Source organism: Pseudoleptotrichia sp. (assembly GCF_057270515.1).
The window spans coordinates 1-92,601 of sequence record NZ_DBHIXS010000009.1 but is presented as its reverse complement, the minus strand read 5'-3'; the positions used below and the strand labels follow the sequence as shown (position 1 = coordinate 92,601).

Annotated in this window: 79 protein-coding genes and 1 other RNA gene; 73 read left to right on the top strand and 7 right to left on the bottom strand. The window is 32.8% G+C overall.

Features of this window, described 5'->3' with window-relative positions; genetic code table 11:
- The 21 genes from ACO5J6_RS07730 to ACO5J6_RS07630 all read left to right on the top strand — a co-directional run.
- Positions 1-134 (top strand): BMC domain-containing protein (locus tag ACO5J6_RS07730; protein ID WP_485643208.1); only part of this gene is annotated, 134 nt, incomplete at its 5' end.
- A 26-nt stretch (positions 135-160) separates the two neighbouring features.
- A complete protein-coding gene (eutS, locus tag ACO5J6_RS07725; RefSeq protein WP_485643200.1) occupies positions 161-511 on the top strand; it encodes an ethanolamine utilization microcompartment protein EutS in 351 nt (116 codons plus the stop codon).
- A 2-nt stretch (positions 512-513) separates the two neighbouring features.
- Complete coding sequence (locus ACO5J6_RS07720; protein WP_485643198.1) at positions 514-963, top strand: EutP/PduV family microcompartment system protein; 450 nt, start codon at positions 514-516, stop codon at positions 961-963.
- Complete coding sequence (locus ACO5J6_RS07715) at positions 964-1,584, top strand: BMC domain-containing protein (RefSeq protein ID WP_485643196.1); 621 nt, start codon at positions 964-966, stop codon at positions 1,582-1,584.
- A 2-nt stretch (positions 1,585-1,586) separates the two neighbouring features.
- Positions 1,587-1,889, top strand: a complete 303-nt coding sequence (locus ACO5J6_RS07710; RefSeq protein ID WP_485643194.1) for a BMC domain-containing protein — start codon at positions 1,587-1,589, stop codon at positions 1,887-1,889.
- Between the two features lie 60 nt (positions 1,890-1,949).
- Positions 1,950-3,428 (top strand): acetaldehyde dehydrogenase (acetylating), encoded by a 1,479-nt coding sequence (locus ACO5J6_RS07705; protein ID WP_485643192.1) that lies wholly within the window; start codon positions 1,950-1,952, stop codon positions 3,426-3,428.
- A 13-nt stretch (positions 3,429-3,441) separates the two neighbouring features.
- Positions 3,442-4,224, top strand: a complete 783-nt coding sequence (locus tag ACO5J6_RS07700; RefSeq protein WP_485643190.1) for a cobalamin adenosyltransferase — start codon at positions 3,442-3,444, stop codon at positions 4,222-4,224.
- A gap of 23 nt (positions 4,225-4,247) precedes the next feature.
- Positions 4,248-4,886, top strand: coding sequence for an ethanolamine utilization phosphate acetyltransferase EutD (gene eutD, locus ACO5J6_RS07695; RefSeq protein ID WP_485643188.1), 639 nt, complete (start codon positions 4,248-4,250; stop codon positions 4,884-4,886).
- Between the two features lie 9 nt (positions 4,887-4,895).
- On the top strand, positions 4,896-5,585 hold the full coding sequence (locus ACO5J6_RS07690) for an ethanolamine utilization protein (RefSeq protein WP_485643187.1): 690 nt from the start codon (positions 4,896-4,898) through the stop codon (positions 5,583-5,585).
- 1 nt (position 5,586) lies between these two features.
- Positions 5,587-5,856: a EutN/CcmL family microcompartment protein gene (locus ACO5J6_RS07685; protein WP_485643185.1), complete on the top strand. Its 270-nt coding sequence runs from the start codon at positions 5,587-5,589 to the stop codon at positions 5,854-5,856.
- A gap of 3 nt (positions 5,857-5,859) precedes the next feature.
- On the top strand, positions 5,860-6,144 hold the full coding sequence (locus ACO5J6_RS07680) for a hypothetical protein (RefSeq protein WP_485643184.1): 285 nt from the start codon (positions 5,860-5,862) through the stop codon (positions 6,142-6,144).
- A gap of 18 nt (positions 6,145-6,162) precedes the next feature.
- Positions 6,163-7,281 carry a 1-propanol dehydrogenase PduQ gene (locus ACO5J6_RS07675; protein WP_485643183.1) on the top strand — a complete coding sequence of 373 codons (1,119 nt, stop codon included), beginning with the start codon at positions 6,163-6,165 and terminating at the stop codon, positions 7,279-7,281.
- Positions 7,282-7,302: 21 nt separating this feature from the next.
- A complete protein-coding gene (locus ACO5J6_RS07670; RefSeq protein WP_485643182.1) occupies positions 7,303-7,881 on the top strand; it encodes an ANTAR domain-containing response regulator in 579 nt (192 codons plus the stop codon).
- Positions 7,874-9,277, top strand: a complete 1,404-nt coding sequence (locus tag ACO5J6_RS07665) for a sensor histidine kinase (RefSeq protein WP_485643181.1) — start codon at positions 7,874-7,876, stop codon at positions 9,275-9,277. The genes ACO5J6_RS07670 and ACO5J6_RS07665 overlap by 8 nt, the downstream gene beginning before the upstream one ends.
- A 58-nt stretch (positions 9,278-9,335) precedes the next feature.
- Entirely contained in the window at positions 9,336-10,766 is a 1,431-nt protein-coding gene (eutA, locus tag ACO5J6_RS07660) for an ethanolamine ammonia-lyase reactivating factor EutA (RefSeq protein WP_485643180.1), read from the top strand.
- Between the two features lie 27 nt (positions 10,767-10,793).
- Entirely contained in the window at positions 10,794-12,158 is a 1,365-nt protein-coding gene (locus ACO5J6_RS07655; protein WP_485643179.1) for an ethanolamine ammonia-lyase subunit EutB, read from the top strand.
- 13 nt (positions 12,159-12,171) lie between these two features.
- Positions 12,172-13,110: an ethanolamine ammonia-lyase subunit EutC gene (eutC, locus tag ACO5J6_RS07650; RefSeq protein ID WP_485643178.1), complete on the top strand. Its 939-nt coding sequence runs from the start codon at positions 12,172-12,174 to the stop codon at positions 13,108-13,110.
- Between the two features lie 41 nt (positions 13,111-13,151).
- Entirely contained in the window at positions 13,152-13,805 is a 654-nt protein-coding gene (gene eutL / locus ACO5J6_RS07645) for an ethanolamine utilization microcompartment protein EutL (protein WP_485643177.1), read from the top strand.
- 34 nt (positions 13,806-13,839) lie between these two features.
- A complete protein-coding gene (gene eutH, locus ACO5J6_RS07640) occupies positions 13,840-14,940 on the top strand; it encodes an ethanolamine utilization protein EutH (RefSeq protein WP_485643176.1) in 1,101 nt (366 codons plus the stop codon).
- An 80-nt stretch (positions 14,941-15,020) separates the two neighbouring features.
- Positions 15,021-16,118: a haloacid dehalogenase-like hydrolase gene (locus ACO5J6_RS07635; RefSeq protein ID WP_485643206.1), complete on the top strand. Its 1,098-nt coding sequence runs from the start codon at positions 15,021-15,023 to the stop codon at positions 16,116-16,118.
- A 24-nt stretch (positions 16,119-16,142) separates the two neighbouring features.
- A complete protein-coding gene (locus tag ACO5J6_RS07630; protein WP_485643175.1) occupies positions 16,143-16,604 on the top strand; it encodes a cupin domain-containing protein in 462 nt (153 codons plus the stop codon).
- Positions 16,605-16,818: 214 nt separating this feature from the next.
- Here ACO5J6_RS07630 and ACO5J6_RS07625 read toward each other — a convergent pair whose 3' ends face one another.
- Positions 16,819-17,454 carry a hypothetical protein gene (locus tag ACO5J6_RS07625; protein WP_485643174.1) on the bottom strand — a complete coding sequence of 212 codons (636 nt, stop codon included), beginning with the start codon at positions 17,452-17,454 and terminating at the stop codon, positions 16,819-16,821.
- On the bottom strand, positions 17,451-17,819 hold the full coding sequence (locus ACO5J6_RS07620) for a hypothetical protein (protein WP_485643173.1): 369 nt from the start codon (positions 17,817-17,819) through the stop codon (positions 17,451-17,453). The genes ACO5J6_RS07625 and ACO5J6_RS07620 overlap by 4 nt, the downstream gene beginning before the upstream one ends.
- Before the next feature lie 239 nt (positions 17,820-18,058).
- On the opposite strand from ACO5J6_RS07620, the gene pncB reads away from it, so the two are divergent.
- The 11 genes from pncB (at position 18,059) to ACO5J6_RS07565 (ending at position 29,537) form a co-directional block, all read left to right on the top strand.
- Positions 18,059-19,531, top strand: a complete 1,473-nt coding sequence (gene pncB / locus ACO5J6_RS07615; RefSeq protein ID WP_485643172.1) for a nicotinate phosphoribosyltransferase — start codon at positions 18,059-18,061, stop codon at positions 19,529-19,531.
- Positions 19,532-19,697: 166 nt separating this feature from the next.
- Positions 19,698-20,426 carry an adenosylcobinamide-GDP ribazoletransferase gene (gene cobS / locus ACO5J6_RS07610; protein WP_485643171.1) on the top strand — a complete coding sequence of 243 codons (729 nt, stop codon included), beginning with the start codon at positions 19,698-19,700 and terminating at the stop codon, positions 20,424-20,426.
- Positions 20,423-21,037: a histidine phosphatase family protein gene (locus tag ACO5J6_RS07605; RefSeq protein ID WP_485643170.1), complete on the top strand. Its 615-nt coding sequence runs from the start codon at positions 20,423-20,425 to the stop codon at positions 21,035-21,037. Before cobS ends, ACO5J6_RS07605 begins: the two co-directional genes overlap by 4 nt.
- Positions 21,038-21,123: 86 nt before the next feature.
- Positions 21,124-22,152, top strand: a complete 1,029-nt coding sequence (gene mnmH, locus ACO5J6_RS07600; protein WP_485643169.1) for a tRNA 2-selenouridine(34) synthase MnmH — start codon at positions 21,124-21,126, stop codon at positions 22,150-22,152.
- Between the two features lie 261 nt (positions 22,153-22,413).
- Entirely contained in the window at positions 22,414-22,890 is a 477-nt protein-coding gene (locus ACO5J6_RS07595) for a precorrin-2 dehydrogenase/sirohydrochlorin ferrochelatase family protein (RefSeq protein WP_485643168.1), read from the top strand.
- 23 nt (positions 22,891-22,913) lie between these two features.
- The gene (gene hemB / locus ACO5J6_RS07590) at positions 22,914-23,903 is read left to right on the top strand and encodes a porphobilinogen synthase (RefSeq protein WP_485643167.1); all 990 of its coding nucleotides are present in this window, start codon (positions 22,914-22,916) and stop codon (positions 23,901-23,903) included.
- Positions 23,904-23,987: 84 nt separating this feature from the next.
- On the top strand, positions 23,988-25,325 hold the full coding sequence (locus ACO5J6_RS07585; RefSeq protein ID WP_485643166.1) for a hypothetical protein: 1,338 nt from the start codon (positions 23,988-23,990) through the stop codon (positions 25,323-25,325).
- A 349-nt stretch (positions 25,326-25,674) separates the two neighbouring features.
- Complete coding sequence (locus ACO5J6_RS07580) at positions 25,675-25,815, top strand: hypothetical protein (RefSeq protein ID WP_485643165.1); 141 nt, start codon at positions 25,675-25,677, stop codon at positions 25,813-25,815.
- Between the two features lie 177 nt (positions 25,816-25,992).
- A complete protein-coding gene (locus ACO5J6_RS07575) occupies positions 25,993-26,142 on the top strand; it encodes a hypothetical protein (RefSeq protein ID WP_485643163.1) in 150 nt (49 codons plus the stop codon).
- A gap of 565 nt (positions 26,143-26,707) precedes the next feature.
- A complete protein-coding gene (gene trkA, locus ACO5J6_RS07570; protein WP_485643161.1) occupies positions 26,708-28,063 on the top strand; it encodes a Trk system potassium transporter TrkA in 1,356 nt (451 codons plus the stop codon).
- A 25-nt stretch (positions 28,064-28,088) separates the two neighbouring features.
- Positions 28,089-29,537, top strand: a complete 1,449-nt coding sequence (locus tag ACO5J6_RS07565) for a TrkH family potassium uptake protein (RefSeq protein ID WP_485643159.1) — start codon at positions 28,089-28,091, stop codon at positions 29,535-29,537.
- Positions 29,538-29,827: 290 nt separating this feature from the next.
- Here ACO5J6_RS07565 and ACO5J6_RS07560 read toward each other — a convergent pair whose 3' ends face one another.
- On the bottom strand, positions 29,828-30,085 hold the full coding sequence (locus ACO5J6_RS07560; RefSeq protein ID WP_485643157.1) for a SemiSWEET family transporter: 258 nt from the start codon (positions 30,083-30,085) through the stop codon (positions 29,828-29,830).
- A 248-nt stretch (positions 30,086-30,333) separates the two neighbouring features.
- On the opposite strand from ACO5J6_RS07560, the gene ACO5J6_RS07555 reads away from it, so the two are divergent.
- Together ACO5J6_RS07555 and ACO5J6_RS07550 are read left to right on the top strand one after the other, a co-directional pair.
- On the top strand, positions 30,334-33,762 hold the full coding sequence (locus tag ACO5J6_RS07555; RefSeq protein ID WP_485643155.1) for an autotransporter-associated N-terminal domain-containing protein: 3,429 nt from the start codon (positions 30,334-30,336) through the stop codon (positions 33,760-33,762).
- Positions 33,763-33,804: 42 nt separating this feature from the next.
- The gene (locus ACO5J6_RS07550; protein WP_485643154.1) at positions 33,805-36,918 is read left to right on the top strand and encodes an autotransporter domain-containing protein; all 3,114 of its coding nucleotides are present in this window, start codon (positions 33,805-33,807) and stop codon (positions 36,916-36,918) included.
- 648 nt (positions 36,919-37,566) lie between these two features.
- On the opposite strand, the gene clpB is transcribed toward ACO5J6_RS07550, so the two are convergent.
- The gene (gene clpB / locus ACO5J6_RS07545; RefSeq protein ID WP_485643153.1) at positions 37,567-40,140 is read right to left on the bottom strand and encodes an ATP-dependent chaperone ClpB; all 2,574 of its coding nucleotides are present in this window, start codon (positions 40,138-40,140) and stop codon (positions 37,567-37,569) included.
- A 470-nt stretch (positions 40,141-40,610) separates the two neighbouring features.
- On the opposite strand from clpB, the gene ACO5J6_RS07540 reads away from it, so the two are divergent.
- The 10 genes from ACO5J6_RS07540 (at position 40,611) to ACO5J6_RS07495 (ending at position 51,419) form a co-directional block, all read left to right on the top strand.
- Positions 40,611-41,309, top strand: a complete 699-nt coding sequence (locus ACO5J6_RS07540; RefSeq protein WP_485643151.1) for a lipocalin family protein — start codon at positions 40,611-40,613, stop codon at positions 41,307-41,309.
- Between the two features lie 404 nt (positions 41,310-41,713).
- Positions 41,714-42,958 (top strand): glycosyltransferase family 4 protein, encoded by a 1,245-nt coding sequence (locus ACO5J6_RS07535; RefSeq protein WP_485643149.1) that lies wholly within the window; start codon positions 41,714-41,716, stop codon positions 42,956-42,958.
- Positions 42,959-43,213: 255 nt separating this feature from the next.
- Positions 43,214-44,101, top strand: coding sequence for an iron uptake system protein EfeO (gene efeO / locus ACO5J6_RS07530; protein ID WP_485643148.1), 888 nt, complete (start codon positions 43,214-43,216; stop codon positions 44,099-44,101).
- Between the two features lies 1 nt (position 44,102).
- Positions 44,103-45,344 carry an iron uptake transporter deferrochelatase/peroxidase subunit gene (gene efeB, locus ACO5J6_RS07525; protein WP_485643146.1) on the top strand — a complete coding sequence of 414 codons (1,242 nt, stop codon included), beginning with the start codon at positions 44,103-44,105 and terminating at the stop codon, positions 45,342-45,344.
- Positions 45,322-47,007: an FTR1 family iron permease gene (locus tag ACO5J6_RS07520; protein ID WP_485643145.1), complete on the top strand. Its 1,686-nt coding sequence runs from the start codon at positions 45,322-45,324 to the stop codon at positions 47,005-47,007. The genes efeB and ACO5J6_RS07520 overlap by 23 nt, the downstream gene beginning before the upstream one ends.
- Positions 47,008-47,094: 87 nt before the next feature.
- Positions 47,095-47,805, top strand: coding sequence for a twin-arginine translocase subunit TatC (gene tatC / locus ACO5J6_RS07515; RefSeq protein ID WP_485643143.1), 711 nt, complete (start codon positions 47,095-47,097; stop codon positions 47,803-47,805).
- Positions 47,806-47,808: 3 nt separating this feature from the next.
- Complete coding sequence (locus tag ACO5J6_RS07510; RefSeq protein WP_485643142.1) at positions 47,809-48,003, top strand: twin-arginine translocase TatA/TatE family subunit; 195 nt, start codon at positions 47,809-47,811, stop codon at positions 48,001-48,003.
- A 363-nt stretch (positions 48,004-48,366) separates the two neighbouring features.
- A complete protein-coding gene (locus tag ACO5J6_RS07505) occupies positions 48,367-49,593 on the top strand; it encodes an ABC transporter substrate-binding protein (RefSeq protein WP_485643140.1) in 1,227 nt (408 codons plus the stop codon).
- Positions 49,594-49,708: 115 nt separating this feature from the next.
- Positions 49,709-50,413, top strand: a complete 705-nt coding sequence (locus ACO5J6_RS07500; protein WP_485643138.1) for a GTP-binding protein — start codon at positions 49,709-49,711, stop codon at positions 50,411-50,413.
- A gap of 154 nt (positions 50,414-50,567) precedes the next feature.
- Entirely contained in the window at positions 50,568-51,419 is an 852-nt protein-coding gene (locus ACO5J6_RS07495) for an ATP-binding cassette domain-containing protein (RefSeq protein WP_485643204.1), read from the top strand.
- Between the two features lie 220 nt (positions 51,420-51,639).
- Here ACO5J6_RS07495 and ACO5J6_RS07490 read toward each other — a convergent pair whose 3' ends face one another.
- Positions 51,640-52,311: a YoaK family protein gene (locus ACO5J6_RS07490; RefSeq protein WP_485643137.1), complete on the bottom strand. Its 672-nt coding sequence runs from the start codon at positions 52,309-52,311 to the stop codon at positions 51,640-51,642.
- A gap of 222 nt (positions 52,312-52,533) precedes the next feature.
- Between ACO5J6_RS07490 and ssrS the strand changes: the two genes are divergently transcribed.
- Positions 52,534-52,736: non-coding RNA, 6S RNA (gene ssrS, locus ACO5J6_RS07485), on the top strand.
- 385 nt (positions 52,737-53,121) lie between these two features.
- Here ssrS and ACO5J6_RS07480 read toward each other — a convergent pair.
- Together ACO5J6_RS07480 and ACO5J6_RS07475 are read right to left on the bottom strand one after the other, a co-directional pair.
- On the bottom strand, positions 53,122-53,784 hold the full coding sequence (locus tag ACO5J6_RS07480) for a Crp/Fnr family transcriptional regulator (RefSeq protein WP_485643135.1): 663 nt from the start codon (positions 53,782-53,784) through the stop codon (positions 53,122-53,124).
- Positions 53,785-53,804: 20 nt separating this feature from the next.
- A complete protein-coding gene (locus tag ACO5J6_RS07475) occupies positions 53,805-54,545 on the bottom strand; it encodes a DUF554 domain-containing protein (protein WP_485643134.1) in 741 nt (246 codons plus the stop codon).
- Between the two features lie 413 nt (positions 54,546-54,958).
- On the opposite strand from ACO5J6_RS07475, the gene rplS reads away from it, so the two are divergent.
- The 28 genes from rplS (at position 54,959) to ACO5J6_RS07335 (ending at position 92,055) form a co-directional block, all read left to right on the top strand.
- Positions 54,959-55,309: a 50S ribosomal protein L19 gene (gene rplS, locus ACO5J6_RS07470; protein WP_485643133.1), complete on the top strand. Its 351-nt coding sequence runs from the start codon at positions 54,959-54,961 to the stop codon at positions 55,307-55,309.
- 124 nt (positions 55,310-55,433) lie between these two features.
- Positions 55,434-56,975, top strand: a complete 1,542-nt coding sequence (gene lepB, locus ACO5J6_RS07465) for a signal peptidase I (RefSeq protein WP_485643131.1) — start codon at positions 55,434-55,436, stop codon at positions 56,973-56,975.
- Positions 56,976-57,116: 141 nt separating this feature from the next.
- Positions 57,117-57,647 carry a GNAT family N-acetyltransferase gene (locus ACO5J6_RS07460; RefSeq protein ID WP_485643129.1) on the top strand — a complete coding sequence of 177 codons (531 nt, stop codon included), beginning with the start codon at positions 57,117-57,119 and terminating at the stop codon, positions 57,645-57,647.
- 242 nt (positions 57,648-57,889) lie between these two features.
- Entirely contained in the window at positions 57,890-60,541 is a 2,652-nt protein-coding gene (locus ACO5J6_RS07455; protein ID WP_485643127.1) for a valine--tRNA ligase, read from the top strand.
- 262 nt (positions 60,542-60,803) lie between these two features.
- On the top strand, positions 60,804-61,229 hold the full coding sequence (locus tag ACO5J6_RS07450) for an NfeD family protein (RefSeq protein ID WP_485643125.1): 426 nt from the start codon (positions 60,804-60,806) through the stop codon (positions 61,227-61,229).
- A 102-nt stretch (positions 61,230-61,331) separates the two neighbouring features.
- Positions 61,332-62,213, top strand: coding sequence for an SPFH domain-containing protein (locus tag ACO5J6_RS07445; RefSeq protein ID WP_485643202.1), 882 nt, complete (start codon positions 61,332-61,334; stop codon positions 62,211-62,213).
- A 366-nt stretch (positions 62,214-62,579) separates the two neighbouring features.
- A complete protein-coding gene (locus ACO5J6_RS07440) occupies positions 62,580-69,365 on the top strand; it encodes an autotransporter-associated N-terminal domain-containing protein (protein ID WP_485643123.1) in 6,786 nt (2,261 codons plus the stop codon).
- Between the two features lie 104 nt (positions 69,366-69,469).
- On the top strand, positions 69,470-72,823 hold the full coding sequence (locus tag ACO5J6_RS07435; RefSeq protein WP_485643121.1) for an autotransporter outer membrane beta-barrel domain-containing protein: 3,354 nt from the start codon (positions 69,470-69,472) through the stop codon (positions 72,821-72,823).
- Positions 72,824-73,015: 192 nt separating this feature from the next.
- Complete coding sequence (locus ACO5J6_RS07430) at positions 73,016-73,357, top strand: putative hemolysin (RefSeq protein ID WP_485643119.1); 342 nt, start codon at positions 73,016-73,018, stop codon at positions 73,355-73,357.
- Positions 73,358-73,619: 262 nt separating this feature from the next.
- Entirely contained in the window at positions 73,620-74,363 is a 744-nt protein-coding gene (gene kdsB / locus ACO5J6_RS07425) for a 3-deoxy-manno-octulosonate cytidylyltransferase (protein WP_485643117.1), read from the top strand.
- A 146-nt stretch (positions 74,364-74,509) separates the two neighbouring features.
- Positions 74,510-75,652 carry a glutamate 5-kinase gene (gene proB, locus ACO5J6_RS07420; protein ID WP_485643115.1) on the top strand — a complete coding sequence of 381 codons (1,143 nt, stop codon included), beginning with the start codon at positions 74,510-74,512 and terminating at the stop codon, positions 75,650-75,652.
- A 125-nt stretch (positions 75,653-75,777) separates the two neighbouring features.
- On the top strand, positions 75,778-77,037 hold the full coding sequence (locus ACO5J6_RS07415) for a glutamate-5-semialdehyde dehydrogenase (RefSeq protein WP_485643113.1): 1,260 nt from the start codon (positions 75,778-75,780) through the stop codon (positions 77,035-77,037).
- A gap of 161 nt (positions 77,038-77,198) precedes the next feature.
- Positions 77,199-77,999, top strand: coding sequence for a pyrroline-5-carboxylate reductase (proC, locus tag ACO5J6_RS07410; protein ID WP_485643111.1), 801 nt, complete (start codon positions 77,199-77,201; stop codon positions 77,997-77,999).
- Positions 78,000-78,187: 188 nt separating this feature from the next.
- Positions 78,188-78,577 (top strand): type II secretion system protein, encoded by a 390-nt coding sequence (locus ACO5J6_RS07405; RefSeq protein WP_485643109.1) that lies wholly within the window; start codon positions 78,188-78,190, stop codon positions 78,575-78,577.
- 35 nt (positions 78,578-78,612) lie between these two features.
- Positions 78,613-79,068, top strand: a complete 456-nt coding sequence (locus ACO5J6_RS07400) for a prepilin peptidase (protein ID WP_485643108.1) — start codon at positions 78,613-78,615, stop codon at positions 79,066-79,068.
- A gap of 415 nt (positions 79,069-79,483) precedes the next feature.
- On the top strand, positions 79,484-79,927 hold the full coding sequence (locus ACO5J6_RS07395) for a hypothetical protein (RefSeq protein WP_485643107.1): 444 nt from the start codon (positions 79,484-79,486) through the stop codon (positions 79,925-79,927).
- A 158-nt stretch (positions 79,928-80,085) separates the two neighbouring features.
- On the top strand, positions 80,086-80,556 hold the full coding sequence (locus ACO5J6_RS07390) for a hypothetical protein (RefSeq protein ID WP_485643105.1): 471 nt from the start codon (positions 80,086-80,088) through the stop codon (positions 80,554-80,556).
- 198 nt (positions 80,557-80,754) lie between these two features.
- On the top strand, positions 80,755-81,333 hold the full coding sequence (locus tag ACO5J6_RS07385; RefSeq protein WP_485643104.1) for a hypothetical protein: 579 nt from the start codon (positions 80,755-80,757) through the stop codon (positions 81,331-81,333).
- 41 nt (positions 81,334-81,374) lie between these two features.
- Positions 81,375-82,580 (top strand): hypothetical protein, encoded by a 1,206-nt coding sequence (locus ACO5J6_RS07380; RefSeq protein WP_485643102.1) that lies wholly within the window; start codon positions 81,375-81,377, stop codon positions 82,578-82,580.
- Positions 82,581-82,607: 27 nt separating this feature from the next.
- The gene (locus tag ACO5J6_RS07375) at positions 82,608-83,132 is read left to right on the top strand and encodes a hypothetical protein (RefSeq protein WP_485643100.1); all 525 of its coding nucleotides are present in this window, start codon (positions 82,608-82,610) and stop codon (positions 83,130-83,132) included.
- Positions 83,132-84,352 (top strand): type II secretion system protein GspD, encoded by a 1,221-nt coding sequence (locus tag ACO5J6_RS07370; protein ID WP_485643098.1) that lies wholly within the window; start codon positions 83,132-83,134, stop codon positions 84,350-84,352. The genes ACO5J6_RS07375 and ACO5J6_RS07370 overlap by 1 nt, the downstream gene beginning before the upstream one ends.
- Positions 84,353-84,425: 73 nt before the next feature.
- A complete protein-coding gene (gene rfaE1 / locus ACO5J6_RS07365) occupies positions 84,426-85,427 on the top strand; it encodes a D-glycero-beta-D-manno-heptose-7-phosphate kinase (RefSeq protein ID WP_485643097.1) in 1,002 nt (333 codons plus the stop codon).
- 117 nt (positions 85,428-85,544) lie between these two features.
- Positions 85,545-86,426 (top strand): ROK family protein, encoded by an 882-nt coding sequence (locus tag ACO5J6_RS07360; protein ID WP_485643096.1) that lies wholly within the window; start codon positions 85,545-85,547, stop codon positions 86,424-86,426.
- A 47-nt stretch (positions 86,427-86,473) separates the two neighbouring features.
- Positions 86,474-87,916 carry an MFS transporter gene (locus ACO5J6_RS07355; protein WP_485643094.1) on the top strand — a complete coding sequence of 481 codons (1,443 nt, stop codon included), beginning with the start codon at positions 86,474-86,476 and terminating at the stop codon, positions 87,914-87,916.
- Positions 87,917-87,970: 54 nt separating this feature from the next.
- The gene (locus ACO5J6_RS07350; protein ID WP_485643093.1) at positions 87,971-89,074 is read left to right on the top strand and encodes a type II secretion system F family protein; all 1,104 of its coding nucleotides are present in this window, start codon (positions 87,971-87,973) and stop codon (positions 89,072-89,074) included.
- A gap of 110 nt (positions 89,075-89,184) precedes the next feature.
- Positions 89,185-89,847 (top strand): O-methyltransferase, encoded by a 663-nt coding sequence (locus ACO5J6_RS07345; protein ID WP_485643091.1) that lies wholly within the window; start codon positions 89,185-89,187, stop codon positions 89,845-89,847.
- Between the two features lie 5 nt (positions 89,848-89,852).
- The gene (locus ACO5J6_RS07340; protein ID WP_485643089.1) at positions 89,853-90,599 is read left to right on the top strand and encodes an endonuclease/exonuclease/phosphatase family protein; all 747 of its coding nucleotides are present in this window, start codon (positions 89,853-89,855) and stop codon (positions 90,597-90,599) included.
- A gap of 121 nt (positions 90,600-90,720) precedes the next feature.
- Positions 90,721-92,055, top strand: a complete 1,335-nt coding sequence (locus ACO5J6_RS07335; protein ID WP_485643087.1) for a glycoside hydrolase family 10-like protein — start codon at positions 90,721-90,723, stop codon at positions 92,053-92,055.
- The last annotated feature ends 546 nt before the right edge of the window (positions 92,056-92,601 follow it).

Below are 92,601 nucleotides of genomic sequence, written 5' to 3'. Positions count from 1 at the left end.
TAAGAGGAGATGTAGGAGCTGTAAAAGCGGCGACAGACGCAGGAGCGGCAGCAGCTGAAAGAGTAGGAGAATTAATCTCTATTCATGTAATCCCAAGACCACATGCAGAAGTTGAAGCTATATTGCCTAAATAAGAGAAAATTCAGAAAGGATTTGTCATATGGAAGAAGATAAAAAACAGAGAATGATACAGGAATATGTGCCGGGTAGGCAGTTGACACTGGCTCATATAATTGCAAATCCTCAAAGAGATTTATCAAAAAAGATAGGACTTGCCGAAAACAGAGTAAATGCCATAGGAATACTTACTATCACTCCGGGTGAAGCTGCGATTATTGCAGGCGATTTAGCTACTAAAAGTGCAGGAGTGGAAATAGGGTTCGTTGACAGATTTACCGGTTCCGTTGTTATAAGTGGAGATGTCGGAAGCGTAGAAGCTGCTGTAAATGAGGTGGTTGCCTACTTTAAAAATGTACTTAGGTTCAGTATAACTCAGGTAACGAGGTCATAAAATTGAAAAAAATACTTTTAATAGGTAAATCAGGGTGCGGTAAAACGACATTAACCCAAAGAATACACGGTGTGGATATAGAATATGAAAAAACGCAGATGCTGACATACTCTGACGATATACTTGATACACCCGGTGAATATATGGAAAACAGGATGTTCTATAAAGCACTTATTGTAAGTTCTTACGATTGTGATATTGTAGGAATGGTACAGGCATGTGATGAAGAACGGAATATATTTCCTCCCGGATTTTCAACAGCTTTTACAAAACCCGTAATCGGAATTGTAACTAAAACTGATTTAGGCGGGGATGTTGGAAAAGCTAAGGAAATATTAAAAGAAGCGGGAGCAGAAAAAGTTTTCGTTGTAAGTTCTTATGAAAATGAAGGAATTGAAGAACTTGTCAAATATCTGGAAGATGATGACGGACAGTTAGAAGGTGGTAAATAAATGGATTCGTACGGATACGTAGAAACACTGGGTCTTGTAACTGCAATAGAAGCTGCCGACGCTGCTTTGAAAGCCGCTAACGTAACATTGACAAATTGTTACTATGTAAAAGGCGGAATTGTAACTATTGAGGTAACGGGAGATGTAGCCGCCGTAAATGCAGCTGTAGATGCCGCAACCGAAAGTGCCAAAAGACTTGGTAATTTCCTGAGCAATAACGTAATTGCGAGGGTGGATTTGGAAACTAAAAAAATCCTGACAAGTAAGATAAACAAAAATTCGGAAAAAGAAACAGCAGAAATATCTGAAATAAAGTCTGAAACAAAAGAAACAAAACAGACAGTTGAAGCTAAAAAAGCGGAAAAAAGGGAAGATATATCTGAAAAAAATATAAAAAATGTTGATGTTCAGGAAAAAATAGAAAAAGTTTCTGAAAAAGAAACAGAAAAAAAAGAAGATAATGAAATTAAAAAACAGAAAAAACAATATCAGGACATGAAAGTAGTCGATTTGAAAATGAAGGTAAATAACCTTAAATTAGGCTACACATGGAATCAGATAAAAACAATGCCTAAGAAAAAGTTGATAGAAATTCTAATAAAAAATAATCAGGAGGAATAAAAATGGCAACATTAAATGCATTGGGAATGATAGAAACTAAAGGACTTGTAGCAGCAATAGAAGCAGCAGACGCAATGGTAAAAGCTGCAAACGTAACACTGATTGGAAAAGAGCATGTAGGGGGAGGATTAGTAACTGTACTCGTAAGAGGAGATGTAGGAGCTGTAAAAGCGGCGACAGATGCAGGAGCAGCAGCAGCTGAAAGAGTAGGAGAATTAATCTCTATTCATGTAATCCCAAGACCGCATGCGGAAGTTGAAGCTATATTGCCTAAGACAAAAGTGGCTGTAAGCGAAGCTGAATAAGCCTGATACGCTTAAAGAAAAATTAGGGGATTTTTAGATTATTTTAGGAAAGGAAAAGTCATGGATAAAGATTTGCAATCGATACAGGAAGTCAGAGATTTACTTAACAGTGCAAGTAAAGCTCAGGAAATATACAGCCAATTTTCCCAAAGCCAGATTGATGAAATAGTTAAGGAAATTTGCGAAGAAGCTCAAAAACATGAAGTAGAGCTTGCAAAATTAGCTAATGAAGAAACAGGATTTGGTCGTTGGGAAGACAAAGTCCTAAAAAACAGATTGGCGTCGATAGGTGTATATGAAACTATAAAAAATCAGAAAACAAAAGGAATTATAAAAGAGGATAAGGAAAACGGTATAACTGAAATAGCTGTTCCTATGGGAATAATAGCTGCATTAATTCCTTCCACAAACCCTACATCATCAACAATTTATAAAATAATGATAGCGTTAAAAGCGGGAAATGCAGTAATTGTAAGTCCTCATCCAAATGCAAAAGACTGTATAATAAGAACAGCAGAATATTTGATAAGGGCTGCTGAAAGAAAAGGAGCACCTAAAGGGCTGATAGGTGTAATAAAAACACCTACTTTACAGGCTACACAGGAACTTATGAAACATAAACATACAGCATTGATATTGGCGACAGGTGGAGAAGCAATGGTAAAAGCCGCTTACAGTTCAGGAACACCTGCAATAGGAGTAGGGCCGGGAAATGGACCTGCATTTATTGAAAGAAGTGCCGATATAAGAAAAGCGGTTAAAAGAATAATAGACAGTAAAACTTTTGATAATGGAGTAATCTGTGCTTCGGAACAGTCAATAGTTACGGAAGAAATAATCAGAAATCAGGTAATAGACGAACTTAAAAGACAGGGAGCCTATTTTCTGAATAAAGATGAAAGAAACAAAGTAGGAAGCATTCTTATGAGAGCCAATAATACAATGAACCCTAAAATAGTAGGGAAAACGGCTTTATATATAGCTGCAATGGCAGGAATAACAGTTCCTACAACTACAAAAGTATTAGTTTCCGAAGAAACTGAAGTTTCCCACTTAAATCCTTATTCAAGGGAAAAATTGTGTCCTGTTTTAGGTTTCTATACTGAAGAAACATGGGAAAAAGCATGTGAGAAATGTATAGAAATACTTGAAAATGAAGGAATAGGACATACAATGTCAATGCATACAAATAATGAAAATATCGTAAAAGAGTTTTCATTGAAAAAACCTGTAGGAAGATTGCTTGTAAACACTCCGGCAGCATTGGGAGGAGTAGGAGCAACAACGGCTTTAATACCTGCATTTACATTAGGGTGCGGAACAATCGGAGGAAGCTCCACTACCGATAATATCGGACCTCTGAACCTCATAAATATAAGACGGGTAGCTTACGGGACAAAAGAACTTGAAGATTTAAGAGAGGAAAGCAACCGTGCATGTGAAGTTGGCAGTACAAGCTCATGCGGAACACAGATAACTGAAAATGATGTTGAAAACATTATAAAACAAGTGTTGGACGGAATTTATAAAAATAGATAGGGTGTGATAAAAAATGCCTGTTATAACAGAAGGAATGCTTAGAAAATTAGATAAAGAAGGACAGCTGAATCAAGTACGTATAACTGAAAAAGACATTCTCACACCGTCGGCAAGGGAGTTTTTAAACAGTAGAAAAATAGATTATAAAATTGAAAAATCCGAGGAATTTGCTGCAAAGGAAAATTCCGAAGATAAAACTGAAAACTCTCAAAATAAAAATGTTTCAGAAAATAAAGTTTCCCAAAAAAGACAGTACAGAGATTATGTAACAGGGGGAATTTACGAAAAGAAACCTGAATATATGACCCAACTGTTCGGCAATGATTTGGTTGTGAAAAATCATAAAAGAATTGCCTTGAGAGGGAAATTTGATGTTTTACAGGCTGAAATCATAAGATATTGGAAAAAATATGAAAAAAATAAAAAGCTTGAAAATGATTTTGCACAGACATACAGATTTGTAAGGGATTTGTTTATAAGTGAAATGACTGATACGGAATTTCAGGAAAGAGACGTTTTAGGATATGATATAGATACATTAAAAGATATTACTCATAATACTATAAAATATTATAAAACAGGACATCTCTTCGAAATAAACGTGGAATTTGATGAAACGGTCATAGATATAAACTGCCTGAGAGCATTATCAAGAGAATGCGAAGTTGCAGCAGTGGATGCTTTTTATAAAGACGGAAAAGTGGAAAGGGTAGATATGCTGAAAGCATTAAACCGTTTGAGCAGTATATTGTACTTAATGATGCTAAAAGCAAATAACGGAGATTATAAGTCATAAAATCGGAATACACAGGAGATGTTATGGATAGGAACGAATTGGAAAAAATAATAAGAGAAAAGTTGCAGGAGCTTCTTCAAATAGAGAAAAAAGATACTTTTATGGTTGAAGCGTCAGGAAGACATGTGCATCTTTCAAAAGAACATATGGAAGCACTTTTCGGAAAAGGATATGAACTTACACCTGTAAAAGATTTATCACAACCCGGACAGTTTGCAGCAAAAGAAAGAGTCAGAGTAATCGGTCCTAATGGTGAACTTTCCAATGTTGCAGTATTGGGACCATGCAGAAATTTTTCTCAGGTTGAATTATCCCTTACTGACTGTATGCAGATAGGAGCCAAGGGAGTAATAAGAGAAAGTGGTAAAATAGAAGGAACTCCGGGAATATTGATAGGTGTAGGAGATAAATACGTACAACTGGACAAGGGACTGATAGTTGCTAAAAGACATATTCATATGGCACCTGAAGATGCTGAAAGATTTTCTGTGAAAGATAACGAGATTGTGAAAGTAAAAATTCACAGTGAAAGACCTTTAATATTTGATAATGTTGTGGTAAGAGTAAAAAATAATTTCAGATTGAGTATGCACATTGATTTTGATGAAGCTAATGCATGCGGATATACTTCCGGAGTGGTTGGCAGCATTTTCAGGGAATAGGAGATGAAAATGGATACTCAAAGATTAGTAGAAATACTTACAAGGGAAGTGTTAAAAGAAATTGCCAAAAGGGAAAAGGAAATTTTGTCAGACAGAACCGGCATAATAAACAGTACTGATAATGCCGATAATAAGGAAAATTTGAAAAATATATCGGGAAATACAGTTGTTACAGCTTTTCTCGGAAATGACGAAGTATTAAAGGATGAGCTTAAGAAAAATATGCCGATTTTAGATAATGTAAAATTGGGCAGCTCATGGGAAGAAATTGCTCAAGGTAAAAATGAGAATAGACTTATAGTGTCAAACCTCTGTATAAATGCTCTGATAGAGCTGTCTCAAGGGAAAAAGAGCATTATAACGGAATATCTTTTTAACGACGGTGAAGTAATCCTCGTAGAAGAGGGACTGGAATATAAAAAATACAGCGAGCCTGCTGCTCTTATAAGGCTTTATGATGAATATCTTGAAAAAGTGAAAAAATTCGGAATAAAAGTCATAAAGAGAACAGAAGTGAAAGATATGCTTGATATAAGAGAAAAAATCTATATAGAAGGGCTGATAACTGAAAGTAAACTTAGAAATCTTGGGATAAAAAATCGGATACTTGCAGTCGGCAGCAAAAGTAAAATAACTTCCCTTGCAATGGATTATATAAAAGAAAACAATATCAATGTATATTATGAAAGAGGACAGTAATATGTTAATAGGAAAAGTTATTGATAATGTCTGGGCAACAAGAAAAGATGAAAAACTTAAAGGACTGAAACTTATGGTAGTCGAAGTAGAAGGAACCGGTGAAGGTAAAGGAAGCAGAAAAATAGTAGCTGCCGATTATATAGGAGCCGGAGAGGGCGATAAAGTAATAATAGTTACGGGAAGTTCTGCAAGGCATATTTTTGAAGCGGGAACACCTGTAGATGCGACTATCGTAGGAATAATAGACAGTCCGGAATCGGATAAGGAGTAAAAAATGGCAAAAAAATTAATAACAGTAGGAAATTTTTCCGAATATGTTCAGAATAATAAATTAGTCATTGCAGCTGATATGATTATTACTCCCGGTGCGAGAGATAAAATCAGGGAACAGGGAGTAGAAGTAGTATATGAAAAATCCTGCTGTGAAGCAAAAAGCAAAGGGAGAAAAGACAGTCAGGATTTTGAAAAGAAAATCGTAGAAATACTTGTAAAAGAATACAATATAACTGACCCGGCAACAGTCCAGAAGATATTATCCAGATTGAAAGAATTGTCATAGAAAGGAAGTGGACTTTAAATGGATTTGTTTCAAATAAAACCTGATATTTATTTCGGGCCTAATTCTTTGGATATATTGAGAACTTTGGAAATGGAAAAAGTATTTTTGGTAACTGATGAAAATATGGTAAAATTAAAAGTAGCAGACAGAATAACAAACATTCTGAAATCAAGAGGAATAGAAGCTAAAATATATTCGGATGTAAAACCTGACCCTACGGACGAGGAAATCATAAAAGGTATGCTGGAGCTTAGTGCATACGAGCCTGATGTTATAATAGCTTTAGGAGGAGGCTCTCCCATAGACGCATGTAAATCAATGATTTACTTTACGAATAAAATAAAAAGAGCAATGGGTGAATATAAAAAGCCTAAGTTTATAGCTATTCCTACAACAAGTGGAACCGGATCGGAAGTAACGTCTTACGCCGTTGTTACTACTCAAAGCAAAAAAATACCTCTAAGCGACAGTGAAATGCTTCCAGATATAGCGATACTCAATCCCGAGTTTATAAAAACTTTGCCGCCTTCAATAATTGCGGATACGGGAATGGACGTTTTGACACACGCTATAGAAGCCTATGTTTCAAAAGCGAGAAATCTGTTTACAAATACATTGGCTATAGGAGCGATAAAAACTGTATTTGCCGATTTGGTAAATAATTTTGAAAATCCTCAGCTCGAAAGAGAAAGAATAGATTTGCAGATTGCTTCGTGTATGGCGGGAGTTGCATTCAGTAATGCGGCCTTAGGAATAAATCACAGCATAGCTCACTCGCTGGGTGCAAGATTTCATAAGCCTCATGGCAAACTCAATGCGGTGATAATGCCGAAAGTTATACTGTTTAACGCACAAAATAAAGATGCTGCAAAATATTACAGGGAAATAGCCGAAGCTTTAGGATTTACTCCGAGAGATGACAAAGACGGAGCTGAAACTCTGGCGAAAGCTGTGGAAATGAGAAGTTTCAAAATGGGTATACCTAATAGACTGAAAGATTTGGGAATCCCTGAAGAGCAGTTTTTTGCCGAAATAGAAAGCATAATCGAACAAATAGAAAACGATATGTGTACGGCTGACAATCCAAGAAAATTCAGCAAAATAGAAATGAAGCAGTTATTGACAGATTTATATTAAAATTTTGGAAAAGGAAGAAGTATGAGAAAAATAATAGTTGTAGATGATGAACCGATAACAAGAATGGATATATGTGAGATATTGAGAGAAGCCAATTATGAAGTAGTTGCTGAAGCGGGAGACGGCTTTGACGCAATAGAACAGAGTAGGAAATATAAACCTGATTTTGTAATAATGGACGTTAAAATGCCTATACTGGACGGACTGAAAGCAGCGAAAGTAATAACGGAGGAGAAATTATCTAGGGGTATTGTTTTACTTACAGCTTATTCCAATAAAGAATTTATAGAAGAAGCCAAAAATATAGGAATAATAGGATATATAGTAAAACCTATTGATGAAAAGTCTTTTATTCCAAATCTGGAAATCATATTTAATAAACAGGAAGAATTTGAAAAGCTCGAAAAGAAATATATAAAGACGAGTCAGAAGCTGGAAGACAGAAAGAAAATAGACATCGCAAAAAGTCTTCTGATGAAAACAAGAAATTTTACTGAAAATGAGGCTTACGAATATATTAGAACACTAAGTATGAATAAAAGATGTGATATGGGTAAAATCGCAGATATTATAATTTTGTCCGGAGATGAAAATGCTTAGAACTATATGTAAACAATATACGAAACTTTCAAAAAAGAATATTGAAAAACTCGAAAAAATATCCGAGGGACTTCCCGTTTTGAGTAAGCTGCTGAAAGCCGACGTATTTATAGATTGTATGACGGAAAGCAGGGATACTGCGATAGTGGTAGCGGAGGCAAACCCCAGAACAGGTTCGAGCTATACTCAGAGCGTTGTAGGGAAATATGCTTACAGAAGAAATGAACCTGCCGTTCTAAGGACTCTTGAGACGGGGCATCCGTCGAGGGATTATAAGGCTCTGACTCAGGAAAATAAAATTGTAACTCAAAATGTAGTGCCTATAAAGAGCGACGAAGATGATAAAGTGATAATTGCCGTTCTTATAGTCGAAGAAGGCGTAAATGAAGAAAGCTTGAATAAAGAACTGAGTTTTCTGAACAACGCGACTGACGATATTCTTATAAGTTCTGTGGAAATGTCAAGGGAACGGAGAATTATCGACTATATAAATGACGGAATTATAATTTTTAACGAAGAAGGTGTATGTATATATGCTAATTCCAGAGCAAAGTACATATACAGGAAAATCGGCTATAAAGATTTTGTTCTTGGAGAAAAATTTGACAACATTGTAATAGATAACGTTGAATTTGAGGACGTCCTGAGCGGAAAAATGAATAAAAAAACGGATATAAGTATATCAAATATGGTTTTAAGTATGGAATATTTTTTAATAAAAGAGACTGAAAACATTAAGAACATAGTCCTGTTTATAAAAGACATCACTGAAATCAAAGTCAAGGAAAAAGAACTGGTTTTAAAATCTGTCGTAATAAAAGAAATACACCATAGGGTAAAAAATAATTTGCAGACAATAGCGAGCTTATTGAGAATACAGGCGAGAAAGACCGAGGACAAGGCTGTCAAAGCCGCATTTAGCGACAGTATAAACAGAATACTCAGTATTTCAGTAACTCATGAGCTGCTTGCCCAGAATGGACTTGATGAACTCGAAATAAAAGAAGTCATAAATAAGATTTTAAAAAATTCCTTAAGAGAAAATCTAGACGGACGGGTAAAACTGAAAATAGACGTAACGGGAGATAACTTTGAAATCAGCTCGGACAAAGCTACAACAATAGCTCTCATAGTAAATGAACTGGTCGAAAACTGCATAAAGCATGCCTTTAAGGGAAAGGATAACGGACGGATAACTGTCAAAGTAAAAAGAGGAGAAATGAAATCTTATATTTCCATAAGCGATGACGGAATAGGGATGAATGAAAAAGATTTTGACAAAGGAAGTATAGGATTACAGATAGTAAAAAGTCTTGTAAAAGAAAAACTATACGGAGATTTGAACGTAAAAACCGGAGATAAAGGAACTGAAATCAGTTTTGGATTTGAAAATTAATTTATCTTAAAATTAGTTTGTATTATAGAAAATATCAGTGAAGACAAAGGAGTCTGAAATGACAGAAGAGATATTAAGCGTAGGAATAGATATAGGAACTTCTACAACTCAGCTTATATTTTCCAAGATTTATATAGAAAACAGAGGCTCGGCATTTACAGCTCCTCAAATAAAAATAATAGGAAAAGAAGTTATTTATAGAAGTGATATATATATTACTCCGTTGGAAAATGAAACAAAGATTGACGCGAAAAAAGTCAAAGAAATAATAGAAGCTGAATACGTAAAAGCCAACATCAGATATGAAGATGTCTCTACAGGAGCAGTAATAATAACAGGGGATACTGCAAGAAAGGAAAATGCAAAAGAAGTATTGCAGATACTTAGCGGAATGGCAGGTGATTTCGTCGTTGCAACGGCAGGACCTGACCTTGAAAGTATTATTGCGGGAAAAGGTTCGGGAGCTTACGGCTACTCGGAAGAAAAAAATACAAGTATCGTAAACTTCGATATTGGAGGAGGTACTACAAACAATGTAGTATTCAATAGGGGAGAAGTGGAAGATACTACCTGTCTTGACATCGGAGGAAGACTTATAAAATTTGACGAAAATGGGAATACACGTTATATTTTCAAAAAAATGTACGATATTGCCGATGATGTAAATGTAAAACTTGAATTAGGTAAAAAAATAAGTGAAGCAGATTTAAGAAAAATAACAAGAAGAATGGCACAGCTTATTTTTGAAAGTGTGGAATTAATCCCTAAAACTGAATTATACAAAAAAATTGTAACATACAAGGATTTTAAGAAACAGAATAAGGATATTAAACACTATTCATTTACAGGAGGAGTCGCAGATTTCATTTATGGAAGAGTAGAAAAGGACTTATATAAATATAACGATATAGGAATAGTACTCGGAGAAGAAATAGTAAAAGTTTTGAAAGAACTGAATATAGAGCCTACAAGACTTAGCGAAACAATAGGAGCAACAGTAGTAGGAGCGGGAAGTCATACAACGGAAATAAGCGGAAGCACAATAACTTATACCGAAGGGATTTTCCCGATAAAAAATATTCCTGTCCTGAAATTATCCGAGTCGGATGAAAAACTGCCGTACAATGAATTAGGTAAAGTCATAGAAGGTAAACTGGACTGGTTTAATTCTGAAAATGAAATAGACAATGTGGCCCTTGCCTTAAAAGGTAAACATAATATGGCATACAATGAAATAATGGAATTATCTTCGGTAATTTCGGATATTATAAAAAGAAAACATAATAAAAAGTATCCTGCAATCGTCATAGTCGAAAATGATATGGCAAAAGTATTGGGACAATGTATGAAACTGGAACTGAATGATTATGACATAATCTGTATAGACAGTGTCAAAGTCAGAGACGGAGATTACATTGATATAGGAGCACCGTTAGGAAACGGAAATGTTCTGCCTGTTGTAATAAAAACACTGGTATTCAGTTATTAAAATAAAAATCTTAGAGAGGTGTATAACATGGTATTAAAAACAAAATTATTCGGTCATACTTATGAATTTAAGTCTGTAAAAGATGTACAGAACAAAGCAAGTGAATACAGATCAGGGGATGAACTTGCAGGAGTAAGTGCAAGTACAGCCGAAGAAAGAGTAGCGGCTAAAGCTGTTCTGGCCGAATTGACACTGGCAGATTTGAGAAACAATCCGGCAGTACCTTATGAAGAAGATGAAGTAACAAGAATAATACAGGATGATGTAAATGAAAAAATTTACGGAGAAATAAAAAACTGGACAGTGAGTGAACTGAGAGAATGGATTTTGGACAGTAAAACTTCAGGAGCACATATTAGCAGAATAAGTAAAGGGCTTACAAGTGAAATGATAGCCGCAGTTGCCAAACTTATGAGTAATATGGACCTTATTCAGGGAGCAAGTAAAATAAGAATTAAAAAATTCTGTAATACGGAAATAGGAGGAGAAGGAATACTTGCAACGAGATTGCAGCCTAATCATACTACTGACGATCCTGACGGAATTATGTTATCCACATACGAAGGATTAAGCTTTGGACAAGGAGACGCATTATTGGGATTAAACCCTGTTGATGACAGTGTTGACAGTGTTATGAGAGTATTACAGAGATTTCATGAAATAAAGACTAAATGGGAAATACCTACACAAATATGTGTACTGGCTCACGTAACTACACAAATGGAAGCAGTTAGAAGAGGAGCACCTACAGATTTGATTTTCCAAAGTATAGCAGGGTCTGAAAAAGGAAATGAAGCTTTCGGAATAACAGGAAGTATGATACAGGAAGCAAAAGATTTGGCACTGAAACACGGTACGGCTACAGGACCTAACGTAATGTACTTTGAAACAGGACAAGGCTCGGAATTATCATCAGACGCTCACCACGGTTGCGATCAGGTTACAATGGAAGCAAGATGTTACGGTTTTGCTAAAAGATTTGACCCTTTCATTGTAAATACAGTTGTAGGATTTATCGGACCTGAATATTTATATAACAGTAAACAGGTAATAAGAGCAGGTCTTGAAGACCACTTTATGGGTAAACTGACAGGGATATCAATGGGAGTTGACGCATGTTACACTAACCATATGAAAACAGACCAGAATGATATAGAAAACCTGAAAGTATTGCTGACAGTAGCAGGATGTAACTACTTTATGGCTATACCTGCGGGAGACGACATCATGCTGAACTATCAGACATCTTCTTATCATGATGACGCGACATTAAGACAGCTGTGCGACAGAAGACCTATAAGACCTTTTGAAAAGTGGTTGGAAAAAATGGGTATAATGAAAGACGGAAAACTTACAGATAGAGCGGGAGATGCTTCAATTTTCTTAAAATAGGGAGGATAAATCAATGTTATCAGAAAGAGAACTAAAAGACGTAATCGAAAAAATAATAGGTGAAATGAAAACCAGTGAAACGCCTGTATCTACAGGAGCAAACACAACATCAGCAAATAGTACAAACTATAGTAATGCAGCTTCTTCAACAAAGAGTGAAGAAACACGTGAAAATCCGCATATAGTAAACGGAGAAGTAAGAGATATTGGACAAATAAATATCAAAGACCAGATGTTAGTAAACAGTCCTGAAGACAGGGAAGAATATATGAAACTGAAACAGAAAACATCTGCAAGACTTGGTATCGGTAGGGCAGGAACAAGAATGAAAACAGAAGTATTGCTAAGATTGAGAGCGGACCATGCTGCCGCACAGGACGCGGTATTTAACGATGTTCCTACTGAATTTCTTGATGAATTGGGACTGTTTGAAGTTACTACTGAATGCGAAAGCAGAGACCAGTATATAACAAGACCTGACTTGGGAAGAAAAATCTCTCCCGAGGGTATAAAAATAATAGAAGAAAAATGTAAGAAAAATCCTACAGTACAAATATTACTTTCCGACGGGCTAAGCTCAACTGCTGTAGAAGCAAATGCCAAAAATATAATACCTGCATTGTTAAATGGGCTTAAAGGATACGGAATTGAAACAGGAAATACTTTCTTTATAAAATACGGAAGAGTCGGAGCAGGAGACCATGTCGGAGAAATATTGAATGCCGATGTAGTATGTATGCTTATAGGAGAAAGACCGGGACTTACAACTGCTGAAAGTATGAGTGCCTACATTACTTATAAAGCAAGACCGGGAATATCCGAAGCAAAAAGAACTGTTGTATCAAACATTCACAAGGACGGAACTCCTTCATCAGAAGCAGGAGCCCATGTTGCTACATTAGTTAAGAAAATACTTGATGCAAAAGCAAGTGGACAGGACTTGAAATTATAGTTGAATATAAATACAAAAATTAAAATCTTTAGGAGGAAAAAATGAAAGGTGATAGACTAAAAGCCAGCGTATTAGCTGTAAAATTAATCCCAAATATCGATAGTGATATGGCAAAAGAACTGAGTTTGCCTGAAGGACACAGAAGTATAGGAATCTTAACGGCAGATTGTGATGATGTTACATATACTGCATTAGATGAAGCTACAAAAAAAGCGGTTGTTGAAGTAGCTTACGGAAAATCATTCTATGGTGGAGCTGCAAATGCAAATACAAAATTGGCAGGGGAAGTAATAGGTATATTGTCAGGGCCTACTCCGGCAGAAGTAAAAAGCGGGCTGGCAGCAGCAGTTGACTTCATTGAAAATGAAGGAGCATTCATAAGTGCTAACGATGATGACAGTATAGCTTATTATGCTCACTGCATATCAAGAACAGGAACTTATTTGTCGAAAACAGCAGGAATTGAAGAAGGAGAATCTTTGGCTTATTTAATAGCACCTCCGTTAGAAGCAATGTACGCATTGGATGTGGCATTAAAATCTGCTGATGTGAGATTAGTTGCGTTCTATGGACCGCCTTCAGAAACAAACTTCGGTGGAGGACTTTTGACTGGAAGCCAGTCTGCATGTAAAGCTGCATGTGATGCTTTCGCTGAAGCAGTAAAAGCTGTTGCGGATAATCCGTTAAGTTATTAATTGAAATTTTACAAAAAACAGTTTAGGAGGAAAAATGAGTATTAACGAAATTATCATCTATATTATGGTCATATTCATGGTAATAGGTGGAATAGATAAGTGTATCGGAAATAAATTCGGTTACGGTGAAAAATTTGAAGAAGGAATTATGGCAATGGGTTCTCTTGCAGTTGCAATGGTCGGAATTATTTCATTGGCACCGGTTTTAGGTAAAATATTGACACCTATTGTAGGACCTGTATATAGTATGCTTGGAGCAGACCCGTCAATGTTTGCTACAACATTATTAGCAAATGATATGGGAGGAGCTCCTCTTGCGTTAAGTATGGCGAAAGACCCTCAATCAGGACTTTTTGCGGCGTTTATTTTAGGGTCAATGATGGGACCTACTATAGTATTTACAATTCCTGTTGCATTGGGAATTATAGAAAAAGAAGATAATCCGTTTTTAGCAAAAGGGATATTATCAGGTATAACAACTATTCCTTTAGGATGTCTTGCCGGAGGAATTGCGGCAGGGTTCCCTATCGGTGTGGTACTTAGAAACTTAATCCCTATAATAATCTTTGCAGTGCTGATTTGTTTAGGATTATGGAAAATACCTGAAAAAATGACTAAAGGATTTGCAGTATTCGGTCAAATAGTAGTAGTTGTCATAACAATAGGACTGATTGCTTCAATTGTTGAAAAATTGACAGGAATAGTAGTTATTCCGGGAATGGACCCGATAGATGAGGGAATCAATGTAGTAGGAGGAATAGCTATCGTCCTTGCAGGAGCATTCCCGCTGGTACACTTTATAACTAAAGTATTCCAGAAACCTTTGACTGCCATAGGAAAAAGTTTAGGAATGAACGAAGCAGGAGCAGCCGGGTTTGTTGCCACATTGGCAAATAACATACCTATGTTCGGTATATTGAAAGATATGGATGAAAATGGTAAAGTAATGAACATAGCTTTTGCGGTAAGTGCTGCATTTGTATTCGGAGACCATTTAGGATTTACTGCGGGATATGCAAATGGGCAATATAAAGCTATGGTATTCCCCATGATAGTAGGAAAATTAGTAGCAGGGATAACTGCAATATTTGTTGCGAAATTTCTATTTGGAAAGAAAAAAGAAACAGCAGAGTAAAAAAATCATATAATCTTACTAAGGAGGAAGAAGTGAAATCCAATATAAATAAAATAACAGGACTATTTTTGTTTTTATTAGTGGCTTTAAGCCTTTCAGCTGCCAATCTTGACGAATTGAGATGGGTTCCTAAGAACAGGGAAGCTTTGTCAAAATTGATAGATGAAAATAAAAATAAAGGTAATTACGTAGTTTTTGACTGGGATTATACATCTATCTATCAGGATACTCAGGAAAATTTATTCAGATACCAAATAGATAATCTCAAATTTAAAGCAACTCCTGAAGAATTTTCCAAAGCAATCAGAAAAGATATTCCTTTGGATAATTTCGCAAAAGGATATGAAAATGTGAAAGGTCAGCCTATCAACATCACAAAAATAGCAAATGACCTTGACAAGAGATATGCTTTCCTTTATGAAAACTATATAAAAAATCAGAAAATGTCTTTGGAAAAAATTAAAGCAACAGAAGAATTTAAAGATTTTAGAGGAAAACTTGCATTTCTTTATGAAGCTATAGGAGGAAGTTTTTCTCATGATGTAGCTTATCCTTGGGTTCTTTACCTGTTTGACAATATGAGTGTAGCGGAAGTGCAGAAATTAGCCAAAGAAGCTAATGACTTTGGAATAGGAAATAAACTCGGAAAATATGTCATTGAATCAAGTGATAAACTTACAGGAGAAGCGGGAAAAGTAAGTCATCAATATAAAAGCGGGTTAAGAGTACAATCTGAAACTGCAAATCTGTTCCACGAATTTGAAAAAAATGGAATAAAAGTATATATAGTTTCAGCTTCCCTCGAAGATATAGTAAAAGTATTCGCAAATGATAAATCTTACGGATATAATTTAAGTGCTGACAGTGTTTACGGAATGAGACTTGAAATGAACGGAAATAAATACAAAGCCGAATATAAACACGGTTACCCTCAGACACAGACTAAAGGAAAAGTTGAAATAATAAATAAATTCCTGAAACCTAAACATGGAGGGAAAGATCCTATTTTAGTAGCTGGGGACAGTGAAGGAGACTTTAATATGCTTTCCGAGTACAAAGGTACAAAAATTCTGCTTCTTATGAAAAGAAAAGGAAAACTCGACAACCTTGCAAAAGATAAGAGAGCATTAATCCAAACGAGAAGTGAAGAAACAGGATTATTCGTTCCTGAAAATTAATTAAAAATTTTGGAGGAAAAAACGATGGATTTAAAAAACTTGGACAGAGAAACATTGGAAAAAATACTTAGAAAAGTAGTGCAGGAAGAGCTGAACAGAAAAGTCGGAGGATTTGAAAAATTTATCGATAAAAGTGGAGTAGGAGTTGTCAAAATACCTTCAGTAAAACCTGAAAGGTTTGATACAGGAAATCCTAACGATAAAGTATTTTTAACTGATGTATTTACAATAGAAGAAAGCGGAAGATTGAGCTGCGGAGTAATGGAAATGGAAGAATCTGCTTTTGACTGGGAGCTGAATTATGATGAAATAGATTATGTCATAGACGGTACTCTAGAAATCATAATAGACGGACGTAAAGTTACGGGAAACAGAGGAGACGCCATTTTAATCCCTAAAGGGTCAAAAATAAAATTCAGTGCTCCTAATTTTGCAAGATTTCTATATGTGATTTACCCTGCAAACTGGCAGGATACTTGTAAATAGAAATAATTCAATACAAGAAAACTTCCTTAATGGTTTAAATAAAAAATAGCATTTATTAATTTGATAATTTTATAAATGCTATTTTTTTACAAAAACATTTTTTATAGAGATTAATTTTTCTCTTCAATCTTATTCTTTTCACTATTTTTCATAAAAATATTTTTGTAAAGATTAATAATTTTCTTTTATTTTATTCTTTTCAGCTTCTCTATGATTATTTTCTGATTTTATTAATAATGAATATAATGCCTAAAATAGTCAGCTCACAAATGCGAAATACTACCCAAAGCACAATAAAGCAAAATAATGTTAAAATAACACTTATAGTTATTAAATCTATAAAATTTGTATCATAATTTCCACCTTTACCGTATTTATCAACAAATTTAGACGGATTTATATATTTTATATTTTTACCAAATTTCTGCTCTATATCATTTTCGGTAAGATTTAGGCGATAATCGGAAGACTTTCTTCCTTTTTTCATATAGAAATAGCCTTTGCAATTTATGTCTTTCTCACCTGTAATATATCCTACATAATAATCTCCGACCAGAGCTATTTTAGATACTAATCCACATATACCGTCACTTTTATTTTTTCTTTCTTCTTCAGTTGCATTCATATATTCTCTTTCCATTTTATTATTTCTAAGTATAACATCTGGATTGTATTCTATAATGGGAGGATCTTCTCTCTCTAAAAAGTGTACTTTGTCCATTCTAAGATATTCATTTTTTTTATAATTGTCATCTATAATGCCGTATATAAAATATGAAAACCCTATTCCAAGACCTATAATAAATGGAAATAAAAAAATTATATCAGTAATAGTGAATTTCTTTTTCATCTTACTTTCTCCGATGCTTTTTGCATGACTATTCTTCTAATAAATTGCATTGCTTCTTTTTCATTTTCAAATACTCTATCAACCAAAGCAACACTTTTATATCCGTCAGACATACTATAAGGTGTTCCTGTTTCTTTTCCTAAAGGGAAGCCTTTATTAGTTAAGTCATAAGGTTTTGCAAATTCATCGTATAGTTTATATCTCTTTATAACTTTAAGATGTATACCGTCGCTTTTTGGTTCATAAGACCTCGGTATAGGCGGTAAATTTTTTTTGACTTTTACCTGAGTAATAGGCTTTTTGGAATCTTCAAGCATATACAGAAAATTGTTTATTACATCATCATCATCAATATTTTTTGACATAGTTGCCCTTTTCATTTATAAAGTTTTATTTTTTATTAACATATTATATCTTAAAAAATAAGAAAAATCAATAATATCATAAAAATTCAAATGAATTTCTGAAAATTTGCTCTTTTTCCTCTTGTCATTTTATTTTTTGAATTTTAAACTTTCTTCTGTTCCAAACTTTCTTCTGAATTTTCCCTTTTAAATAAAATGAAAATGTGCGATAATATAAAAAAATACAAAATGAGGTTACTATGGATAAATTTTTCAAATTTTTAAATTCAGATAGATATCAGTATACTGAAAGTGAGATATATCTGAAAAATAATATGCAAAATCAGACAGCTGTTTTTGATGTATTTCTGCGGACAGAAAAAGAAAATGATTATGCGGTAGTATATGGAATATCCGATGTACTCGAACTGATAGACATACTCAACAATACTTCTTATAAAGATAGAAAAAAATATTTGTCAGAAATATTTGATGATAATGATTTTATAGAATATATTGCCAATATAAAATTTACAGGCTCGATAAAAGGTGTAAGAGACGGAGAAATTGTTTTTTCCAATGAACCTGTTCTTACCATTACGGCTCCGCTAATTCAAGGGAAAATACTGGAAACACCTATTTTAAATATACTCAATTATCAGATACTCACAGCGACTGTTACTTCTAAAATTGTACAGGCAGCTGAAAATAAAGGAGTATTGTTTTTCGGAACAAGAAGAGTGCCAGGGTTTGAAGCCTCAATGGCTATGACAAAAGCTGCCTATATAGCAGGCTGTATATCCCATTCAAATATAATGGGAGAATATTTTCAAAATTTGAAAAGTATAGGGACTATGACACATGGATTTATTCAAAGTTTCGGTATGGAGAAAAATTCCGAATATAAGGCCTTTGATATGTTTATAAAAAAATATAAAAATGAAAAGCAACCTTTAATAATGTTGGTGGATACTTATAATACATTAAAAAGCGGTATACTAAATGCGGTAAATGCATTCAAAAATAACAATATAAATGATGAATATAAAGGAACATACGGAATTAGAATAGATTCGGGAAATCTGGAAGAACTGTCAAAAAAATGCAGAAGAATATTGAATGAAAATGGATTTTATAATGCAAAAATAATATTGACGGGCAGTCTTAATGAAAAAAAGATAAGAAAACTGATAGAAAATGGAGCGGAAGTTGACACATTCGGAGTTGGCGACTCGATAGCATTGCCTGAAAAAGAAATCAGTACGGTTTATAAAATGTCTGTAATAAATGGAAATGATGTAATGAAAATCTCTGATGATAAACAGAAAATGTCCTTACCCGGAGATAAAAAAATATATAGAGTCTATAAAAATAATGATTTTTCAGATATTATAATTCTTGAAAAAGAACAGTATAAAGGAGAAGAAACTGGACAAAAATTTTTGATAAATGAAGATAATATACTTGAAAGGGAACAATATAAAAGAGAGGAGCAGTCTAAAAAAGGAAATAATATTAGAAAATTAACTGTCGATTATATAATAGACGGAGAAAAAAATGAGGAAAACTGTCGATTATTAGAGTTGGGAGAAACAAAAAAATATTATGACAGTAATCTGTCATATTTAAAGAAAATATACAACGAAAAAGAAAAAATAAAAAGAGTAAAACTTTCAGAAAAATTGAAAAAGCTGAAAGATAGCCTTGTAAGTATAATAAATATAGAAAAATAACAGAAATACTAAAAATGGAATTAGCAAAGAATATAAAAAAGAATATAAATAATACGAAAAAACATAGAAAATAAAAAATATAACTAATGAAGAAGCAGATGAGAAAAAAAATAACGAAATATAAGAAATATAAAATATAGATCAGATAAAATAAAAAGGGAGTAAAATGATAAAACAGCTTATAATTTTGATACAGTTTATGACGAGGATACCTGTTTTTGTAAATGTCGAATATGATGAGGAAAAACTGGGAAAATCAATAAAATATTTTCCGTTAGTAGGTGCGATAATAGGGATTTTCCTTTACGGAATAAATATTTTGGCAGGAAAGATAACCGTAAATAGACAAATTGCAGCTATGATTATAATAATAGCAGAAATATTCATAACAGGACTTATTCATATTGACGGACTTGCAGATACTGCCGACGGACTGTTCAGCTATGCTGAAAAAGAAAAAATACTGGAGATTATGAAAGATTCGAGAGTAGGAACAAATGGAGCAGTGGCATTGATACTATATTTTATGACAAAAGTGATACTGCTTTCAGAAATAAGACCTGAATATATAATTCTCTATCCTGTAATTTCAAGGCTGTCTACATCGATAAATGCAGGACTTGGAGAATATGCGAGAAAAAACGGTATGAGTAATGGGATAATTGGGAAAAATGGTAAAAAGGAAGCTGTCATTTCAATTATAATAACAATGATTTTATCTTTCATAATATTAAAAGCGAAAGGCTTGATAATATTGATTTTTGCTATATTATTCATACTTCTCCTGATGAAAGGTGTAAAAAGAAAAATAGGAGGAATAACAGGAGATACTATGGGAGCGTCCCTTGAATTGACGTCGATTTTGGTTTTACTGGCAGGAGTGGTATTAAAATGAAAACAGGACAGACGAATATTATATTTATAAGACATGGTGAAACAGATATGAATAAGGCAAATCTCTATTTTGGACATTTAGACCCTGAATTGAACGAAGTAGGGAAAAATCAGCTGCAAAAAACACGAAAATTACTCAAATACTTTGAAAAAGATATTCATATTGTCTTTTTCAGTGATTTGAAAAGATGTATGGAAAGTATGAATACTTTGAAAATAAATGAAAATATAAAAAAAATAGCAGACAGTTCCTTTAGAGAATTAAATTTTGGAATATTTGAAGGAAAAACTTATGAACAGATAAAGAATGAATTTCCCGAAGAGGCAAAAAAAATGGAAAAAGACTGGAAAAACTTCAAAGTGCCGCAAGGAGAAAGCTTGAAAGAGCTTATGAAAAGAGTAATCGAAAAATTGGAGCAACTAATTGAGAAATATAAAAATAAAACGATAATAATCGTATCCCATGCGGGAGTTATAAAAACGGTGATAAGCTATTATTTGTACGGAAATCTCGACGGATATTGGAAAATAAAGATAGACAACGGCTCCATAACAAAAATGTGTATACTGAAAGACGGATTTACCTATTTTGACTATATAAACAGAATTTAGAAGAAAAAATAAAATTAGGAAATTAATGAATAAAATCTAAAGGGGAGGAGATTTTAAAAGGAGAAATTTTTTGGAGGAAAATAAAGATGATTATTGCTCAAAGTTATGAAGATTTATTGAAAAAAAATAAAAAGCTCGTATTTATAGACGTGAGAAGTCCTAAAGAATATAAAGAAGCCCATATACCCGAAGCTATAAACATTCCCGTTTTTTCTGACAGTGAAAGAGAAAAAATAGGAACAATGTATAAGGAGCAGGGGAAAAAAGAGGCTATAAAAGAAGCGTTGAAAACAGTAGGACCAAAAGTATATGACATATATATGGAAATGGATAAACATGTAGAAAAGAACAGTGAATTGGTTGTATATTGTGCAAGGGGAGGGATGAGGTCGTCGACAGTAGTCTCTCTTTTTAAGGAATTTTCCTTGCCTGTAGTGAAATTGCTGAAAGGATATAAAGGATACAGACAATACTTAAATGAAAAACTGCCTGAAATAATTGAAAATGCTGAATTTATAACTTTATATGGAAAAACAGGTTCAGGAAAGACAAAGATACTAAAAGTTCTCGAAAAAAAAGGATATGATGTACTCGACCTTGAAAAATGTGCCAATCATAGAGGTTCATTACTGGGAAGTATCGGGCTGGGAGAAAAGTATTCCCAGAAATTTTTTGAATCCAATGTATTTAACAGTTTTCTGTCATTTCGGACAGGAAAAATCATTGTTGAAGGAGAAAGTAAGAGGATAGGGAATATTATTATGCCCGAGTATTTATACAGAAAAATAATAAATTCGAGAAAATTACTCATAGAAACAGAGCTGAAAAAAAGAATAGAAATTATAAAAGAAGATTATCTCAAAGACGGATATACGAAAGAAGAAATAATTAAAGCACTTAAAAGCCTTGAAAGATATATAGGTGAAAAACAGGTAAATGAATATGTAAAAAATATAGAAGAAGAAGAATATGAGATCGCTATAAAAAATCTGATTGAAAAATATTATGACAAAGTCTACACTACGAAACATAAAGATTTTGAAAAGACTTTTCAGAATACGGATGAGGAAAAATGTGTCAATGAGATAACAGAATATATTTTCGGTAAAAAATAATAAATCGGAAAATAAAAATACAGAAAAATAATAAAATCAGTAATTATAAAAAGCTTAATATAAAAAATTAAAAAAATAAAAATTTAAGAAATTTAAAAAATTAGAGAAATTTAAGAAATTTGAAAAAAGTAATAAATCGTAAAGAATGAGAAATTTTAGATAATAATGATATAAAAATAACAGTTGCAAAAAGTTTTAATAACTATTATAATGTATATACAAACTATAAAAATGAAAATTTAATAAAAAAAGAGGTGAATTATGTTTTTTCCAATATTTGTAGATGTTGAGAATAAAGAAATATTAATCATAGGGGGAGGGAAAACAGGTACAAGAAAGGCTCAGACTTTGAAGGAATATGGAGCAAAAATTACCGTATATTCTGAAAAGATTACTGAAGAAGAATTATTGAAAGATAAAGATATAAAAACAGTCAATCAGAATGTGTCCCATAATGAAGATGAAATAAAAGGACTTGTGAAAAATTATTTTATGGTAGTAGCCGCTACGGATGATATTGAGCTGAATAATAAAATAGCCCATATATGTATGAATGAAAATATCCTTGTGAACAATGTTTCCTCAAAAACCGAGATGAACTCAATGTTTGCAGCAATAGTGAAAAATGATGAATTTCAAATCGGGATAGGTTCATACGGAAAAAGCTGTAGGAGATCTAAGGCACTAAAAGGGAGAGTGCAGCAGGTTATAGACGAGATTTCAAAAATTAACTATTAAAAAATATAAAAAAGGTGTTTGAAATGTATAAAAGACATAGAAAATTGAGAAATAACAGTGCAATAAGAAATTTAGTAAAAGATGTATATATTGAAAAGAGTGATTTGATTTATCCTATTTTTATAGAAGAAGGAGAAAATATAAAAAATGAAATCAGCTCAATGCCCGGGATATTCAGATATTCCATTGACAGAATTGATGAAGAGTTGGAAGAGCTTGTAAAACTCGGAATAAATTCAATATTATTATTCGGAATACCGAAGCATAAAGATGAATACGCTACAGAAAGTTACAATGAAAATGGTATAATCCAGAAAGCAATCAGATATATAAAGAAAAAATATCCCAATTTTTTGATTATCGGAGATGTGTGCTGCTGTGAATATACAAGCCACGGACATTGCGGAATACTCGATGAAAAAGGATATGTAAAAAATGATGAAACTCTCGAAGTGCTTGCGAAAATAGCACTGTCTTACGCAAAAGCGGGAGCGGATATAATCGCTCCGTCAGATATGATGGACGGGAGAGTGGAAAAAATATCCCGAATTTTGGCTGAAAATAATTTTAGCAATATCCCGATTATGTCCTATTCGGTAAAATATTCGTCTTCTTTTTACGGACCTTTTAGAGATGCGGCGGATTCGGCTCCAAAATTTGGAGACAGAAAATCTTATCAAATGGATTTCAGATATGTCGGAGACGCTATGAGCGAAGTGAGAGCGGATCTGGAGCAGGGAGCAGATATGGTAATAGTGAAGCCTGCGTTAGCTTATCTGGACATACTTTCCAAAGTAAAGGAAACTTTTGATGTACCTGTCATAGCTTACAGTGTTTCAGGAGAGTACTCCATGGTGAAAGCTGCTGCGATTAATGGCTGGATAAATGAGAAAAATATAGTTATGGAACAGATGTATGCTTTCAAAAGGGCAGGAGCAAATGCGGTAATAACATATTTTGCGAAAAATATAGCACGCTATTTGGACGAGGAAGTTAGTGTTATCAATATTTAGAGTAGATTTTGCTGAAATTTGACAAACTTATGTATTACATTATACAATATAATAAAAATACATTTTATAAGGGAGTGGTATATTATGAATCTTAGAGATGCAAAAAGAATGGTTTATGAACAGGAGTTGAATTATGAAAGGGAAAAAAATGCAAAACCTGATGATTATAAGTATTATAATCCAAAAAATTTCACAACAAATCCTGAAAGAATTTACAAAATAATTGATGAAATAGAAAAAACAAAAGATTTAGACAAAAGAAGAGAAGATTTTGTTATGGACAGGAAAAAAGGCGAACCTGTAGTCCCCCTTGTAAGGGCTAACTTTACTGTAGGACATGCTACTTACGACTGGAAAAGTCCTGATGACGCCGTAGTAAAAGCGGAAGCAAGGGAAAGAACGCTAAACGGGGAAAATATCGATATGGCTATAAAGACATTGAAAAACTTTGATTCCCGTGATATAGATGCTAAAATAGCAGTGATGCAAAGATTTAACAATTCGACTGAAAGTATGGAATTATTTACTGATTTAAGATATGGTAAATTTAATGAAAGAGATAGAGATTTAAAAAAATTTTTTAAAAATTACGAGATATTGGAAGATCCACATATTGATACAAAAACAGGAATGTCAGCATTGGTAATAGGAAACAGGAGAACAAAAAACGTAGAAATAATATTTGGAGCAAGTCAGGATCCTGGTCATATATTTGATAAAGACAGCCCAAAAGAATTAAAAGATTTTGAAGGTAATGAAATATTGAAAGAATACATTGAAAAAGGAGAAAATGGTAAATATACAAGAAAAGACTGGGCAAATAATGTTGCTTCGGCAGTTATGACATCCGGAAATCAGGAAGCTGCATTGGAGTTTGCTAAAAGAATAAAAGAGAAATACAAGACTGAACATAACGGCTATCAGACATTGACTGATGTAAACGGACATTCGAAAGGAGGAGGGGAAGCAATGCATTCGGCTTCTCATCTTGACCTAAGATGTCTAATGATAGATTCTGCTCCCGATACTAATCCCGGAAAATTTATAAATAACTATAAATTTATGACCATTGTACCGGGTAATGGAAATGCGACATTGACTACTGTTGAAAAAATCGAAGGAACAGAATTTCATATATTAAAATTTAAAGTAGGTACACATGGAAGAGGTGCGTATAAAACTTCCAACACTCTTGCAATTCCTGTAGAGTATAATACAAAAAGGGAAGAATTAATAAAAGAAAGATATGGAAATAGTATTGCGCTCAATTTTGTACAGCATTATCCTAATAATGAAAAGACGATAGAAAGAATAGAAGAACTGCAAAAATATGCTAAGGAAATAGAACCGAGATTTAATGAAGTATATAAAGACGGAAAATATATAGATAAAAAAACATCGGAAAAATCATTTACAAGATAATCTAAAATTATATAGTCAAAGGAGAATGAAAATGAAAAAAATCCTAATATTAATTATTTTAACAATATTGTTAACAAGTTGTTTTGTTTCAAATTCATATAAATGTCTTGATTATCAGGGTGATAAAAAATGTATAAGATTTTATGACGGTGAAGAATACGTTTGGGAATAACAATATATAAATATACTTTCAAAAAATATCTTTAAAGCTGTATAGTTGATAGTTTCAAAATTGTATAGCTTTGAAGCTATATGGTCAAAAGCTTTGAATTATATAGTCAATAGACTTGAAGTTGTATAATCAATATCTTTGGAGCTATTTTGAAGCTATATAGTAAAAGGAGTAAAAATGAAAAAAATAATAATATTATTTATTTTGGCGATGTTATTAATAAGTTGTGTTGCTGTAAATCCAAATAAATGTCTTGATTATCAGGGTGATAAAAAATGTATAAGATTTTATGATGGTCAAGAATACGTTTGGGAATAACAGTATATAAATATACTTTCAAAAAATATCTTTAAAGCTGTATAGCCAATAGTTTCAAAATTGTATAGCTTTGAAGCTATATGATCAAAAGCTTTGAATTATATAGTCAATAGACTTGAAGTTGTATAATCAATATCTTTGGAGCTATTTTGAAGCTATATAGTAAAAGGAGTAAAAATGAAAAAAATCCTAATATTATTTATTTTGTCAATATTGTTAACAAGTTGTTTTGTTAAAGATCCATATAAATGTCTTGATTATCAGGGTGATAAAAAATGCATGAGATTTGTTGATGGTGATGAAATTATTTGGGAAGAAAAAAAATAGATACTTTCAAAAAATGGCTCTAAAGCTGTATGATTAATATCTTTAAAGCTATTGTAGTCCTATACAGTCAAAGAAGAGTAAAAATGAAAAAAATCATAAAATAGTCAATTGGCAAAAATAGTCAATATTGACTATTTTTTTGAGTACTAAAATAGCACAAAAATAGTACAATATATAAATTTAAGACTATCTCATAAGGTGGGAAAATATCTTAACCATAAGTTATATACATTCTATTATTTTTATAAAATCAATGAAAATAGTATTTCTCAATTCTTATAGTATTTCTTCAATTATTTAAAATATATCATTTTATGTCAGAGAATTTGTTTTTAACTTATAGACAGCCTCGTATAATGCTAAAAAGAAAGTAAAAAAGTCAAAATCTGAAAAAATATAAAAAATCTGAAAAAATATAAAAATAATGCTTGTATATGAAGCGAAAATAAAATATAATACGTATGTCAGAATAAAAAAAGAAAAAGTTAAAGAGAGTAAAAATCTAACTTTAATATAGAAAAAAATATAGAAAAAGTATAAAAAAAATAGAAGAAAGAAGGTATATATGAAAATAGTAATAGTAGGGGCAGGAGTGGTAGGAGAGTCTCTCTGTACCGAATTATCTCAGGAGGGGAATGATGTCATTCTCATTGAAAAAAGAGAGGAAATATTAAATAAGATAATAGACACTAACGATATAACGGGGCTCGTAGGAAACGGAGCATCTTATGAAAATCTTATCGAAGCGGGAGCCGATAAAGCCGATGTTTTTATAGCGGTAACTGAAGCCGACGAACTGAATATTATTTCCTGTATCATTGCCCAGAAAATAGGTGCGAAGTATACCATTGCCAGAGTAAGAAACCCTGAATACACTGCAAATACTAAATTTGTAAGAGAAGGATTGGGAATATCAATGATGATAAATCCCGAAGAAGAAGCTGCCAAAAGTATAATAAATAAACTGAAATTTCCCAATGCCGTAAGTGTGGACAGTATTTTTTCAAACAGAGCCAATATACTTGAGTTGGAAATAACAGGTGAAAGCAGCCTGAAAGGGATAATGCTGAAAGACCTTGACAAAGTGTCATCCGAAAAAGTAATAGTATTTATAGTAAAAAGAGGGGAAGAAGTGTTTATTCCGTCAGGAAATTTCATTCTTGAAGAAGATGACAGCATATACGTTACAGGGACAAGTGATGCGATAATGAAATTTTACAATGAAATGGGATATAAGCATAAAAATATAAATTCGGCTATGATTATAGGTGGAGGGACTATTTCCCATTATTTGACCGAAAGACTCGTAAAAATAAGAAAACAGATAAAAATAATAGAATCCGACAGAGAAAAGGCTGAAAAACTTAGTCAATGTTATCCAAATGCAATAGTAGTAAACGGAGATGAAACAGATCAGGAGTTTTTATTAAATGAGGGGATTAGAAATTATGACGCTGTTTTAGCATTGACGGAAAAAGATGAAGAAAATATTGTAATCTCAATGTTTGCAGAATCCGTAAATGAGGGGAAAATTATAACTAAAATGAACAGAACCCTGTTATTGCCGATTTTGGAAGAAAAGGGTCTGGATTCGATTATCGTACCTAAGAAAGTAATAGCTGACATAATTATAAGGGTAGTTCGTTCCAAGATAAATGCCAAAGGCTCGAAAATGAATACTCTGCATAGACTTGTAGATAACAGGATAGAGGCTATAGTATTTGAAGTAAGTCCTCAAAGCAAGATAATCGGTATCCCGATAAAAGATTTGAAAGTAATTCCAAATCTCTTGATAGTTTGTATTTTGAGGGAAGAAGCCCTCATATATCCGGGCGGAGATGATATAATTCAGCCGAAAGACAAGGTTATGGTCATAACTCTCAAGAAAACGATAGAAGACATCGACGATATTTTAGAATAGCGGTAGGGGGAATAGGAGAAAAAATATGAACAAAAAAATGATAGGTTTTATAGTGGGAAGAATACTTCTGCTTGAAGCAGGATTAATGGTTCTGCCTTTATTAATCAGTTTTATTTACAAAGAAGCATGGAATTACAAGTTTTCTTATTTCGCAATAATAATGATACTTGTCATATTGGGCTTCATACTTTCAGGAAAAATGCCTGAAAATACTGAAATCCAAGGAAGAGAGGGCTTCGTTATAGTTTCGTTATCGTGGATACTGCTTTCGGCTTTCGGGGCATTACCTTTTGTTATGACAAAGGAGATACCGTCTTTTATTGACGCGTTTTTTGAAACGGTGAGCGGATTTACTACTACAGGGTCGAGTATAATAACCGACCTTTCTAAAATAAGCCATTCAAATTTATTTTGGAGAAGCTTTACACACTTTGTAGGAGGAATGGGAGTATTAGTTCTGGCACTTGCAATATTTCCTAAAAATTCACCCAGTTCGGTACATGTTATGAAAGCTGAAGTACCCGGACCTACATTCGGGAAACTGGTATCAAAACTTTCTACAACTGCGAGAGTACTTTATAAAATATATGTTGTAATGACGATAGCTATTATCATTTTACTTATGTTCGGAGGACTAAATCTGTTCGAGTCGTCATTACTGGCATTCGGAACGGCAGGAACGGGGGGATTCGGAGTAAGAAACGGAAGTATACTGCCTTATCACAGTGCCTATGTGGAAATGGTTCTGGCAGTTGGAATGCTCGTTTTCGGAGTGAATTTTAATATATATTATTTTATACTTATAAAAAAAGCAAAAGAAGCTCTTGCCAATGAGGAGTTGAAATACTATCTTATAATCGTCTTTTTAAGCACGGCGCTTATAATGATAAATATAATTTCGACTTATAAATCCCTATGGCAATGTTTTAGAGATGCTTTTTTTTCAGTATCTTCGGTAATGACGACTACGGGATATTCTACGGCAGATTTTGGAAAATGGCCCGTATTTTCTCAGACAATACTGCTGATACTGATGTTTTTTGGAGCCTGTGCAGGTTCTACGGCTGGAGGACTGAAAATATCGAGAGTCGTTATGATGGGAAAAATGTTCGTTTCGGAAGTGAAACAGATGATAAGTCCTCATAGAGTAGTTACCGTGAAATACGAAAACAAGCCTCTTGACATAAAAATTCAGAAAAGTGTAGCGGCATATTTTATAGTTTATATGATTTTATTTACGGCTATGCTGCTTATAATATCTGTAAATTCTGAAGATTTTCTCACGGCTTTTAGTGCTGTTGCCGCCACGTTTAATAATATAGGTCCCGGCTTGGGAAAAGTAGGACCTGCTTTCAGTTTTGCCGAATACAGTGATTTTTCCAAATCGGTGTTGAGTTTCGGAATGCTCGCAGGTAGACTGGAAATTTATCCTATGCTTATACTGTTTGCACCGGGAACATGGAAAATAAAATAAAATTATTGTGATGAATATTAAAAGAGGCTATTTCAAAAATGGAAAAATAAAATATATAAAAAATATATTTTTTTATATATTTTATTTTAAGTTTTTCTTTTGAAACAGCCTTTTTGTTTTTTATAATTTTATAAGTTATTAATTATTTTATTTCCCGACTATTCAAGTGTTGATAGTAAAGTTATAATGTGGTTTCCGAAATAAAAAAACAAGGCAGTACATGTAATTTACTATTGAGAATAATATACAAGTCTACCATTAACAATAACATAGTATAATTTACAAAATTATCAAAATGCAGTTATTGTCGCTAATAATCCAAAAATAATCCCCGGCAGATTTGCTGCTGAGAGAGGCAAATCTTTTTTCTCTTTCAGTAATCCGTAACTTGTCCATATTGTACAGTTTATTGCGGCAGCTAAAGGTTGTAGAAAAGGGGTTTTGTTTCCACTCAGATTTCCCATTATCTGAGGGATATATGAAACATACATCAATACTGAGAGAAACGTTCCTATCCACCCCAAAATTTTTAAATTCTTTTCAGTCATAATTCTCTCCTTTCATAAAAAAACCGTTCCTATTGTACTATAATTTTTATCAAATGTAAATATGGGATTTTAGACAGCCCGTATTTTTAAATAATCTAAATTTCAAAAAAAATTCCTTGAAAATATTTTTATTTTTGGTAAAATTAAAGATAAGGAAGATATTTAGGTTTTTAATTCTATCATTGAGTTTAGAGTAACATTGTATGGATAAATCAATATGATAGATTAAGAATAGGAGTTGATTTTAAATGAGTAATAATTTGAAAAGAATGGAAAAGGATTTAAGGACTTTGGCAAAAAGATGCAAAGACATAAAATATACAAGAGCCTTATTATTAAGCTTTTTACTTATGGGAATGCTGTCTCTTGCGGAAGTAACATCTACAGAAGTGAAAAATACTGAAAAAAGTATAAATCAGACAAAAAGGGAATTAAACACCTCAATAGGAGAAATGAAATCACTCTTCAGACAAACAAGAGCAGCAAACAACAAGTTATTAAGAAGTGCAAATCTGGAACTTATCCAACTAATGGAACAGGGAGACCATGTAGTAAAGTCTCCGTGGTCATCGTGGCAATTCGGCATGGGATATGAGTTTAACAGTCAGAGAAAATCGTACGCAGGAAGAAAAGATAAACTCGAAAAATATCCATATGAAAATATATTTAAAAGAGAAACGGGAGAAAATGAGATAAACAGATATATATCACCTACAAGCCAGTTTTATTCTGATATAATGGGAAGATACGCAGGAATAAATGATCTGACTTCGGCATCGACAGCTGTAAGGGGAGCAGGAAATAATAGATATGGACTTGCAGTTACGGGACCTGAAACAGATTATCCCGTACCGTTGGAACTGGCAGCGACAGTAAGACCGAGAAATAGTGTGAATCCGAGAAATATAAGTAAAAATCCTGCAATAGTTGCAACTCCCGAAGTAACGACACCTGATGTGCCGGGAGTGAAAAGTTTCAGTACACCAAGTCCTGTTATAAATAGAGTAGACATAGCACAAATTCAAGTAGATAAAATAACAAATATTAGAGGTGGAACTGGAAATGAAGCCTTTATATTAAATAGCCAAAAGCCAAATGACCCAGATTATTCAAATCATGTAATTGTAACTTCTAGTTCTAGGGATTATCCACTTTTATCAGCTATTACTCAAACAAGTGCTATAGGAGGAACTATAAATGTTCATTCCAAAGGTGATACCTATGATATGTGGACAGAAGGAGTAACTTTTAAGGGTGTTGTAAATAACACAAATTCAGGAGGTTCACTGCATGAAGTAGCATATACTTATACAGGTGATATAAGTAGAACACAAGGACAGGATTATGGTAAAAATTGGGGAACTACTCGTTATCCAGCAAGATATGCAGCTTATGCAGCTATGAGAACAACAAGTGGACAAAGAATGGATATAAAAGATGTTACAATAAATTATAGCGGGCAAGAATTTGTAGAAGATGAACCCGATCCTCGTTTTCCTCAACAATATCATTTTCGTAGATTTTTATTTTATGCAGATTTAACTTATTCTTATGCTGATACAACAATAAATATATCAGAAAAAACAAAAATAAATATAGATGGAAATAAATTAGTAATGGTAGGATTGGTACATGCTATTAATAGAATGGGGTATAATGTAGGTGTGTATAATCAAGGAAGGATAACAACTTCAGCAAGAGGAAAAAATAATTATATTATGTCGTCTGTGGTCTTTGATCAGGGTCCACATCCTGAAAGATTATTTTTTGTAAATGGAGAAAAAGGGAAAATAACTCTAAATGGTGAAAAAGATACTTTTGCCTCTTTGCAAACAGTTGGAGCTAACCAAGGAGCTTCAACAATAGTAAACAAAGGAGATATAATATTTAATGGTAAAGGTGCAAGAGGAATTATATCAGGAATAAACTATGATCAGAGTCAAACATATTTTCATGATAAAAATTTAGAAATATTATTGTATAAACCTATGATATTTAATGGAGATAATTCAATAGGAATGGCATTTTATTATAATAGAGGAAATCCGTATTTTGAAGGAGGTGTTAATGTATTTGACCAAAATGATACAAGCACAGGATATGACGGTACTCCTAATAGAGTGGTACAGTTTCCTGATAAAACTTTGCCTTCTATATTAAAATTAAGAATGAACGGTAAAAATTCTGTTGGAATGCTATTTGAGCCTATATATTCTGCCTCAGATACAAGTGCAGAAGAGGTAAATCCAGGAGGAACTTCTCCAAATGCTCCTTCAGGGCATAAAGGGCTTGTAGATATAGTATCTACTGGCGATAATAGCCAGCTAATATATATAAAAAGAGGACATATAAATATAAAAAATCCTGATAGTAAACTTACAGCTGACAATACTAAGAAAAATACAGCTCTCTATGTAAATGGAGAGTACTATGATCAACATGTAAGTAGTAGAAGTTATGTTTATGAACGTAATGTTTCATTAGTAACAAATGAAGCAAAAATATCTATGAAAAACTCAGAAGATTCAGTTGGAATTTATGCAAGAGGAATATTAAAAAATCTTGTTTCAGGAAGTGTACAGATTGTTAGAGATTATGTCAATAACAGCAGAGCAAAAGTAACTAATACAGGAGAAATAACAATAACAGGAAAAGCAGTAAAAGGGATTGTTTCTGATAATGCAAATGTTACAAATACAGGAAAATTGATACTTGACGGTACTCAAAAAAATGATAACGAGGGAACAGTTGGATTGGCAGCTCTGGATGGAGGATATTTAAAATCAACAGGAACTGACAGTAGTATAAAAGTGGCAGGGAAATCTTCCATAGGTCTTTATGTATCAAGAAATAAAGACTTTGTCAATATAGGAACAGGAAATACAAACCTCATCGTAGAAAATACAAAAGTTGAAGCAAATGACGGCGCTGTAAACGTATACTCCAACGGAGGTACTGTAACCCTTGGTACAACAGGCAGTCCGACAGCTACAGTAAATCTTGTTACAGGGAATAATGCCCTGACTTTCAACAATGCTTTCTTCTATAAAGACGGAAGCGGAAATGTGCATTATGACACTACAAAAAACGGGAAAATAGTGCTGGCAGGAAAAGTAAAAGCAGATATAAAAGAAGGCGGAACAGTATTTTATGTTCAGGGTAATGGAGGAATGCCCGCACTTAATACATTTAACGATGATGTATTTAATGATACCATGGGAAATCTTACTTTGAATATGAACGACAAGTCTACACTGCTGGCAGCTTCCAATGTAACTGTAAATTTGAGTTCAGCAGTCGGCACTCCTAACTTTGGAGGGACATCAACTCCTACAATAACAGGAAGCTCAATATATAAAATATACAAGCTGCATAAAAGTCAGTTTAATGTAGACTCGAATGTAAACCTTGACAATGCCAATGATGCATATAACAGAATAGACGTGGCAAACTCATCCGTAGACATAAAAGCGGGAACTACGATAATAGGAACAAAACCTAATCAAAATGTAATAGCTCAGGAAAATCCGAATACAACTAACGTAAGCGCCATAAAGCTCATAAACAGCGGTACAATCAACCTTTCGGGTACAGGTTCATCGGCTATTTACGGTAAATTTTCCGAAATAACTAATAACGGTAACATAACTTTAGGAGAAAACTCCACGGCTCTATAAGGTAAATCCGACTCCAAAATAGCAAATAACGGTACAATAACATTGGGCAACAAGTCCACAGGAATATTTGCGGCTGACGGAGTAAATAACGAAGTCTTAAATGCAGGAACAATAACAGGTACAGGAAATAAAGCAGTAGGTATAGTGTATGACGGAACGGGTGCAGGAGCAAGAAGGATAAATAACACTTCGACAATAAGGCTTTCAGGAGAAAATACAATAGGAATATATGCAAAAGGAAGTAACTATATAGCTGAAAATAACGGAGATATACAAGTAGGAAATGCTTCAAACCTGAATAATCCAAGTATAGGAATGCTTACAACAGTGGATAACATACAGCTTAAAAATAACGGAAACATAACAGGAGGAAGCAACGCAGTCGGCATATACGGAATAAATAATATTGCAAGTATCGGAAGTATAACAACGGGAGATAATTCTGTCGGTATATACGGGAAAAACAATATAACATCATCAGGAAACATAACAGGAGGAAATGATTCGTTCGGCATATATGGAGTAAATAATATAACATCATCGGGAAATATAACAACGGGAGAAAATTCGACAGGTATATACGGAGTAAATAATATAACATCATCAGGAAACATAACAGGTGGAAATAACTCTATCGGTATATACGGAACAGACAATATTTCAGGCACAGGAGATATAACAAGCGGAAACGGCTCTGTTGGAATATACTCAAAAGGAAATGGCGTAACATTCAGAAATATATCAGTCGGAAATGATAATTCGACAGGAGTGTACCTCGAAAATGGAGGAGGAACAGTAATAGGGAACGGAAATATGACGATAGGAGAAAATTCTTACGGAATAGTGTCAAATGAGGGGAGCTATAATTTTGATTTGACATCATCAGGAAATGTAACTCTTGGGAATAAAGGAATATATGTATATTCGTCATCAAGAAATGGAACCATAGTAAATAATGCCGATGTAACAGGTACAGGAAATGAAAGTTACGGACTTTATACAGCGGGAAATAATGTTACAAATAATGGAAACATAAATTTGGGCTTAGGAATAGGAAACGTAGGAATGTACTCAATGAAAGGAGGTACATCCAGAAACAGTTCGACAGGAATAATAACGATAGGAGCTTCGGATATAGAGCCTATAAATATGGACGACAGAAAATATGCGATAGGAATGGCGGCAGGATACAGAAAACAGGATACAGGAAATATAATAAATGAGGGAACAATAAACGTGAACGGAGCAGACAGTATAGGAATGTATGCAACGGGAACAAATTCCACTGCTATAAACAGAGGGACAATAAATCTTGGAGCCAAAGGAACAATAGGAATGCTCCTTGATGAAGGTGCAAGAGGGAAAAATGAGGGTATAATACAGACTGCACCGGGAGCAGACCCTGAAAATGTAAGTGGAGTGATAGGACTGTATGCAGGAAAAAATTCCGTACTTGAAAATACGGGAACAATCCATATAGTATCGAGAAAAGGAGCAGGATACTTTCAGGCAAGGGGAGGAATGATAATAAATAGAGGAACAATAATACTTGGACGGAGCGGAGCGGCAGAAAATGAAGAGGAAGAATCAGGAGGACCGGGTTCAAACACAAGTAAGGAAGTAGGAAATGTAAGGATAAAAGCTCCTAAAGGTTCACCGACTGCAAGAGTATATATAAACGGAGTGGAAGTGACACCCGAACCTGTAACGGTAACAGAAGGGGAAAGAAATATGCTGCATTCACCGATAGGAATGTATATAGATACACTAAGAAAGACAAATCCTATAGTAGGATTGGATAATGTAACATCCTCGGCAGACCTCATTATAGGTTCCGAAGCTGCAAGCAAAACGAACAGTAAAGCAATAGAAGTAAGTGGAGAATTACTCGAACCGTATAACAGAACGATAGAGGACAGCAGTATAAACAGCTGGAATATATATTCTGGAGCATTGACATGGAGTGCGACGGCGACACTTGCAGGAAGAACGGGAACAATAAATAAACTATATATGGCAAAGAGAACATATTCGGCATTTGCAAGGGATAAAGATACAACAAGGGATACATACAACTTTACTGAAGGGCTTGAAAAGAGATATGATAAGAATGCTCTTGATTCAAGAGAAAAAGCATTATTCAACAAACTGAATGCAATAGGAAATAATGAAGAAATCCTGCTTTATCAGGCATTTGACGAAATGATGGGACACCAGTATGCAAATGTACAGCAGAGAATAAGCAATACAGGAAAAGCCCTTGACAGAGAGATAAATAAACTCAATGACAGCTGGGAAAATCAGTCCAAGAAATCCAACAAGATAACGACATTCGGTATAAGAGATGAGTATAAGACAGATACGGCAGGGATAATAAACTATACAAGTAACGCATACGGAATAGCGTATATAAGCGGGAATGAAACGTTGAAACTCGGAAACAGCTCGGGCTGGTATGCGGGAGTGATACATAACAGATTTAAATTCAAGGATATAGGAAAATCGAAAGAGAATACTACAATGGTAAAATTGGGACTATATAATACAAAAGCCTTTGACAATAACGGAAGTCTGAAATGGACAATATCAGGAGAAGGATTTGTAAGCAGAAGTGAAATGGAAAGAAGATACCTTGTAGTAGATGAAATATTCAAAGCAAAATCAGATTATACATCATACGGAGTGGCAATGAAAAATGAAATCAGTAAAGAGTTCAGAACGAGTGAAAGAACGAGCATAAAACCGTATGGAAGTATAAAGTTTGAATACGGAAAGACAGGAAAGATAAAAGAAAAGACAGGTGAAGTAAGACTGGAAATAAAAGATAACAGCTATTACTCGATAGTGCCTGAAGCGGGAATAGAATTCAATTATAGACAACCGTTTGCGAAAAAAGCAACATTTACTGCCTCACTTGGAATAGGATATGAAAGTGAGCTTGGAAAAGTAAATGACAGGAAAAATAAGGCAAGGGTAGGATATACGGATTCGGAATGGTTTAATATAAGGGGAGAAAAAGAGGACAGAAAAGGAAACTTTAAGACAGACTTGAACATAGGAATAGAGAATACAAGATTTGGAGTAACAATAAATGCAGGATATGACACGAAAGGAGAAAATATAAGAGGAGGAATAGGATTTAGAGCTATATACTAATGATATTTTTAAGATGATTATTCATCTATAAAAAGGGGCTGTCTCATAAAGTAAATAAAATTACCAAATCATAAATTCTATATATTCTACTATATTTATAAAATCAATAAAAATAATATCTGTTGATTTTTAAAAATATATAACATTTATGTTAGTAAAATTATTTTTGACTTATGAGACAGCCCCTTTTAAAAATTTATCTATAATAATTTAGCAAAATTCAAAAATAAAATATAGTTCTTTTATTTTAGATGAACAAAAAAATTCTCTTAATAGAATTTATAAAAATAGTATTAGTAGTATCATTTAAAAAATAATATGAAGAACAAAAAAATAGAAAAATATATATTTATTAAAAAATTATGATTAACTCCGAAAGGAGAGGAAACTTGATTTTTTTATTAATTTATGTTATAGTACAAATACCTTGAGGTAGACCCCAAAAGGGTAACTTGATAATAAATTAAATTTTGTGACAAAAAAGACTGGAAAACTCCAGTCTTTTTTGTTATAATTTCGTTGGCTTCACAAAAGCCAAATTTATTATCAAGGAGGTACTGCTATGTTTAAAATGGTAGTTGTACTGATTTTTTTATTTATCAGTTATAACCTGTTTTAATCATCAGACCTCAACCCTTAGGGGTATTTTTATCTTTTTACTTTATAAGTAAGTTTTTCACCGTCTGTATCTATTAAAACTACACTATTCTCAGGTATCTCATTAGATAAAATCATTTTTGAGAGATTAGTTTCTATATCTTTCTGAACAAATCTTTTCAGCGGTCTTGCTCCGTAAGCAGGGTCATAAGCTTCATCTACAATAAAATCAAGGGCTTTGTCGGTAAATTCTATTTTTATAAACTGGTCTTTGAGTTTTTTGTTTATATCTTCAAGAATCAGACTTATGATATTTTTTACACTGTCTTTTCCTAATGATTTAAATACTATAATGTCATCAATTCTGTTTAGAAATTCAGGTTTAAATCTATGTCTCATTTCTTCAAGTACAGCCTCTTTTGTGGTATTTGAAAGTTGCGGGTCTTGAAGAATAATCTCGCTTCCTATGTTGGAAGTCATTATTACTATAGTATTTTTGAAGTCCACAACTTTACCTTTCCCGTCTGTCAGTCTACCGTCGTCAAGCAGTTGAAGCAGAACATTGAATACATCGGGATGAGCTTTTTCTATTTCATCAAACAGTATAACCGAATAAGGTTTTCTTCTGACAGCTTCTGTCAATTGTCCGCCTTCTTCATATCCTACATATCCCGGAGGTGCTCCTATCAGTCTTGTAACGCTGAATTTATCCATATATTCACTCATATCTATTCTGACAATATTATTTTCATCGTCAAACAGATTGTGGGCAAGGGTTTTTGTGAGATAAGTTTTTCCGACACCTGTAGGTCCTAAAAATATAAATGAACCGATAGGTCTGTTAGGGTCTTTCAATCCTGCACGGGATCTTATTATGGTATCACTTATGGTTTCAATGGCTTCATCTTGTCCAATTACACGGTTTTTCATATGTTCGGCAAGGTTCAATATCTTTTCTTTTTCTCCCTGCAACAGTTTGGAAACAGGTATCCCTGTCCATTTTCCTACAATTTCCGCAATTTCTTCACTGTCTATTTCCTGTTTTAATAATTTGTTGGAATTACCTGTGTTACGATCTTTCCATTTTTCTTCCTCAATTTCTCTCTCTTTTTCAAGAGGTGCCAGTTTTCCGTATTGAAGTTCGGCTAATTTATTGAAATCTGCTCTTCTCTGGGCTTCCTGAATTTCAAGTTTGACTCTTTCTATTTCTTCATTAATCTTTGTAAGCCTTCCTGCTTCCTGTTTTTCGCTTTCCCATTGGGATTTTAATGTTTTTTCTTCCTCTTTTAGTTCAGCTATCTCTTTTTCCAGAGATTCCAGTCTATCCATTGAAGCCTTGTCTTTTTCTTTTGTCAATGCCACTTTTTCAATCTCAAGCTGCATAAGACGTCTTGTTACTTCGTCAAGCTCTGTAGGCATTGAGTTGATTTCAGTTTTTACTTTTGCTGCCGCTTCGTCAATAAGGTCGATAGCCTTATCAGGCAGAAATCTGTCATTTATATATCTGTCGCTCATTGTAGCGGCTGTAACTATTGCGTTATCAGTAATTCTAATTCCGTGAAATATTTCAAATTTTTCTTTTAGACCACGTAATATCGAAATAGTATCCTCTACGGTAGGTTCATTAACTAAAATAGGCTGAAATCTTCTTTCAAGAGCTGCGTCTTTTTCAATGTATTTTCTGTATTCATCAAGAGTAGTAGCACCGATAACTTTGACTTCTCCACGGGCAAGCATAGGTTTCAGGAGATTTCCTGCGTCCATAGAACCCTCACTTTTTCCTGCTCCTACGATGTTATGAACTTCATCTATAAATAATATTATTCTTCCGTCACTCTTTTCGAGTTCGTCGAGTACAGCTTTCAGTCTTTCTTCAAATTCTCCCCTGTATTTTGCTCCCGATATGAGTGCCCCCATATCAAGTGAAAATATAGTTTTATCTTTCAGATTTTCAGGTACGTCCCCTTTCAGTATTCTCTGGGCAATGCCTTCTGCAATGGCGGTTTTACCTACACCCGGTTCACCGATGAGGATAGGATTATTTTTATTTCTTCTCGATAAAATCTGAATAGCACGTCTTATTTCCTGATCTCTGCCGATTATCGGGTCAATTTTACCTTTTCTTGCCAGTTCTACAAGGTCTTTACCGTATTTATCCAGAGCTTCATAAGAATTTTCAGGATTGTCGGACATAATTTTTCTGCCGCCTCTTATTTCATTCAGTACATTTTCAAACTGATTTTTTATAATTCCGTTTTCCTTTAAAAAATTGTTGTTGTCATAGCTTGCCAAAAATAGGTGTTCTGTACTTATATAGGCGTCTCCCATTTTTTTTGCATAATCTTCGGCACCTACAAGAACTCTGTTCATTTCCGCATTGGGTCTTGGGTCTATACTTCCTCCCTCTATTTTAGGCATTCTGTCTAATTTGTCTTCGAGCTTTTTTGTCAACTCAATAGTGTTTATCCCCATTTTTTTGAGTATATTGGGAATAAGTCCGTTCATCTGCCCAATCAGTGCAAGTAGTAAATGTTCTACTTTTATATCGGAACTTTTGTATCTAATCGCAAAATTATGAGCTTCGGAAATGGCTTCCATACTCTTTTGAGTAAATTTTTCTTCCATATTTATCATTCTCCTTATTTTTCAGATTTTTTATTTAATATGCTTTATATAGTTAGTAAATTAGTAAAAATATTCATATTGTTAAAAATATTTGTATTATATATTAGAAGTATTATTTTTACTCCAACTTACTATAAAATATTTTTGCATAAAATTTTATCTTTCGTTTTGTTAGCACTCTATGCATATGATTGCTAACAAAGATAATATATCATATTTTTATTAATGTGTCAATGGTTTTTTTGAAAAAAACTATATTTTTTTGAAAGTAGTGATAAAGTTCAGATAGAACCGCATATTTGTTGTATAAAAATTAAAAATATAAAATTATCAAATAATCTGAATTATATATGAAAATAAAATCTCTCATTTTTCTTTAATCTTCATTTGCTAATATATACAAAATGAAGCTTTATAAGAAATTTTATGAAAAATAGAAATTATAGTTTATACAGGGAGATGATATTTTTATGAAAAAATATTTGAATTTAAAAGTTTTAATAACATCTGCTATATTGATACTTTGTGCGATGTGTATGGCAGTTTCATCAGGAAAGTCGACAAAATCGGGTAGAGGAGTATATGCAGGAGTTGATCACAGCGGATTCGATCAGGTGATTTATCTGAGAGACGATGGCACATATACAGAAGAATTAGGTAAGGCTGACTGGAAAACAAGAGTAGACGGAACATATACAATAAGCGGAAATAAGCTGATTACAACAGATAAAAAAGGAATAAAGGACGAATACGAATATACAACGGCAGATAAAAATGCTATGTTGGCACCGGGCAGTTTCTATATGTTTAAGGCACAGATACCAAAAAATAAAATCCCTGACGGCGTGTACAGCTTCTATGTAGGAACTGTATCAGGAAGTGCAGGAATAGGAGTCAGCGGAGCAGGAGGAAACGGATATATAAAATTTGAAGGAAACAGATTTATAGAGTATTCAGGTTCATTTTCTTCAATGTCCACTTCTTCAGCAGGAGGAGGTTCCAGCAGTTCAAATAAAGCTTCGGGAACATATACTATAAATAATGGTGATTTGACATTGAAATATAATAACGGTACAGTAAAAAGACACAGCTTTTTTTATGTTCCGCCAACTTCAAGCGGAAAAGGGGCAATGGTAGTTCTCGACGGAAGCATTTATTATGCTGATTAATAATATTGACCGAAAGTTTATAATATAAATAAGTTTTCAAATAAAGAAAGAGAATTGCGGCAATCTGTGAGAAAATAGCGGTGATTGGTTTTAGTTATTGGATTTAACATTATGGAAATATCGGCTCAATCTGTTTATCTTCAGGTAAATATGAATATTAAAAAGTCGGTATTTTTTATTTTGAATTTAGAATTTTAAATTCAAAGAGTAATATTTTTAATAATATATATATTAGTATATGCATTTAAATATGTATCTATAAGTATGTATTTAAAAGTATTTGTACAAATACTAAAGCATAAATACACCTTGATGATACAATACAAATATGCTACAATTCATCTAAATAAAAGGAAATAATCAAAGATAAAATACATAAAAATAGGCGGAGGAATAAAATAATTATGAAAATATTGCATATATTGGCACAGTTACCTGTAAAGACAGGAAGTGGAGTTTATTTTACAAATGTCATTGACGGATTGAAAGAATATCGGGATATAGAGCAGGCATGTGTTTATGCTACGACGTCCGATTACGATATAAATATACTGGACAGGAAAAATCAATTTGAAGTAGTTTTTGAAAGTGAAAATCTCCCCTTTTCTATAGTAGGAATGAGCGATATTATGCCTTATCCCAATACGCTTTATCATAATATGACCGACGAAATGTTCGGGCAATGGAAAAAGGAATTTCTGAAACAGTTAAATCTTGCAAAGAATAATTTCAATCCCGATGTAATATTGACTCATCATCTCTGGATACTGTCATCAATGGCAAGGGAGGTTTTTTCCGATAAAAAAGTAGTCGCAGTATGCCATAATACTGATATAAGACAGGCAAGGCAAAATGAAAGCCTAAAAAAAAAGCATATACACTCCCTGAAAGATGTGGATAATGTGCTGGCTCTAAGTAACAGACAGTTCAAAGATATAGAGGAAGTATTTGGAATATCGGAAGAAAAAATAATAGACATAGGGGCGGGATATAATGAAAAAATATTCTATCCGCCTGAACATTATCCTGAAAAAGAAAAAGTGGAATTAGTATACGCAGGAAAGTTTGATGATTCCAAAGGGTTTTATGAGCTGATAAAGGCATTTAGAAAAATAGAGGAAAATGACGACAGCGTTACGATAGATTTGATAGGTAACATAACCGAACAGAATAAAGAAAGAATAAAAAAAGAAGTGGGAAATTCCAAAAATATTAATGTCTATAATGCTGTATCTCAGAAAGAATTAGCGGATATTATGCGGACAAAGGATATTTTTATACTGCCCTCATATTTTGAAGGGTTGGGACTTATAGCCGTAGAAGCACTCGGGAGCGGTCTTAGAGTAGTTGCTACAAAGATAGACGGGCTTATAGAGCTGCTCGGAAAAGAGCTGAATGTTGATGAGATTATCGAATATGTCGATATGCCCACGATTTACGATACTGATAAAGCTGTGGAAGAGGAAAAACCTGCATTTGTATTGAGATTGGCAGATAAAATAGAAAATATGATAAAAAGAACAAGGGAAAAAAGAGAAATAGACAAGGTTTTGATTGAAAAAATTCAGAAAAAATCATGGAAATCAAAAATAGAAGATATAAAAGATGTTTTGTGTAAAGATAATAATAGTGTCGCCAAACAAATATGAAAAAAGATTAAATAAAAAAAGAAAATCCCTATTTAACTACTCCTTTTTATCGACATAAAACTGATTTATTGACATAAGACTAAGATAAAAGTAGTAAATATAGAGATAAATGTCAGGAAAAAGTAAATAGAAAGAAATAGAGAAATTTTTCTTATCATAATTTTATATTTTGATAATCAAATAATTTTTCTTTACAAATAAAAAAATAAAAGATATAATTTGTTTGATTAAAAATATATTTTAGGAGGCTTCGGAATGAAAAAAATGAAAAAAATTGCACTTTTGGCATTAGTAACAGCGTTAGTAATAACAGGGTGCGGAAAAAAGGAAAACAAGGAGGACGGAAAAAACGGAACAACAGCACAGGCAGAACAGAATAATGGGGCAGTAGATTTGAGCAAGGAAACGGCGGAATATAAAAAATTTGTTGAAGAGCAGATTGATATGCTTCTGAAAGATACGGAAAATTTTGCTCAATTATTGAAAAACGGAAAACTTGAAGAAGCTAAAAAAGTATATCCGTTAATACGTATGGCTTATGAAAGGTCAGAGCCTATTGCTGAAAGTTTTGGAGAATCCGATATTAAGATAGATTACCGTTTAGTGGATTTCAAAGAGGAATTTAACACTGAAGAGGGCTGGAAAGGTTTCCATAGAATTGAAAAAATATTATGGGAGCAAAATACTACAAAAGGTACTGAAAAATATGCTGACGAGCTTGTAAATGACATCAAGGAGTTGAAAGCCAAAATAGCGACTATAGAAGTAACTCCTGACATAATGCTTACAGGAGCTATAGATTTATTAAATGAAGTTTCCACTCAAAAAATCACAGGAGAGGAAGAAGTATTCTCCCATACTGATTTATATGATTTTAGAGCAAATATTGAGGGAGCACAGAAAATATTTGAACTGTTTAGGTCAAAATTAGAAAAAAAAGATAGCAAACTTGTAGCGACTTTAGATTCAGAGTTTAAAGCTGTAAACGGACTGCTTGACAAATATATGACAGATGATAAAAACTATAAACTGTACACTGACTTGACAAAGGAGGACACGAAAGCACTTGCGGAAGCTGTAACCAAGCTTGGAGAACCTTTATCCCAAATGGGAATAATACTGGATGTAAAAGAAGGTAAATAATATGAGTGATGATAACAAAGAAAAAAAATGGTTTGATAAAAAAATATCCCGTCGTGATTTTTTGAAAAAAGCGGGAATAGCCGGAGCAGGAGTTGCAGTAGGGGCGACAGGTGTCGGTGCCATTATGTCAAGCCTATTCGGTAATGTTGCCGAACAGTTTGAGGGGAAAGACGAAATTTCCTTTTATGGAAAACATCAATCGGGAATATCCACTCCCGTACAGAAAAATGTATACTTTGCAGTACTGGAGTTACATTCCGAAAATAAGGAAGAAGTCATGGAAATGTTCAAGGAATGGACAGATTATACTGAAAAAATGATGAAAGGGGAGCTTATAGCTCCCGAATTGAAAAATCATCTGTTGCCTCCTGTCGATACAGGGGAAACAGTAGGATTAAATCCTTATCGTTTGACTGTAACTTTCGGAATAAGTCCGTCATTTTTAGATAAACTGAAACTGGACAGTAAAAAAATTGAAGAATTTAAAGATTTGCCCCATTTCCCGAGAGACCAGATAAAAGAACGTTATAAAGGCGGAGATATATGTATTCAGGCTTGCGCCGATGACGCACAGGTGGCTTTTCATGCGGTGAGAAATCTTGTCCGTAAAGGGCGTACACTCATTACACTGAAGTGGAGCCAGTCAGGATTTTTGCCTATAGGGAATGGAAAAGAAACTCCGAGAAATCTATTCGGATTTAAGGACGGGACTGAAAATCCGAAAAATGAAAATGATTTTAATAATATAGTATGGTATGATAAGGATAACTGGCTAAAAGACGGAACATATATGGTGGTGAGACGTATTCAGATGCACCTTGAAACATGGGATCGTACTAATTTGCAGGAACAGGAAAATACATTCGGAAGATATAAAGAAAGCGGTGCTCCTTTCGGAGAAAAAGATGAATTTGCCGTGATTGATATAAATAAAAAGGGACCTGACGGAAATCCCGTACTTCCTATTGACTCCCATGTGTTTTTAGCAAAAAAGGCTGAAACGAAGATCTGTCGCCGTGCTTTTTCCTATTCTGACGGAATTAATGAAATAAGCGGTCAGTTTGACGCAGGACTGCTGTTTATATGTTTTCAGAAAAATCCTGAACAGTTTATCAAAATTCAGAACAGTCTCGGAAACGAGGATAAGCTGAATGAGTATATTACTCACATAGGTACAGGGATTTTTGCATGTTTTGGAGGGATAAGGAAAGGGGAATATATTGGCCAAAAATTATTTGAATAAATTCAGAATTACATTATTAGTGTGTTTTGTTTTCTTCTGTGCTAATATTATTGCAAAAGAGAGTTACAGTGAAATTTATGTAAAAATAACCGATGCAACTACTGCCCTTAGAAACAATGATAAAAAAGAAGCAGAAAAAATTGCAAATGAAATAAAAGAAAAATTTAGGACTGTAAAAAACGCCAATTCTCCCCAAGGGTCAAAAGTACAGGAACTTCTGAATAAAGGAGATGTAACTGAAGATAATCTGAAAGAGATTACAAAAGCACTTCTGGCATTTGAAAAGGAACAGAATCCTGTTGACGAAACTCAAGTGAAAAAAGACTTTAAAGCGAAAGTATTTCCTGCTCTTGATACTCTGGAAAAAGTTATTCGAAGTAAAGACGTGGAAGCTATGAAAAAGGAATATCTGAAATATAACGGGGTTTGGACAAGAAATGAAGCGGTAATAAGGGATAGAGACACCGTTTATTACGGAAAAGTCGAAACTGCCATGGCTTTCCTGCGAAGCTCCATGGAAATGGAACCTTTCAACTACGACAATGTCATAAGCTCATTTAACGATCTGAAAACCGTTATTCAGGAATTTCTCGACGGAAAGAAAGCCGAAAATACTTCTTCTGAAAACATTACTCTAAAACAGGCTGTAGATTTGCTGAAAGAGGGACTTGACGCATTTAAGTCGGGAGATAACGATACGGGGCAGGCAAAAGTAAAAAAATTTATACAAGTCTGGCCTACTGTAGAGGGTGATGTAAGTACACGTAACGGTGCCCTTTATACAAAAGTTGAAACACAGACGCCCGTAATAATGGTAAAAGGCGGAGAAAAGCAGTATCAGGAGCAGTTGCAGGGATTGATAGACGAGCTGTCCCAAATTGACACAAAAGCCGAATATACTTTTTTGGACGCGATGTTTATACTGCTTCGTGAAGGAGTGGAAGCGTTACTGATAGTATTGGCACTGGTGAGCGGACTGAAAGCTGCAAATCAGAAACGTGGACTGAAATGGGTATACGCAGGAGCATTAGCAGGAATTTTAGCGAGTATCGTTATTGCCGTTATTCTTCAAAAAGTGTTTCCTACTGTGTCTTCGGGAACAAACCGTGAAATACTTGAGGGATTTGTAGGTATATTTGCAGTAGCAATGATGATAGGAATAGGAGTATGGCTGCATAGCAAGTCTTCTTTGAAAGCTTGGAAAGACTATATGGAAAGAAAAATGAATATCGTAGTAAGTACAGGAAGTTTTATTTCGATGTTTATATTGAGTTTTCTTGCCGTATTCAGGGAAGGTGCTGAAACAATACTGTTTTATGTGGGAATTTTACCTTTAATATCGGTGCAGAACCTCATCATAGGTATTTTGAGTGCCATTGTAATACTTATCATAATCGCATTGGTTCTTATATATGCTTCCTCGAAAATAAAAGTACACAGAGTATTTTTTATACTCACATGGACTATCTATTTTCTTGCGTTTAAAATGTTGGGAACAAGTATTCATATGTTGCAGGTTGTGGGGGTTGTCCCTTTACATCTGATAAGATTTATACCTACGGTGGAAATATTAGGTATTTACGCGAACTGGGAAGTATTTATAAGTCAGGTTATTTTCATAATTCTGATTGTATTAATAACACTGAAAAGAAAAAAACAATAAAAATAAAATGATTTCGTCTACTTTTGTCCGTATAATGACAATAGTTATAACAAAAAAAATAAAAAAGAAAAAAGAAAGGATGTGTCCATGTCGGAAGATAAAGCTCAAACATTAATAGAGCATATCGGAGAATTCAGGAAAAGGCTTATAATAACAATAATATTTTTTCTGATTGCATTTTCAGTAAGTCTGATATTCTGTGCAGATATTTATAAAATGCTAACATATCCTTTTTCAAAAAAACTTGTCGTGTTAGGGCCTAACGATATTCTTGAGATATACATTACACTGGCAGGGATATGTGCTTTCAGTTTTACACTGCCTTTCGCGAGTTATCAGCTGTGGGCGTTTGTAAAACTGGGACTGAAAGAAAAAGAAGCTAAAATGGTACTTTCATATATTCCCGCAATATTTATTCTGTTTGTTTCGGGACTTGCTTTCGGCTTTTTTACGGTAACACCTGCACTTTTGAAAGTATTGCTTTCTATTGGGGAAGATCTGTTTAGTGTGCAGGTTACTGCACAAAGTTATCTGAAATTTGTAATACATACTTCATTGCCTATTGCATTTGTTTTTGAACTGCCTGTTATAGCGGCTTTTCTGACATCATTACATATTTTGACCCCTGCTTATCTGGTAAAGAACAGAAGATACGGATACTTTATATTGCTTGTACTGGCAGTTATTCTGACTCCTGCCGATTTTATAAGTGATTTGGCAATGACAGTACCGCTAATTCTGATTTATGAAGTAAGTGTCATGGTCAGTAAATATATTTATAGGAAAAGGAGAGGATAGTAAATGGGAATTTTTAGAGATATTGGGACACCCGGACTGATAGTCATAATACTGGGAGCATTACTTATTTTTGGACCTAAACGTCTGCCGGAACTGGGAGAAGCTGTAGGAAAAATGCTTAAAGAATTTAAAAAATCAATGTCTGACATAACAGATGAAAACGATACTAAAAAAAATGATGACAAAGAAAAACAGTAAAAAAGAAATAATACTAAGAAAAATAATAAAAAAATGATGTAAATAACGGGAAAAATATTCAGAAAAAAAACAAAAAATAAATTGAATATGTAACTTTAGTTACATATTTTTTTTATGAATATGATATAATTGGATATACAAAATAATTGAATATATAATTTTTTGATAGAATAAAGATAAAATTTATAAAAAAAGAAAAAAGAAAATAGAAAAAAAGAAAGAAAATAGAAAAAAAAAGGCAGCAGATCAATAATATTGAGCTGAAATTCTGAATATGATTTATCTATAACTATAGAATAAAAAGAAAACAAATCAAAAATATCGAATTAAAATATAATTGAGATATAAGAAAGGAGAAATATTATGAATAAATTTTTCGGCTTGAATGATACATTGTATCAGATTGTGGAAAAATATCCTGAAACACTTGAATTTTTTATAGCTAACGGATTTGAGCAGCTAAAAAATAAACAGATGTTTGAGTCAATGGCAAAAAATATAAAACTCAATATGGCTTTAAAAATAAAGAAAATTAATCCTAAATTGTTTGAAGAAAAATTAGTTGCATTTTTGCAGAAAGACAGCGAAACTGATATTTCCCTTGAGGGGAAAAAGGAAAATGCCACGGGAGATATACTTATAGAGGGAGTTTTACCCTGCCCTATCAGGATACCTCTGCTGGAAGGCATAAAAAAATGGGCTGAAACGAGAAATAAAGAAGTAGATTATAAGATAGATTATGAATTGCAGTCGGCAAATCTGGGCTTGGACTGGGTTGTGGATAAAGTGAAAACAGGAGACCCCGATAAAGTCTCGGATATACTCTTATCGGCAGGGTTTGAGCTGTTTTTTGACAAGGAGCTTATGGGGCAGTTTATGGAAAAAGGAATATTTGAAACATATTTAAATGATATGAACAAAGATTTCTGTAATGAAGAAATTGACTTGAGAGACCCTAAAAAACAGTACGCCATAATGGGAGTAGTTCCTGCTGTGTTCCTTATAAATAAAACAGTTCTTGGAGATAGAAAGCCACCTGAAGTATGGGAAGATATATTGAACGAAGAGCTGGAAGATTCGGTAGCTTTACCGATGAATGACCTTGACTTGTTCAATGCTCTCATTATCAATATATACAAAGACTACGGTTCTGAAGGTATTCAGAAACTTGCAAGATCTTACAAGAAAAATCTTCATCCGGCACAAATGGTGAAAGCCAAAGGGAGAAGTGGAGACGCACCTGCCGTAAGTATAATTCCGTATTTCTTTACACAGATGCTAATGGGAGCGACCGACCTCGAAGCCGTATGGCCGAAAGACGGGGCGTTACTCAGTCCTATATTTATGATTACAAAAAAGTCCAAAAAAGATAAAATTCAGCCTTTTATAGATTTCTTTATGTCCGAGGAGATAGGGACACTGTTTTCCGCTAACGGAAAATTTCCGTCGACAAATCCCAATGTGGACAATCATCTGAAAGAAGACCAGAAATTTAAATGGATTGGCTGGGATTTCATTCATAGCAATGACGTCGGAGGATTAGTCAGAAAATGCGAAGATGAATTTAACGAAGCCATTATGAAATTATAATAAAATAACTGTGATGAAGATAAAGATCTGAATTATAGTTATAACAATATCAAAGAATATCAAGGTGTATGATAAGATATGATAAGACAAAAAAAGTGATTATTCAGGAGGAAATATGAATTTAATAATAGTTTCAGGGCCGCCTTCATCAGGAAAAACAAGTGTAATATTGAAAACTGTTGACGCCCTGAAGAAACAGGGAATGTCAGTGGGAGTAGTAAAATTTGACTGCTTGTATACAGATGACGATATATTATATGAAAAAGCAGGAATACCTGTAAAAAAAGGTATTTCGGGAGCATTATGTCCTGACCATTTTTTTGTATCGAATATAGAAGAAGTAGTACAGTGGGGCAGAAGTTTAGGACTTTCCATGCTTATAACCGAATCGGCGGGTCTTTGTAACCGTTGTTCGCCATATATAAAGGATATAAAAGGGATATGCGTAATCGACAATCTGTCGGGCATAAATACACCTAAAAAGATAGGACCTATGCTGAAAGCCGCAGATATAGTTATTATCACTAAAGGAGATATTGTTTCGCAGGCTGAAAGGGAAGTATTTGCCTCAAGGGTAAATTCTGTAAATCCCGGTGCTATAACAATGCACGTAAACGGACTTACAGGACAGGGAGCCTATGAATTAAGCACATTACTTTATGAAAAAGAAAAAGAAATAGAAACCGTTCAGGGGAAAAAACTCAGATTTCCTATGCCGTCGGCTCTATGTTCCTATTGTCTTGGGGAAACGAGAATAGGAGAAAAATATCAAATGGGAAATGTCAGAAAAATGAATTTAGGCGGTAATAACAATGAATAAAAAACTTGTAGATGAGCTGAAAATGTCCGAATTACTGGACAGATATCCTTTTGCAGAAAATTTTTTCAGTGAAAATGTTATCGACATAAAAGGTCATGAAAATGAGACATTCAGTGAGTTCTTAGATAAATTTGCCGAAGAAGAAATAGAAGATATGGCATTGGATACAGAAAAAATAAAAGAGGGGTTAATCGAATATATCGAACAGATGAAGCTGTTTCTTGGAATGGAAGAAGAGAGCGGTGTCGAAGTTTTGACAATAATTGCGGGAAAAGATAAAACGGGTAATCCTGAAGGTTTTGAAAGACTTGATATAAACAAATCGGAAATAATATCTATAGTAGGGCCTACAGGCTCGGGAAAATCAAGACTGCTCGCAGATATAGAATGGACGGCTCAAAAAGATACGCCGACACAGAGAGAAATACTCATTAACGGGGAGCTGCCTGACAAAAAATGGAGATATTCATCAAACAATAAGCTTGTTGCCCAGTTATCCCAAAATATGAATTTTGTCATGGATTTATCCGTGAGGGATTTTTTGGAATTGCACGCTAAAAGCAGAATGATAGATGATATTCAGGAAGTAACTGATAAAATCATAGAAGAAGCAAACAAACTTGCAGGAGAGCAGTTTAATCTCGATACGCCGATTACAGCCCTCAGTGGAGGACAGTCAAGGGCATTGATGATAGCAGACACTGCAATACTAAGCTCTTCGCCTATAGTCCTGATAGATGAGATTGAAAATGCGGGAATTGACAGAAAGAAAGCCCTCGATTTACTCGTTTCATCTGACAAGATTGTACTTATGGCGACTCATGACCCCACATTGGCATTGATAGCCGATAAAAGAATTATAATCAAAAATGGAGGTATTTCAAAAATAATAAAAACAAGCCCTGAAGAAAAGAAAATTTTGTCAAAGCTTGAAGAAATGGATAATATTATCCAAAAAATGAGAACAGATTTAAGAAATGGGGAAATATTGACAGATAATAAATAACCTACCTAAATAAATCAGGTTAAAAATAAATATAAAGTCCAAGAATAAGTATGAAACATAGTAAAAAATGAATTAACTAAAAGATTAAAAAAACGGAATAATCTAAGAATAAATATAGAATTATATTAAAAGTCAAGTTGTTTAAGAAATAAGGGAATATAATTTAATATAAAGAAAAAATAAAATAATGGAAAAATAAAATAATGAAAAATAAAATTATTTATATCTCATCTTTAAACATTATAACAAATACCGATAACAGTATAATACAGCAAACTAAAAGAGCTTTTTCCTTGAATATTTCAGAAAAAAATGAACCTGTAACAGCACCAATCATAAAAAAAAGTATAAGACCGTAATAAGTCAGAAATTTATGCTTTGCATCTCTGTTCTTAGTTGACAGATAGTTATAGAGATTTTCCGTCCCGCTTCTCAGGTTTCCTGTACACATTGTTGTAGCGGAAAGGTTGCCTCGTGTTTTTCTGAATCCCTGTACCTGCAAGGAGCAGACAAATGATATTGCAATATTTACAAAAACATTCAGCTCTCCTTTAGGAATAAAAGAAGAGATGAATAAAACTGCAACTTCTATAAGGATAACAATCTGTCTCCAATGAATTTTGTTATGCTTGAATTTCTTTTTGATAATCTCGGCAATCAGAATGCCCACTGCAAAAGCAAATATAGGTAAAAAGTAAAATAAAGCGTCTCTCCATCTTTTTTCGACTAATCTCAAAGCAAAAAAGACCATATTTCCTGTTTGAGCGTTGGCGAGAACTTTTCCTCTCATAATAAAAGTGTAAGCGTCAGTAAAACCGCCTACAAGACAAAGCAGTAATGCCAGTCTGAAAGTATCCGAAGTCTGTTTTTTTGATTTTATGTTTTCTTTCATTATTTATATCTCTCCATTTATTTTGTTATTTTTTGGTCTGACTATTATTCCAAAATTCTTAAAGTAATCATTATTACATCTAATTGTAACAGAAAATAGTATATTTTTAAAGAGCATAAATAAAATATTCCATAGTATAAAAAAATTAAATGAAAAAAACATATCTGATATTATTGACATTCTTGCAAGTAAAAGATATAATATACTTGTAATCAGAAATAAAAAATTCTGGTCTATTCGTTACCGACGATACAATTTTTGGGCTTTACTCTTTCTTAATGGGGTCAGACTTTTGTATTTTGAATCAGGCACATCACGGCGGTTCTATACTTTGCACGGATTCTGTACAATTTACAAATATGACTACCACCTGTACCAACTACAGGCGACCAAAAATTCAGTCGAAACGGTAGATTGGATTTTTTTAATTTGTTAGATTTTTTATATATATAATTTAAATTTTGGATAAAATAAAAATTTTTTTGAAAAAAGTTAAAAAAGTATATTTGATAAGAATACTGATTTTTATAAAAGTGAAAGAAATATTTTTAGTTAGTAAAAAAAGTTTGTAAAAAAATCTCAAAAATATTTTGAAATTTAAAAAAAACAAGGTATATATTTAATGTACTTATTTTTGAAAAAGATTTTATCTTTTTTGTCTTTTCATAGCGTTACAAAAAGAGTGGAACCCCAACCACTCTTTTTTCTATTCATTTTATACTATATTGTAATTTCAAAATTATAATTTCAAAAAATTTTATAAATGGAATTGAATAGAATTGATAATTATAAATCCTGCATTGCTGTGTATTATAATTTCGAAAAATCTACCTGATATTTATTGTTTTTAATTTTTTTCAAAATACCTCTATCGCATAATGTCGAGATTTCCCTCGAAAGGGAGGGTCTTGTAATTTCAAATTTTTTTGAAAGTTCGGATATATTGGGCTGAAATGAGATAATCCCGTCTTTTTGATTTTCCCTTATATAGCTGAGGATTTTGTCATTTATAGTTTTATTCACAAAATTAAACCATATTCTTTTGGATAAAAGCTGACTTTTATTGGATATTTCATCGAGGAAATTTAAAAGAATTCTCTTATCCTCCTGCATAATTTCCACAAAATCTTTTTTATTCAGAAATAAATATTTGGATTTTTCAACGGAAATGAGGTCTACAGGAAAAACTTTAGTATCTCCGAATATAAACGCGGGAGCTATAATTTCATAAGTTTTTATAAAGTCAATAGTGATAGTTTCTCCCCCTGATTTCTGCATTTCCCCTTTGGCAGAGCCTTCGAGGATAATGATGATATTTTCGATATTATCTCCTCTGAAAAATACCGTTTCATTTTTTTTATAATTTCTGATATGATAATTTATTTTTTTTAGTACGGCTTCTGTTTCATTTATGTCAAATCCTTTAAATAAGGAAACTTTTGATATTATTTTATAAAGTTCGTGGGGTTTCATAAAGACCTCCCTGTATAAAATTATTTTATGTATTTTATAAATATTTCAGTAATTATGAGAATAAATACCGAAGGCAGCATATTTGCCACTTTTATATTTTTTTTCAGAACAATGTTGATACCTAAAGCACAAATCATTATTCCACCTAAAAAGTCTAAATCCGATATTGCTTCAGGAGTCAGAAAAGATTTTATCTGCTGGGCAAAAAGATAAAATATTCCCTGATATATAAGTACCGAAAAAGCTGAAAAAATTACTCCTATACCATAAGTGGAAGCAAATATTATAGCTGTAATTCCGTCCAGTACGGATTTTATGTTCAATATTTTATTATCACCGGCAAGACCGCTGTTTATAGGACCTATTATAGCCATTGCTCCTACACAATACAGAATAGTAGTCATAGAAAGACCTTTGGCAAAATTGGAATCCTTTTCTTTATTTTCAATTGGATTTAAAAGATTATCATTTTTATAAGAAATAGACGAAATTTTGGAAAATTTATTTTCTACGAAAATACTTAATTTTTTAATTTGAAAATCTATGTCAATAATTTGCCCAATAATTGAGCCGACCATAAAGTATATAAGAATTTTGATTTCCCTGTCGGAATTAAATGTAGCTTTTATACCTGAAATAATAATAAATAAACCTATACAGTCCATTATAGTATTTCTTATATTTTCTTTAAACCTTTTTCCTATAACAAGCCCAAGCAGACTGCCTACTATAATAACTGCAAAATTAGTAATGATTCCCATTGTTTTCCTTTCAAAATTTAAATTTAACCTGTAGAATTATATCACAAATAAGTATAAAATTACAGTATATAAAAACTGATTTTACTGTAATTTTAAAGAAAATTTCTGATTTCAAAAATTTTAGGATTTATAACAGAAGAAATTTCGGAAATATAAATAATATCAATAAAATAATAAAAAAATAAAATAGTAAAAATAAAATGGTAGAAAAATAAAATAGAAATATAATTTATCAGATTAATCAGTTTTATATTTTCTGAAAAAATAAACTCAAAAAATTACTTGAAAATAATGTGGAAATATGATAATATATTTCGTATATTGAATAAGGATATTCCGCTTTTATTGTTAATGCTGATACATAATATCAGTAAAGATAGAAAGAATATCGCGTAAAGAAGGGAGTGGATTTCTTGAAAGAGAAATTAATCGAACTGGTAGAAAAAGAATACTTAAAATCTGACATACCTCAATTTAAATCAGGAGACACAATAGCTGTCTATTATAAAGTAAAAGAGGGAAATAAAGAAAGAATACAGGTATTCGAAGGTGTAGTTATAAGAGTATCCGGTGGCGGAATGGCTAAAAACTTCACTGTAAGAAAAGTATCTTCGGGAGTAGGTGTAGAAAGAATAATACCTATAAATTCTCCGTTAATTGAAAAAATAGAAGTTAAGAGAATAGGAAAAGTAAGAAGAGCAAGATTATATTACTTGAGAAACTTATCAGGAAAAGCTGCTAGAATTAAAGAAATTAGAAAGTAGCTAAGAGCTAGCATTTGCTAGCTTTTTCTGTTTACAGATATAGAATACGGAATAAATATAAGTACGAATAATAATTTAGAAATAGAAATTAGAAACAGAAATTAGAAATGGAAAGGAAAAAAATATGAATATATTATTATGGGGAATATTTTATATAATAACTTCAATAATTCTTTTATATTTTTTCTTAAGAGAAAAACAGGTAGTAAATTTTATAAGAAAAAAAGAAGATGATATACTGAAAAATATTCCTATAGGAGATGAGGGAGAAGGAAAAAGAATAAAACTCGGAAATATTATAACAGTTTTAGGGATAGCCGTTTCCGTTATTTTCTTTTTTATAGTGGATAAGGAACCCGATTATGTAATTAAGCTTAAAATCTGGGGAATATACGGAATGTTTATCCTGAATATGATATTTTTGGTTATGAGGGAACAGCATGAATGGATATTTCTTTCAAATCTGATAATGCTTTTTTTAGGAAAATTGATGTTCAATATTTTAGATACAAATTTTTATATATATCTATTTTCGACTATGATACTGTCATTTCCGTTGATTTTCCTTTATAGAAAACCTTCAAAAGAAAGAATTTCGGAGTCAACCGTAAGAAATGATTCAAAACCCGGAGAATTTACAAAAGCACTGGAAAAAATTCAAAAAGAAACAGGGATGAGTCAGGAAGATGCTAAAAAAGAGCTGATAGAAATAGAAAAAAGAAAACAGAGTACATTGGGAAGAGCTTTTGCAAGAATGGATACGGCGATAACTGCCGTAGTTCTCGTTCTTCTGATACAGTCATTTTATCTGGGGAATTATGTAATACCTACGGGTTCTATGGAGCCTACAATAAAAGTAAAAGACAGAGTGTTTGCCAATATGATAAAATACAAGTTTTCCAATCCGAAAGTTGGTGATATTGTAGCATTCAAAGAGCCTGTAACTGATAAAATAATGTATACTAAAAGAATAGTGGGAGTTGCAGGACAGACGTTGCAAATTAAAGATATTTCCGTTATGACTTTGACAGACCCCTCGACAGATAGCTCCGAAGAAACCAATGCAGGCAGAATTTATTTAGATGACAAACTGTCCGAAGTTTTAAACAGACCTTACAGTATAGAAGCTCTTTTGAAAGACAATAAAATATATATACCGAAAAAAGGGGATAAAGTCAAACTGGATAAAATTATAGCGATATCAAAATTGGCGGGTTATGCCACTAATTCCGATAAAGATAATTTTTATATAGTTCAGACAAACTGGGAAGGCTATAAACAAGGTCAGGATTATGAAGAAATGACCGCAGAGCAGTTTTTGAGCAGAATAAATACAAAAAAAGACTTTAAAAACATTATAGGAAATTCTTCAGGTGAATATAATGAAAATGACCCTAAAACAAATACATATTATACATTCACATTAAAAGTCGAAGGAAGAGATGAACTCGTTTTACCGATACAGGATTTTAAATATAACGATGAAATGTTTATGAAACTCTTAAACGGAGAAACGGTAACTCTTGATAAAAATTATTATATGGCAATGGGAGATAATACTACAAACAGTTTGGACTCAAGATTTTTCGGATATGTTGCCGAAGACAGGATAAAAGGAAATCTTCTTTTGAGATGGTGGCCTTTAAACAGAGTAGGATTGATGTAGCAGTGGTTTAAACAAAATTAGGATAACATAATATCAGCTGTTACAAATTATTTTTAATATAAGACAGGCTTTTTTGGAAATTTTTGTATTTTAGAGATTACAGAAATTAGAGATTATAGAAAAGAATAATAAAAAATAATAATGAAAAAAGATATATACGAACTTTCCATTAATAATATTGATGAAAGTAAAATAAAAGAATTAGTCAAAATTCATAATGAAAATTTTAAGAATAAAGTTGAAGGAAGCTATTTTAAAGATATTTTAGGAAATAACCTTTATACGGTTTACTGTACTAACTGTATTATAGAAAATACGGTAAGAAATATCGAAGAAAATATGATTACGGAAAAAGAGGAGAAAATATCGGGATATATTATTTATTATGATACTTTTTCCTGTTTTGATTTATTTGAAATTGCAGTGGATAAAGAATTTCAGAATAGAGGCATAGGAAATAGACTGTTAGTAAATTCGATGTCGGCATTGTTTGACAATGAAAAATGTGAAAACAGGACAAAAGAAGAAAAATCGATTCTTCTGGAAGTCGATGAAAATAACTTCAGTGCTATAAAATTGTATAGAAAAAATAATTTTAAAGAAATATCTGTCAGAAAAAATTATTATGGCACAGGACAGAATGCTTTCATAATGATAAGGTCAAATGATTAAAAATTTATATTTTTCGATAGAGAAAAAAATATAGTGAAATCAAAAAGAGTAAGCCAATGCTTATAATAAATAAAATTTACAGGAATAAAAAAATATAATAAAATCAGAAATAGATTTTAATACTAAATCATTCGATTTTGCAACCATTTGATTTTGCAACATCGTTATAAAATAAAAGAAATAGGAGGTAAAGGTTTTTATCCGAAATTTATTTTTAAATTTTGGGAAAATCATAACAGAATATGGAAAAAGAACTGAATAAAACTTATTCACCGAAAGAAATAGAAGAAAAATGGTATAAAATATGGGAAGAAAAAGGATATTTCAATGCCCAGCATAATGATGAAAAACCGGGATATTCCATAGTCATTCCCCCTCCTAATGTAACAGGGATACTGCACATGGGACATATGCTTGACAATGCAATTCAGGACACAATTATAAGATATAAGAGAATGAGCGGATTTGATGCTTTATGGGTTCCAGGTACAGATCATGCGGGAATTGCTACGCAGAATAAAGTGGAAAGAATGCTGCTTGAGCAGGGAACTACTAAAGAAGAGATAGGAAGAGAAGAATTTCTCAAAAAAACGTGGGAATGGAAAGAAAAACATGGAGGGCTTATAACTAAACAGTTAAGAAGGCTCGGAGTGTCTTTGGACTGGTCAAGGGAAAGATTTACAATGGACGAGGGGCTTTCCCGAGCAGTAAAGGAAGTGTTTATAAAACTGTACAATGACGGGCTTATTTACAGAGGGGAATATATAGTAAACTGGTGTCCTCACGACAAGACGGCTCTTGCTGATGATGAAGTAAATCATATTGATAAAAATGGAAAAATATGGGAAATAAAATATAAAATAAAAGATAGCGATGATTATGTGATAATCGCTACTACAAGACCCGAAACAATGCTTGGAGATACAGGAGTAGCTGTAAATCCTAAAGATGAAAGATATAGCCATTTAATAGGAAAAACTGTAATATTGCCGTTAATGGACAGAGAAATCCCTGTAGTTGCAGATGATTATGTGGATATGGAATTTGGAACAGGGGTAGTAAAAATGACTCCGTCTCACGACCCTAATGACTTTGAAGTTGCTAAAAGAACGGGGTTACAATTTTTAAACATATTTACGGAAGATGCCAAAGTAAATGAAAACGGCGGAAAATATTGCGGGCTGGACAGATTTGAAGCAAGAAAAGCAATACTGAAAGACCTTGAAGAACAGGGATACCTCGCAGGAATAAAAGAACATAAAAATTCGGTAGGGCATTGCTATAGATGTGATACGATAATCGAACCGAGAGTTTCCACACAGTGGTTTGTAAAAATGAAACCCCTTGCAGAAAGAGCATTGGAAGTAGTTAAAAACGGAAAAATACAAATAACGCCGAAAAGGTGGGAAAAAGTATACTATAACTGGCTTGAAAATATAAGGGACTGGACTATTTCAAGACAGATATGGTGGGGACACAGAATACCTGCATATTATGCGAAAGACGGTACAGTTTTTGTAGCAAGGGATATGGAAGAAGCGAAAGCACAGGCAAAAGAAAAATTTGGAAAAGAAGTTGATTTAAGGGAAGAAACTGATGTTCTTGATACATGGTTTTCATCCGCTCTGTGGCCTTTTTCCACAATGGGTTGGCCTGAAAAAACAAAAGACCTTGAAAAATTCTTCCCTACAAATACATTAGTAACGGGTGCCGATATATTATTTTTCTGGGTTGCAAGAATGATAATGATGAGTCTGTATATAAATGACGAAATTCCTTTCAGTTATGTGTATCTGCATGGCTTGATAAGAGACGAACAGGGCAGAAAAATGAGTAAATCACTGGGAAATTCTCCCGACCCGTTAAATCTCATAGATAAATACGGAGCAGATGCCATAAGATACAGTTTTCTCTACAATACATCACAGGGACAGGATATACATTTTTCTGAAAAATTATTGGAAATGGGTTCCACTTTTGCCAACAAAATATGGAATGTTTCAAAATTTGTATTGTCAAATCTTGAGGACTTTGACAAGGAAACATCTGTTACGGATTTAGAATTTAAATTAGAAGATATGTGGATACTTTCCAAATTACAGAAAGCAGCTAAAAATATAAATGGATATATGGATAATTATGAGTTGGACAATGCGGCAAAAGCAGTTTATGAATTTTTCAGGGGGGAATTCTGCGATTGGTATGTGGAAATAGCGAAAACGAGAGTATATGGGGGCGAAGGAACTGATAAAATTACTGCCCAGTGGGTATTGAGACACATTCTGGACAGCGGACTTAAAATGCTTCATCCGTTTATGCCTTTTATTACAGAAGAAATATGGCAGAAACTAAGTTTTGATGAAGAAACAATAATGTTATCAAAATTTCCTGTAGAGGATAAATTACTTATAAATGAAGAAGCTGAAAAAGAGTTTGACTATCTGAAAGAAGTCATTACCGCAATCAGAAATATAAGAGGCGAAGCAAATGTATCTCCGTCCAAAAAAATTGAAATTATATTCAGGACTGTTTCCGAAAATGAAAAGAAAATATTGGAAGATAATCCGAAAATACTCGATAAACTTGCTAATGTCGAAAAATATGATTTTACACCTGATGTTGAAATTCCTGAACTGGTAGGATTTAGACTGGTTGAAACAACTGAAATATATATACCTTTAGCTGACCTTATAGACAAGAAAAAAGAAATAGAAAAACTTGAAAAAGATATAGAAAAAACTCAGAAAGAACTGGACAAAGTTTTAGGAAAACTATCCAATGAAGCATTTCTGGCTAAGGCTCCGCAGGCTGTAGTGGATAAGGAAAACGCCATAAAAGAGGAACTGGAAACAAAAATAGCTAAATTCAGGGAAAGCATAAATCTATATAAATAACTTAAAAAAAATCAAAAAATGTAGTATAATATATTATCAACATAAAAATACAGATATACTCTGTTAGGAGTGTTAGGAGGTAAAAAATGAAAAAATTAATTATAGCTATATTATTAGGATTAACTTTAATGTCATGTTCTGCGGGAATTGGCGCCAGTGTTGGTAAAGGCGGAATTAGAGGTAATGTAGGTGTTACTTTTAATTAAAAAAAATAAAATTTTAAAATAATATTCTCAAAATTTTTTAGAGAGGAGGGAGTGCAATGGGAGCGATCTTCTGGGCAATTTTGACATCAGTTTTTGCTTTATTGGAAATTATTATTCCCGGGCTTGTAACAATATGGTTAGCCTTGGCAGCTCTTGTTGTAACAGCATTAGCAGGGTTTATTAATAATTCCTATATTGAGGCTTTTATATTTTCAGTATTATCATTGATTTTTATTTTGTTCACAAGACCTGTTTTACAAAATTATCTTAAAAAAAGAAGAAAAAATGATTTCAGCTCGGCAATGACAGGCTCGGAAATAAAAATAGAAAAAGTTATAAATACTGACAAGCCGAGAAAAGAATATGAAGTAAGATTTAAAGGTTCTATATGGACAGGCATCAGTGAAGATTTTTTTAAAGTTGGAGATGTAGTAATAATAAAAGATTTTAAAGGGAATAAAATAGTATTGGAAAGAAAATAAAAATTTTAAAAAAGATAAATGGCAAATAAAAATCGAAATAATAAATTTGGGAGGAAATTTATGGAATTTTTATTAGTACCTTTTGTTATAGTAATTATAACAATGGCATTGATTATAGTATTTAAATCTATAAAAATAGTACCTGAATCAAGAGTTTATATAATTGAAAAATTAGGAAAATACGACCAGTCATTGGAATCGGGTCTGAACTTTATAAATCCGTTTTTTGACAGGGTATCAAGAGTAGTTTCATTGAAAGAGCAGGTCGTGGATTTTCCGCCACAGCCTGTAATTACAAAAGATAATGCGACTATGCAGATTGATACGATAATATATTTTCAGATAACAGACCCTAAATTATACACTTATGGAATAGAAAGACCTATTTCAGCTATAGAAAATCTTACTGCTACAACATTGAGAAATATAATAGGGGATATGACTGTCGACCAGACATTGACTTCAAGGGATGTAATCAATACAAATATGCGGGTTGAACTGGATGAGGCTACTGACCCTTGGGGAATTAAAGTAAACAGAGTAGAATTGAAGAGTATAATCCCTCCCGCTGATATAAGGTCAGCAATGGAAAAGGAAATGAAGGCTGAAAGGGAAAAAAGAGCCAACATTCTCGAAGCACAGGCAAAAAGAGAATCCGCAATATTAGTGGCTGAAGGGGAAAAACAGGCCGCAATACTTCGGGCAGAAGCAAAAAAAGAACAGCAGATAAAAGAAGCGGAAGGGGAAGCGGCAGCTATACTGTCCATCCAGAAAGCGAAAGCGGAAGCTTTAAGACTGTTGAAAGAAGCAGGTCCTACAGCAGAAGTAATCTCATTGAAAGGAATGGAGACTTTTGAGAAAGTTGCTGACGGAAAAGCTACTAAAATTATAATTCCGAGCAATATGCAAAATTTGGCAAGTATGGTAACAGGATTTGCCGAACTGAACGAAAAATACGATAATAATGTTTCTAAGGAAAAATAATATTTAAATAATTAAGAGAATAAAAGTTAAAAAAAATTAGAAAAATAGCCTTATTTTAAGGCTGTTTTTTTTTGCTGTTTCTAAAAAAAACTTTGTATATCAATAATTACATTAGGTTGAAATGATAATTAAAAAATAATAAAATTTTTAAAAATAGATTTTTTTTATCAATATGGAGTAGACATAAAAATGAAAACGAGGTATATTTTATAAAAGAATATTAAATATTATTTTATTTAATATTAAGATAATGGGCTATTTTTAAATTTTTGGCGAAAAAAGGAGAGAAAAATGAAAAATATATCTTAACAGAACTATTTATCCATTAAAAATTAAATTTTCAAGCATAAAAGGAGGAAAAAGTATATGATCAGTAATTTAGAAAAATTGAAAAAGGAGCTGAAATCTTTTGCAAAGAGGACAAAGGACTTTAAATACACGGATTCCGTATTGATTTTGTTTCTTTTAGTAGGGGTTATAAGCCTTGTGGAAACGACTAATCTTTTCGCTGCCGGAGACAGTATAGGAGAGCAGAGAAAACAACTCAACAGTTCTATCAGCAATATGAAACAGTCAATCAGAAAAGCACGGACAGAAAATAACAAACTTCTCAGTTCTGCCACAATAGAGCTTATCCAATTAATGGAACAGGGAGATCATGTCGTAAAATCGCCTTGGAGTTCGTGGCAGTTTGGACAGAATTTTGAATATAATAATTGGCGTGGAACTTTTAAAGGACGTGGAGACAAAACGGAAAAATATCCTTACGAAGGTTTATTTAAAAGGGGAAATTCCATATTTGAAAGATATGCTTCCCCTATCAGCCCAAACTATAACAGACTCTCGGCAATTTCATCATTAAATAAAACGGATATATATTCGGCTTCATCGAATAATAGAGAAGGGATAGAACCGGGTTATGGACTTGTGCGTATTCGTCAGGCACAGGAGCCAATTGTTGCAATTAATGTAGATGCTTCGATAAGACCAAAAGTAGTAGATGTGAGTATTCCAAATTTGGGAATACAGGCACCTTCATTAAATGCATTGAACGTACCTAACTTAATTCCGCCTTCACTTAACATACCTACACCTGACCCGATAGTAGTACCTGACAAGACACCTAACATTGTGATAAATCCAACATTGGATTACCGTTTTGCCGGGCGTAATATAGATGGTTTAGGATGGCCTCACAGAAGAGAAGCGAATGGACAAGGTAAACATTTCTGGTCCGGATGGAATCCGGATACAAATCAGAAAGATAGAAGATCAGTATGGAAACATTCTTTAATTGGTGGAACACCTGATCCTATAAGAGTTCCAAACTTGATGTATGTAAATGCGGTAAACAGAAATCCGGGTTCAAGATGGAGAGCTTGGGATGCTACAATTGATATAGCCGGAGACCCTAGCTGGGGAGGAAGCGGACCAAATGATGCCAGAGGAACTATAGGAATCCATACAGTATGGGACGGAAGTATTGAAAACATACATGCAACTCTTCATGGATATTCAGCTTTTATTGCAACAGAAGGGTGGCATAGTGGAAAAGTAGATATAATTAATACAACTGTAGATGTCCAGGGAGAATACAATACAGTATTTCATAATTATCCAGGAGCATACTATACAATAGGAATAAATAATAATGATTATCAGTCTTATCATCAAAGAGGGAAATATAGCGGAGACTTGAGAATAAATATAAATGCCAATAATAACTATATTTATACTGTTATGGGAGTTCAGGGAGCATATAAATATGATAATCTCTCAGACTATGTTATAAATGGTAATGGTAATATTGTTTATTTAGGAATAGGATATGTTCCAAATCTTGATACTCTTAGAAATGGGGAAACAGGATTTCAAACTGGTAGGCCGATGATATCGGATTTGCGTCATGACGAAAACTTGACTCCTGTTATTCAGTTAGGAACACAAACAGGGGCGATACGTGTAAATGGTAATGGAAATGTTGGATTAATGTTTGAAAACTTGTATAGAAATTTCCATACCGGAGATAATTTGCCATACAATTCGCTTCATGATTTCCGTGATTATGTTGAAGTAGAGCAAAATGGTTGGGCGAAAAGTGTAATAGGTATTTATCAAGGGGAAATTGAAATGGGAATGAAAATAGGAGAAACTTCTGAATCTAAAGGAAATATAGGAATAATTTCAAGATCCGGTCAAAGGTCGTACATAATTCCAAGCTATGATTTGGGGGCACCTGATGATTATCTGAAACAAAAGTCTATAGATATAGCTTTTAATACAAAAGGAGTAACTTCACAGGGAATTCCGCTACTTGATGACGACCCGATACATAACCTTGAAATAGCAAAGGCTGAAATTTATTATGGTAAATATTCAACAGACGGAATATCTATTATAGCAGACAGAGGAACGGTAATAGATGTGGCAAGACCTGATAAAGCTAAAACTCCGTATGTTCCTGATACAGATCCTAATGATGGCGTTGATGACTCAAGAGCTGAACAACGTCAACCATACAAGGATGTAACTCCTTCAACTTCAATAAATGATTCAGCAGGAACAGTAATAAGTTCTGCAGATGATACAGTAAACCAAGCAGCGACAGGAACAATTATCGCTTATTCAAAAGGTGTTTGGAATAATGAATTTATGAACTCGAATATGTATAGCGATCCTATTGTAGATCTTTATGGTAAACCGAGTGAAGTTAATCTTTATGCGCCTGTAAGACTGTCAGGAAGATCAGGATTTACGCCTTCCGGTCAGGTAAATCCGTCAATTGCATTGTTTACCGAAGAATCCGGAATAATTAATGCTAAAGAAAAAGTTACTGCAACAGGGTATGGATCAATAGTTGCATATGCAATGAACTATGGAGTTATAAATGCTGAAAAAGAAATTGTGGCTAAAGATGAATGGGCAGCAACAGATGACGCAACAAAGCCTTATCTATATAATAATGTAGGGGCTTATGCAGGCTCTCTCGGTACGGTAAATGTAACCGGAAATGTAGATGTTCACGGTATAGGAGCTATGTCTTCAGGAGCGTATGCCGTCGTAAATCTTAACGGAACGGGAAATACAATCAGAACAGGAACAAAAGGTGGATTGGTCGCAACTCAAGGTGGAATAGTAAACTTTAAGGGTGGTACAATTACACACGCTGAAAATGAGGAAGATGACCACGATTCAAGTACGCCAATGTTTGCTGATGCGACATCACACATAAACTTTACAGGACCTACAACAATTAACATTGCAAACGGTATCCTTATGCCGGGAACAACAGCCGATTATGAAGCAACAACTCCTAACGTTACAAAATATAACGGAATGAACAATGTAACAATAAACTTGACAGGAGATGACGTTGTATTGCGTTCAAATAACGGACATGCACCTTTCCATTGGACCGGAGGTTCAATTATCGGAATAATAAAGAATGATATGAAACTTGCAGCATTTAATGACAACGGGCATGTTCTTAAAATTTACTATATAAACGGACAGACATTTATAGATACTGATGTCAACTTGGATGACAATACAAATGACTTTAACCGTATTAAAATGTCAAGAGAGCTTGTAACAATAAGTTCGGGAGTAGTAATAGGATCTTCCCAAGGAAAAGGGCTTGCAATGGGATCTAACAGCTCTGCGACGTCAGTTAATGATTCAGGCTATATAAATAAAGGCTCTTTAAACATTACTGGAGGAAATATTAACACAACAGCTGGACTTAATACAAGTTACGGATTTATGGACAATCAGGGAATGGTTTACCTTGATAGCGGAATAGGTCTTTATGGAGTAAATGGAAGTAAATTCCTAAATAACACTAACGGAACAATCTATACTACCGGACAGGGAGTTGGAATGGCAGCGTTCGCTTCTGCTACATCGGGACTTCAAGACTACGGAACAGATAAAAAAATTAAAAACAGTGCATTAGGACTTCCAAATGGATTGACTGCCTCTGACAAAGTTCTTGATATGGAAAATAAAGGTATAATAGAAATAGATGGAGCACAGTCGGTAGGTATATTTGGACAGACAAACGAAGTTGCCGCAACAAGAAGAACGCCGGCAACTCCAGCAGGACTTCTTACAGCACAAAACGGACTTATCACAAATACAGGTAGAATAATAATGAACGGAGACGAGTCTGTAGGTATCCTTGCCAAGAGAGTAACTGTAAATTTAGGCGGAACCGGAAGTTCGGATATTATTGTAGGAAATAAGGGTATTGGAGTATATACAGAAAAAACTCCTGTAAATATCGTATCTGCTACAGGAATTGAAGTGAAGGACAAAGGAGTCGGAGTATTCGTTAAAAATGACGGAAGTACAATTTCAGGTTCACCGCTTGAAATCAAATATACAGGTGCCGCTAATGAATCAGCAGCAGGAATATTCTATGAAGGCGGGACAAACCATACAAATACAGTAGATGTAAATATGGTAAACAGAACAAGTGATAACGGAATTGTAGGAATATTCATAAATAACAGCGGAACACTTACAAATAACGCAACAATAAAAGACTTGAGCGGAAAAGGTTACGGGATCTACTCCCAAGGCGGAGATGTAGTTAATAACGGAACGCTTGTAATGGGAGAAGCCGGAAAAGGTATTTTAAGTACAGGCGGAAATGTAACACTTGCACCCGGCTCAACAATCACATTAGGACAAAATAATGCAATCGGTGTATATGCATTAGGTTCAGGAAGTACGGTTACAGCACAAAATGGAGCAAATATGACAATTGGAGACGGTTCATACGGATTCGTAAATAAAGGGAACGGAAATACGATAACAAGTAACGTGGCTTCACAAAGTCTACCAACTAACGCTGTATATGTTTATTCAGCTGACGGAGCGGGAACTGTAACAAATAATACACAGTTAGTTTCGACAGGTTCGGCTAACTACGGTATCTATGCTGCAGGAAACATTGTAAATGATGCAGACATCAACTTCTCAAATGGAATTGGAAACGTAGGTATTTACAGTATAAATGGCGGTACTGCGGTAAATAAAATTGGAAGAAAAATAACAGTAGGAGCTTCAAACCCGGATCCTAGGGAAAATCAATACGCAATCGGTATGGCGGCAGGATATGTAGGAGATTCGCAAATCGGTCCGTATACAGGAAATATAACAAACTACGGTACAATTGATGTAAATGGTGAACTTGGTATCGGAATGTATGGAGCAACAGCTGGAACAACAGTAATAAATAACGGAACAATAAACCTTAATGCAAGCAATACTACCGGAATGTACCTTGACAAAGGGGCATACGGTATAAACAACGGTATCATTAAATCTAATGGAACGGGACTTAAAAAAGTAATCGGAGTAGTTGTAAAATCAGGTTCGACAATTGAAAACAATGGAGTAATTGACATTGATGCTAAACAAGCGGTAGGACTGCTGACAAAAAGAGATGAAAGCGGAAACAATCCCGGAATTATAAGAAACTATGGAACACTGCACATAAGAGGGGTAGGCGCAACAGATGTCTATGAAACGCCTGCAAGGGAAGATATTGGTAAAAATATGGCAGGAGTAAACATTCATGCACCGGCAGGGTCATCAGTAGCAACAATAACAGTAAACGGAGTACCTGTAGTACCTGAAATTGCAACAACAACAGCTGAAGAATATACACCTATGGAAGTATCAACAATAGGAATGTATATTGATACATCAAACAAGAGATTTACAACACCGGTTACAGGGCTAAGATCGCTTGACAACCTTACAAATGCAGATTTGATAATCGGTACAGAAGCTGCTCGAAATACAACGAGCAAATATATCCAAATTTCTGAAAGAATATTGAAGCCGTATAACGATATGATAATTGCAAATCCTCAAATAGAAAAATGGAATATTTATGCAGGATCGCTTACTTGGATGGCAAGTATATCTCAAAATCAGACTGACGGAACTATCCAGAATGCATACTTGGCTAAGGTACCATATACTGCGTGGGCAGGAGATAGAAGACTGTCAGGTATCAGTTCAGGTGATGAAGAGAGTAAAGCACCTAATACATTCAACTTTTTGAATGGTCTGGAACAAAGATACGGAGTGGAAGCAATAGGGACAGGAGAAAATAATTTGTTCCAAAAATTAAACAATATAGGAAACAACGAAGAAGTGTTATTCTTCCAAGCAATAGATGAAATGATGGGACATCAGTATGCAAACGTGCAGCAGAGAATAAGCAGTACAGGAAAAGCCCTTGACAGAGAGATAAATAAACTGGGAAGAGAATGGGATACATCTTCGAAGAAATCAAACAAGATAACAACATTCGGTATAAGGGACGAGTATAAGACAAATACAGCGGGAGTAATAAACTATACAAGTAACGGATACGGAGTGGCTTATATAAATGAAAATGAAACGTTAAAACTTGGAAACAGCTCGGGCTGGTATGCAGGAGTAATACATAACAGTTTTAAATTTAAAGATATAGGAAAATCAAAAGAGAATACAACGATGCTGAAACTGGGAGTATATAAGACAAAAGCCTTTGATAATAACGGAAGTCTGCAATGGACGATATCGGGAGAAGGATTTGTAAGTAGAAGTGAAATGGAAAGAAAATATCTTGTAGTAGATGAAGTCTTTAAAGCGAAGTCAGACTATACGTCATACGGAGTGGCAATGAAAAATGAAATCAGTAAAGAATTTAGAACGAGTGAAAAAACAAGCATAAGACCGTATGGAAGTATAAAGTTTGAATACGGAAAGACTGGAAAGATAAAAGAGAAGACGGGAGAAGTAAGACTGGAAGTAAAAGACAGCAGCTACTACTCGATAGTGCCTGAAGCGGGGATAGAGTTTGGATATAGACAGCCGTTTGCGAAAAAAGCTACATTCTCGGCGACACTCGGTATAGGATATGAGAGCGAGCTTGGAAAAGTGAATAACAGAAAGAATAAGGCAAAAGTAAGGTATACAGACGCAGACTGGTTTAACATAAGAGGAGAAAAAGAGGACAGAAAAGGGAACTTTAAGACAGACCTGAACATAGGAATAGAGAACACAAGATTTGGAGTAACGATAAATACAGGATATGACACTAAAGGTAAAAATGTAAGAGGTGGATTAGGTTTCAGACTGATATACTAATAAATTAATATAGATTCAAATAATTAGACATATTTAAGTAATAATATATTTAATAAAAACATATTGAAGTATATTTATGATTATAAAAAAAGGAGAAATTATTTATGAAAAAATCAAAGAATAAAATATTGCTAATATTTTCGTTAATCGCTATTATTAGCTGTAGCGGTTCAGGTGGCGGAGGAGGAGGTGGAAGTACTTCAGCAAGCACACCGACAGCTCCGTCGACAACGCCGGGAGGCTCAAACGGTTCAAATGGAACAGGAGGCTCAAATAGTTCACCTTCCCAACCGGGAGGAACAATACCAGGACCTGGAGCAGGGGTTCCGGATCCGTCGGATACAAGACCGCCAAGACCATTACCGCCAAGACCGTCAAGGCCTGAATCAAGACCTGCACCACCACCAGCCCCAGCCCCGTCAAGGCCGGCACCGGTTCCAACACCCCCGGCACCACCGGCTCCAACACCACCAAGACCGGGAACTCCGTTAAGACCTGGCGGATCAAGACCGGGAGCACCGTCAATAAGTACAGCGCCAAGATTGACAACAACAGACTGGTCAAGATTGCCTGATATATTAAATAGGAGAACATATGAGGTAACTGGAGAAAATAGTGTTCAAGATAGAACGAGAAGTACACATTATGATGTTGAAGAAAATAAAATTGGATTTGAGATGGATAGTTATACTGGTTTAGAAGTAGTATCACCAACAACTATGAATGTAAAAACTGGAGGAATAGCATTTAAATCAGCTTCTTATATTAATAGTTATGATGATATCGTATATGCACTAAGAAATAACATAATGGGTACGGGTAATCAATTGAGATCACCTAATAATCTAACGGTTAATATGCAACCTAATTCATATTTGTTTATGTTTGATAGAGCTAATATCAATTTATCAGAATTACAACAGCTTAATAATTTAGATGCGGCATCAGAGCTTCCTGCTACCTCAAGACCAACTATTAATGGAACAGGGTATAAATCAATCATTCTTAGTAATTCATATTTTTCTATTGATCAAAATGTTAATTTAGATAGTACGAATGATATTTACTATAAAATATTTGAACATATAAGACCGGATATTAATGTTCAATCAGGGATAACTATTTCCGGAACAAGAGATAATCAGATTGGAATTCATACTGATAATGGTGCTGTTAATAATGGAATAATTGATTTAAAAGGAAACAACAGTGTTGGAATATATGCTGATACCGATTCATATGCAAATAACGGTTTTAGCGGAAAAATCTCTGTGAAAAAAAATTCTACTGGAATTTATGTAAAAGATTCAAGTGCTGAAAATTCTGGAATCATTGATCTTGGTGAAAGTTCTATTGGAATATATTTAAATAGATCTTTTATAGATGACGTACGCTATTCAGCTCATTCTCGTGGGCAAATAAAGAGTACTTCAAATAATACTATAGGAATGGCTGCAAATATCAGAAGCCAAGTAAGAGATTCAACCGGATATGTTGAACCTACTTCTTATGAAAATTATGATTCTCCTCTTGGAAATTGGGCTCCAATAGAATTGACCGGTGATAAATCAATCGGTATGTTTGCAACTGGAGATGGAAAGTATAAACTTGTTAATAATAATACAATTGAGATGGGAATGTCCTTTGAGAGAAATAATCCAAGCATTGGAATGTACAGTAATAATCCAAATGCCGCTCTAATAAATAATGGAGGAATTCGAATTGGTAAAAATTCAGTTGGAATGGCAGGAGTCGGAACTTTAGTAAACGAGACAAGTGGAATAATACAAATTATTTCTGAGGGAGGTATAGGAATGTACCTCGGAGATAATGCAAAAGGAATTAATAAAGGACTTATAACTACAATTGGAAGCGCTCCAAGAGATGCAATTGGTGTATATGTCGGAAATGGGGCAGAATTTTCAAATGAAGGAACAATCCGTATTAATTCTGAAGGCGGAGCAGCCATTGTTGTCAATGGAGGAACTATAAGAAATTATGGAACAATAGAAGTTAGTGGCGGTGCCGTAAGAGAGCGTAACGATGCGAGAGTCCAACTACAGGTGATGTCTGACAGGACAGCAAAGGCAGTAAGCGACCTTGGAGTATATGTGGACACGCAAGGGAGAACAAGACCGATTGAGGGGCTATCTAACCTGAGATTAAACAGTGCGGACTTATTAATTGGTCCGGAGGCTACAGAAAAGACAAATGCAACTGAAGTTACGGTTGACAACTCTGTGCTTGAGCCATTCAATAATTCAATTCGGACAAGCGGAATCCGGAACTGGAACGTGAAGACAGGCTCATTAGTCTGGGAAGCTGAATCAGAAATCAACAACAACAGAGTAGAAAAAGTTACTCTAAAAAAACAGTCCTACGCAAAATTTGCTGACAGCGAAATATCAGAGGGAGTAGCAAAAGGTCTGGATGAGAAATATACAGAAACTTCTGCCGACTCGAAAGACAAGCAGACATTCAATTATCTAAACACCCTAAGCGACAGAAAAGCCCTTGCAAAGACTTACCGTGAAATAAACGGAAGCCAGTACGTAAATGTTCAGCAAAGAGTGGCACAGACAAGCGACATTCTTGACGGAAAGCTGTCAGATCTTCAAAAAGAAAATGCTGACAAGTCAGGACACCACGTATCAACTTTCTTTAACAAGGATAAATACGAGTCAAGAAGTGAAGAAATAGCAGATACAAATAGTTCAGCCTATGGAGTGGCATATATGTTCAATAATGCTGACGCAAAACAGGGGATTTATGCAGGAACGGCAATCAACACGTACAAATTTAAGGATAATGGAAAATCAAAAGAAAATGTAACAATGTTTAAACTGGGAGCTTACAAGACATTTGATTTGAACAATATAGAGTGGACTTTGAGCGGAGACGGATTTGTTTCCCAAAATGATTTGAAGAGAAGATTTATAATCGGAAATGATATTTATGAAAACAGGGCTGACTATAATGCTTACGGATTTGCAGTCAGAAATGAATTGGGCAAAACTTTCCGAATAGGTAAAAATGTAACAATCAAACCTTATGCTGCATTAAAACTTGGATATGGAAGATTTTCAAAAATCCGTGAAAAAGACGGAACTATGGCAATAGAAGTTAGTGGAAATGACTACTATTCGATAAAACCAATGGCAGGATTGGAGTTTGGATTTGCAGTTCCGATATCATCAAATGCAAGATTTACAGCTATCTTGGGACTCGGATATGAACATGAGTTAGGCAAGGTGGAAAATAATGTAAATGAAGCAAGATTTATCAATGGAACAAACAGCTGGAAATTGAGAAGTAAAAAAGAGGAAGTTAGAGGAAACCTTAAGACAGACATAAAAGCAGGATTTGAAGCAGGCAACTTCGGAGTGCACCTGACAGGAGGACACAATACGAAAGGTAAAAATTCACACGTAGGAGTTAATTTGGGAGTTTCATTTTAAGTTAAGATAATAATCCAGAAAAATAGGGAGTTTAAACTCTCTATTTTTTAGGAAGGAACAACAAAAAGAATAGAAAAATTTAGCAGTATAAAAGAAAATAAAAGGGAATAAAAAAACAAAAAACAAAGACTGTAATGATATAATCAATTGAAAAAATCAAGGAAAATCAACCAAATCAGGAGGATAAAAAATATGAAAAGTCTAAAAGTCATAATGGGGGTGTTGATGATTACTGCTTCTCTTGTCGGAATAGCAGCTGTAAAAAAAGCAGTTTCACAAAAGGCAGCCGTGAAAAAAACTGCTGTAAAAAATACTTCTGAAAAAAAAGGAGTTTCCGCAGCACAGTCTAATACTAAAAAGAATAATGCTAATAAAGAAGTTACAACGGGAACGGCAAATCCTGCTTCTGTTTATTGTGAAGAAAAGGGAGGAGAGTCAATACTTGTAAGAAGTAAAAAAGGAGACTTTGGAATATGCAGATTTAAGGACGGAACAGCAATGGAAGAATGGGAATATTACAGAGAAAATAATTAAAAAGGATCAAATGATACAGGTAATAATTAAGAGTTTCATAAAATAATGGAACTCTTTTTATTTTATAGGAAAATATGCTATAATTATACAAAAATAATATATGTGGAAATAGAAAAAGAAAAATAAGATTTAAAAAATATATGTCAAAATTATAAAGACAATATAAACAAATAACATAAAAATTGTAAAAAAGCATATGCAATATTAACATAAAAAATAGTATTGATAAAATTTAAAAAAATTACGAAAGGAAAGATGATATATGAAAATATTGGGAGTAATTCCTGCGAGATATGCATCTACAAGATTTGAGGGGAAACCTTTGAAAGATATAAATGGACATACTATGATAGAATGGGTGTATAAAAGAGCTGAAAATGCAGATATTGACAAGCTTGTTGTAGCGACTGACGATGAAAGAATATTTAATACTGTGAAAAATTTTGGAGGGAATGCCGTTATGACATCCAAAGAACACGAAAACGGCACATCAAGAATAATAGAAGTAATAAATACTCCCGAATACAATGATTTCGACTTTATTATAAACATACAGGGAGATGAACCTCTTATAGACATCAAGTCCATTAATCTGCTGGCAGATAACTATAGAAAAGAAAAATCTGAAATTGTAACTTTAAAGAAAGAATTCAATAAAAATGAAAATATTGAAAATCCCAATATTGTAAAAGTAATAACGGATTTTAATGATAATGCGATATATTTCAGCAGGTCAGTAATCCCTTATGAGAGAAATTCCGTAGAAAATTTTAAATATTATAAACATATCGGGATATACGGATATACTTCAAAATTTTTGAACGAGCTGAAAAGTCTGAAAGAGGGAATTTTAGAAAAGATAGAATCACTTGAACAGTTGCGATTTATAGAAAACGGATACAAAATAAAGGTGCTTGAAACAGTTTACGAAGTGATAGGTGTAGATACTGAAGAAGACTTAAAAGAAGTGATAAAATATATAAAGGAAAACGGAATTATATTATAATGGAATAATCCATTATAGAATAATCCGCTTTTCCGGTATATCGGAAATGGAAAATAGTCTGAAAGCTTAGGCATTACAGTTTTTTAAAATAGAAATCAAAATAGAAATTGATGTAAAATAACGATTGACAGAAAGCAAGGGAGAACATGAAAAGACAAATAAACAGAAGAGAAGAAATTTTAAAAAATATTCAAAAAATAGTAGTAAAAGTCGGGACATCTACTCTTACAAAAGAAGACGGGAATTTAAATATTGAAAAAATAAAGAAAATAGTTTCAGAGTTGAGTAATCTTTCAGATAAAGGTTATGATGTCGTATTGGTAACGTCAGGAGCCGTAGGAGCGGGAATGGGCAGACTTAATATGACCGAGCGTCCAAAGACATTGTCTGAAAAGCAGGCTTTGGCTTCTGTAGGACAGGTAGCCCTGACACATCTGTATCAGATGCTTTTTCAGGAATATGGCAAAATTATAGGACAACTTCTGCTTACAAAAGGAGATTTTTCAGACAGAAGAAGATATCTGAATGCAAGAAATGTATGTAATACATTGCTAAAAAATAAAATAGTTCCGATTATAAATGAAAATGATGCCGTTGTTGCCAATGAAATAAAAGTCGGAGATAATGACACTCTTTCTGCATTGGTTTCAGGTTTGATAGACGCTGATTTACTGATTATTCTGTCAGATGTACAGGGACTTTACAATAAAAATCCTCAAAAATACGAAGACGCTAACTTAATAGAAATTGTAGGAAAAATAGATGAAGATATAAGAAAAACGGCAGGAGGGGAAGGATCGAAATTTGGAACGGGAGGAATGATTACTAAAATAATTGCTGCAGAAATGGCAACTAAAATTGGGACGAATATGGTAATAGCCAGCGGAGAAGACCCACGAAATATAACAAGAATAGTGGAACGGGAAAATATAGGAACATTATTTACTAAAAAACATAAAAAAATCAGTTCTAAAAAATACTGGCTCGCATACGGAACAAATAAAAAAGGCGTTCTGATTATTGATGAAGGTGCTGAAAAAGCTCTATTTAAAGGAAAAAGCCTTTTGCCTGTCGGAATTAAGGAAATTGAGGGTGATTTCGAAAAAGGAACAGTGGTAAAAATAATGAACCTTAAAAATGAAGCCGTTGCGACAGGGATTTCAAATTATTCATCTGATGAGATAGGGCTCATAAGAGGACATAAAAGTGAGAATATCGAAAAAATATTAGGACATAAGTATGATGATGTAGTAGTACATATTGATAATATGGTGATAATAAAAGGATAAAAATACTTTGAAAAATCCTGAATTTATAAGAAAATAATAGGTAATAACTTGATGTATGTTAGAATAAAAAAAGGAGAGGTTATAGAGAGTAAATTTCTGAGTAGAGAAAGAAAGGAACAGAAGTTATGAATAAATATATGGAAGAGATAGGGAAAAAAGCAAAGGAAGCCTCAAAAAAACTCCTCACTACAGATACAAAAATAAAAAATAAAGCTTTGATGATGATAGCCGAAGAATTAATCAATAAAAAAGAAGAAATAAAAAAAGTGAACAAAATAGATTTGGAAAAAGGAAAAGAAAATGGACTTTCTTCCGCTCTGCTTGACAGACTTGAACTGACAGACAGCAGAATAGAAGCAATGGCTCAAGGTTTAAAAGAAATAGCGGCATTTACAGACCCGATAGGAGAAATACTGACAGGCTGGAAACATAAAAACGGTATGACTATTGAAAAAAAGAGAGTACCCCTCGGAGTAATAGGCATTATATATGAATCCAGACCGAATGTAACAATAGATTCGGCAGGATTGGCAATAAAATCTTCCAATGCGGTGATTTTAAGAGGTTCGGCTAATGCTATAAATTCAAATATTTATTTGAGCAGGTTATTCAATAAAACAGGGATAAAAGCCGGATTGCCTGAAAACACAGTACAGTTAATAGAAAATACTGATAGGGAACTCGTAAATGAAATGGTAAAAATGAACCGATATATAGATGTGCTTATACCGAGAGGCGGAAAAGGCTTAAAAAAATTTATCATTGAAAATGCGACTATTCCCGTTATTGAGACAGGAGCAGGGGTGTGTCATGTATTTGTGGATGAAAGTGCAAAAACAGCCAATGCTCTCTCCATTATTCAGAATGCCAAAATTCAAAGACCAAGTACATGTAATTCGATAGAAACTGTATTAATTCATAAAAATATTGCTGTGAAAATATTGCCTGATTTAACGGATATGCTTTTAAAAGACGGTGTTGAACTTAGATATAGCAAAGAAGCCCTTGAGATTGTAAATAACAGGAATGATGTAAAACTTGCAAACGAAGAAGATTTTGGGGCGGAATATCTTGACATGATAATGTCATTAAAACTTGTAAATGATATAGATGAAGCCATAGAATATATAAATAGTCATAGTACACATCATTCTGATTCAATAATAACCGAAGTAATTGACAATGCTGAAAAATTTCTGAATGAAGTGGATTCGGCAGCAGTGTATCTGAATGCTTCTACAAGATTTTCAGACGGGGGAGAATTCGGCTATGGAGGAGAAATCGGCATTTCCACTCAGAAACTTCACGCGAGAGGGCCTATGGGTGTGAGAGAACTGACAACTACAAAATATATCATTAGAGGAAATGGACAAATTAGAGAATAAACTCATAAGTGTGCAAAATTTATAAATACAAAATTATCGGAATTTTTAAAAAATTCAAATATGGATAAAATAACAAGTTATAAGTATAATGAATATAGTGGCAAAAAAATCAAAATCAAAAATATAATAACAGAAATAATCTTTTATGGAAAGAGGAAATAATGAAAATAGGATTTATAGGAACGGGAAATATGGGAAGTGCCATAATAAAAGGAACAGTTACAGCAAAATTTATTTCAGGAAATGAAATAAATATATTTGACCCGAATAATGCAAAAGTCAGGGAATTAGTTGAAAAATATAATGCAAATTCTTTACAGGATGAAATCAGTGTAGTTGAAAATAGTGACATTATAATCTTATGTGTAAAGCCCAATATTTACAATTCTGTTTTGAAAAAAATAAAAGACAGTATAGAAAAAAATAAGATAATAGTAAGTATAGCAGCAGGAATAAGCATTGACAGCATTGAAAATATCATAGGAAAAGATAAAAAAGTAGTGAGAACTATGCCGAATACGCCTGCACAAGTGCTTCAGGGGATGACAGCCGTTACTTTTAACGGAAATATGGACAAAGAAGAAAAAGAAATAATTTTCAAGCTGCTGAACAGTTTTGGAGAAACTGTGGAAATAGAAGAAAAGCATATGCACGCTTTTACAGGAATAAGCGGTTCTCTTCCTGCTTATGTTTATATATTCGCAGAAGCTCTTGCAGACGGAGGAGTTTTGGAAGGACTACCGAGAAATGAAGCTTATAAAATAGCAGCACAGGCTATAAAAGGTTCTGCACAGATGATACTGGAAACAGGAAAACATCCGGCTGTATTGAAAGATGAAGTAACTTCTCCGGCAGGAACTACTATAGAAGCAATCAGAACTCTGGAAAATGGTAATTTTAGAGGAACAATAATAAATGCAGTAAATGCATGTGTAAGAAAATCAAAAGAAATAAGCGAATAAAAAAAGGCTTCTCTGTAAATTAAATAGTGAATTTTCTTGTCTATACATTTCAAAATAGTCTGTCCTTCTCTATTTTTATAATATTATATTATAAAATTATTTAATATACAATTAAAAAATATTTGACAAAATATAAAAAATAAGGTATAAATAATTAGTAAAAAATTAAATATAATAGGGAGGGTTATATGAAAGCAAAAAAATCATTGAAAAAAGGTTTTACTTTAATAGAAGTAATTTTAGTAGTAGCTATTATTACTATAATTTCTGCTATTGCAGTACCTCAGGTAGGAAAATATTTAGATAAAGCAAACAGGAGCAAAGTAATTGGAGCTATTGCAGAGCTGAATAATTCTTCGACTTCGTGGAGTATAGACCATGGAGGAGATATTCCGAAAAATTTACAGGATGTATTAACGGAGCAGGGTAATATACAGAAATTAGGAATAGGAATGACATCTACAGGGACTTTCAAAATAGGAAATATAAAAGGTCTGATAATATATAATAAGGGAGAAGTATATGCGAAAATAGACAGCGACAGCAAGGCTTTTCCCGGAGAGGAGATAAGAAAATAATAGGAGATTTAGGAGATTATGAATTAATAAATATTTTGAATATAGTACTGGATATAATGAAATATATTGTCTTAGTGTACATTTGTGTTATCGATATAAATAAAAAAATTATTCCTGAAAAAGGTTTTTTGACATTAATGATAATTGGTCTTTTAAAATCTTTGATAAATAATAATATAGCAGGATATTATCTGGGAATATGTGCATTTTCAATGCCTCTGCTTATCCTTTATATTGCTGAAGATTATGTGAAGAAAGAGTTGATAGGATTTGGGGATATAAAATTGATGATGGCTTTAGGAGGGATTTTTACATATAAAACATTAGAAGAAATTATAAGATTTTATATGCTGCTCTATATTTTATCGGGAATATTTACAGTATTTCTAATATTTTATTTGAAAATAAAAAAGAAAAAAATAGAATATATTCCTTTTTCTCCATTTATAGTCATAATATATGTAATATTCGGTTGTTTGGAAAGAGGATAATATGTAATATTTGTATGTTTGTATGTTAGAATAAAAAAAGGAGAGATTAAAGAGGGTAAATTTCAAAAAATGGTACAATATAAAAAAATAATGAAAGAAATAACGGGAAAAATTTACTCAGGAATTTAAACAGGATACGATATACGATAACTACTATTACAGTTCAGGAAAATCAGCAAGAGAAGTGTAAGAGAAGATAGATATAAAAAGTTTAACATTGAGTATACTGTAATTGAAAGTCGAACACAATAAATGTTTGGGCTAAAAGGCATAAAATTTAACGTTGAGTATACTGTAATTGAAAGAATTATTAAACTATAATTCAGTAGAATTATAATTTCCACCAGCAGAAGAACCTATGGTATAATTAGTATTATTAAACTATAATTCATAAAAAATATGAAATAGGAGAAATATGAAAACTATGAAAAATAACATAAAAAGAAAAAATAAAGGAGAAAGTCTTGTTGAAAGTTTAATTTCGATGTTTTTTATAATAACGGTATTAGTTCCTGTTTCTGATATATTTTTAAAGACTTTTAAAATAAGTGTGAAAGCTGATAAGAAAAATTATATAAATAATGAAAATAGAAATATGATAGAAATTTTTAAAACAAAAAAATATGATGAGATATTATCTTTAACAGGAAAATATACTATTAAAGATTTAACGGATTTTTATAATAAATTTTCGATAGAGGAAAAATACAGAGTATTAAACGAAAAGTCCGTCGATAGTAAGTCAAAAGAAATAGAAATAAGAAGAACGGAGGATTATTATATTAATGAAAGAGGGGATAAAGACTATATTTTTGAAATAATAGTGGAAAATGTAAAAGGCTACTATTTTCCAAATTAATGAAAATTAATATTTTTTCTATATTTAAAAAGTTAAAAAAGACAGAAATATAGAAAATTATTATTACTTTAAAGCACCTGTGATAAGTGCAGCTCAAAAGGTATGGAAAGTAGATGTAAAGAACCGATGTTATTCTAAAATAGATAAAAAGGGGGAAGATGAACAGATATAAAAAAAATAGGGGATATTTACTGCTCGAAATATTGATATGTCTGTTTCTGTTTTCAGTTCTAATATTCGTAATATCCATATTTTTAAAAAGAATTGTCCTGATTGAAAAAGAAAAAAAAGAAAATCAGCTGAAATATGAAAATATTTATTTTGTAGGGGATAAAATAATAAAAGACATAAGAAATAGAGAATTTGGAAAATTTTTATATAAAGGAAATCAGGATAATATTCATATAAGTCAGAATATAATTTTATTTAGAAAAGACGGTAAATTTTATAAACTCGAATATAAAAAGGGGAAACTATATATTTCTGACGGGGATAATGCTGAAAAATTAGGAGCTGAAACAGTTATAGGGCAATATGACAATGTTGAATTTAAGAAAATTGACAATCTGTTAATTATAATTTTGAAATATAAGAAAGAAAACGAAATCAGAGTTTTGAATTTGTCCTGATTTTTTAGATGATACAGATAATCTGATTTCGGATTTGTCTTAATTATTTATTTTAATTTCAGCAATAATAGTATGTCAGGAAAAATGATTATGATAGTAGGTGAGAATAAAATTGAAAAATAAAATAATAATGGTATATATTGAAAAAAATAATTAATTGTTTAATTTTTTATGGATTTTAAAAAGAGAGGTTTGTAAATGGGGGAGAAAAATAAAGGAGAAAAAGAAAATAAGAAAAAAGGTGTAAGTCTGATTTATGTATTAGTTGTATTGTCAATGATTTCAGTGTTTTCAGTAAGTTTTATACATTTTGTAAGGGAAAAGACTGAGATTGTTTCGTTAAAAAGCGGAAGCAAAAACTCTATCCCGTTAAATTATTTGATAAATAAAGAAAATGAAAATGCTGAAAAAATAATGTTAAGAGGGATAATGTATAATGGGATTTTGATATTTCCCGAAAACAAAGAACAGTATTTCAATTCAAAAATAGAAATGGACCTGTCGGGAAATACTGTAATTACGAAGATTATATTTTTGCCTGAAAATACGGGAAGTATAGGGAATTTCAAGATTAGTAGAATATCAGACGGCAACGGCAGTGAATACAGGTTACCTTTAGATTTAAATATCGTATATAATGATTTGGAAATATTATATACAAAAAAAATATTGGGAAAAGAATTGAGATTTGTTGAAAAAATATCTTTTAAAAGAATAAATCCTACTTCGGTAGAGATTACCTTAAAAGAAAAAGAATTTTTAAAAGATGATAATTGATTGAGAAAATGAGGGATGATTGAGAAAAAATGGGGGAAATAATGAATGAGGGTTTAAAAATATATATGAGGAGCAATTCCAAAATATATGTATATGTCAACGAAGAAATATTTTATTATGAAAATGAGGAATTGGCTTCGGTTCTCGAAATGTTGAAAGAAGAGTATGAATTTGAAGAAGAAAAGATGTCTTTGTCAATTATATTACATTTTTCGTATTTTTTATTAGATGATAAAAAAATTGAAACTGAAAAGAATAAATCTGATGAAAATATGGAAGAAATTCAGAATATTGATAATATTGAGAAAGGAAAAATTGATAAAAATTTTTACGGAAAAGAATTTTTAGATGATTTCGTAGAAAAAAATATTAATTCGGTAAGTAAAAGATTCTACTTAAACCATATGGAAAATATATATATAAATATATATTTGAGAAAAAAGAAAATAGCGGAATTAGTAAAAGTGTCTAAAAAATTCGATTTTGAAGTGGAAAAAATAAAAGCGGACTTTATCTCGGTGTATAATTTTTATAAAAATGAAAATGTAGAAATATTGCAAATAGGAGAAGAAAAAAGTTTAAGATTTACTATTGAAAATAATGGAATAACGGATATTGAAAAAATTGAACTGACAATAAATGATGTTCATGATATTGATAATTTCGATTTTGGAAATATGAAAACTCTGGCAGTCGATAAAGAAGATATAAAAAATATATTTTATGGCAGTGAATTATATGATGAGCCAAATTTTAGGGGTAAATCTGAAATTATAAATATGGAAAGTATAAGAAATATCGGAATAAAAGATATAATAATAATCGTATTTTTAATATTTGGGTATTTTCTCTTGAGCAGTATGATTCCTCTCGAAAAAGAAATTAAAAGAAATGAGGAAATCAGGCAGGAAACAAAAAAACTGGAAAAAGAATATCTGAATAAAAAAAATGATAAAATACCTGATTATTCCGAAGAATTGGCAACATTAAATGAAATAGATAGTACCCTTAAAAGAAAGGAATATTTTTCAGTAATAAAATTTTTAATTGATAACAGTGAATACGGATTGGATTACACAAAAATCAGTTATAAAAATAAAAAATGGACAATACAGGGAGAAATACCGGATTTTAATAATTTTGAGAAGTTTGAAAATAATATAACAAATAAATATGAAAAAACGGAACTCGGTTATATAAAGGACAATGATACGGCTACTGTCTTTGAATATAATATTTTAGAATAAATATATTAAAATAAAAATGGGGTAAAAATGGGGAAACTGAATTTAAAGAATATAGTTATTATTCTAATAATAATATTTATGTTTTTAGGACTTAATAATAAATATGAAAAATATAAAAATATTCTCAATGAGAGGGAAAATCTTTTGGAAAATAAGGAACAGACTGAAAATAAGATAAATGAAATAATCGCTGAACAGGAAAAAAAGAAAAAGGAAATGCAATCTGATTATGAGCAGATACAAATATTGACAGGGAAATTAGCTGCTCTTTCATTGAGAAATGAAGCGGATTTTAAGAAAATGATATATGTTTTTACTAAAGAAAGCGGTCTGAAAATGAAAGAAATATCCAAGTCTGAAAAACTGTGGGAAAGAAATGGTTATAGATTGAAATATATACATTTTACTTTGTTTGGAGGACTTAATGATTTCGGGAAATTTTTATATTATACAAACAAAAGCAGGAAATTTATCGATACATCTAAAATGTATATCGAGCTTACAGGGGATAATTTTAAAATTTCTTTAGGATTTATAGAACGGGGGGAATAATGAAAAAAATAATACAAGCTAAGCTGACGAATATTATATTAGCTTTCTATTTTGTAATGGGGATTAATATTTTTTCCGCAAAAGTAACGGATTATGTAAACAGGAAAGATGCAAAAAGAGCAGATAAAATCTTTATATATAAGGATAAAGGCGAAAATAATACGGAAAATCAGGAAATAAACGGAACGATAAATCAAAATTCAAAAAATCGGAATACAAATAATAGAATAAGCGGTAACGAAAATGCCAATGAAAACAGTTATAACAACAATAACAGAACCAATCTGAACGGAAATAATCAGAACGGTCTGCATATCAAAGAAAAAAATGAAAAAATAGAAGAAATAGAGCTGGAATACAGAGATGTAAGAGAAGTATCTGAAAAGTTGAATGGTTTCAATGATTTAAAATTAGTAGGAATAGATAATAAAATAATAATAAGCGGAGAAGAAAAGAGAATAGAACAGATAAGAAGAATAATAAGCTCTCTTGACAGACCTAAAGACCAGATAATAATAAGAGGCACAATAATAGATACCAGCTCCAATTTGTTTGAAAAACTGGGAGTAGACTGGAATATAAATTCAAACAGTTCGGAGCCGGGAAAATCAAATTTGATAGGAAAATTTTTAAATGGAGAAGTTACTTTCAGCTCGATTTTTGCAAATGGAGGAAAATTTTTAGGAATAGATTTCAATCTGCTTAGGGAAAATGGAGATATAAAAATAGAAGCAATGCCGACTTTACTTATTATGGAAGATGAGGAAGGGGAGCTGAAAGTTACTGAAGAAGTTTTGATTGGAGAAAAAAAGACTACAAAAAACAATACTGATTATACGGAACCTATATTTTCCGAAGCGGGAATTGTTTTTAAAATCTTGCCCGAAATTAGAAAAATCAATGGAGAAAAGAAAATTTTACTGAAAATAGATACGGAAATAAGTAATTTTAAACTTACATCGGGATATAATACTTCGACAGGGGCAAAACAGAAAAATCAGACTAAGACGATAATTACTCTGAATAACGGAGGTTCAACATTTATAGGGGGACTGAAACAGAATGTTACTAAAGAAACTGTAAGAAAAGTTCCATTTTTTTCGAGTATCCCTATAATAGGGGCGTTATTTAAATATAAGAGAAATAATAAGGAAATTCGGGATATTTATATAGAAATAGAAGCAGTAATACAGGAAGCAAATTATTTAATAAAACGTTAATGAAATACTCTGATTTATGTAGTATAATAATAGAAATGTAAATTATATATAATATTTAAAGAAAGGATAATTTATGATTTCTGCTGAAAGACTGGAAGAAATATTGAACAGATTTGATAAAGTGAAAATTGCAGTTGTTGGAGATATGATGTTGGATGAATACTTAATAGGAAAAGTAAACAGAATTTCTCCTGAAGCACCCGTACCTGTTGTAAATATTGAAGAGGAAAGATTTGTACCGGGAGGAGCGTCAAATGTTGCGAACAATCTAAGAAGCCTTGACGGAATGGTATCTGTCTATGGAGTTGTAGGAAAAGATGACAACGGAGAAAAATTTTTAAAAGAACTGAAACTGAAAAATATTGATTCTTCGACTATTGTAAAAGATGAAACAAGACCGACTATAATAAAGAGCAGGGTACTGTCTCAAGGGCAGCAGCTTTTAAGGCTGGATTGGGAAAAAGATACCGATATTTCTCAGGATATACAGGATGAGATTATAAAAAAACTGGAAGAAAATATAGAAAAAACGGACGCTATATTATTATCTGACTACAATAAGGGGGTATTGACAAAATATCTTTCAGAAAAAATAATAAATCTTGCAAAAAAAAATAATAAAAAAATAGTTGTAGACCCTAAACCTCAAAATTTCAAAAATTACGAGGGAGCGACATCTATGACACCGAATAGAAAAGAGCTTCTTGATTATTTCGGCATGAAAAAATTTGAAAGTGAAGAGCAGATTGCACAAAAAATGAAAGAGTTGAAAGATGAACTGAAACTCGAAAATGTCGTTTTAACAAGAAGTGAAGAGGGGATTTCGTTATTTGAAAATGAACATAAGAGAATACCCACTGTCGCAAGGGAAGTATACGATGTAACAGGGGCAGGAGATACTTTTATCTCGACATTTTTACTGGCAGTGAGTGCAGGAGCCGATATATATGAGGCAGGAGTAATAGCAAATATGGCTTCGGGTATTGTCGTGGGAAAAATAGGAACTGCGACTGCTACAAGAGATGAAATACTTGAATTTTATCATAATAAAATGGAAAAAGGGTTATTAAAATAACAATATAAAATTATTCTTTACAAGAAGATCAAATCGTAAGAGAACTAAGTAAATCAAGGGATATCAAAAATTACTAAAATAAAAACATAAAAATTATTATAAGGATGTGAGAGAAGAATGGCAGTAATTGCAGCAGTAGAAGCAGGGGGAACGAAATTCATCTGTGGTTTAGGGAATGAAAAGGGAGAAATTATTGATAAGATAAATATTCCTACTACAACTCCTGAAGAAACTATGTCAAAAGTAATAGAATACTTTAAGGACAAAAAATTTGATGTAATGGGAGTGGGCAGTTTTGGTCCGATAGACCCCGTAAAAAGCTCTGAAACATATGGATATATTACAAAAACACCAAAACCATACTGGAGTGATTATAACATAATAGGAGAATTGAAAAAACATTTCAATGTTCCCATGGAATTTGATACCGATGTAAACGGAGCAGCTCTTGCTGAAGCATGGTGGGGAGCAGGAAAAGGATTGAAAAATATTATTTATATAACAGTAGGTACAGGGATAGGAGCGGGTGCAGTAGTAAACGGTACAATGTTACAGGGGCTGACTCATCCTGAAATGGGGCATATATTTTTGAAAAAACATCCTGATGATAAATTTCAAGGAAGATGTCCTTTTCATAAAGACTGTCTTGAAGGAATGGCAGCAGGGCCTGCTATTGAAGACAGATGGGGAAAAAAAGGTCAGGAAATGGCAAATGATGACAGAGTATGGGAAATGGAAGCTTACTATCTTGCTCAGGCTTTAGTGAATTATATATTGATTTTATCACCTCAGAAAATAATTATGGGTGGTGGAGTAATGAAACAGCAACAATTATTTCCTCTTATAAGAAAATATGTTCAGGAATTTTTAAATGACTATGTCTATAAAAGAGAAATTTTAGAAAAAATTGATGAATATATCGTATATCCCGGTCTTGGAGATGAAGCAGGATTTACAGGTTCGATAGCTTTAGGAAAGATTGCTTTGGAAAATAAATAAAATTACACAATTTAAAATCAGACAACTTTGAGAAATAAGGAGTAAATGTGGATATAGAACATTCAATAAAGAATACCAGAAAGTATGCAATACTTGAAGTTATGTTTTTTAATGGTTTTTCAGTTGGAATGCAGAGTTTTGTGCTGCTAAGTTTGGCAATATACTTTAATATGAGTTCTTTCTTTATATCAATAGTTTCATCACTGCCTACAGCAGGATATTTGTTGCAAATATTTACCAAAAGATTAAACAGCCTACTTGGGAGCAGAAAAAGAACGTTAGTAATATCGGCGGCTATTTCAAGGCTTGTCATATGTATGTTGCCTTTTGCGATTCTTTTTGATATAAGAAAACAGGGTGTATATTTTATGGTAATGCTTATTTATGCTCTGTTTTCTCCTTTTGTAAATAATGTATGGACGGCTACAATGGTTCAGATTATAAATAAAAATGAGAGAGGAAATTATTTCGGGAAACGTAATCTGTTTTCATCATTGTCTACAGTAGTATATATACTGTTTTACGGATATATCTTATCTCTGCCCGATAAAAAAAGCTCAATGCTGATACTGACATCTTCAATGTCCTTGTCAGCAATAGGATCGGTATTATTTATGTGTCTTCATTATGTGCCTGATTTAGGGAAAGAGATAAAAAATGTCAGTATAAAAACTGCACTGAAAAATAAAAATTTTGTCGTTTATCTGAAATTTGCTTCTGTGTGGCTGTTTACATGGGAATTTTTAAAACCTTTAACAGAATATTACAGAATAAAAATACTCGGTGTAAATACTATGTTTATTTCACAAATGGGAGTTTTAACAGCAATATTGTCAAGTGTGCTTTACATAATATACGGAAAATTATCTGATAAATATGGCAATAAAACGATGTTGAGAATGGGAATATTCTTTACAACATATTATGTTCTTACGTATTTTTCAATGACAGAGGGCAATAAAATGTCCATGCTTTTTGCAGCCGCAGTTATTGACGCGATAGGTTTTACAGCGATAACATTGAGTTTGTTGAATTTGATGATGGAGGTTTCGGGAGAGCCTGCCGATGCTTATGTAGGAGCTTACGCCTTAGTTTCAGGGATAGCGGCAATACTGGCGGGACTGTTTGGAGGTCTTATAGGAAAATTTATAAATAACGGAGTTATTTATATTTTTGGAGAAGAATTTTATACAATAAGATTTGCTTTTGTCATTGGATTTATTTTAAGACTGTTTTCATTACTTGAGCTGACAAGAGTGGATTCTTTTGAAAAAACGTTTGTATACAGTGGAACTAATCATATGAAAAGTGTATTCTCGAAAATAATGTTTTCAGGTTCGAGATATATAAATCCTGATAAATCAAAAAATGGTTATTTTAGCGGTAATAGTTCTGAAGAAGAAGCAAAAGAAAAGACGGATAGAAAAACAGATGAAAAAACTGAAAACAATAATCAGAACAATAATGAAAACAATGAAAATAATGTATAAATCTCAAAATAATAAAAGAAAAACGGTATAGAAATCAAAAAGGGGGGATTTAATATGACCGATTTTTTGAGTAACAATAAATTTTTTAATAAAAGCAGATTATATAATGGAAAATATGAAACAAAATATAAAGTAGGAAAATATAAAGTAAAAGACAGGGAAATGCTTTCATTTACGAAAAATGTCCATTATTTATTAAAAGGAAAGATAAATTTAGTAGATTGTCTTGAAATAGTTTCTATAAATTATGAGGGGATTTTTAGAGAAAAAATAAGGCAGACGAAAAAACTTATAGAAAAAGGAACCCCATTAAATAAGGCTTTTGAGAAAATAGAAAAGGATAGGGAATTTTTAGAATTAATAAAAATAGGAGAACAAACGGGAAATCTGGAAACGGTTTTTAAAAATTTATATGAAAAATATGAATTTAGAAATAAAATCAAAAAAGATATAATGAGTCTGAGCATATATCCTTTAACAGTTATTATTACAGCTCTGATTATTGTAGTTATACTTCTGAAATTTGTAGTTCCAAAGTTTGTTCTGATTTATTCGGATACAGGACAGCAGCTTCCTGTTATGACCAGGACTATTATCGGAATAAGTGCGGTTTTTGACAAATATGGTCTGTTTTTATTGATTTTATTAATTTTTTTTATTTGGCTCGCGATATATTTAAAAAAGAAAAATGAAGAAAAATTTGAAAAAATATTTTTAAATACTTTTATAATAGGAAAACTGTATAAAGATATGTGCATATTAAACTTTACAAGAAATATGTATTCTCTTACAAGTGCCGATATTCCATTTCTCCAGTCATTGAAAATGTGCATAAATTCCAATAGCGGATTAATGAATAATGAAATAAGAAAAATCATAATAAAAATTGAAAAAGGGGAAAATATAAAAAAATCTTTTCATAATCTGAAATTTTTTAACAAGGAATATATTACTTTTTTAAATATAGGGGAAAAGACAGGAGTGATATCCGATGTTTTTTTCAATCTTTATGAAATATATTACGAAAAAGTGAGAAGTAAGATACAGCTTTTTCTCAAAATCTTTGAGCCTCTGTCTATAATATTTATTGCAATGATAATAGGGATAATAATGCTTTCGGTTATGCTGCCGATTTTTAAAATAGGGGAAGCATTATAAAATTATAGAAGAAGTTATGAAAAAATAAATTTGTGGAAAAATCGTGAAATCCTATAAAGAAAACAGAAAGATAATAAAAAGAAAAAAATAAAAGGAATATGCTAAAAACTATGATAGAAAATTTTAATAAATCGTCTGAATACGCTCAAAAACTATTTCAGATAGAAGATGAAAAGATTATCGAAATAGAAAAAGAGAGCCTTGAAAACAAAGTCCCAATAATAACGAGGGAAGTGTTAAGATTTATGCTCTTTACTGCTCAGGGAATAAAGGCACGGAATATACTTGAGATAGGTACAGCTACAGGTTATTCAGGAATATTTCTTGGAAAACTCGCAAACAGTAACGGAGGATTTCTTGCAACTATTGAAATAGACGAAGAAAGATACGCTAAAGCAGTGGAGAATTTCAAAAAAACGGGTATTTTTGAGAAAAATAAATTGATTTTAGGAGATGCACTGGAAAAGATACCTGAACTTGATAAAATAATAGGAAATAATAAAAAAAATACTTTTGATTTTATATTTATTGATGCATCAAAAGGACAGTATATAAAATTTTTTAAAATGTGTTATAAACTTTTAAATGAAAACGGCATTATATTTATTGATAATATAATGTTCCGAGGATTAGTAACGGAAGAAGATAAAGATATTCCGAAAAAGTACAGAACGATAGTAAAAAGATTGCAGCAGTTTATAGAAAAGCTGAATAATGAATGTAATTTTGTCTTATTGCCTTTCGGAGACGGAGTAGGACTGGTTAGGAAGTAATAATTATGAAATTTCTTTTATACAATATAAGATACGGGACAGGAAAATATTTAAATCAGCCTTTAAAACATATAAGAGGCTATCTGGGACATTCGCTGGAACATATTGGCAGGATAGGAGAATTTATAAAAAAATATGACCCTGACATAGTGGGGCTGGTGGAAGTAGATCTGGGGTCTTTCAGAACTAAAGAAAAAAATCAGGCTGAACTTTTGGGAAAAATGACAGAAAACTATTATGTGTATAGACATAAATATCAGGAAAATTCAAAATATATGAAAATGCCTATGGTCAGAAAGCAGGGAAACGCTTTTTTGTCAAAAATGGAGACAAAATCTCAAAAATTTCATTATCTTGATGACGGAATGAAAAAACTTGTAATAGAAATTGAGACAGGTTCTGTTATAGTTTTCCTCGTTCATCTGGCATTGGGAGGAAAGACGAGATTAAAACAGCTTGTGCAACTTAGAAAATTAATACAGGATTGTAAAAAACCCTTTATAGTTGCGGGCGATTTCAATGTTCTGTGGGGAAGTGAGGAAATAGAACTGTTCTTGGAAGCGAGTGGACTGTATAATGTAAATTCACACAAAGACCCTACATTTCCAAGTTGGGCTCCGAAAAAGGAACTGGATTTTATCCTCTGTTCCCGAGATATAAAAGTAAAAAACTATAAAGTAATAAAAACATTATTATCTGACCATTTACCAATTTTAATGGATTTTGAGATTATGGATAGGAAAGATAACTGAAAAAAGAAAAAGTAAATAAAAAAAGGGAATAAAAAAGAGAGAGCAGGAATTATAAAAATCAAACTTTATAATCAAATTTATAAATAAAATTTTGAAGATATTCAGAGATAGGAGTGAAAAAGTGAAGTTGACATCAAAAATAGTATCATTATTTGTAATTCTCATTTTAACAGTGGGAAATTTATATGGAGATAATAACAGCTCATATAATTCAAATGATTTTGAAAATGATGAAGAAATACTGAAAATAATAGACAGCTATGGTAATGATGACTATAATAGCGACAATTATAATAAAAATAACAGTAAAAATAAGACGGAAAATAATAAATCAAGAAAGATAACGGTAAAAAAAGAGAAAAAAGAATTAAGAGGTGTGTGGGTTGCCAGTGTAATAAATATCGACTGGCCTTCAAAAAAAGGACTCAGTATCGAGGAACAAAAAAGTGAATTTATTTCAGTGCTTGAAAATGTAAAAAAATGGAATATGAATGCTGTATTTGTGCAGATAAAACCTGTAGGAGACGCTTTCTATCCCTCGAAATATGCACCTTGGTCTGAATATCTGACAGGAGTTCAGGGAGCCAATCCCGGTTATGACCCGTTGAAATTCATGGTAGAAGAAGCACATAAAAGAAATATAGAATTTCATGCGTGGTTCAATCCTTACAGATTGACAATGGGCGGAGGGAGAGAAAAACTTTCCCGTGATAATATAGGAAATAAAAGGCCTGAATGGACAGTAATGTACGGCGGGAAACTGTATCTTAATCCCGGAATACCCGAAGTAAATGATTATGTCGTTGACAGTATAGTAGAAGTGGTTAAAAAATATGATATAGACGGTGTTCATATGGATGATTATTTTTATCCTTATAAAGTGAAAGGTCAGGAATATCCCGACAGTGCTCAATATAAAAAATACGGAGGAAGATTTTCAAGTATAGGCGACTGGCGAAGAAACAATATAAATAAACTTATAGAAAAGCTTCATAGGGAAATAAAGAAAGAAAATAAAAATGTATCATTCGGAATAAGTCCTTTCGGTGTGTGGAGAAATGCTTCGACAGACCCTGTGAGAGGTTCACAAACTCAGGCAGGAGTACAAAATTATGATGACCTTTATGCAGATATACTTTACTGGATGGATAAAGGCTGGATAGATTATGTAGCACCTCAGTTATATTGGACAAGAGGATTCAGAGCAGCTGATTATAGTGTTCTTGTAGAATGGTGGAGTAAATATGCTCGAAAAACAGGGACAGATCTTTATATAGGACAGGCAGCATATAAAGTAAAAGACTGGTCTGACGGAGGAAATGAATTGGTAGAACAGATTAGACTTAACAGAAGATACTCCGAAATAAAAGGGAGCATATTTTTTAGCTATAAATCATTAGTTCCTAATCCTAAAAACGTAACTGTCAATTTAATAAACGGGCCTTATAATAAATAGACTTGAAAGGCTTATAAATTAATATAAAATAGAAATTTCCAAATAAATTGAAAATTTATTTGGAAATTTTTTTTCGTTTAGGAATGTTTATTTATAAGGTGATAAGAAAATGATATAAATGGATATTTTTTATTTTAGGCTATAATAATTATATAAAAATTAAATAATGTATAAAAAATAATATAAATATATATTCATATATAACAGTATAGGTGAAATTATTATATGCGTAAAATCTTTAAAAATAAGCAATATATGAAATAGTAAAATTGAAAAAAAATAAAAATTAAAAATGAATTTGTCATAAATAAAAAAATATGTTGAAATATTCATGATTTTTTGATATACTATCTAAAAGTAATTGCTAAGAAATTATACTTTAAAATCTAAGAAAAATTTTAGGAGGAAAAATGAAAAAAATGATGTTCCTATTAATGGGGATATTGATAATATCATCAGTGAGCTATTCAGCACCAAAACAAAGTCTGGAGCAAAGTCTGAATGCAATAGAATCAAAATTCAATGATTTACTTGAAAAAGAAGCAC

Bases quoted from the DNA above. Each gene is read 5' to 3' on its own strand.
- ACO5J6_RS07540 (WP_485643151.1), top strand. From the start codon at position 40,611: ATGAAAAAATATTTGAATTTAAAAGTTTTAATAACATCTGCTATATTG.
- kdsB (WP_485643117.1), top strand. From the start codon at position 73,620: ATGAAAATATTGGGAGTAATTCCTGCGAGATATGCATCTACAAGATTT.
- ACO5J6_RS07575 (WP_485643163.1), top strand. From the start codon at position 25,993: ATGAAAAAAATCCTAATATTATTTATTTTGTCAATATTGTTAACAAGT.
- ACO5J6_RS07385 (WP_485643104.1), top strand. From the start codon at position 80,755: ATGGGGGAGAAAAATAAAGGAGAAAAAGAAAATAAGAAAAAAGGTGTA.
- ACO5J6_RS07505 (WP_485643140.1), top strand. From the start codon at position 48,367: ATGAATAAATTTTTCGGCTTGAATGATACATTGTATCAGATTGTGGAA.
- efeB (WP_485643146.1), top strand. From the start codon at position 44,103: ATGAGTGATGATAACAAAGAAAAAAAATGGTTTGATAAAAAAATATCC.
- pncB (WP_485643172.1), top strand. From the start codon at position 18,059: ATGGATAAATTTTTCAAATTTTTAAATTCAGATAGATATCAGTATACT.
- ACO5J6_RS07460 (WP_485643129.1), top strand. From the start codon at position 57,117: ATGAAAAAAGATATATACGAACTTTCCATTAATAATATTGATGAAAGT.
- ACO5J6_RS07430 (WP_485643119.1), top strand. From the start codon at position 73,016: ATGAAAAGTCTAAAAGTCATAATGGGGGTGTTGATGATTACTGCTTCT.
- proC (WP_485643111.1), top strand. From the start codon at position 77,199: ATGAAAATAGGATTTATAGGAACGGGAAATATGGGAAGTGCCATAATA.
- ACO5J6_RS07585 (WP_485643166.1), top strand. From the start codon at position 23,988: ATGAATCTTAGAGATGCAAAAAGAATGGTTTATGAACAGGAGTTGAAT.
- ACO5J6_RS07680 (WP_485643184.1), top strand. From the start codon at position 5,860: ATGGCAAAAAAATTAATAACAGTAGGAAATTTTTCCGAATATGTTCAG.
- eutA (WP_485643180.1), top strand. From the start codon at position 9,336: ATGACAGAAGAGATATTAAGCGTAGGAATAGATATAGGAACTTCTACA.
- ACO5J6_RS07435 (WP_485643121.1), top strand. From the start codon at position 69,470: ATGAAAAAATCAAAGAATAAAATATTGCTAATATTTTCGTTAATCGCT.
- ACO5J6_RS07670 (WP_485643182.1), top strand. From the start codon at position 7,303: ATGAGAAAAATAATAGTTGTAGATGATGAACCGATAACAAGAATGGAT.
- hemB (WP_485643167.1), top strand. From the start codon at position 22,914: ATGTATAAAAGACATAGAAAATTGAGAAATAACAGTGCAATAAGAAAT.
- ACO5J6_RS07475 (WP_485643134.1), bottom strand. From the start codon at position 54,545: ATGGGAATCATTACTAATTTTGCAGTTATTATAGTAGGCAGTCTGCTT.
- ACO5J6_RS07675 (WP_485643183.1), top strand. From the start codon at position 6,163: ATGGATTTGTTTCAAATAAAACCTGATATTTATTTCGGGCCTAATTCT.
- ACO5J6_RS07360 (WP_485643096.1), top strand. From the start codon at position 85,545: ATGGCAGTAATTGCAGCAGTAGAAGCAGGGGGAACGAAATTCATCTGT.
- ACO5J6_RS07655 (WP_485643179.1), top strand. From the start codon at position 10,794: ATGGTATTAAAAACAAAATTATTCGGTCATACTTATGAATTTAAGTCT.
- ACO5J6_RS07605 (WP_485643170.1), top strand. From the start codon at position 20,423: ATGAAAACAGGACAGACGAATATTATATTTATAAGACATGGTGAAACA.
- ACO5J6_RS07455 (WP_485643127.1), top strand. From the start codon at position 57,890: ATGGAAAAAGAACTGAATAAAACTTATTCACCGAAAGAAATAGAAGAA.
- rfaE1 (WP_485643097.1), top strand. From the start codon at position 84,426: ATGATTTCTGCTGAAAGACTGGAAGAAATATTGAACAGATTTGATAAA.
- eutH (WP_485643176.1), top strand. From the start codon at position 13,840: ATGAGTATTAACGAAATTATCATCTATATTATGGTCATATTCATGGTA.
- ACO5J6_RS07595 (WP_485643168.1), top strand. From the start codon at position 22,414: ATGTTTTTTCCAATATTTGTAGATGTTGAGAATAAAGAAATATTAATC.
- ACO5J6_RS07480 (WP_485643135.1), bottom strand. From the start codon at position 53,784: ATGAAACCCCACGAACTTTATAAAATAATATCAAAAGTTTCCTTATTT.
- ACO5J6_RS07700 (WP_485643190.1), top strand. From the start codon at position 3,442: ATGCCTGTTATAACAGAAGGAATGCTTAGAAAATTAGATAAAGAAGGA.
- mnmH (WP_485643169.1), top strand. From the start codon at position 21,124: ATGATTATTGCTCAAAGTTATGAAGATTTATTGAAAAAAAATAAAAAG.
- ACO5J6_RS07565 (WP_485643159.1), top strand. From the start codon at position 28,089: ATGAACAAAAAAATGATAGGTTTTATAGTGGGAAGAATACTTCTGCTT.
- ACO5J6_RS07495 (WP_485643204.1), top strand. From the start codon at position 50,568: ATGGCATTGGATACAGAAAAAATAAAAGAGGGGTTAATCGAATATATC.
- eutD (WP_485643188.1), top strand. From the start codon at position 4,248: ATGGATAGGAACGAATTGGAAAAAATAATAAGAGAAAAGTTGCAGGAG.
- ACO5J6_RS07405 (WP_485643109.1), top strand. From the start codon at position 78,188: ATGAAAGCAAAAAAATCATTGAAAAAAGGTTTTACTTTAATAGAAGTA.
- ACO5J6_RS07665 (WP_485643181.1), top strand. From the start codon at position 7,874: ATGCTTAGAACTATATGTAAACAATATACGAAACTTTCAAAAAAGAAT.
- ACO5J6_RS07580 (WP_485643165.1), top strand. From the start codon at position 25,675: ATGAAAAAAATAATAATATTATTTATTTTGGCGATGTTATTAATAAGT.
- ACO5J6_RS07375 (WP_485643100.1), top strand. From the start codon at position 82,608: ATGGGGAAACTGAATTTAAAGAATATAGTTATTATTCTAATAATAATA.
- ACO5J6_RS07415 (WP_485643113.1), top strand. From the start codon at position 75,778: ATGAATAAATATATGGAAGAGATAGGGAAAAAAGCAAAGGAAGCCTCA.
- ACO5J6_RS07390 (WP_485643105.1), top strand. From the start codon at position 80,086: ATGAACAGATATAAAAAAAATAGGGGATATTTACTGCTCGAAATATTG.
- ACO5J6_RS07625 (WP_485643174.1), bottom strand. From the start codon at position 17,454: ATGAAAAAGAAATTCACTATTACTGATATAATTTTTTTATTTCCATTT.
- tatC (WP_485643143.1), top strand. From the start codon at position 47,095: ATGTCGGAAGATAAAGCTCAAACATTAATAGAGCATATCGGAGAATTC.
- ACO5J6_RS07380 (WP_485643102.1), top strand. From the start codon at position 81,375: ATGAATGAGGGTTTAAAAATATATATGAGGAGCAATTCCAAAATATAT.
- trkA (WP_485643161.1), top strand. From the start codon at position 26,708: ATGAAAATAGTAATAGTAGGGGCAGGAGTGGTAGGAGAGTCTCTCTGT.
- eutS (WP_485643200.1), top strand. From the start codon at position 161: ATGGAAGAAGATAAAAAACAGAGAATGATACAGGAATATGTGCCGGGT.
- ACO5J6_RS07685 (WP_485643185.1), top strand. From the start codon at position 5,587: ATGTTAATAGGAAAAGTTATTGATAATGTCTGGGCAACAAGAAAAGAT.
- ACO5J6_RS07620 (WP_485643173.1), bottom strand. From the start codon at position 17,819: ATGTCAAAAAATATTGATGATGATGATGTAATAAACAATTTTCTGTAT.
- proB (WP_485643115.1), top strand. From the start codon at position 74,510: ATGAAAAGACAAATAAACAGAAGAGAAGAAATTTTAAAAAATATTCAA.
- ACO5J6_RS07510 (WP_485643142.1), top strand. From the start codon at position 47,809: ATGGGAATTTTTAGAGATATTGGGACACCCGGACTGATAGTCATAATA.
- ACO5J6_RS07450 (WP_485643125.1), top strand. From the start codon at position 60,804: ATGGGAGCGATCTTCTGGGCAATTTTGACATCAGTTTTTGCTTTATTG.
- ACO5J6_RS07715 (WP_485643196.1), top strand. From the start codon at position 964: ATGGATTCGTACGGATACGTAGAAACACTGGGTCTTGTAACTGCAATA.
- ACO5J6_RS07535 (WP_485643149.1), top strand. From the start codon at position 41,714: ATGAAAATATTGCATATATTGGCACAGTTACCTGTAAAGACAGGAAGT.
- ACO5J6_RS07690 (WP_485643187.1), top strand. From the start codon at position 4,896: ATGGATACTCAAAGATTAGTAGAAATACTTACAAGGGAAGTGTTAAAA.
- ACO5J6_RS07710 (WP_485643194.1), top strand. From the start codon at position 1,587: ATGGCAACATTAAATGCATTGGGAATGATAGAAACTAAAGGACTTGTA.
- efeO (WP_485643148.1), top strand. From the start codon at position 43,214: ATGAAAAAAATGAAAAAAATTGCACTTTTGGCATTAGTAACAGCGTTA.
- cobS (WP_485643171.1), top strand. From the start codon at position 19,698: ATGATAAAACAGCTTATAATTTTGATACAGTTTATGACGAGGATACCT.
- ACO5J6_RS07560 (WP_485643157.1), bottom strand. From the start codon at position 30,085: ATGACTGAAAAGAATTTAAAAATTTTGGGGTGGATAGGAACGTTTCTC.
- ACO5J6_RS07370 (WP_485643098.1), top strand. From the start codon at position 83,132: ATGAAAAAAATAATACAAGCTAAGCTGACGAATATTATATTAGCTTTC.
- eutL (WP_485643177.1), top strand. From the start codon at position 13,152: ATGAAAGGTGATAGACTAAAAGCCAGCGTATTAGCTGTAAAATTAATC.
- ACO5J6_RS07350 (WP_485643093.1), top strand. From the start codon at position 87,971: ATGACCGATTTTTTGAGTAACAATAAATTTTTTAATAAAAGCAGATTA.
- ACO5J6_RS07440 (WP_485643123.1), top strand. From the start codon at position 62,580: ATGATCAGTAATTTAGAAAAATTGAAAAAGGAGCTGAAATCTTTTGCA.
- ACO5J6_RS07395 (WP_485643107.1), top strand. From the start codon at position 79,484: ATGAAAACTATGAAAAATAACATAAAAAGAAAAAATAAAGGAGAAAGT.
- eutC (WP_485643178.1), top strand. From the start codon at position 12,172: ATGTTATCAGAAAGAGAACTAAAAGACGTAATCGAAAAAATAATAGGT.
- ACO5J6_RS07490 (WP_485643137.1), bottom strand. From the start codon at position 52,311: ATGAAAGAAAACATAAAATCAAAAAAACAGACTTCGGATACTTTCAGA.
- ACO5J6_RS07555 (WP_485643155.1), top strand. From the start codon at position 30,334: ATGAGTAATAATTTGAAAAGAATGGAAAAGGATTTAAGGACTTTGGCA.
- clpB (WP_485643153.1), bottom strand. From the start codon at position 40,140: ATGGAAGAAAAATTTACTCAAAAGAGTATGGAAGCCATTTCCGAAGCT.
- ACO5J6_RS07500 (WP_485643138.1), top strand. From the start codon at position 49,709: ATGAATTTAATAATAGTTTCAGGGCCGCCTTCATCAGGAAAAACAAGT.
- ACO5J6_RS07445 (WP_485643202.1), top strand. From the start codon at position 61,332: ATGGCATTGATTATAGTATTTAAATCTATAAAAATAGTACCTGAATCA.
- ACO5J6_RS07340 (WP_485643089.1), top strand. From the start codon at position 89,853: ATGAAATTTCTTTTATACAATATAAGATACGGGACAGGAAAATATTTA.
- lepB (WP_485643131.1), top strand. From the start codon at position 55,434: ATGAATATATTATTATGGGGAATATTTTATATAATAACTTCAATAATT.
- ACO5J6_RS07630 (WP_485643175.1), top strand. From the start codon at position 16,143: ATGGATTTAAAAAACTTGGACAGAGAAACATTGGAAAAAATACTTAGA.
- ACO5J6_RS07705 (WP_485643192.1), top strand. From the start codon at position 1,950: ATGGATAAAGATTTGCAATCGATACAGGAAGTCAGAGATTTACTTAAC.
- ACO5J6_RS07345 (WP_485643091.1), top strand. From the start codon at position 89,185: ATGATAGAAAATTTTAATAAATCGTCTGAATACGCTCAAAAACTATTT.